Origin of the sequence: Hungatella sp. SB206 (assembly GCF_051132295.1) — a bacterium.
Lineage (GTDB): Bacteria > Bacillota > Clostridia > Lachnospirales > Lachnospiraceae > Hungatella > Hungatella effluvii.
Genome location: NZ_CP096603.1, coordinates 1638871 through 1754213, shown reverse-complemented (window position 1 = coordinate 1754213; position 115343 = coordinate 1638871). Strand labels below are relative to the sequence as shown.

The following is a 115343-nucleotide window of genomic DNA, read 5'->3' as shown; positions in this document are numbered from 1 at the left end:
TAGTTTAGGTATCCGGCAGCTGCGATCATGACCGCCAGCGTTGTGATGATAATCTGATTTCTTCTGAACAGTTTCTTCATATTCATTTTCTTTGGGGTTCTCGGGACTTTGGATTCTCTGATATCTTTTAAGCTTCTCATTCCTAACACTCCTTCTTTATTCCACCCTCTTTAATACTTTTATTTTATGTGGCGGCAAGTCAAATAATGCTTCCATAGCGCCTGAAATTTCAGCTTTTACAGTTGGACTGCCTCCGCCCTGGGCGCTGATGATGATTCCTTCGATTTCGGGACGGATTTCTTTCTCCACGATCGGCGCCGTATTTTCCCCGGTTCCGGTCAAAATTGTACTTTCCTGCTGTTCCGCGCTGCTGCTCTTCCTCGTTCCGCCCCCGCTGTCCTGTTCCTCAGTGCTGGAGCTGGAGGTATTTTTGTCCACACGCAGCACCTTCTCCTCGGAAGACTTGAGCACGATCATCACGTCAACAGTCCCGACTCCATCCACGGTCTTTAGAATCTGCTTCACCCGCTGCTCCAGCTGCTGTTCATAGGTGCGGTCCGCATTTGCGGCCACGGCGACCGGTTCCCCCGCATCTGTCACCAGCCCTTCCTGTAAGGAGGCTTCTGTCCCCGAAGCGGCGTCTTTTAACATCTTCTTTTCCGTCTCCGGACCGGAAGGAATCGTGAGGACCAGGAGCAGAAGTCCCACCGCCAGCAGAATCAGCCATTTATCCTTACTTATTTTCCAGTTGAATTTCAATGTCCTGTTCCTCCAAATCATAATATTCAGAAATGCGGCGTCTCAGACCAGCCAAAGCAGAATTTTCTTCCTGCCGCTTATCAGGCTGCCCCGCCGATGCACCGATCGTCTCAGACACCTCCTCGCTCCCGCCGTTCAGTTCCACGCGGATCCGTTCCACCGGTTCGATGGGTTCCACAGGTTCCACCGGCTGGATACCGGAACTGCTTCCGCCCTGATCCGCCTGCCCGGAGCTGTCAGGTGCCAGCCGGAGACTGACAGATACCACGTGGCCGAAGGTCTCCTTCTTCTCATCCCCGTCGATCCCGGCCTCGGCCTTCCTGCAGACGAATCCCGACGATTCCGCCATGGTGCGCAGGTCATTTTCCACCGCCTCCTCGTACTGGCTCACCATGCTCGCAAGCCTCACGCCTTCCATGTCGGTGAGCTGGGCCGAGAGTTCCGACGCCTCCTTCTGAAAGCTGATGGACTCGAAGTAATAGGCCAGTTTGTCATCCAGCCGCAGTCCGCCTGTAAATGGTTTTAACACCAGCAGAATGAGCACCATGCCCGCAAACAGCCGGAAATATTTTTCATACTTCTTATCGGGAAGAAGATTGGTTACCACTGTCATAAAGATCAGATAATATGTGATATTTCTGATCCACTCATATAAACCTTCCATGTCAATCACCCTGCGTAATACGTTACATTAGTGGAGGCGCACACCACCGCGATGGTCACCACAAACAGCACGATAGCCGAAGCCGCGATGGACAGCAGGATTCTGTGTCCCTTGGCCATATCCGATATACAGGATACAATCCTTTTATCGCATACCGGCTGGAGGACGGCCGCCACACACTGATACAGGAGCATGAGAATCACCAGCTTCATCATGGGAATCAGGGTGATAATCACCAGGATCACCACTCCGGCGGCCCCCATGGTGTTCTTTACCAGGACCCCCGAACCGATGACCATCTGCGTCACGGCGCTGGCTCCCTGCCCCACTCCCGGTATGATTCCGATCAGCTTCTGGACTGCCCCCGTTTTCATGGAATCCACATAGGGGAGCACCAGCCCCTGGATCAGGTGAAATCCCAGCACGATCCCGACCATAGTCTTAAGACTCCAGGTAATCACGTCGCTTAAGAGCTCCGTCAGCTTCGACAGGATGTCCTCCTTTGCAATATGGCCGGCCATGACGAGAAGCGCATACACCTTCACCATGGGCAGAAGGATGGAGGCGGTAATCGTCTGAGCCACCGTGATGGCAAACAGCGTAAATTCATAGGATGCGATCGCTGAAACGCTCCCTCCCGCAAATGCCGCCGCCAGAAAATATGCCGGCATCAGCGCCTTCATAAATCCCAGAATCTGATTGACCACATTTCCTGCAATGGTAATGCTCGTAAAAAAGCTGGCTGCCAGATAGGTAAACAATAACAGATAGGTGACAAAGAATCCCGTTTCCGATATCTGGCTTCCCGTAAATACATTGGAGAAGTTGGCAAACACAGCACCGATAATTCCCAGAATAATGATCTGGCCCATCATATGGCCGTTATTTCTGATTTCCGAAAACAGAGCATCGCGGATGCCAGTACCAATCTGCCCCATCACATCTCCCAGCCTGCCTGCCATGATATCCTTCATCATTTGTTTAAAGGACAGGTTCCAGCCGCTCGTCCCCTGAGAATTAATATAATCCTGAATCTCCGTTAAATCATACTGTTCCAAATCCATGGAGACCTCTTTCGTCTCCGCTTCGTCCACCGTCTCCCCGGAATCGGCAGGAGACCCGCCACTGTGCTCCGCCGCACAGCTGATCATGACCGTGGACAGCCCTCCTGCCAAAAACAAGCCTCCCGTTCCCGACAGGACCGCCGCCAGCACCAGTAATACGGCTGTTTTGTACAGATGCCCCTTCATGACAGAAATACCTGCAGGGTCTCGATAAGCGCTAAGAGAATCGGCATGCTGACGGCAAGCACCGACAGTTTGCCGAAGATTTCGATCTGCGTGCCCACGGCGCCGTATCCCGCATCCTTGCAGATTCCGGCGGCAAATTCCGCCACGTAGGTGATCCCGATCATTTTAATCAGGGTGGACAGATAGACGCTGTTGATCCTGATATAAGACTGAACCTGTTTTATGGTATCCAGAATTGTGGTCAGCTTTCCGACTCCGTAAAAAAAGATGAAAAATCCGGCTGCCATCACCAGATAGGTTCCGTACTCCCCTTTCATGCCCTTCAGCGCAACGGCCAGAAGGACTGCCGTGATACCGACTACGGCTATGGTCACTACCGTCATATTCTCATTACCCCTACAATGCAAACAGATTTTTAATGGTTTCAAACAGCTGATAAATGTAAGGCACCAGCCAGAACAGCACCAGGATTAAACCAGCGAGACTCGTCAAAAATGCCTGTTCTTCCCGCCCGCTGTGCTTAAGTACCTGGCAGATGACGGAAACCAGGATTCCAACCGCCGCTATTTTAAATATCAGATTGACCCCCATGCTATCCTCCTTATAGTCAAACATCGCCGTCCGGCGTGCTAATACATCATAATCGTTATGAAGATGCCGCCCATAATACCAAGGCTGGTATAGAGACGGCTCCGTTCCTGCTTATGTTCCCTCAGATAACCGATGGATAGATCCAGCTGCTCCAGATAGAGGAGAATCGTCCTCTCCTGCATCTCCAGGTCCAGATATCCAAGATGCTCGCCCAGTCCTTTCAAACTCTGCCTGTCCTCTTTCGAAAGACAGAAGGCTTTGGGGAGCTTATCGATCTCCTCCTGCCAGATATCGTAAAATGGCTCCCCCCGCTGTCCCTCCATCCGCTCGGCAACCCGGATAAACAGGTCGCCGATCTCTCCTCCGCCCTTCTTCCCCGTCCGATCGAAGCTTTCAGGGAGCGCGGAGCGGGCGTATACGATCTCTCCTTTCAGCAGGAAGATCATTTTTCTTAAGTGTTCCATGGTTTTCAGCCGTTCTCCCCACTGTCCCGCCATAAAAAATCCCATGCCGGAGCAGGAAATCACGACGAGAACGGCTCCCAGAATTCTGATTCCCGTGTTATCCATACGCCATGCACTCCTCGCTGTTCCATCTTTTCCCCATGCGGTGGACCTCCGCCTTATAAAGCTGCGTCCCGCGGGAATCGTAGATCTGATCGATATTGCCGATCTTTCCTTTATTATTCAGCACGATATACCGCTCAAAAATCCGCTCATCCACCAGTCTTCGCAGCACCGGCTTCTGCTTCAGATCGTCGATGGAGCTGCCGTGCACCGTGGCGATCAGCTTGCATCCGCAGTTCATAACGTACTCCATGGCCTCTAAGTCTTCCCTGCTTCCGATTTCATCCACGGCTATCACCCGCGGCGACATGGTGCGGATCAGCATCATCATGCCTCTGGCCTTCGGACAGCAGTCAAGGATATCGGTGCGGATTCCCAGCTCATTCTGGGGCATTCCCTGGTAGCAGGCGCCGATTTCCGACCGTTCGTCCACCACTCCCACCGTCATGCCTGCGTGATCCTTTGTCCCATTGGAAATCTGCCGGATCAGATCACGGAGCAGCGTCGTCTTCCCGCACCGCGGCGGCGAAATGATCAGGGTGTGCAGAATTTCTTCCTTGTCATAGAGATACGGAAGAACCGGGGAAGCACACCCCTTCACCTGATGCGACAGTCTTACATTGATAAAGGAAATAAACTTCATTGTCTTGATCCCCGACTCGTCCAAAATGGTTTTACCCGCAACGCCGATGCGGTGGCCCCCCTGGATGGTAAGAAATCCCTGCTTCATCTCTTCCTCAAATGCATACAGGGAATAATTGCTCATGTATTCCATGGTTTCCTTTAACTCGCCCCGGCTCACCAGATAGGCATCCCGGCAGTCCCGGCTCAGCTGTCCCAAACGGCTTATGTAGTACTCTTCATTCTTATAGACCATCAAAAGCGGCGCCGCCACCCGCAGGCGGATCTCCTGCACTTCATCATAGTCAACGGCGACCCGGTTTAGAATCTCTCTTATATTCTTCGAAAAGATTTTTATGAGCTCGTCTTTTTTCTCCACCTTCATCCCTCCTCTTACCTCAATATATGTGAAGGGGGACAAATTATGACGGGGAATTATTTTCATTTTCAGAGGTATATGGTATGATAGCGGTACAGAATATCAGGATAACGAATGGAACGTAAGCCGCCGGGCCGTACAGGCACGGTGCTTCACGATGGAAAGGAAGAACGCGAATGAAGAGAAAGCTGTTGCTGGGATGTGTCATTGTAATTAGTATCTTATCCTCTGCCTGCCATACGGACCGGGCTTTGAACAATACGGCAGATTTCACGCAGGTGCCCTACTCCAATCAGGAAGAAACGCAGGAAGGCGATCTGGCAGAAAACGCATCCCCGCCGGAGAAATCCTCCGGTGCAGAGGACCAGAGTCCGATTTCACCAGATGGTTCTTCCTCTGGGGCAGGCACTCTAAAATTTGATATAAAAGCATTGAAAAACCTGGCTGCCGACACTGAGCTGATATCCAGCAGGTATTTTAAAGCAGGCGACGTGCGGTCCGCCATATCTTTTTCGCTCACACAGGACTGGAAGGATTCCGGCCGTCTGACCTGCGATTTCCTGTCTCAGGATAACCAATATGAAAGCTTCTGGAATGGGATTGCTCAAGCGGCCGTTGATACGGAGAGCGGAAAAATGGATTACAGCATCATACCGGAATTCCACGACGCAGCCCAGGAAAAAGGAACGTGCAGCATAACCTTCTATTTAAATGACGCGGTTCCACATATTACAGTAGACGGCAACGCTCATCTGGAGGGGGATTACTATTCCTTCCAGCGTTCTTTCAGCAGGCCGGAGGTATTCACCCGTTATTTAAGCAAAGCGGATTTATACTTATATCCGACCGAAGACCTGTGGCTGCTCAGAAATGAAATTTACGCGGCGCATGGACGGAAATTTGATTCCGAGGTCTTAAACCAGTATTTTTCCAATAAAGTCTGGTATCGGAGCCTACTGGATCCGGACAAATTTTCGGATTCCCTGCTTTCTGATATCGAGAAAAAGAATATTACGCTGATTCGGGAACTGGAAGAGGAACCTTTTGACAAAAGAAATATCATAGACGGAATCGATTATGCAGGCGAATGGGACCGCCTTCCGCTTGCGCCTTACCTCTCGTACCTGCAAACCGGCCGGGAAACCGGGCTGTCCGCAGATCTGACGAAGGCGAAAGATATGGGCGTATACTACAGCGTTCCCGGCACGATCTCTGTTCCCGCCTCCATGACGCAGGAACAGTTTTCTGCAGTGCAAAACGGCGGGGAAGCCGAAGTAGTTTTAAACGCGCTGACCGGCGAAAGCCAACTACTTTCCCTGGATCCCAATGCAGGAGACTCGAATTCATACGGCTATCTGATGTATGACAAGGGAACACTGCCTTCCTCACAAGGCAGTGAAACAGGAGTCATCGCAGATCTGGAAAATGGAACCTATACTTTGTGGCAGACCAGCGCAGACACTGTGATGAAGACGGTATATGAGGGGGACATTTACATTCTGAAAGGAGCCGTGACAGGCGCTTATACCAGCCTGGCAGAAGCATCGAAAACTCAGATGGAGATCTGTGCTGGTGCATCGGAGAGCGGCGGGGAGACGGAGGCGCTGGTTGACAGCAGCGTACTTGGGAATGCGCTTTATTATAATAGTAAGGGGTATTTTACGGCGGTTTATTATCTTGGGGATTAGAGTGGATGTTGTTATCAGAAAAAAGAACCTTTAGAAGCATTTGCTTTCTGAAGGTTCTTTTTGTTGTGAAGAAAGGTTGGAAGGGGGGATATGGTTATTCCAATCCATATATTCCTCGAAATTTCAATCCACACCTTCCTCGCAGAAGGTGACCGGGGAAGCTGACAACCGTAGATGTAGACATAACCATTTCAATCCACACCTTCCTCGCAGAAGGTGACGTTGAAAATCGGCCTAAAGAAGTATATAAAAACATTTCAATCCACACCTTCCTCGCAGAAGGTGACCTTTTATGGGATAACAAAGACGACGAAACCATAATTTCAATCCACACCTTCCTCGCAGAAGGTGACACTCTCTTTCCGCACAGCCTTTCATCAGTTCATAATTTCAATCCACACCTTCCTCGCAGAAGGTGACTTAATATATTTGGATACACCGCCCACGTTACAGTTATTTCAATCCACACCTTCCTCGCAGAAGGTGACTTTTATCTTTAATCCTTGGTATGTTATTTGCGGAATTTCAATCCACACCTTCCTCGCAGAAGGTGACTGCCGCATCGATCTTAATTGTGTGGCTGCCATCGGAAAATTTCAATCCACACCTTCCTCGCAGAAGGTGACAGCTAGGTTTTTCAAATGGTTCTATCTCTAAATGATTTCAATCCACACCTTCCTCGCAGAAGGTGACTGCTTTCGCCCTCGCTACGTCTGTGCATTGCAGCATTTCAATCCACACCTTCCTCGCAGAAGGTGACTTAAGCCCTTGTTTGTGCAATGATCCACTAGGCCATTTCAATCCACACCTTCCTCGCAGAAGGTGACTAATGGCCTCGTTTTCGTTTTTTAACAATATGATCATTTCAATCCACACCTTCCTCGCAGAAGGTGACTTTAAGCGAATCATACTCACCTGACAAGGCAGACTATTTCAATCCACACCTTCCTCGCAGAAGGTGACATATAAGCTAGGTTTCTTGCCTGTTAAAAAGTACATTTCAATCCACACCTTCCTCGCAGAAGGTGACCAAACTCCAGGTTGGGAATGTTAAAATACAATTCGGATTTCAATCCACACCTTCCTCGCAGAAGGTGACACGCCTGTATTTTATATGAGTGTGTAATAACTAAAATTTCAATCCACACCTTCCTCGCAGAAGGTGACGACGTTTCCCGGTTGCGTCCCAGTGATATGCTAATTTCAATCCACACCTTCCTCGCAGAAGGTGACCCCTTCAGGGCGACCTCCCGGCCCGCGTCCCATTTATTTCAATCCACACCTTCCTCGCAGAAGGTGACGTCTTCTCCTTCCTCACAATCGAAGCGGAGGTAAGATTTCAATCCACACCTTCCTCGCAGAAGGTGACCAAAACTCTCAATACTGTTGAGCTCGCCCTCAATATTTCAATCCACACCTTCCTCGCAGAAGGTGACCTTGTCGGAAGCGAAGTATATTTTCTTTCCTGGTATTTCAATCCACACCTTCCTCGCAGAAGGTGACTTGGTTCCTTCCGGCGTAACGTTCTCTTTTGGCTATTTCAATCCACACCTTCCTCGCAGAAGGTGACCTGTGGCCATGCACAGCGCCACAAAGGCTTTTCTATTTCAATCCACACCTTCCTCGCAGAAGGTGACTCATTGCGGCCAAAGACACCGGCACCGCTGAGAAATTTCAATCCACACCTTCCTCGCAGAAGGTGACCCACGGTAATCCCTGCAACGTCTACTACCTGAGTATTTCAATCCACACCTTCCTCGCAGAAGGTGACCAACCAGACACGGCGTGAGTTGCAGAAGACAATAATTTCAATCCACACCTTCCTCGCAGAAGGTGACCTTAAAGGCTGGTTCTGCTTTGTCAATATTTGGATTTCAATCCACACCTTCCTCGCAGAAGGTGACAGCAATTCTCCACAACATTCCCCCACTACCCACCCAAATATTTAACTATATTGTACAATATTTTTCCAAAAAATCAATAGCTATCTTCCTTCTGCTTCATACTCCCTCATTTTCCCAGTGCGAATCCCCCAGTATTTTCATGTTTACTTGAGATTCGCACCAGCATTTCACTTCCTTATCTCCCCATCTTCTAAAAATCCCTTCACAATTATACAGCTTAACATTCTGCCACAAGCACTTTCACAATCTCCGATACATACATAGTATGATAGTCTTTATTCGGATAACATTTCTGATCAATTTCCTGATCCAGTAAATTTTCAGCCGGCATGGGATCGGAGTACAGTTTCCGCAGGACAAAAATCATATTTGCTTCCTCGAATGCTGTGGTACCGTCGATAAAATAGGGAGTCAGACCTGCCTCCTTTACCTTGTCGCAGTCACGTCCGGATTTTGTTCCGCAGATGTTCAACGCCTTTCTGTACTCCTTATCATAAAAAGATACGGTGAACAGCTCATTGGCATCGACAAATTCTTTCGTATAGCGCTGAGGCCGGATATAAGCAGTAATCACATTCTTGTTCCACATAATTCCCATTCCGCCCCAGCTGGCCGTCATTGTATTAAAATTCTTCTCATCGCCCGCCGTGATCAGCATCCACTCAGTGCCAATCTTTGTAAATGGATTAAAATTCAGTTCTTCCACTGCTATCTCTTTAAATCCCATAACATTTTTCTCCTTTTCTCAATGCTGTTTTCATTCTACAATTGCTATGATTCATCTCTTCTCTCCAGAACTGCTGAATATATATATTTTATCATTTTCTTCACTAAAGTCAAATACTCCCTGTGGGGAATTGACCCTCGCAGCAGTCGCCAAATGTTCATGCAAGCATGGCACTTGGCCCGCCGTTCACGGGAATCAACCTCCAACTCTCCAGACTTCACAGCAAAAAGCCGCTGTATCCCTCGCATTTCCATGCTCCGAACACAGCGGCCCTGCCCGCATGCTATCCCGGTTCTTCTTCTCTTTCCCGCTCTGCTGGTCTGCTATTCCATATGGATTTCGACACCGGTCTCATAGATTTTGTCTTCCAGCAGCACGCGAACCTTCACGTTTTTGCCCAACCCGCATTTATTGACATACACATCTACATTTCTGGGATCATTCTTCAGAAACGTTCCGACACACATTGCCTCAAAGTTCTTCGCAGCCGACGTGTTGATATAATAGCGGTGCACTCCGCCGTCTTCCTCTTCCAGCAGGAGCATGGCCAGTTCCCCTTTCTCAAAGGTAGCATTAAACAGGATTCGGTCCTCCTCCTCCGTAACGGAAGCCTCGTAATGCTCCGGAATCAGTTCCCCCGTACAGGCGGCCGGAATCTCTGTCTCAAATTCTCCAGTTCTGCTCATAGAACCAAGTGTTTTTCCTGCTCCCAGTTCCGCCGTCTCACCGGCATAATACATAGGCAGCTTCTCGGCGCGGAATACATTGGAAGGTACATGCAGCTCATAGACTACCTCATCATTTACCAGTTCGCAGGTAATTGCATTCAGCGTACAGCCCTCACCGGTTCCATCCATGCTCCCCAGCCCCTCTAACGGTTCCCCGTCCTTATAGGCAATTCCCCCGGAATGCACCATATAGCGGCCTTCATCGTAATATTCCACATTACAGATATATGGCGAAAAGAAGTCTGCGCCTCTCTCCTTTCCATACTGCCATACCTGTTCGATTGTCCGTGTCTCTCTGTCGATATGGTAGCGCACGCCTCTGGAATAGCTGTCCTTCGCCTTGCTGTAATGAGCCTTTAACTTGGAACGATAGTGACCGTTATCGAACATCATAATATCTCCGTCCGGGCACACCACCACGCCGTGCTGCTCGTAAGACCATTCAAACGGTTCACTGATCGGCCGGAAGAAATACTTCTCCACGTACTCTTCCGGCCAGCCCTCCGGATCTCCCAGAATCCAGTTAAGAGCTCCTGTTTTGAAGTCTATATTAATCACCGCATCCTGATGCCGGCCGGAAAGCGTGATGGAATCCGTCTTCTTATCGTACCATACCGCATTATTATGGAACCAGTCGTGTGCAGAAGCCGATCCGGACCAGGTCGTCTGGCAGTCGTAAGGCAGAATCTCCCTGTAATCCCAGGTTCTCACGATCGCTCCCGTCTGGCGGTCGACAAGGACCAGCACATCTTCTACGGTATCCCGGTCCGGAATCTGAGACAGCATCAGGATATTGCCGTCTTCCATCTCAAAGGTATCATGGTGATAACCGCCCGGAAGCCTGTATTCCCGGTATATTTTTCCGTGTACCCCCATCTCGTACACACCGCTCACGTAATACGGCAGCTTTATCAGCCGGTCCGTACCGACAAGCAGATGGCCGTTCGCAAGACGCTTCATATCAAAGCAGACGTTTACCGTCAGATACCACCTTACGTCCCCGCGGTAATCACATGCCAGCGCATCGGCCTTGGACGTCTGTGTCAGAAAAATCACATTGTCTCCCATATGCGCCCCGCTGCCCTTGCAGCATGTGGGAACCGGTACCTCTGGGGGAAGCGGCTCGTTTTTAATCATAACCGTCTCCCGTTCTCCTCCCGACAAAATGAGCTCCACCGTATTTTCGCAGTCCGCATACAGACCATAAACCGGAAGAATATGGACCGTATCGGCCGGAAATGTATGGCTGATATCGCCTTCCGGCTCCTTCCCCTTCACCGTCAGCGTGACCTCCTGCTTTACAGCGGTCTTAAAAAGAATCATCGCCGTCAGCGGAGAGATCAGATACGGATTTCTCACTACCAGCGGGCTGGATGCCGTGTATGCTCCCGCCTCGAATGTCTCCAGAAACTTCTGTTCCGCTTCCGCCTGCTGTGTAATCAGGCTGTTTTTCTTCTCATATCGAATCATCTGTTATCCCTTCCTTCCCCATTATCCCATACATTTCTTCTTATACGCCGCCGCTGACTGAGCGGCCACTGCGCCATCCGAGCAGGCGGTCACGATCTGCCGGAGGAGCTTGCTGTTACTATCACCGGCACCGAAGATTCCCGGCACCGCCGTCTCCATCCGCTCGTTCGCTTCAATATAACCGTGTGATTCCAGAATGCCGAGACCTGCAAATGGTTCCGTTACCGGCTGAAGTCCGATATATTCGAACGCGCCGTCTCCGTATACTACGATTTCCTCCCCTGTTTTGCTGGAAACCGCACGCAGGCCGGTAAATACATCCCCAGGCAGAAATTCTTTGATATCAAACCACTCATGGACTTCCACATTGGGCATGGACTTCAGTTTATCGCAGGCCATCGGGTCTGCGGTGAGATCAAGCATGGTTACCACCGTCACCTTTTTTGCCATTTCCGCCAGGTAGATGGATTCCTCCACCGCGGAATTGCCTCCGCCAATCACGATGACCGATTTATCCCGGTATTTTGCGCCATCACAGATGGCGCACCAGCTAATGGATTTTCCTGCAAAATCCAGCTCATTAGGCACGTGGAGCATACGCGGCTTTGTTCCCGTAGCCAAAATGACTGCCAAAGAACGGTATGTTTTTCCTTCCGCACACGTCACTATTTTTATGGTACCGCAGCCGTCGTCTTCCCGTTCCTCTGTCTCGATTTTTTCCACAGTGCCGTAATCGAATTCGATTCCCAGAGCCTGGGTATGCTCAAATACCTGCATCGCCAGATCGGCTCCATTGACCGAACTGAAGCCCGGATAGTTCTGTATTTCATATGTATTGATGATCTGCCCGCCCGGCGCCAGTTTATCTAAAAGGAGAACGTCAAGATTCGCTCTCTTCGCATATATCGCGGCCGTCATCCCGGCAGGTCCGCTCCCCACAATGATTACGTCATATATTTTCATGTTTCCTCTCCTATCTTAAAAATCCAGTCATCATCCAGTACGGATAAATCAGAACCGCCAGGAAAATGATGCTGAGTATTGTGCGGACGGTACAGAATTTCATGGCTTTTTTCATATCAAAGACGTCATAGCTGAACAGAATCAGGAACAGCGCCCACTCATAGGGGAAGAACAGCTGCTCCACACCCCATACGAAACTGAAGGTGGTTCCCACCACGCTGAGTCCCAGCTTCGCCGCAATGTCGATAAAAAGCGGTGAAAATGCCGCCATACCGGCCAGAGGAGTCATCATCATATCGGTGATCACACCGGTCAGCCATGCAAACAGGATCAATCCAAAATTTCCGACATTCTGGAGAATCGGCATCATCAGCTCGCTCACCAGACCGGCTACGCCAACGGCATTTGACATGCTTCCAATCGCCATGGTTGCCGCCACGAAGAATACCATCGGGAAATTCACCTGCTTCATATCCTCGATATCCGCAACGTCCACGCCCGGAAGGAAACAGGCGATCACAGCCAGAATAAAGAGCCAGCCTGCGTCAATTCCCGAAAATACCATTGCAATAACGAGTAAAATCAGGATAACCAGAAACTTAATTTCCTTTTTCGACATTTTTCCGAGAGATTCCTGTTTTTCTTTAAAATACTCTTTTCCGTCAATGGAGGCATCCTGTTTGAACAGAATCCGCACCATGATCAGAAGGACGATCAGCCATAAAAGCATGACGGGAAAGTTACTGATAAAATACTGCATCCAGCTGACGCTGTTTCCGGTTTCCTTTAAATAGGAATTGACCAGCTGAAGGTTCTCGCTTGCGGATAAATACAGCCAGGATGGTGCGATTGCCGCCACGAAACCGGCAAACATGATTCCGGCTCCGGTATTGCTGTTCTTCGGTATCTTTAACGCGTTGTAGATTCCAAAACACAGGGCGCAGTAGAGGGCGACACGGCCGGTCATATTGGGGACCAGAAGCCCCACCACAATACCGGACAGTGTGATTCCCGTTATGATCCCCTTATAGGAACCGCCGGATTTTACTATAAAAAAGTACGCAATCCGCTGCATCAGCCCGCTTTTCTCAAAGATCACGGAAAGCGTCAGACCGCCCAGAGACAGCCATACGACCGATCCGGTCCACGGTGACAGGACGACATTGGCGGGGGCCACTCCCCAAAGAATCGCTCCTACCGTTAAGAGCAGGCCGGAAATGTAAACCGGAAGCAGATTCATCGCCCAGGTCAGAATCGCCCACGCGGTGCATACGAAGAATTTTCTCATTTCCAGTGAGACGGCCTCCGTCTGCGGAATTGCAAAGTAAAGGATGCAGGGAACTCCGATTGCGATCCCCCATTTTATAAAAAACTTCAAATCAAACACAGTCTTTTTATCTGCTGTAATCCCCTGTTTGTCCATATTTTCCCCTTCTCCATTTCTATTCAGCTTATGCCCTGCGGCAGTGCAGCCCCAGGGCATATTAGTATTTATTTTTCAATGGCCTTAAATGCTTCTGTCTGTGCGGTCATTCCACGTTCTGATGCGAGGCGCTCGATGGAGGAAGCGCCGAAGAATCCGTCGATTTCAGGCACATGTTTGATTACGTAGGCGGCATCCTCAGGATCTGCGATCGGGCCGCCATGGCAGATAACCATGATATCCTGGCGCACTTCTCTTCCCGCCTTGATAATCTCCCTGATCTTTACGCAGCAGTCATCCAGCGTGAGCGCTGTCTCCGCGCCGATGCTTCCCTTGGTGGTCAGTCCCATATGGGCAACCAGTATATCCGCTCCGGCTTCCGCCATGGCTTTTGCCTGCTCCGGATCGAAGACGTATGGACAGGTGAGCATATCCAGCTTGTGTGCTTCACGGACCATGTCAACCTCCAGTCCGTATCCCATTCCTGTCTCCTCCAGGTTAGCTCTGAATTTGCCGTCAATTAATCCTACGGTCGGGAAATTCTGCACACCGTTGAAGCCCTGGTCCTTCAGCTGTTTCAGAAACAGGTCCATCACACGGAAAGGATCCGTACCGCAGACACCGGCGAGAACCGGAGTGTTTTTCACGACCGGAAGCACCTCGGAGCCCATTTCCTGTACGATCTTATTGGCATCGCCATACGCCAGCAGCCCTGACAGGGAACCGCGGCCAGCCATACGGAAACGACCGGAATTGTAGATAATCAGCATGTCAGCTCCGCCCTTTTCACTGCATTTCGCCGTAATTCCGGTTCCTGCGCCAACGCCTACCAGGATTCTTCCCTCTTCCACCTCTTTGTGGAATTTTTCCATGATCTCACTTCTTGTCATTCTGTTCATTTTTAAATCCTCCTTGTTCTTATGCTTCTCGTTCCATAAGTTCCATTAATTTTTCAGCCGCGCATACGGCAAATTCCTTATCGTTGATATTGTAATCCAGTTCCATGATCTCAACAGCGTCCCGGTTCACCCCGTCACGCAGTGTCTGAAACAGCACCTGATCTTCCTTAGGTCCGTAGAATGGCTGGCCCTCCGCGTCGATGGCCGATACGCCATTTAAGGGAAGCAGCAGCGCAGTCTTTCCGGAAGCCAGATTCAGCTTCTCAGACAGCTTTTCTCCAACCTCTCTATTTTCATCGGCCGTGGTCCTCATCAGGGTAACGGTCGGATTATGTTTATAGAGATTTCTTCCCGCAAATTTCTGCGGAACCGTATCGAACGGCCCGAAATTCACCATATCCATGGCCCCTACGGAAACCACCTGGGGAATCCCACAGCGGGCCGCCGCCTCACAGCGCGTCTGGCCTGCTGCCAGGACTCCGCCCACCACCTCGTCACACCACTCCGTCGTGGTCAGATCCAGCACGCCCTTAAAGAATCCGGCGTCCGTCAGCGCTTCCATCGTCCGCCCCCCGGTACCGGTCGCATGAAATACCAGGACTTCATACCCATGCGTCTCCAGACACTCCTTTGCAAATCCAACACACGGCGTCGTAACACCGAACATGGTCGCAGCAACCAGAGGCTTGTGATCCCCTGTCTCCGGCTTCAGCTCCTCTTTCAGCCTCACCATTCCGCAGACGGCAAGGACCGCATTTCTGAAAATCACCTTTGAGATGGAGTTCAGCCCGGCTACATCTACAATGGACGGCATCATCACAATGTCGCTGGTGCCCACATACTGCTCCACGTTGCCGGAAGCCATGGTTGACACCATAAGCTTGGGAACTCCGATGGGCAGCGCCCGCATGGCCGGAGTCACCATGGAAGTTCCCCCTGAACCTCCAAATGACAGAATCCCGTCAAACCTGCCTTCCCCGTACAGCTGCAAAACCAGTGTCTCCATTCCTTTCGACAGCGCCTCTGTCGCCATGGCCCGGTCCTTTCGTTCCACAATGGCGCGGATATCGTATCCGGCCGCGGCTGCCACCTCCGTGTTGGACACGTCCGGCGTAAACTCTGGTTCAAACACGCCGGTATGTATGGTTAATGCGTGCAGCCCCAGTTCCTCAACCAGTCCCTTTACGTAGAGATATTCCTTTCCTTTCGTATCAAAGGTTCCTGCGATTGCTATTGTTTTCATGTAAACCTCTCCTTCTTTTCAGCGAAACCCGGCCGTGATTTTCGCTGTATTTCTATCCCCGTTTTTGCTTCCCTGCTACAAATATATTGTACACTTCCCTCATTTCTGAATAAATGTTGTTAGTTTATCTTCTTTTGTGTTTATATTTCTAAATGTTGTTGTTTTTATTAACTATCCTTGTGTTTATATTATATTTAGAATTTAAAGCGATTTGCAGCGCCTGGATATGCGTTTTCCCGCTTTTTTACTTTTGGGTACAAAAATGAGAGGCAGCGGTACTTTTGCGGTACCGCTGCCTCTCTGTTCATGATTTGATCTTTTTTCAATTATATAAAGTGATCTTCTATTTCATATATGCATTGATTTCCTAAACGCGCAATCTTCCTTAGCGCTCCATATAGAAAGTAATAACCTCCACATTTCCATCCATCTCCTTATTCCCAGTATGAAATCCACATTTTTTCGTATAGAATGCGATGTTCTCCTCTTTATCCGCAGGCGTTTCCAGCGTAATCCGCTTCCAGTCAGGAAAAACAGACAGCATATGCCGAAATGCCCGGGAACCGATTCCCTTCCCCTGATATTCCGGAATAATACATAAACACCCCAGATGGTACTGTCCATCCCCTCTGTTCACGAGAGAAATCACACCAACAGGGACTTCCTTACTCAAAATAATGTATTTGGGAAATCCGGCAATGGATAATTCCATCGCTTCCTTCGTCTTCCCATACGCTGGGCATTCCCCGTAGCGAATGTAATCCGCATGGAAGGCCGCATTATACATTTCAATCAGAAGTTCCGCATCGTCCTGCACGGCTTTTCTATAATTCAGTTCCATTTTATCCTGCCTTCCATCATAGCCTCATTTGGCTTACGATATTTTCCACCTGCATATCCAGCATTTCCGCCACGTGTTTGGCGACAGCGCGATGCCCCGCCGGATTACCCGCATAGCCCAGAGGAGCCGCCTCCCTGATTACACTGCCGCCCTGGAGCCATTTTTCCATGCCTTCCTCATTCAGCGATGATGAGACCAACTGTTCCGCAGTCTCCAAATCAACCAGTTCCGGACAAAAATAATGAAGAACCGCAGTCTCAAACGCACCTGCATGAATATCCAGCAATCCGTGTTCTGAAGGTTCTTCCTCTTCAAACCACTCCACTGGATAGTCCGGATCCACAACCAACAGAAAATTCTCATCTCCCCGCCATCCATACAGTGGTAAATCCATTGCATCCACGACCAGTTTGACCGAAAGATCCAGCTTTTCGTTCACTTCTTTAATTGTTTCAATAATACTGTTTACATGGAAGGAATCTCCATGATAATTAAAGCAGTATACCTGGCGGAAGGAAAAATCCTTTACATTTTCAAATATTTCAAACAGCACCTGCCTCATAGTCTCCGGCTTCAGCGAAAATGTCCCCGGAAAGCTCCCGGTACAGTGATTCACTCCCCAATAGTACGGCGGAAGTATCACACTCTCTTTCCCCATATGCTTTAGTTTTTCCTTCACATTCCTGCACATCGCATAACTCCAGTAAATATCAGAGCCTAACGGAAGATGCGGTCCATGCTCTTCAATGACGCCCAGAGGAAAAAGTGCCGGTATATTCTCAGCCCCCTGTTTCTGGACTTCCTGCCAGTTCTCCTCAGCCATTGTCTTCTGAAAAATCGATTGAAACATATCATTCCCCTCCTAAAGCGTTGAAATTATCTGAAATTCCTATTCGGATTAACTCCTCGATGTATTTGGGCGTAAATACTGCATACCGGTTCGCCCCCGGCCCCCTCCTCTGCAAACCACCAGTACACGTTCCCGTCTATCATAATTTTCCGTTTTCCTTTTTTACTGACTCCCACAACTCCTCCTTTTTATGAAAATACTTCCGGCTTGACTCCCCGTTAAAACTCCAATAGCGGAATGACATTTATGACCGGTTCCTCATATGGGTGAATCTTTTTAACCGTATTGACCGCATTCTCTGCCAGTTCAACCGGACAGCGCATCTCCATTTTGACTTCAGTTCCGCAGCAAATTTCTCCAATTGCCCCGTTAAAGGGATTGCTGTTTTCCAATGGTCTCCATGTCCCCTTTATACTATGGTAAGAGACCACGTGATCGTAGTTACCGACCCGGCATGCACCGATCAGCGTCAGCGCCTCCCGTATTGGTTCAACATACGCTTCCGGCACGTACAGTTCCATTTTCACATTTTTCACGTCGACAGTCATAAGCTTCCTCCTGAACGTATTTGTGTTTCTCTCCCTTTCCTTGCATATTCCACCGGCGGAATGCCCGTATACTTCTTAAACATTCTGGAAAACTGGGCGTAATCTTCATATCCTACCATGGCGGCAACCTCCTTGCAGGAGGCATTTTTCTGTTCGAACAATTCCTTCGCCTTGTTCATACGGAACCGCACCAGATACTCTGTGAAGCTGCATCCGACTTCCTTCTTAAATTTGACACTTAAATAAGAACCGGACACGTGGGCTACCACCGCCAAATCCCTCAGCTGAATTTCCTTCATATAGTGCTCTTCGATATATTTTTTCACAAATTCCACGTAATCGCCCGGATTCCAGTTTCCGTTCAGAAGCTTAGACATGGGGTCTTTTTCATCAAAGCTTCCGTAGCTTTTGAACGCCTTCGTCGTATTTAAAATCGCCCGTTCCGTAGGAATCCGGTCGAAGGTTGAACCGCCTATGTAGCCCTGACATTTTGTATTCTGGTACAGATACAGCATGTCGATCGGCGTATTGGCCGGTCCGGCATAGATCATCTTTATGACATCGCTTCGAATCTCGTCACTGGCATTGAATATCTCGTCCGATATCTTTCTCGCATCATTGATGGAGATGTACTTTTTCGCCCCCAGAAATCCGCCCTTGGTCAGCCCCAGATGAGCGCAGATCACATCGGCTCCGGCCTGCGTCATCTTCCTGGCCTGCTCCGCGTCCACGACAAAGGCAATGGTGAATAAATCAAGAAAGTGAGCCAGCTTAATGGCCTCCACTTCCTTCTCATAGGTATTCCCCTCTTCGCTCAGTGCTTCCCCGAACTTCCCGTCAATCAGTGACAGCGTCGGGTAATTTACAACGCCGGAAAAACCATTTTCACGGATCTTTTGCAGATAATCATAGAGATTGATCATCGGATCACTGGCAAACAGGCCAAAAAGCACCGGCGTATCCCTTATGATCGGCAGCAGTTCGTTGCAGCCCATATCCATCACGATCGTGTTGCTGTCGCCATAACACAGATAGCTGGAGAAGGAGCTTCTTCCCATAATCCTGAACTTCCCGGCGCTCAGCGCCAGAAGTAAATCCGCCCCTCCCATGGCCGAATATCTGGCAGTCATGCCCGAGCCTGCCACCGTACCTATAATGTGTCCATTTACGTTGATCTGCGCGCGAAGGCGCTTTAGAATTTCATTTCTGGGAATCATTTTGCCTCCTGGGAGTATGTCATGTTCCTTGTATATCATGTTCCTTGTATTTTACCGCGTTGTAGGGGAAATGTAAACGTGTTGGGAAAAGATTGCTTCCTCTGTCGTAACAGTTTAACCTCTGTCAGTACAAAAAAACCGGGGGCTTCCGCCCCCGGATCACTATCCATCTGAAAATATTCAACAAAGACTACACTCTTCTATATTCCAACGGCAGATCATATCCAAACGTCCGTTTTCCGTTCACCTCGAAGGTCTCTGAGACCTCCAGCACCTCACTGTCGAATCTCTCCTCCAGCTTAAATTTCAGCACCGGCGAAAACATGCTGACACCTTTTCCCACAAAGGCTCCGTTCTCCTCGTGATAAATGATCGGCGTGAACTTCTCTGAAATCTTCAGACTTTCCCATGCAGTCTCTTTTAAGTTCTCGCTGGTAAAGTTCTCCTTCGTGTATCCCTCCGGCATATCGTAGGAAGTCAGCTTGATGCCTCCCTCTTCCTCCGTAAACAGGAACAGATGCGGCATTGCATTCGTCTTGCCGTCCGTCGTATAATAGCTCTCCTCCAGAACGAATACTCCAGAAAAATCTGCCGGCAGCCCCGTTATCCGGTCATTGCACACGGTATTCCTGTGCTCCGCCCTGGGATAACCGGTGATCCCTTCTCTTTCGAACCGTTCCAGCTGCTGCGAATTATCAAAATGGCCTGTTAAGTAACCAATCAATCGTTCCATCATCTTCATATGGCATTCTCCTTTCGTATCACATCATTTTCCAGAAATCAGCCATATCATACCACGATAGTAGGAAACTGTAAATAATTCTCAGGGAAAGATCACAAAAGTTTCACACGCTGGCGGTCCTTCCTATTTATAATCGTCTACGTCAAACTCCCGGTCTTTGAAATAGTATTTCCGGTCTTCTTCCGTAATATAGCGGATCACACGGCAGGGATTGCCCACGGCTATCGCATTATCAGGAATATCCTTTGTCACAACGCTGCCGGAACCGATTACAACGTTATTGCCGATATGGACGCCCGGATTGATGACGGAATTTCCGCCGACCCAGACATTATCCCCGATTGTCACGCCGATTCCGTACTCATATCCACTGTTTCTCGAATCGGGATGAACCGGATGGCCAGCCGTATAGACCGCCACATTGGGGGCAAACATGACATTTTCGCCGATTACCACCTTTGCCACATCCAGGATAACACAGTTGAAATTCGCATAGAAATTATTTCCGGCTTCAATGTGGGTTCCATAATCACAGCGGAACGGCGCCTCCACAAAGATATTCTCACCCGTTTTTCCGAAGATCTCACGGATCAGCGCATCTTTCTCTTTTTCCGCCTCCGGAGGCAGATTGTTATAGCGGTGAACCCGTTTTCTGCTCTCCTTCCGCTCCTCCTCGAGTCCATCCTCCCACGCCTTATATGGCAGTTCGCTTAACATTCTTTCTCTCTGATTCATCTTTACTTCCTCCTCATGTTCGATTCTGTCTCTGTTTCATCACTTCTTCATCTTTATTCCATTTCTTCCCACAGCGCTTCCAGGGCCAGCCGCTTCATTCCTTCTTCGTAATCCCGTTCCAGATTTTCTGCGAAGATAAGATCCATATGGAATTTCCCTTCCAGAAGCCTCCCGCTGTATGCCCTCAGCTGCTCCTGCAGCTCCCCTGTAAAGAAATCACCATAAAATATGAGCGTTTCCGGAGCTACTGTAAACCCATACACCGCGGTCAGAAGCTTTAGGTTCTCCAGGACGTCGTTCTCTCGCCCATAATCCAGTGAATCCCATGAAACCGGCACGGGAAGACCGGCGAGCTCGCCAGCGCAGTGGGACGTTCCATAATAGATTTTCCCCTGAATTACGAGTCCTGCGCCCGGCGGATAAATTCTCGGGAGATAAATTCCCGCCACCGTGGCCTTTTCCACGTCCCCTTCCCGGCAGGCGCCGTATGTCATGGCATTGATATCGTTCTCGAAGACTACCGGAAGATGGTAGCGTTCCTTATAATGGGCCATAAATTCCGGCCCGACGAGCGCCTGGTAATCATGAATGGTCACCACATCATCCACCACCTCCCCCGGGAGTCCAAATGCCAGCAGACTGATTTCCGGAAATCGGCCGATCACATCGTCGAGAACCGCCTCAAAGCTCTCCACCAGGATCTCGTCGAAATACTCTTCTTTCCGCCATACACACTCGCCCATCAGATTGACGACAGCCAAATGCATCAGATTTCTTCCTTCACTCTGATGGCCGTACAGCAGCACCGCATACCGGTAATCGGGCCGGTACTGGTACCGCGTGCTGGGGCGTCCTCCCCCGGAAGGGGCCAGCCCCGACTGCACAACCTCCCCTGTCTTCAACAAGTCCTCCAGAAGGCTGTTGATCGTGACCACACTCAATCCGGTACGATCCGCCAGCTCAGGCTTGGTCGCCTCCTTACACTGCCGGAGGATCCGGCGAAGCTGCCGCTTATTCAATTCCTTCATCAGCTTTGCATCCGCTCCCATGCGCGCCTCCTTTCCTATGCAGAAGTTTTATCAGCCCTCATTACTAAAATACCTTTATAAAGTCTCTTTCATAAGTTATCACAGAAAAAGGAATCTGTCAATCGAATTTTCTTTAAGCCAGATTCCTTTTTGTAGGATACTCCGGATAAAAGGATCGCCGTTATTTAGGATCCGGAGGTCCGCCGTCATTCATGCAGCCGTTTAATAATCTTAAATATAATCGTTCCCTCCATCACCAGCGGCTGGGAATGTGCGAAAAACACGATTCCATCGGCTGGAAACGCGGTTTATAGAGTCCAGTGCGCAAGCCATGGCGTTCAACAGACCTGATGTTTCGAAAAAATGCATCTGCACCCGCCAGTGCCGGCAGCTGCCATCACGACCGCGACGCCCCCGACTGCAGCGAGAAGCGGAATGGTCAGACTCCCCGCCGTAAAGCCGCCCACGCTCATGACTCCCGAAACGCTGATGCTGTTCACAGGAAACAGCATCAGTATGCGCCTTGCCGTCTGGCTTCCCGGATTTAAAAACATGGGAGCCAGATAAGTGACGGCCGCCAGGATAATGGATACAAAGGAGGTCGGACAAAGGACTGAAAACAGCAGGGTAAGACCGGTCACTGTGATGGTGGACATCATCGCCAGAAACGCCGTCAGGAACGCCGCCTCATAGCATTTGAGCGGCTGCGCAATCCTCGAAAATACCATCAGCTCACTCAGCTGGATATCTGTATTCCATCCCTCCAGTCCGCGCCCGGCGGCAAACAGCAAAAATCCCACCAGCAGAATTACCGCTTCCATCGTGATGCTGAAGCAGAACGCAGATATCACCTTTGCCAGGACGCACCGTTTCTTCCCATACCGTGAGGTAAGAATCAAAGCGTCCATCCCGCTGGTATACTCGTCGGAAAAGACAGGGGAAACGATAATGACCACCAGAATTCCGGACATCAGAACGATATACATCATGCTGTATAAGAAGGATTCCCACCGGCTGGACATACCGATCACCGGAGGCTCATCGAATTCCGGAAATACCTCCTGCACCGTTTTGCCGTTCCACGTTCCATCCCGCTCCGCAAACAGATTCGCAACCGGATAATACGTATTGTTGGACACGTCTCCTGTCGTCATCCCATCCGTTCTCGGAAACGCGGCCAGAATCTCCTGCACCTTCTCATCGGTCAGGGGACCGGCAAAACGGTTTGCAATCTCCGTGTTGTACCGCTCCGCCTCAGTTCCGTAAATCTGCTCCCCCTCCTGCGTGACAGCCCATTCATTTCCAAAGATCCACGACCAGAGCATGGTAGCGTAAATAAGGGCAAACGCCCCCAGCGCGATGAAAACAAGCTTCTTTTTTAATAGTTTAGAAAATTCGAATTTTATTAATTGTTTCATTAACTATTCTCCTCCTCAAAATAGTACAGGTACAAATCCTCCAGAACTGGTTTCACCGGAACGGCATTTCCGGCAGGCTTACGCTCGGAAATCACCCGCAGTATGGAGTAATCGCCTTCATTTCTCAAATTTCCAATGGTATACTTTTCATTCCAGCGATCCGCTTCACTGGCCGGTACTCTGCATTCCCAGACGAATCCCGTGATCTCCTTCGTCACTTCTTCCGGTTTTCCCTGATGAACCAGTTTTCCCGCTTTCATGACGAGAATCTCATTGGCAATGTATTCAATATCGGAGACGATATGGGTGGACAAAAGCACAATCTTATCCTTGGAAAAAGAACTGATCAGATTTCGGAACCGCACCCGCTCCTTCGGATCCAGCCCTGCGGTCGGCTCATCGAGAACGAGGATCTCCGGATCATTGAGCATGGCCTGTGCGATTCCCAGCCTCTGTTTCATCCCGCCGGAAAATGTCTTAATCTTCTTGTTTTTCACCTCGGACAGCCCTACCAGCTCCAGAAGTTCCAGTGTCTTTGCCGCTGCGGCGCTCTTCCCCAGCCCCTTCAGCGCCGCCATATACATCATGAATTTATTCGCTGTAAATTCCGGATAATAGCCAAACTGCTGGGGCAGATAGCCGAGAACCATCCGGTAGGCATCCCCCTGTTCCGAGATAGGCCGCCCGTCGTAGAGCACCTCCCCCGAGGTCGGTCTCAAAATATCACAGATCATACGCATCAGCGTAGTCTTCCCCGCCCCATTGGCGCCCAAAAGTCCATATACCCCCGCTTTCAGGGTGAAATCCATGCGGTCCACCGCAATTTTCGCTCCATACTGTTTCGTCAGTCTGTCTATCCGAAGTTCCATATGACTGTCTCCTCTCTATCCATCTGTTTTACTACCCCGTATCCGCTCACAAGCAGGAGTACGAAGCCCGCTATTCCGATACCTGCCGCCATTCCAGCCGAAACCGTAACGGGCAGCTCCGGAAGATACTGCCTGAGCATCAGGATTCCTCCCGCCATAAAAATTCCCGCCGCGGTGAGTACATACCCGCTGCAGTGGCGTTTCAGCACTTGAAACAGCCCCAGATATACCGCGTTCGATACCTGGAACGGCAGAAGCACGGCGAGGACGGCCTCCGTAAATCCGGTTCCCCGGCTTCCCACAGCCGCCATCAGAAAAATCAGGAACACGCCATCCACGGTTCCCAGGACCGCCATCTTGGCAGCCATCAGCTTTCTTAAATTGAAGCAGCAGCTCTGTTCCAGTTCCCACATTCCAAGGCTGAAGCTCTTTGTAAGCTCCGGCACACAGATCACGCCCAGAAACGGAATCATGGCCGACAAATTCCAGAGATACCATTCCTCCGTCTGCCTGCCAGAAACCCATATGGCCAAAAGCAGAAATACTGCCTGTAAAATCCAGACCGACGGCGATATAAACCGGGCCAGCCGCCACATATGCCGCCACATGCCCGGAGCCGGTGTCAGGCGCTTTTTATCCAGCTCCTCACTTAATAGAATCCGTAATTTCTGCTCCTGAAGGGCTGTCATATCCGGCGCCTCATGCTGCCTCAGTACATTTCTCATCGCTTTCTCCTCTTCGGAGACTCCAAACACCCATTTCATATCTGTAAATCACCGTCCTTTTCTAAGAACTGCCTCATCTTTTCCATTCCCTGTTTCAATCTGGATTTCACGGTGGGGATTCCCGCCCCCACGACCGCGGCGATTTCCTTCTGCTTCATATCATAATAGAATCTCAGAATAATCACATCCTTCTGCATCTCCGGAAGCCTGTTTAATGCCGCCTGTACGCTGTCCCGCATTTCCGCCCGGCGGTATCCCTCCTCTTCCTCCTGTACGCCTTCCAGCGCCTCCTCTTCCATGGTTACGAATTTCCTGCTGCGGAAGAAATCGCTGCACACGTTCCGCGCAATTCCAAAAATCCAGGCCCGGAAATGATTCCGCTCCGTATACCCATCCAGAAACCGGATCACATGGAGGAACGTCTCCTGGGTGCAGTCATAAGCGCTCTCCGCATCTCCCGTCTTATAGAAACAGAAATGGTAGATTTCCTGATAGTATTCTTTTACCACGGTCTCAAACAGCGCCTTTTCGCCCTGTTTAATCCTCCTGATTATCTCTTTCTCATTCACTCCCCATCACCGCCCTTTTTCTGATTTCTGCCCGGTTTTGTCTGGCTTCCTTTGTGTTACATATAATATAACGCGGAAAACTTAAGAAAGGATTTAAATAAAATGGAAAATTTAACAGAAGGAAAATTTCTCTGAAAAACACAAAGGGCGAAAGCATCTTCTGCTTTCGCCCTCCCTCAGAACAATCATCTGCATTTTTCAGCAGTGAGTATATAAGACAACGGAAATCCCTTTCCGTCATACACTTCAGTTAAGCCGATATCATAATCAAACTCCTTCAGCCTTACGATCCTCATCTGTGAATCGCTGACCGCGTTGATTATGGCCGACATGGTATGGGAGAAACTGGTGAATGTCTTTGACTCATACGGTTCAGACATATATCCCATCCCCTCGTTTTCGATCCATGGTTCATTTCTGAAATAAGAATAGACAACTCTGTTTAAATGCTCCCCATCAAATTCAGGCTCGCCCGGCATGGGCAGCATGTTCATGACTGGGTGAAAATCATGAATCAATAAGATACCGCCTGGCTTTAAGCAGTCCGATACCTTCTGAAACAGCGGCTTCAAATCCTCAAACCATGTAATCGCTCCGATTGTAAACAGAATAAAATCAAAGCTGTTGTGATACTTCTTATCAATATCCAGAATATTACACGGGACAAACCGACAGTTCGAAATTCCTGCCTTTTCAGCGGTTTCAGACGCCTGTGCGATGATATTTTCCGCAATATCAAATCCGGTTCCGCTCTCCGCGCCAAGCTGCATGAGAGACAGCAGCTCCCGCCCGTTATTACAGCAGAACTGTGCCGCGCTCTTTCCTTTAAAATCCATGGACCGCAGCTCCGCCGCCATGTCCTTACAAAAAAACGGGAGATTCTCGTTCAGTAAACGCTTATAGTTCTCTTCCCCCCAACCATCCTGTTTATGGTCAAATGCCTCTTCCCAGGCTGCTTTATTATTTCCTATATAATCCATCTTCTGCTCCTTTGGGAGAGCTACCCTAACAAAGCCCTCCGCTTAATTATATTTTTCAGTTCCATACCGTTACCTCCTTTCACATTTATTATTACAATACCAGCATGGTATTCTAACCTGGTTACTGCTAAAAAACAGCCGCGGTCATCAAGCGCCGCGGCTGTTTGCAGACAATTTTCATTTTATCATATTTTGGGGGGAATTTCTATATATTTACGAAACTTATTACACGCTCTCCGGCTCTGCCTTATTCACCTTTTTACTGCCGGCCGCACTGCTGACCGCATGATATACGAGACAGATGCCAATCGTAGCCGCCATATCCGGCAGTGTATTACCCACCGGAGTGTCCACATGCATCAGAATCCGGTAGAGGACAAACCCGCATGCCCAGATCACCAGGTTGGGGACGTGGAACCGTACAGTTCGAAAATCATTTTTCAGAGTCAAACACTCCGCCGCGAGCGACGGCGTATTTGACTTCCGCAGCAGTCGCCAGATGGACATGCCAGCATGTCCGCCTGGCTCGTTGCCCGCGAAAATAAACGTATCGGCGATCTGGATCGCAATCATCGGTGCGAACACGGAACCAATGAGATACAGGAAATTGGTAATATTGTCCATAGGGTACACGATGGCTGCGATCGTACCGATCACCGTAACCGCGATGGCCGCCCATTTCTCCTTAACCGCCCCGGATATTACCGTACTGGAGACACCGGCGGAAAAAGCGTCCAGAAACGTAGTGGTAACCGTGGAGAGAACAATTATGAACAGCCCGGCAGCACCCAGCCCCGCTTTGACCATGATCACTGCTATATCGTATGTACCGGTAAAGAGCGCCGCTCCCATTCCGATGATATACATGAAGCAGCTGACCACACCGTAGACCAGTGTGCTCGCAAGCGTTGCCTGAAACGGCTTTTTCGCCTCTCTCGTATAATCGCTGATTAACGGAAGCCAGGAAAGCGGCATAGCCACAGACAGTTCCACCGCCGCACCGAAGCTCATCCCCTCTTCCGATACGAGGACGCTTCCGCCGTGGCCGGAAAATATCACCTTTCCAAGAATCAGCGTCAAAATAAACAGAAGCCCCATGGCCACTGTATTGAGTTTTCCCAGATTTTTAAGTCCGATCAAGATCCAGACAATAATCAGGCCCCCGATCACGAGACACCAGATCCAGGCGCCGGTGCCGTAAATGCTGTTAGCCGCCAGCGCACCGTCATAGATCATGATCGCGGTCCAACCCACCAGCTGCAGAACATTTAACACGGCAAACAGGAGGCAGCCCTTACCGCCGAAGCTGAGCTTCACCGTCTCCATGGCGCTGAGCCGTTTCATGCCTCCGATAAGGCCGGCGAAAAACAGCATGGTGCAGCCGATTAAATGTCCCAGCAAAATGGCTGCCAGCCCTTTTTCAAATCCCAGAGGCGCCAGATACGTTCCGGTCAGAATCTCCGCTATGGAGACACCGGCTCCAAACCAGATCAGGCCGTTGTTTAAAGTGCTCGTCCCTTTATTTTCCATCGCAGTTTCCTCCGCTGCAGCTTCCGCTGCTGTTTCCTCCATCGCCTGCTCCACCAGACATACCGGCGTCATCGCCATACTCTCCCTCGATGGCAAATGCATGGTTCATGGGGCCGCTTCCCTTTCCCAAATCCAGCATATCTCCGAGTGCACCGGATAAATACGCCTTCGCCCTGCGCACAGATTCCGCAAGTCCGCGGCCCTTTGCCAGGTTAGAAGCGATGGCGCTGGACAGCGTGCATCCGGTACCGTGGGTATTGGAAGTGGCAATCCGTTTTCCATAGAACCAGAGATTCTCCCCATCCGTATACAGGAGATCATTGGCATCGTTAAGCTGATGGCCGCCTTTGCAGAGAACGGCACAGTGGCAGGTATCCCCTGCGAACTTCGCAGCAGCCCGTTCCATATCGCGGTCTGACTGAATTGTCATACCGGACAACACTTCCATCTCCGGAATATTGGGTGTGATCACATCAGCCAGCGGAATCAGCACTTCCTTCAGCGTGGATATGGCCTCGTCGCTGATCAGCTTCGATCCCGCCGTCGCTACCATGACAGGGTCGAGGACGATATTCTTCGCGTGGTACTGTTTCAGTTTTTTTGCAATCACTCTGATCAGAGCGCTGGACGAAACCATACCGATCTTCACCGCATCCGGGAAAATATCCGTAAATACATCGTCAAGCTGCTCTGCCAAAAATTCCGGAGTTACCTCCATGATACCTGTTACGCCGGTAGTATTCTGGGCTACGACGGCCGTGATGGCGCTCATACCGTAGACCCTGTGGGCGGTCATTGTCTTCAAATCTGCCTGAATTCCGGCGCCTCCGCTGGGATCTGTCCCGGCGATTGTTAATGCTGTTCTCATTTTTCTTTCTCCTCTTCGCATTAATTTTGTGTAATGATTCAGCCGCACAGCTGAATCGTTACATTTTGTTAAGCGACAGAAGGTGGTGCCCCCAATCTGCCGCTGGTCTGCGGGGCGGTGCTGCCATGGTGGATTTACAGCAGTTCACCGCCTCAATCTATTTCATTTTCATTCACCTGCCCCGGAAGCAATCCGGTAAAAGGCGGGGAAATCATTGAAATCCTTTAAATAGTAATCGGAAATCTTCTTTAACGCTTCCTGATCCATTCCGCTGGCCTCATCATATACTCCTGCAACCGCAAATCCTGCATGTTTCGCGGTTACTGCCGCATGGAGGGCGTCCTCAAACACCCATGTCCGCGTTTTTTCTGTTCCCAGGCAGGAGAGAGCCTCGTAATAGATATCCGGCCGGTCCTTTCCAGCCCCGACCTCCGTGCAGGTAAATATCTGCCGGAAGAACGCCTTAAGGCCGCATCGGGAAAGCGCCGCCTCCACTTCCTTCCGGCTGCTGGAGGTCGCAGCAGCCATTACAAAACCGTGTTTTCCAAGCTGGGTAAGAAACTCCGGAACCCCTGCTTTCGGAAGAACTTCCTCCCTGTAATACCGGCTTACGGTTTCTTCCACTCCGCTTACAATTTCCGCTTCGGTCTGTGCCAGGCAGTACTGCTCCCTCATATATCCGGCCGCCTGCTCCATGCTCATGGGAAGCAGACGTCTTCCAAGTCCCGGTTCGGCCTTGATGCCGAGGCGGGCTAAATACCACTCTCCGGCATGATCCCACATGGACATGGAATCCAGAAGTGTTCCGTCGATATCAAAAATGGCTCCCTTCATCGGTCGTTCCTTTCTCCGACTTTGTGATGCTGGTTTTTATTCCTTTTCTGTTACAGCCGCGGCCACGCATTTCAACCTCCTGGCGGCCTCCTCGATATCGTCCTCAGCGAAGATGGCGCTCACGACAGCTACGCCGCAGATACCGCTTCCTGCCAAATGCTTCATATTATCCGCTGTAATTCCGCCGATCGCCACGACCGGGATATGTACCGCCGCGCAGATGTCCCTTAACGTCTGACCGCTCACATCGCTGGCATCTTTTTTCGTACCCGTATGGAATACGGCTCCTACCCCCAGGTAATCGGCTCCGTGCTTCTCCGCCAGAAGCGCCTGTTCCACGGTCTGCGCCGACACGCCGATGATCTTTCCTTCTCCAAGTCTCCGGCGGACATCTCCGGCCTCCATATCACTCTGCCCTACATGAACACCATCTGCGTCCACGGCTGCTGCGATCTCTACGCTGTCGTTGATTAAAAACGGCACTCCATAACGCCCGCACAGCTCCTTGATGGACCTGGCTTCAGCCAGAAATGCCTCTTCCGACAGATCCTTTTCTCTTAACTGAATCATTGTGGCGCCGCCCTCCAGCGCCTTTTCCACCTGACTGTACAGAGTCTCCTCTCCCAGCCAGCTTCTGTCTGTTACTGCATACAGCAGAAGGCTGCTGCTGTTAAGCAGGCTGTCACTGTCTAATTTCATACCTGGCTCCTTTCTCCAGTGTATCGCCATCCAGCCGGTAAATTGCGTCAATAATCCGGTTCCGGTATGTGGCATTTCCCTCATAGCTTTCCAGATGGCTCCATCCGATCTCACCCGCAAGTCCCATGGCGCAGACAGCTGCTGCTGCCGCTTCCAGACGATTGTCCGGGTTTGCTGTCAGATATGCGGTCATAAGCCCGGAAAGCTGACATCCGGTTCCGGTAATCTGACCCATTTCCGGCCGGCCGTTGCGGATCACGTAAGTGCTGTTTCCGTCAGATACCAGATCGATCGCACCGGTAACCGCGATGATGCAGCCAAGGCCAGCCGCCATTTCCCTCACAAATGTGACAGCCCCGGAAAGATTGTCCTCCGTTACAGCGTCTGCCGCATCCGCATCGACGCCTTTCGTGCGTCCAAAGCCTCTGGCCAGTGTCTTGATCTCGGAAATATTTCCGCGGATCACATCGAAGCGCACTTCCCTCATCAGATTTAAAGCCGTCTCGGTCCGAAATGTACCCGCTCCCGCTCCAACCGGATCCAGCAGGACCTGATGCCCCAGCTCATTGGCTTTTTTTCCGGCCAGCAGCATGGACGGAACCGTATTTTGATTCAGCGTGCCGATATTAATGTTTAAACCGCCGCAGATTGCGGTGATGTCCTCCACATCGTTCCTGTCATCCGCCATAATCGGACTCGCTCCGCAGGCCAGCAGGATGTTGGCTACGTCGTTTACCGTGACGTAATTTGTGATGTTATGAATCAGCGGCGACTTCTTTCTGACATTTTCCAGACATTCTTTTAACATGATATTCTCCTTTTCTTCTTTGGTAAGGACTATGAAAAACAAAACTTCCTTTTGCACAAAAAAAGCTGCAATGACGCCCACAGGTATCATTGCAGCATAAAATACATGCTTTTCTATGTTCCCTACGTTGGCATTATCCAAATCAGGTTAATGGGTCAAGGCAAAACAGCCTACTCTCAGCCCGCTTTCAGCGAGCACCCCGTTTTTTGATTACAGGTACATTATACTACGATTGAAGATTAATTCAAGTATAAAATATTTCACACATCTTTCGAATATTACTGATTGATTTTTATATTATGTTCTGGTACACTGGATACTAAATAGTAAATGAGATTTTATTCTGATCATCTAATAATTCCAATTTTCTAAATCCATTATATACCGGAATTCCTATCATTCTTCTCCCTTTATGCTTCCTTTTCTAAATATTCATAAAATATAAATTTAAGGGTTACACTAACCGCCGCTTGACACACGTATTAACACGTGTTATATTAGAGGAGAGACAATGAAAACGAAAAATTTATTAAAATTACTAAAGAAACATGGATGTTATCTATACCGAAATGGAAAGAAGCATGATATCTGGTACAGCCCCGTCACCGACCGGCAGTTCCCGGTCCCCCGGCACAAATCAGAGATCCCAACAGGTACTTTGAACTCTATTCTGACAGATACAGGAGTATCCATGTCAGAATTTCATCATGAAAAAGGAGCATTTACATGAATAAATACGTTTATCCTGCCATCTTTACACCAGAATCAACCGGATGGTCTATCCATTTTCCGGATCTGGAAGGATGCTATACCTGCGGCGACGACTTAAAGGACGGCATCGAGATGGCACAGGATGCCCTGGCCCTGGTTCTATATGAATATGAAGCGAACAACCGCGTCATCCCTCCGCCAGGCAATTTGGAAGATATTATACTTAAAGAAGGCCAATTTGTTAATTACATTCTGTGCGACACCATGGTATATCGAAAAAAGTACCGCAGCAAAGCCGTTAAGAAGACGCTGACGATCCCCGAATGGCTGAATGAAGCAGCATCGAACGCCGGTCTTAATTTCTCACAGATTCTTCAGGAGGCGTTATTAAAAAGGCTTCAGGCAAAGTGAAATTTGCCTGAAGCCATGACCAGATATTTTTAATTTCTATAATCATCACGCTGCTTTTTCCTATTATCACGCTCAAATCGTGATTTCAATCGCGATAAATCGCGAAATTTATTGTAATACGTCTATTCTTCCACGATATCTTGAATGTCATCCCCCACAGACTGTTTCCAGCGGCTTGATTCTCTTATGATATATTTTCATAAGAAAGAACACGCTGATCAAAATCGAGCATACTTCTGATATTGGCCAGCAAAACCAGATAAGAGCCATGTTTCCAAACTGTGCAAGAAAGTAAGCCAGCGGAATCCGAACCACAAGCTGTCTGGCGGTGGTAACAATCAGGCTGTAATGGCCATTTCCCATCCCCTGGAACAGGGAACTGCAAATCACAGAGGTTGGTGAAAACAGAAAGGTAAAGCCTACTATCCTGAAAATCGGAATGCCCACCCGAAGCATCTCCTCCGTAGGGTGAAAAGGCGACATGAGCACTTCCGGAAAGAACACAAAACAGGAGGAAGCTAAAATCATAACAGTACAGCCATAAATCATCCCCCATTTCACGGAATCCATGATCCTCTTTTTACTTTTTGCGCCATAGTTATAAGCAACAATGGATACCATGCTGCTGTTTAAACCGATCATCGGTGTCTGGACAAAATGCTGAAGCCGGTTATAAATCCCAAAAACAGCTACTGCAGTAGTGGAAAACTCCGCTACAAGACGATTCATTAGAAACGACATAAGAGAGCTTACAGAGGCTATAACAGTAGTAGGAACTCCAACCCGGAAGACCGCAGCCATCATATGGCGATCGGGCCGAAATCCCTTTAAAGAGAATGAAATATCTGTATTTTTCTTGAGATTCAAAAAGACCGCCAATCCCATGGCAATCCACTGCCCGCACACAGTGGCCAGTGCAGCTCCAAAAATACCCATAGCAGGAAATCCAAACAGCCCAAAAATAAATACCGCATCCAGTATGATATTAATAACAGCTCCGGTTCCCTGGGTTATCATGGTGCACGAATTCTGCCCAGTTGCCTGCAGCAGACACTCAAAGGTCACCTCTCCAAAGATTCCAAGAGATCCCACCATACAGAACTGTAAGTATTGAACACCATAGCCAATGATTTCCTCATTGTCTGTCTGCAGCAGGAAATACTCCTGTGTATAGAATAAGCCGACAAACAAGAAGAGTACCATACAGATCATTTCAATCAAAATCCCGTTTAAGGCTGCCTCAGAAGCCTTCTTTTTATTTTTTTCACCCAGACATGAGGTGACTAAAGCGTTAATTCCCACTCCCAGCCCAGAGGCCGTAGAACTCATCAGGTTTTGCAGAGTAACCGCCAGGGAAATAGCCGCCAGCGCATTTTCACCCAAACGAGAAACAAAAAGGCTGTCGATTATATTATACATGGCCTGAACCATTAATGAGATCATGAGAGGACAGGCCATATTGAACAGCAAATACGGTATTTTCATGGTTCCCATCTTATTTTCTTTTACTTCAACAGATGTTTTCATACAGCATCTCTTCTTTTCATTCCTGATAAAAAACAGAACAGGGCCATAACCAGGTAGGCACACACACAAAAAGCAAAATTAAATTTTCCATTCTCGTAACCAAAGGCTCCTGCCACCGCTGCAAGTATGAACTTGGACAGAAAACTGCCGAGACTTCCGAAGACGTTAAGAACAGAAGCTGCATTACTTCGGGCATAACCAGGTACTTCCATGCCTGCAAATACTGAAATAGCAGGCATATTCACACCAAAACCGATTCCAATCATAACGGCTCCCAATCCCAGTGTCATCACGTCAGGGCTGACCGTCATAAGCAGATAGCCGGCCGCCAGAAACATGTAAGCGCCTCCTAAAGCACGTATCTCCCATTTGTTAATGAATTTATACAGCCAGCCTCCCACAACACCGGAGAGAGTCACCATAGATAAAATCACTGCGGCTGTCATAGAACTTCCAAATCCGTTTTTCATTACAACGGCAGATGTTTCCGTAATGCAGACATAGAATAATATCATGTGGAAAAAATAAAGAATACACCATTTTAATATAGGGCGGAACAGAGACATCGGAATCTTTTTATTTTTTTCCTCATTCGTAAGAGCCGGCGGCTCCGGCATGATTCTGGCTACAATCACCAGAGCCGGGAATACCACAATATAAATCAAAAAGGTTGCCTGCCACCCCCACTTGGCACAGGCTACGCCGCCGAGCATCTGAAACATGACAGCTCCAATATTGGTGGCAACTGCGTTTAAACTGGCTTGTCGATGTACCTCCTCCCCCTGAAAAACGGACATCATAACAGGCATAATCAGGGGAGTAAGGATTCCTGTACCACAGCCAAACAGAGCCCTCCACAGAAGGAGAAGATAAAAATTATGAGTAAAGAACGGAGCAATACCGCTGATCAGATTACAGGTCAGACCGCAGATCGTCAATGTGCGGTATGATACCTTCTTCCCGGCCATATGGCCGCAGATCAAGGTCATTGGAATAGCCAAAAGAGAGGGCAGCGTGGTCAGCAGAGAAATCATGGTGGAAGAAACGTCCGGATAGGCCTCCCCCACACTGGCTAAAACAGGACTTACGGCGCTGGAAGCCAGGCTCAAAAAGGAAAGAGCCACAAGGGCATAAGATGTTGCGTTTTTATTCTGCTTCATAGAATTTCCTCTATATCCTTTAATATCATGAAAAATGGCCCGAAATACTGAAACTGCAGCATTCGGGCCCTATAATCAGTTCTTTTTAGAAAGATGACAGGCTACCAGATGGCCGCCTCCTGTATCGGTGAGGGAAGGAACCTCTGCCTTGCAAACATCGGTTGCATACGCGCAGCGAGGATGGAACGGACACCCTGAAGGTGCATGAATCGGACTGGGTACCTCTCCTTCCAGCAATATGCGCTTTCTACTTTTCTCCACATAATAGTCCGTGATAGGCACCGCGGACAGCAATGCCCGCGTGTAAGGATGAACAGGATTCGAATATATTTCCGCTGCATCCATAATCTCTACAATATGTCCCAGATACATGACTCCAATCACATCTGCAATATGGCGTACCACTGCCAGATCATGGGCAATAAATACATAGGTAAGACCCAGACGCTCCTGAAGTGACTGAAACAGGTTGATGACCTGAGCCTGGATAGACACGTCCAAAGCAGAAACGGGTTCATCGCACACGATCAGTTCTGGATTGCAGGCTAATGCTCTGGCTATTCCAAGCCGCTGTCTCTGTCCTCCGCTCATTTCATGAGGATACCGGACTCCCATTTCCGGCAAAAGTTCTACGATCTCCAGTAATTCCTTTACTCTGGCAGCCACCTCGGACTCTGTATATTTTTCCTTTCCTGTTACAACTGCCTCTTTTATAATCGAGTATGCAGACTGACGGGGATCCAAAGAACCGTAAGGATCCTGGAAAATCAACTGAATTTCCCGGCGAATAGACTTAATCTCCTCCTTCGAAGCTCTGCTGATATCTTTTCCCTTATAGCAGATATGGCCCTCTGTCGGGTCTGTAATTCGCAAAATACATTTTCCGGTCGTTGTCTTTCCGCAACCGGATTCTCCTACCAGACCAAAGGTTTTCCCTTTTTCTACCTCAAAAGAGACATCATCCACTGCCTTCACGTAGGAAGTTGTTTTTCCAAACAGAGATTTAGCAGCCGGGAAATACATTTTTAAATTTTCTACTTTTAATAAAACATCCTTTTCAGGCACTTGCATTTCCTCCTCTCACATCAAGGTGACAGGCCATAAAATGTCCTGTCTCACCAACGGGACGAAGTTCAGGTGCTGCCTCATTTTTACATTTCTCGCAAGCATAGGGACACCTGGGATAGAAGGAACAGTATACCGGTATGTTTGCCAGGTTAGGCGGTGTTCCCTCGATGGGAACCAATTTTTCATTTTTATTGTCATCCAGCCTGGGAACGGACGCCAGCAGACCAAGGGTGTAGGGATGTCTCGGATTGGTCAAAAGCATCTCCGTGGTGCCGGATTCCACAATGCGACCGGCATACATGACGTAAATACGGTCTGCATAGCGGGTTACCAGTCCTAAATTGTGTGTCACTACAATAATAGAGGTCCCCTTCTTTTCTACAAGAGATATGAGCAGTTCCATAACCTGAGCCTGTGTAGTCACATCCAGGGCCGTGGTAGGCTCGTCCGCTACAATCAGCTTAGAATTGCATGCCACAGAAATAGCAATCATAGCACGCTGACGCATGCCTCCGCTCATCTCAAAGGGATAGTTTTTCATACGTTCTTCAGGATCCGGAATACCAACAGCGGCAAGAGCCTCTACGCCCCTTTTCCATGCTTCCTGTTTACTCATATTTTTATTATGAGCCCGGAGCACCTCTGTCAGCTGATTTCCAACAGTATAGACCGGATTTAAGCTGGTCATGGGTTCCTGAAATATCATGGAAATGCCATTTCCCCGGATACTGCACATCTGTTTCTTAGAATAAGTCAACAGATTATTGCCCTCAAACCATACCTCTCCTCCAATAATTTTGCCGGGCGGAGACTGGATCAGCTGCAGCACAGAAAGCTGAGTGACAGACTTTCCGCTTCCGGATTCACCAACGACTGCCACGACTTCCCTTTCATTTACATGAAAGCTTACATCGTTAACCGATTTCACCTCTCCCGCGTCGGTAAAGAAGGAGGTACGAAGATTTTTCACATCTAACAATACTTTTTTCTCTTCCATTACAGTTTCCCCCTCAGTCTTGGATCCAAAGCATCGCGGAGCGCATCGCCTACGACATTAAAAGCAATAACAACCAGCATGATACAGATACCTGGAAGAATCGCTACCAGAGGCTGGTTAAACAGATATTTATAACCTTCAGAAACCATAACTCCCCAGGCTGGTGTAGGAGGAATAATGCCCACACCCAGGTAACTCAGGGTAGATTCCAGCATGATTGCGGTTCCCACGTTCATGGTGAAGGTAACGATCAGAGACGCCAGGCAGTTCGGTAAAAGATGCCGGAACATAATAACAAGCTGCTTCTGTCCTATCAAATTGGAAGCTGTCACATAATCATTTTCTCTCAGGCTGATTACCAGGCCATTTACCATACGAATATAGCTCGGAATAATGGAAACGCCGATGACAAGGCTGATGCCCATCAAATTTCCGGTCACCATTGTAGAAAGCACCATTGTAAAAATAATGGGAGGTATGGCAATCATGGCATCCGTAAACCGCATAACGAAACTATTAAGCCAACCGCCTACATAACCGGCAATAAGGCCTATAGAAGTCCCCACCACTGCTGCCCATATGCTGGATAGCAGTCCGGTAATCAGGGATACTCTGGCACCGAACAAAAGCCTTGTTAAAGTATCCCGGCCAATATTATCGCAGCCAAGTAAATGCTCACTGCTGGGATTGGCTAAAATATAGCGAAGATTCTGCTCATAAGGAGTATACTGTGTTAAAACAGGTGCAAAAATGGCAATAAATACAAATGCTGCAATAATTCCAAAGCATATCTTGGTTACCCAGCCTCGGCTGAAAAATATCCGGAAGAAGCGCTTCATGCCTATTGCACGTTTCGAATTTTTATTTGACATACGGCTCACCTCCAGGACTTACGGATACGGGGATCCACGAATCCATATAATAAATCAATCACAAAGTTAACCAGAATTGTAAACACGGAAATCACGAATACACAGCCCTGAACCACCATATAATCTCTGCCGTTAATGGCGCTTACAATTAATGTACCGATACCGGCAATATTGAAAACCTGCTCTACCATCAGGGAACCGCCAACCACAACACGCACTTGAAGTCCAATGGTAGTAATAACAGGAATTAATGCATTTTTCAGAGCATGCTTGTAAATGACACTTTTTTCTGCCAGACCATTGGCCCTGGCTGTACGAATGTAATCCTGATTTATTACCTCCAGCATATTGGACCGTGTCTGACGGGCCACCGATGCCAGCAGGCTGAATGACAAAATCAGGATCGGCATAACGCCATAGAAAATATATTGACCAAAGTTTTCGGTAGGCGCTACATAACCGGACAGCGGCAGCCAGCCAAGCCTCATTCCAAATATATAAATTCCGACAATTCCCAGCCAGAACTGAGGCGCACCGAGTCCAATCGTACTGACAAACGTAATCAGATTATCAATGAATTTTCCCCGCCGTATCGCACTGATAATACCACACAGGATTCCTAACAAACTGGAAAGAATTAAAGCGGGCAAACCTATAGAGATTGTACGGGGCAGCCTTTCAGCCAGGCAGGTTAATACCGGACGGCTGTATGTAATGGAATCCCCCAAATCACCACGCAGCGTATCTGAAATCCATATAAAATACTGCTCCACTACAGGACGATTCAAATAATACTTTTCCCGGAAAGTCGCAATATCCTGTTCCGAAGCTTCTGAGCCAAGAGCCAGAACGGCAGGATCTCCAGGAAGCATGTGAACTAATGTAAAAGAAATCACAGAGACCAAAAATACGACTGCAACCGAAATCCCCAATCGTTTTAAAATATATCGACCCATAATCATCACCACCTTTTCTTGCGAGAAACAGGGCATACGTCACGTTTTAGAGTGGCAACGCATGCCCGTTCACTAATGAATCATCATTATTCAGTCTCTTTCCACAATTCATTCCAGGTAGCGTTATACTGCTGAACTGCACCGTAATCACCATGGAGTTTCGGGCTGGTCACTGCGGTTGAATAGGTAATCGCTACTGTGTAAAGTTCTACATTGTCCTGGAACAAAATCTTTACCGCTTCCTTCAAGTTCTTGCTTAAGGTAGCCTGATCAGATACAATCGCCTCATTAATCAAACCTACAGACTTTTCATCGTGCAGGAAGGTAGATCCACCGAATCTGGCGCCTGGAATCATATTGGCAGCCACCTGTGAGAACTGGCCGTTTCCTAAGCCCATTGGATGGAATAAGATACCATCCCATTCGCCAAGGTAGTTGGCATAATTGGCAACTTCAATCTGATTTAATGTTACTGTAACGCCAATCTGCTGCAGTTCTGCCTGGATAATCTGGCAAACACTCTTTGCAAAATCGCCCACCTGGAAATTAATCGTTAATTCAAATCCCTTATCATAGCCAGCCTCTTTCAGAAGCGCTTTGGCCTTTTCCACATCATAGTCGTAACCTGTTACCTCACTGTTATACTCTGCGGAACTGGAGATAGCCCACTGAGTGGATTCCGTTCCATAAGCTCCATCCCCCAGGAGCGAATCGCAGATAGCTTTTGTATCTACTGCATAAGCAATGGCCTGTCGCACACGCAGATCCTTCAGCGGTCCATCTGCCTGGCTGTTAAAGCAAAGTGTATAGCCAGTAGAAGGAATCGCAGCATTGCTCATGCTATATCCCTTAGCCTTCAAAGCATCGGCAGTAATTGCATCACCTGTCAGATTCATAATATCCAGATCACCCACCTCCAGAGCAGCCTGCTGAGTCGCTGTAGAAGCATAAATCTTAAAGTTGACCCCGTCTAAATAAGGCGTTCCCTGCCAGTACTGATCGTATTTTTCTGTATAGATGCCTTCTCCATGCACCCATTTTGTTACCTTAAACGCACCGGTACCTACAGGCATTTCATTAAATCCATCCACTCCAAGGGATTCTACTGCAGTTGGACTGCAGATAAAACAGGTTCGCGCCAGACCATAGTCAAACAGAGCATCCCATTGGGACATATGTACTACAACGGTTTTATCGTCTGCTACTTCAACACTTTCCACATAATTAAAGTATGATCCGGTAAGAACACCATTCTCTTTATAGTAGTCCAGGTTCCATTTTACTGCTTCCGCATCCAGCGGAGTTCCATCCTGAAACGTAATCCCGTCTCTCACAACCATCGTGTAGGTCAGCGCCTCAGGATCCCCTTCAAAGGATTCCAGTAAGAATGGCTGAGGTTTACCCGTTTCATCATAACGCAGCAACGTTTCATAAATGGCAGGTGCCAGGGCAGACTCATTCGTATTGCGAAGCATCCAGCCCTGAAGCGTCGTCGGATCGTCCGTTATTGGAATATTTACTGTACCACCGGAAACTGGCTCCCCGCTGTTTTCAACTGACGCTGCCGTATTCTCTTCTGCTGCCTTTGTATCGCCAACTGTACTTTCGTTTGCCTTACTCTCACCGGATGTACTCTCACTGCTTTTATTGCCCCCGCATGCTACCAAAGAAATACTCATAGTAAATACCAGCAGCATTGCAACTAATTTTTTCATTTTGTTACCTCCTCATTTTTTATAAGAGAAAAGATTACTCATCTGCATATTCATCCGCTTATCTTCTGCGCATTGAAATCAATTCCTTCTGCTCTGTATCTGAAAGTCCTCCCATACCATGTCTGGTACTGTACACTACATTTTTCTCTTTCAAGTCCTCCATACCGTATTTAATCATGCCGTACAAAGCAGCTTTTTCAAATACATGCATGGTAACCAGATTGAAATCCAGCTTCTTGATATCCTCCAGTTCAACGCAGGGTTTACCGTTTACTACTATCACGTCAGGCCACATTTTCCATCCTAAATCCTTTTCTGCGACTCTGGTTCCCATGGCCAGGTCCATCATACCGCCGCATACAGTGGTCATAGGCGCCCCCAGCTTTTTGGCCAGCACGCAGCGGGTAATCGCTTCATCCATACCATAGGATGGTCCTGCCTCTGTACGTGCAATACATACGCAGCCCGTGCCTTGGCAGGCTGCCACCGCTGCTTTGATTTTAGACAGCCAGTTTTCACGCTTGATAGTTTTATAGGCAGGATCCAGAGAAGCCGGATTTACTTCGTCCGGATTGGCAATGTAATACTCATTGCGTTCAAATCCGCGATGCCCGGTACTGTCATCCAGCGTAAAGCCCGCAGCACCTGCGCGGATCAGCCGCTTCACATTTCGATAAATAACGGCCGGACTTTCTCCATAACCATCATCAAAATCGACCAGCAGCGGTATATTGGTACAGTTCGTAATAGCCTCCACGATAGTAATTACCTCATCTAAAGTGCCAAAGGCCATGTCAGGCTGCCCATCCATACTGTAAGCAATGGCTCCGCCGCTTAACATCATACAGGGAAAACCGCTTTTTTCCGCTGCTGCTGCAGTCATGCAGTCGTATACACAAGGTGCAAATATTTGCTCTCCCTTTTCAAAAAGCTCCATTCCGGTTATTTTCTTTTTCATGCCTTCACCTCCTGGAATGCTTCTTTTCCCAGTTCACTTAAATCCTCAAACTTCTTCTCAAGCGGCATCCATTTCTTCCAATAACTGAAAATGTAATGGTAGTCTCTCAGTTTTCCTTCCTCATCGAGAAGGTACCCGTCAAAATCGTGGAGATCGGCATAGACTGTGTTTTTATTCGCCCAGTTTTTGGTTCCAAAATCCATGTCCCCAAACCAGGAAGCCTTCTCCATAAAAGTTATAAATACCAGACCATAGCCCAGCTCCATCAGTCTTTCTGCTGTTACTTCCGGCTTGTCTCCCTTTACGGTCAAGTCACTCCAAAGTTTTGAACCGGAAACTGCCTCGGCAAATTCTTGGGCCTCCGCCTCAGTATGCATACACACAGCTCCAACCATTTGGGCGCCTGCCGCCTGAGCCGCCTTACATCTGGCAATAGCGTCTGCCTTATTCGGTGCATAGCTTCGCGCCAATACCATGCAATCCGTATTAGATGCCGCCTCCACAGCAATTGCAATTTTTTGTGCAAATACCTCGGAGCTTACTAATATGATTTCGGGTGAATCACTGCCGCAGCCAAAGGCACGGTCATCTAACAGCATCGCTGCCGCTCCTGCTTTTACAATCCGCTCCAAATCATAAGGCATGATACGGAGATTATCGCTAAAACCGCTGCGAACCTCAACAATCAGAGGAATGCCGCAGTTATCTTCTACAAAACGTGACAGGGACCACACCATTTCTGATGTACTTAAAGTACCTTCATCTGGTGTTCCATGTACGGTATGTGTCAGTGCCGATGCACTGAGTAAGGCACCCTTACAGCCCATGTGTTCTGCCGCACGGGTAGAAATTCCATCAAACGTATCCGGAGCAATCAGCTGACCCTGAGCCAGGACTGACTGCAATGTAGGAATACTCATTTTTATCCTCCTTCTCACTGAAATAAAATCAGTGCAATCACTTCCAGCGGTTCTTCCCCCACCGCTTCCAGACCATGTCCTTCTCCTGCGCCGGTAAATGTTACATCTCCCGGCTTCACGATCTGAATCGTTCCGTTGTCATTAAATCGTCCAGTTCCTTTCAAAACATAGTATGTCTCCGACTCCTTCTCGTGGACATGATAACCAATCCCAGATCCCGGCATTACAGTTGTATGGCCAAAGAAACGCCCTTTACTGTACATTTCTTCAGGTACCTTCAACAGCTCTTTGCAGGAAATCATCCCAACGCCGTTAAATGGACTGGGCTTTTGCTCCGAAACTAATTCCTCTGCTCTCTTCACCATCGCGCGCTCGGTCCCCCCTTTCTTCTCTTTTATCCCAACGAGTTTCAATTCCTTTTATCTTATGCATCAATGCATACTTGATATGTATCTGTAGTATACAACAAGATTATTTCATTTTCAATAAACAAATAGGAGATATCGCACTAATTTTTTTGTGCATTTTTAACATATATATTTTTATATACTTTCTATATTTTATAATTTAAATCAAATATGTGATTTTATTATAAATGATAACAGACCATAAAATATCTGTAAAAATATGGAATTTTATAAAATAATCCCTATAAATAATGCTTGTTGTTTTCTCCGAACCGTTGTATAATATACTTATTGTATACTTTGCATCAAAAGAATAGGAGTGTAAAACCATGGCAGCAAACAATCGGGATTTAAAAAATAAAGCTTATGAAACGATAAAAGAGCGGTTACTGGATTGTACCTACGAGCCAGGGACTCTGCTCAACGAGGCTCGCCTTGCCGAGGATCTTGGATTCAGCCGCACTCCTGTCCGTGAAGCCATCAGCAGGCTGGAATCGGATGGTTTTGTGAAGATCATGCCCAAAAAGGGAATTTACGTATCAGATATTTTACTGAGCGATGTGCTTCAGATTTTTCAGACCAGAATCGAGATAGAGCCCGTGGCGCTTCGCATGGCCGCTCCCTATCTGCCGGAAAGCGAACTGATCCAGTTTCGCGGAAAATTTCTGGAAGATTTCGAGGATATCCCCAACAGCTTTCGTCTGGACACTGCCATGCATTTATTTATTATTGAATACTGCGGTAATCGTTACATTATCGATATGATGCACAGAGTCTTTGATGACAATACGAGGGTTATTATTGCCAGCAAGCAGAACCGAGTGCAGATTCATGATGCGAGGGAAGAGCATATGGGAATTCTTGATGCGCTGCTGGAAAAGGACGTCGATAAGGCGCAGTCTCTGATGAAAACACATGTGGAGTCCTGCCGGCGGGCCGCTCTCGATTACTTCTATTCGCTTCAGGCTTATAATACGACACCGCCCGAGACTTATAAGAAGCAGCTAAAAGACTGGAGCAGTTAAAAGATTGAAGCAGTTAAAAAGCTGAGACTGATAGGATTTGAAAAAGAGATATAAACTCGATATACAAAGAAACAGACAAAAAAAGAAGAACGGACTGCATATTGCCGCCCGTTCTTTCTTTCTACGACGATTTATATCAAATATGATATTTATTTCCCAATCCCCTATTTCTTTTCCAGTTTATTTCTCTCCCTGACATTACCCTGCCGCCTCCGCATCTGCCTTCACCGGCATCATATAATCAATCACCACTTTTTCTCCCCTCGCAAGCGGTTCCGAATAACGTTCATGGGTATAAATCTCACACCAGTAAAAGTTGTCGAAGTCAATGGTTCCGCCTGTTTTCTCAATCGCTTCTGTAATCAGCAGGTAAGCGGAATCAAGGATTTCCGCCACATTACTGCCCTCAATCTGAACATAGGCCGCCCGGCCTTTGGGTATGTGTTTTACGAACAGTCCCTCCGGTATTTCCGTCTGCATCCGGACAAAGTCACCTATCACTATCTTAAAATTCATTCTGTCGCTAAAGTCGTACATGAAACCGATTCCGTCATTTTCGTCGATGTCATCACAGTATTTTACGTCCGCCAGCCTGTCCAGTTTTTCAATGGTATCTCCCTGAAAGAATTCCTGCCATACAAAGCCGGCGTCAGAAAAGCTGGTCTCCCGGGGCAGCCCCACCATGAGTCGTTCGGGTGTTTCCTTATACATGATGCGTTTCATTTCAGCCATAATACGCTTTCCTCCTACAAATCTCATATCTGAGAAATTAATCGGAAGATAATCATTTAGCCGGGCATTTTTTATTCTGGCCTGTGAAGGCGTAATCCCATGGTGCTCCTTAAAGGCACGGGAAAAAGATGAATGAGACTGAAAACCATATTTTACCGCCGCGTCAAGAACAGAAATATCCGTATTTTTAAGTTCGTAGCCGGCAAGTGTCAGTCTTCGTTTTCTTACATAATCAGAAATGCTGATCCCCGAGATAAAATTGAAAATACGCTGAAACAACGCAGCCGGACACATGGCTATTCTGGATATTTCATGATAATCGATTTCACAGCCATCAGGAATTATTTTTTCCAAATATAGGATTACGTCATTGAATGTTTTGCTGCTGTTCATAATTACCTCCGTCACTCCATATATTATCAAATTTACCGGCCGCTTTCTTTTCATTTCACGTACATATTATGTCACTTTATGACTATCCCCAGCCGCTTCGCCAGTTCCGCCGCCTGATATAAATCCATGACCGCCCCCCGCACCTCTGAACACTCGTCGGAAAGCACCAGCCCCTTGATGTCGCAGGTGGTAAAGTCCATTCCCTTAAGCGGAGTCTTAAAAAAGCTGGCATTCTGAAGCCTGACCTGGCTGAACGTAACGCCTTTGCACTTGCACTGCGCGAAATTACCATTTTCTAAATCGGTATCTTCCACCCGGAAAGACTCCAGCTTCGAGTCGTCTAAATTCAAATACTGCATACTGCAGTCCGTGATCGTCACATCCTTTAAGCTGCTCTCTGTCATCCTGGCCCCAGTCCCCTTCGACCGCTGAAATGATACCCGTCTGAGAAAGCTGTCGCGGAACAGACAGTTGGAAAAGTTACAGGAGATAAACAACACATCGCTGAATTCCGCCTTTTCAAAATTACACCCCTCGAAACTGCAATTTTCAAACTTTACTCTGGAGAAACACAGGCCGGAAAAATCTTCCTCCTGTGCAGTCATATTCTTTAAATATGCATTCTGGATCCGCTCGTCCCCTTCCCTGCTCTGATGAAGAAGCTCTGTCTCCTCCGACACAAGTTCATATACTTCAGGCAGCCACGGCTCCGCCAGTTTCATTCCCGCCATACGCTTATTCCTTCCTTTCTGACACGTTCTGAATTGCACGATGCTCATAGTATATCATAAACACAGCATTCGTAAAAGACCTGACTGCTTGCGCATACTCACACTCCAGTAATTCCCGCAGGAAATGTCAAGATTAAATTTCTTATTTACGTTAAGATTATCTCATCAATCAACCAACACAGGAGGTATTCACTTATGAAATCAATCACAACACGAACGCTGGAACTGAAAGGAAGCAGTTATGAGATTGGACAGGCGCTGGGACGCATGGCAGCTTCCATTCCTTCAATGAAGAATTACTATACATCCGGATATGAAAACTTCGGTGAAGCCGAAGCCCGGCAGGCGGAAACACTGTTTGCCCGGTGGTGCCCGGGACTGAATGAGGAGCTTTCCGGTTTTGCCGGCGAACTGAATGTCCCTCTGGAATCTGTCGTCTACTATGCCATGACCTATTTAAAGCCTAACTGCAGTCACTTAGCCCTCCTGCCCTCCAAATCCTCGAACGGACACCCGCTTATTGCGCGCAACTATGAATTCAACGACGAACTGGAGGATTTCCAGCTGATTAAAACCAGTGTGGAAGGGAAATATACGCATATGGGCACCAGTGTCTTATGCTTTGGACGGGAGGATGGCTTCAATGACCAGGGGCTGGCCGTCACCATGAGCTCCTGCGGATTTCCGGTCGGCGCCGACAAATGTATGCGCCGGCCTGCACTGGAGGGCCTGCAGTACTGGGCGGTTATCCGCTCGCTTCTGGAAAACTGCCGTGATACCAGGGAGGCGCTCCTCTTTTTAAAGGGCATGCCCATCGCCTACAATCTCAATCTGATCCTGCTGGACCGTTCCGGAAATGGCGCCCTGGTAGAAACACTGGATGGCAGAATGGCGGTCCGTCCTCTGGATAAAACCTCCCCGCTTCCCTACACCCACGCCACCAACCATGCCGTAATCCATGAACTGGCATCCTTAGAACCGGAGGCCATGATCCATTCCCTGAAGCGGTATGACTATATTAAGAGCATTGCAGACAGCACGGAAACGCTCACGGTCAGCCAGTTAAAATCCATGCTTCTGGCCCCCTATCCGAACGGGCTGTGCTGCCGTTTCTATCAGGATTTCTTTGGCACAACAAAAAGCATGATCCTTGATCCGATGGATGGTATAATAGAATTATGCTGGGGCGGACGGGCAGAAAACGGCTGGCATACGTACCGGCTGAGCGATCCGCTCCCCACTTCGGAAGAAGTGATCTCCATCTCCGGTGAACCCGCGGCTCCGGATATGTTCCGTTTCGCCCCGAATCCATTTGCATAACCTTAAGATTCAGCCAGATTGTACAAAAATACGCTGCCCACTCATGCCGCCTGACCTGGCAGAAAGGAGCCTGACCATGGACTATTTAAAAGCGCTGGAATGCGCCATCCTCTACATCGAAAATCATCTGGGCGAAGACATCAAAGTCGAAGACGCGGCTGCCGCGGCCGGATACTCCTACTACCACTTTACACGGCAGTTCAATGCCCTGCTGGGTGAAAGTGTGGGCAGCTACATCCGGAAGCGGCGGATCGCCAAAGCCGCCAAGGAGCTGCTCTATACGGACAGGCGGATCCTCGATATCGCTTTAGACTGCGGATTCGAATCTGCGGAAAGCTTCAGCCGCGCCTTCAAGTCGCTTTACCTCACCAGCCCGGTCTCCTACCGGAAGAACCGGCTCGATCTGTTCATCGGATCCAAGCCACAGCTGGAGGGGAAACGCCTCACCCATATCACGAAGAACCTGACGGTCCATCCCATCATAGTGGAACTGCCTGATATCATGGCCGCCGGTCTGCGCGGCAGCACCACGCTGAACGATAACGTGCTGCCCGGCCTCTGGGCCGCCTTTATGGAAATGTCTCATCAGATTCCCCACCAGATCCCCGGCGGGAGAGGCTTCGGCATCTGCGAGGCCTGCGGCCAGGGCAATACGCTCTACAGCATGAATGGGGATGTTCTCTTCTCAGAGGTTGCAGCGGTCGAGGTGAGCAGCTTTGACGGTCTCCCTGCGCCATTTGTTCCAAAGATCATAAAAGGAGGGCGCTACGCGGTGTTCACACACACCGGCAGCCTCTCCCTCCTTCAGGACAGCTATTCTTATATCTGGGGCACCTGGTTTCTCGGAACGAATGAGAAACTGGATGCGCGGGAAGATTTTGAAGTATACGATCAGCGATTTTCAGGATATGACAACCCGGAATCCCAGATTGATCTCTATATCCCAATTCTCTAGTACAGCATTGCGTAATTAATGGTGAATAGAGTGCCTGATATCTGCGTCAGGTGTGCGTCCGCGAAGCGACGGCGTAGTGGACCCTACGGTTAGCTTCGCGGCCGTGCACCTGGCGTAGATAGCGGGTGCTATATTCACTGTTAATTGCACAATGCTGTACTAGTACTGCATTATGCAACGCAGTACCAGTACCTCGCCGTGCTCATCTCCAGCGCAGCTCACACAGACCGCACGCGGGCATGGACAGCCTTACGAGGCCCTCTCCCCCGTTCCACTCCATGGTCTCCGTCACTTCTCCGCGGCAGTTCTTCACGGTAACCGACACCGCCCTTTCCGGATCCAGAATAAGTATTTGCTCCTGGGCGTGCTGGGCGTTTACAAAGTAAGTGATTTCCTTCTGCGCAGCCGGACGGATCACTCGTTCTGCCGAATAATGAACCAGGATCTCCTCCGTTTCATTTTCCACGCTCACCTCCGGATAGAGGTTTTCCGGCTCCTTCGCATGGATCACAGTCGTCTGCAGCAGTGCTCTGTGCTGTCTCATAAAATCCAGCCAGAACCGGAGCATCTCCGCAATCCCCTCTTCCAGATCCGCCAGGCGGACCGAGATCTGCGGAACGCCGAAGAGACAGCTCAAGACCTGTATGGCCGCGGCCTCCGGGCTCTCCCCACGGTTCCACATCAGCATATCCGAATGGACGGCGCTGTGTCCGCACAGGAGCCGCAGATCCGCACAGCCGACCCGGTTAGTTACCGGAGAACAGGGGCAGTCTGCGACGCGGAACATATTACCGTACCTGCGCATGTTGGGTCCGATATAGCGCTGCCGGAATTCAATCAGCAGATTCTCCTTTTCCTTCCGCAGAGTCTCCCGCACGCTGGTCATAAACACGTCCAGCGCCTCCTGGATATCCCTGAAATCCATTCCCTCCTTCCACGCAGGAGTACCCTCTCTTATATAAAACTCATCGATAAAATCCAGCTTCAGCCCATCTAAATCCCATTCCCGGACAGCTTTTAAATAGACTGCCAGCAAATACTCCCGTACCTCCGGATAACGCAGATCCAGAACTCCGGCTTGCTGCCGCTCATCGTAGCAGAGCAGTTTATCGGAGAAACGGTTCCAGCAGCCTGTGTTCTTTCCCACAAATGGTACGGAAAACCAAAGCATATACTTGATACCCATGGCGTGAACCCGCCGTATATGCTCCGGAAAATCCGGAAATTTTCCAGGCTCGGGTGCCCAGTCCCCGCAGAACGCGTATCCACGGTTATTATCCCCGGTCTGCCAGCCGTCGTCCACGATAATCGTATCAAAGCCCATTTTCGCAGCGCGCTCCGCCTCCTCCTCAACAATAGAGGCATTGATATCCTGGTGCCAGGAGTACCAGAAAGAGTACACCGGCTCTCTGGCCGCGTCCGGCACCTCCATGACAGGCGGCATTGCCTCCTCCCACCACTGCCTCACCTGATCTAACGTATCCCAATACGGAACATCTTCCTGTGACTCCCACAGCCGGAAGGAATATCCCGCGCTCAGCTTCTGCGGGCTCAGAACGAACCGGATCTTAACGGCCATCCTGCCGTCTTCCTCATGCACTCCGGCATTCATATCCACTTCCTGGCACAGCTCCGAAGCTGCGATCGTATGTCTGTTCCTGCTTTCGGAATTGAAGAAACAGACGACAGGAGCCGAGACAGCTGTCATGGACGCCACCGGCGCCTCCCAATCCGCCTTCAACGACCGGTCAGCACGGCAGTTCGGATGCCACCGTCCGCAGATATCGATAATGGGAAAGGAATAACGGATTTCAACTTCAGTTCCCATACACAAAATACGGTCTGACTGAAGCTGAAACTCCGTAACGGTCCTCCCCGCCCCTTTTTCTGTCACCAAAGCGGTACAGGATACAGCCGCCTCCGAAATCACCTCAAATTCACCAACCTTAAAAATACTTTCCATCTCTTTTCTCCTTTCAGTCTGCCTGCTGTGTGTCTGTATCAAACGCTTACAGCCCGGCGTCCCTGTCAAGGGGCCGCCGGGCATAATGCCTGATGTCTATGCGCGGGGAAACGCATTTTAATTTCTATCGCTGAACAGTATTTCCGCCAGCGCCCCCACCAGTACCGTATTTTCCTCTATGCTCTGTATAGTCAGAAGCGCATCGCCTCTCTGTTTCTTTACCGCCTCTAATATCGCTTCCTTCTTATCATAAGAAATCTGCGCCCTGTTTAAAATCTCGAATGCCTGATCTGCCCGGTCCATAGAGGCCATCTCCATACCGGTTCCAAATCGCACCTCCACGGTTTTTACGGAGGGGATTCCCGAAAGCTCCAGTGTCAGATTTTTTCTCACCTCATCGTAGGAGACAACCGCGTCCACACGCTCTCCTTCGACGGTCACTTCCGGAACCACATATTCCACATTCCGGAAATTCAGCTTCCATGACCGCATTTCCGGAACCGCACTTCGATTTCCTTCAACACCGCCAATTACGAAACGGGTAAGCGGGCTCCACTCCAGGGAAAGCCGCGTTACAGCCCACCTGTCATCATTTTCCCCATCTGCCTCTGTTCTCCCGTCGTCTTCCCATACGCTGAAACAGCCGTCCGCGCCAGGGAAAATATCGGCCGCCATGCAGTTCGGATTCCCCGTGCCTCCCATCCTGTCAAGGCTTCTGGGAATGATTGCTCCCGCCTTTGCAAGCACCGGCATCTGTTCTAAGGTGCGGTAAAGCATCATCTGTTTTCCGCCCTGATATATCCGCGAACTCTGATAATCAAACCAGATTCCATCCGGAATCCAGGCTTTCACGCCCGCCAGATCCGCCTCCGGTTCCATCCGCTCCGTAATAGGCGCGGCCAGCAGTTCCGAGCCGAAATAATATTCATTCGGGAACTCATAGGCCTCCTTCTGTTCCGGCTCCTCCCAGTACAGCGGCCGAACCAGAGGACAACCCTCGAAGCTGGCCCGGCGGTTCGCGGTATAGAGATAGGGGATCAGTTCATGACGGAGCCGCAAGAAGTCTCCCATAATCATCTCGGCCCGCTTATTGAAATTCCAGGGTTCCTTACCGCTGAATGGATTGGAGGTGCTGTGAAGCCGGTTGATCGGTGAAAATACGCCGAGCTGCACCCAGCGCGCCGCCAGTTCATCATCCCTGGCCCCCATCATGTGTCCTCCGATGTCATGGCTCCACCAGCCATATCCCACGTTGCTTGCCGAAGCCGTAAAATACGGCTGAAACTGAAGACTCTCCCAGCTTATGATGGTATCCCCGGAAAATCCGACAGGATACCGATGGCTGCCAATTCCCGCATACCGGGAAAATGTAAGGCCCGCGCCGCCCGCCCGTGTGCTATCCAAATAGTGGTAATGGTTCAGCATCCAGAGCGGATCCAGGCCGGGAATCCTGGTTTCCTTTCCCTGCTGCCAGTCCACCCACCAAAAATCGACGCCGTCCTCTTCCATCGGGTGGTGCAGCACATCGAAGTAGGCCTCCAGAAACGCCCGGTCCGTCACGTCGAACTCTACCGCTGTCCCGCCTGCCGGATCGATTCCCAGCGCCTCCGCCATTCGCGGATACGCCTCCTCATGGGCGCGCACCCCGTCCGCCGGATGGACGTTCAAGGTAACCTTCATCCCCTGTTCATGGAGCCACGCCAGAAACTTCGGCGGATCAGGGAACAGCTCCCGGTTCCAGGTATATCCGGTCCACCCGGTCCCATATTTCGGCGGAATATCGACCAGATGCCAGTCCATATCGATGACTGCCACGGAAAATGGGATCTGCTCTCTTTGAAAGCGCACCATCAGCCTCTTATACTCCTCTTCCGTATATCTATGGTACCGGCTCCACCAGTTTCCAAGCGCCCACCGCGGAAGCAGAGGCGTATTCCCGCACAGCCTGTAAAAATCGCGGATACATTCCTGATAGCGGTGGCCATATCCAAAGAAGTAGAAATCCAGTTCAACTCCTCCGCGCAGCGTAACCCAGCCGTCCTCTCCAATGACCATGGAACCGCTGTCATCAATCACAGACCAACCGTCTCTGGAAATCATCCCGTGCTCCAGAGGAATCGCACCATCTGCCTCATCCAGCGTGCGCGCAGTTCCTCCCAGATCCTTACTCTCGTCTCCCCAGCGCCATATACGGCTTTCTCCCGTCTTTGGATCAACGATCGTTCGTATACTCAATCCGTCTTCAGCAAACGCCCCGCCCCGGTAACGCAGCTGCAAAAACTCCGTAGTAATCGTCAGGAAACCACCATTCCATACAGCTTCATATTTCGGAACCGTAAACTCCCGGTTCATCACAATCTGCGTGGCCCGGTCCTCAAAGCTGCCGTTTTCGCTGTATTCCATACGAATCAGTGAGGACGTCAATACGGTGAAACGGCAGTTCGGCCCCTGTACAATGGCACGTTCCCTGCAAGCCGGATTTCCATATCTTTTTATATCTCTTACCATGTAATCTCCTCATTCCAGAAAAGCCGTACAGGTCTCTGTACGCCGCACGTATAGGACCATGTCTCGTTTTCTCTCAGCTTCACCAGCCGTTCCTCATTTTTCCATTTTACCAGCAGTGACCGCTCTCGATCAAGCAGATTTTTCACGAAAATGGTATTTCCCGCCACCTCATATTCAATGCCGTACTGCGGATTTTCCAGCCTTACTCTTCCGTCTCCGGCGAGCATCGGCTCTATCTCTAAATCAGCCTGAAGCCCAAACCGCACACCCGCGTACCCGGCAATCAGATTCCAGATAAATACGCAGGGATACTCGTAATAATGGGCCGCTCCGTGCCAGTTTTTCTCACTGTGATAGTAAACGTAATTCATGTCATACCGTTCACCCATCCGGTATTCGTCCATCCTGGCCTGACGGCAGACCGCCAAAAGCTGTTGTTCCAGAATATCAGTTCTTCCCTTTTCTCTCCAGTAGGCAAAATCCCAGCACCACTATCTGCCGGCCGCACAGAGGTCATACGGGCCTCCCGAACCGATCTCCGACTCCGTATAATCTGAAATTCTGGCGGAAACGAAGCTGGGGAAACGCTGGAACTCCTCAAAACACGCCTCCATCAGACGGTCCACGCCCTGCTCCTGATCCGGATTCGTATAATGAAACAGCGCCGGAAGCTCATTTGCCAGAAGGTGGATATGGTCATGGGACACCGAATTTCTGTCCACCCAGTCGATAAACCGCATCTTCGACGCATCCCAGAAGCCGGTGGGAAGCGCCTGCACCAGGACACCTTTCAGCAGACCCGATACGGCCCGGTAATGCGCCTCCTGTTTATCCCGTTTTAAGACCGCTTCCAGCCCGGCCATGATTTCAAATGCTCTGGCCGCAAGCGCCTGGGCCATACATTCCCGGCCATCCTTGATCACCTGATCCTCGTAATAAACGTCGGACCACAGCCGGCCCTGTCGGTCGATACAGCTCTCCACAAGGGACAGGGAGTTTTCCAGCCCCTCGATATGGCCCCGGAGCCAGTCATCGTCTTTAACGGCTGCGTAATAAAAGCATGCAGATTCAATGATTTCGATATTTCCGGTCACGAGAAACATCTCCGCATTCTCCGAGTTATCCAGGCTGTTCCGCCTGACATGGTACTCTCTGGCTCCGCTCGGCTGAATGGCACACGGATCACGGAACGCCTGCTCCGGGTCCTCTGCCATCAGCTTAAGCTGCAGTTCCATCATGCGCCTTACCACAGCCAGATCCAGTTCATCCGCCACGGCCAGACGTCCTTTGATCTGGAATTCATGGTCTACATCCGGGTACGTTCCCGCATAGGCGCCCTTCTGAAGCGTACTCACCACGTAACCATCACTGTTGGAATACGATTTCGCCCTCGTCCGCTCCACCACAGAGGGCAGAAGCGTTTCCCAGTAAAAATGGTAATACGTATCCCGGAAGATATCCCCATTTTCGAAGTCCAGTTCTATGGAATTACCCATCACATCACTGTGCGGCGGGCCGTCAAATTCTTTCCATGCCAACTGGGATACAGTCTCCTCTTTATCTGCTGAAACGGTCACCTCCATTTCATCTGCACTTATATAAATCTGGAATGGCTCTTTCGATTTCACCTCATAGGAGCGGTACTCCCCCTGCCCCTGGAAGGGCAGGATAAAGCACCGGGTAACGGGCGGGAACTCCACCGCGCCGTCGTAATTATGGATCAGATACGGATCTCCCTCTTCCCTGCTGATGCAGTAAATAAGTGGTCTGATTCCGCAGCAGGTAATCTTTTTCTCAGTCATAATCCCTCTTATTTTATCTTATTCTTATACTCTTCCGTCCAATAAGCTTCCACCTTATTCATCCCCAGCTCATCAATCTTCTGAATGAATTCCTGGTACACAGACTCAAAGTCCTCGGTAAAGATCATTTTTACGGAATACTGCTGCAGGAGGCTGAACGCTTTCTGTCTGATAATTCCCTCTTCAGATTCCGGTGACGGGTCCTGAATGTCCAGTTCCGGACGGAATTCCACATACTTTCCAAACTGTTCATTGAATTTGTTCATTCTCTCATCCTGGTCGTTCCACCACGGCAGGTTCCACAACAGCTCGTTGCAGGCAATCCAATACTCGCCCAGTCCGTTTCTGGAGGCAACGCCGCCCCAGTCCGCGTTCTTATCCTTCACATATTCTTCCAGCAGAACCGGTTTTCCATCTACCATATGCCACTGGGCGCCTGCTACCGCGTCCTGATACGTATCGCCTTCGATGCCCCATGATACGTCGCTGTGTCCCTCTACAGATGCCAGATATTCCAGGAAACGAATCGCTCTCTCAGGGTCCTTGCAGGTCTTCGGAATCACGGTCGCCAGCCAGCCGGCTCCCGTTCTGATCTGTCCGTATGTCTCAAACGGAGGCAGAATCTCGTAGGTAGTATCCGGGTTGTCTCCAGGCACCTTCTCGCCGTCGGAGATCGTCCAGCAGTAGGAAATCACATCGCCCTGCTCAATCTTGGCCTTTCCTACATCCTTGGTGTCAATGAACGGATCTTTTGTCAGAATTCCTTCCAGATACATCTCATTTAAATACTTCATTGGCTCTTTGAACTTGTCGTCGCGGACCACCCACTGGATTCCCCCGTCCTTCTCTGAAAAATCGGTGCTCAATCCCATCTGGATGCCATAGTGGGAAAGCTTCGCGCTCTTTCCAAACTCATCGGCGGACATGCTTCCATCAGCGGGATAAAAACCGATTTTATCCGGATGGTTTTCCTTCATCTGCTTAACAGCTGCGATGAATTCGGTCATATTCCTGATCTCCGGACGGCCAATCTCATCGTAGTAATCTTTTCTGACTGTCATGATTGGCTGGTTCGTTCCCACGATCTGATCGTACTCTCTCGCGGCCTTCTGCCATGCTTCTCCCTGAATCCATGTGGTAAACTGATACGTCTTTCCATCCGCCATCTGATAGTTGCTTAAGATTTCCTTCGGAAGGATTTCACGCATCTTCGGCGCATACTGGTCAATCAGATCGTCGAGTGACCACAGCATCCCCGCCTCGGCCATCTTCTTTAAGGCCGCGTCATTTTTGTCCAGAGTCAGAATATCAGGCAGCTGATTGCCGGCGATCATCATATTCAGCTTCTGACCGTCGTCAACTACCGGTTTCATAAAGTTTAAATCAACGCCTGTCTTCGCGGTCACACGCTCTGCCGTGGCATCGTTCCAGTCCAGTGAAAACCAGGAGAAGTTGGCGTAATACCCTAATTCTATGGGCGATGTATCTTCCTTCCATTCCAGATCTTCCGGATCCGCCTGCCAGCCGATTTTCTCCCAATCCATTTCAGACTGGAAATTCGATGCAGCCGCCTCCGGCGCCTCTGTCTGCGTTTCTGCTTCCGTCGTATCCACTGCCGCAGTCCCCGCTGTGGTCTCCTTAACCGTACTCTGACCGCCCCCGCAGCCTCCCAGCATACCTGCTACCATAGCAGAGCACACCATGCATGATAATACACGTTTCAACTTTCTCATATTCCCTCTCTCCTTTATGTATGGTTATCTATTTACTTTTTTATTCGTAATTTTTTCAGCCGTGCATCTTCTTGTTTTCGTGCATTTTCTTGTTTTCGAAATGCACGAAAACAAGAAGCCCGGGCGTTCCGCCCTATGACAGTTTGTATTAAAAAGTGCCGCACTGCTGAATGGGTAGGCTCACTCTTTCACCGCACCCAGCATCATCCCTTTTAAGAAGAATTTCTGGACGAAGGGGTAAATAATCGTTACCGGCAGAATCGACACGATTAACATCGCATACCGGACCGACTCCATGGTGGTACTGCTCTGCGACGGCACGGCGATCATCTTCTGCAGCGTCTGCTGCGCCTCGGCCAGAGACATGGCCCGCATCAGGACGGCCGGCAGTGTCATCAGACTCTCGTTCTGGATAAAGAACGCCGGGTGGAACCAGTCATTCCAGTGCCAGACCCCTACAAACAGCGATACCGTGGCGATCACCGGCGTTGACAGCGGTATGATGATCTTAAACAGGATCGTAAAGTACCCCGCTCCATCCATCTGCGCCGATTCCTCCAGCGCCGCCGGCAGTTCTCTGAAAAATGATATAAACAGAATGATATAATAAAACTGAAAAATGTTAGGCAGGATATAGACCCAGAAGGAATCCAAAAGCCGCATCTCCCGGTAAAGGAGATAGGACTGCACCACTCCGGCTGAAAAATACAGCGTTATGACGCCCATAATCATATAAACCTTCCGCCCCTTTAAGTTATCCTTGGACAGCGCATACCCCGCCATGGCCATACAGAAAACGGCCAGTACCGTTCCCACAATACTCCTGAGCATCGTCATCATGAAGGCCGGATAGATCGCTTTGTTCTGGAAAACGATCTTGTAATTCTCCAGGGAAAACTTTCTCGGCCAGAAGTAAATCGCCTGTTTCGCCGCATCCTTGCCGTCATTAAACGAATAGATCAGGCAGTAATAAACCGGATATACGGTCACGATCAGAACCAGAATACACAATACAGAAGTAACGATATTAATGATTCTGTCCTCTCCAGGTCTTCCTAATTTCATTCGAAGCATATCGTCACCCCCGTTAAAAGACACTCTTTCCAAATACTTTTTTTGATATTTTGTTGGCGGTCAGAAGAAGCGTCACCGAAAGTACGGACAGAATCAGATTCCCCGCCGCCGCAAAGGAAAACCTCATCTGGTTTAAGCCTTCATCGACAATGAATTTCTGGATTACATAGGATTTCGAATAGTTAAAGGCATTTCCCAGCAAATATGACTGGTTGAAGTTGGAAGCCACCGGGCCGCCGCTCAGTAAGTTTCCGCAGTTCATAACGAAAAGGACTCCGGCCGTCCATGCGATAGACGGAAGCGTGATCTGTGTGATCCGTTTTAGACGCCCGGCGCCGTCCACGGCCGCCGCTTCGTAGATATCCTGGTTGATGCCCGCGATAGCCGCCAGATAAATAATCGCATTCCAGCCGCTCTCCTGCCAGCAGTCGATCCACACGCCGATCCACCAAAAATACTTGGAATCCGCCAGGAATTCGATGGGCATATCCGTGATATGCAGTCTCATCAGAATATCATTGATCAGTCCCTTGCTGTCCAGAAACACAATCCAGAGCGTCGCTACAATAACGTAGGACAGGAAATGCGGTAAGTAGCTTCCCGTCTGGGTTGCCTTCTTCAGCCACTTGAACGGTACCTCATTGATAATGAGCGCAAGCAGAAGCGGCGACGTAAACGTAAAGAAGAACTTCAAGGAACTCATTCCCAGTGTATTTTTCATGGCTAGATAGAAGCTCTCGCTGGAGAACAGCTCCTTAAAATACTTCATTCCTGCAAATGCGTGGCCGAAGAATCCGTCGGTCAGCGAGTAATCCAGAAAAGCATTTGCCAGTCCCATAACCGGGATATAGGAAAAAATAAAAAAGAACACCATGGCTGGAATCACCATTAGCTGCAGTTGAAACTGCCTCTTTCCTGACCTCTTTTTTTTGGGTAACTTTTTCATATACACATACCAAGCCTCCTCCATCTGACGTTTTTCCCGTTGCAAAACTAAAAAAACGCTTTATAATTGAATATTGGGAACATTCCCGTTTGCCATACAGCATACCTTACCAGGTGCTCATAGTATATCACACGGATTTTGTAAAAGAAGCACGTTTTTTGGAAATAGTATAATAAATATAGTTGTTTTCACGTAACATCCATACTTCGGAGGTCCTGCAAATGGGAATTATCAAAAAAATGCATTATAAATCGAAGCTGATTCTCTGTTATCTCGTCCTTGTCTCATTCCCGCTCATGCTCTGCCTTGTCCTGCTGTATCAGTCCATCGTAAAGCCGGTCCGGGAAAACGCCGTGAGCGCCATCGATCAGAGACTGGATCAGGAACTGAATACCATCCATTCCAAAATAGAGAAAATAAAAAATGTCTCCTATTTAGTCTCCACCAACACGGTCATCAATAAGTTCTTCGTCCCCAAATTTTACGGCGATCTCGAATTAATCGAGATTCTGAACAACGATATTTCGCCCTTGCTCTCATGGCTGGAAGCCTCCAGCCCGGAGATATCCTACTACCATTTTTTCACAAATAACCCCTCGATTCCGGAAACCCAGTACCTTCATCAGTACGATGACTACCGCTCAGAGCCGTGGATGCAGGAGATGGAGCATTCCATTTTTGACAAGGGCTTTTACCTGGAGCCATGCCACATAAACCGCAGCTACAGCTACGGCTACGGAGGGGAAGAGCAGATGGTCTATTCCCTGTTTTATCCTCTTCTGACCTCCAATAATTTCCTGGAGGTCTGCATAAAACCATCCGTATTTTTCGAGGGCATGAAAACCATACCGGCCATGGAATCCGGTTTTGTGGCGGCGGTAAACAGCGACGGAAAGATTATCTCCGACCTGCCGGCAAAGGTTACCGCAGATTTCCGCCATTCTCTGGAAGAGAGACTTATGGAAGGCGACTCTCTCTCTGACAGCGATGGAGGCCCGTTCCTCATCTCCCTGGCGCAGACAGAGTATCTGATTTCCATCAAACAGATCGTTGCGCTGGACAGCTGGATCCTGTGCGCGGTTCCGGGCGCCGAGATCGTCGGCCCGGTTCTAAAGGCTCAGCAGTCGTTCGCCCTGGTGATTTTAGCAGCTGCCATTGGCATCGTGCTGCTCTCCTACCTCCTGTCCACACTGCTGATCCGAAAGATCAACACGATTATCGATGCCGTACATAAGATTCAGGAAGGCGATTTCCATGTCGCCATCCCGGTAAACGGGGAGGATGAGATCGATCAGCTGGCCACCGATATCAACTATATGTCATTCAAAATTAATGAGCTGATCAACCGGGTCTACAAAGCCAGGATGCTGCAGAAGGAGACGGAGCTTTCCGCTCTCCAGGCCCAGATCAATCCTCATTTTCTCTTTAATATCCTGGATACCTTTAAAATGATCGCCATCATCCACGACCTGGATGATTTCTCCGACAGCATCGCCGCCCTGGGGAATCTGATGCGCTACAACATCTCCCCGGCCAGCTACCACTGCACGCTGGAGCATGAGCTGCAGATCATCCGGGACTATATCAATATCCAGAATTTACTGCTAAACAACCGGGTCACCCTGCTCCTGTCGGTGCCGGACAATCTGCTCCGCTTTGAGATTCCCAATTTTATTCTTCAGCCCATTATTGAAAATTCCTTTGTCCACGGATTTGAGAATAAGCTGAGTGAACTGATCATAAAGGTGACCATTTACAGGGGAGATTCCAGCATTATCATTAAGATTGAGGACAACGGGACAGGAATCAGCGCCAAACAGCAGCAGACGCTTACAGCTGCCATGAAGAAGTCCACGGAAACACTGGAGGTCGAACCCATATCCCTTGAACCGCAGGAGATGGAATCCTCCCGATCCGGTAAAAGCATCGGCATTCTCAACGTAAACCTGCGACTCTTCCTACTTTACGGAAGGCACTATTCCTTTACATTTTCCTCCTCTGACTTAGGCGGCGCCTGCAACACGATCTCCCTGCCCGTCTCCATACCGACAAAGGAGCAGGAAGAAAATTTCCTTAACGAACGGAGTAAGTTATGAAACTTTTGATTGTTGAAGATGAAGATATCATAAGAAAAGGACTGATCGTCACCCTGCGAAAGCTGGAGATGGACTTTGAACACATCTACGAGGCCGGTGACGGAGAAGAGGGGCTGCGTCTCTGCCGGGAGCATGCTCCCGACATCATCATGACCGATATCAAAATGCCGCTTATGGATGGCCTGACATTTATCCGGGAGAGCCAGAAACTGCTGCCGGAAGGCCAGTTTATCATCCTGAGCGGCTACAGCGATTTTGAGTATGCCCGCACGGCCCTTCAATACGGAGTCAAAGACTATCTGTTAAAGCCCAGCACCAAGAATGAGATAAAAGAAGTGCTCACCCGGGTGATTGGACAGCTGAAGGAACAGCAGTCACTTCGCCTGGAGCTGACGGAACGGATCCACACCTACGAAAAAAAGCTTGACCGTTTCCAGGAGCTGCTGCTGGGCAATATCCTGTCCGGCCGTTATCCGGCCGGGGAGATCGGACATTTCCTCTCCCACTACTCCATTGCATTTCCAGAGGAGTACATGGCGGTTGTCTGCATTAAGATCACGCCTGTTGTTTCTTCAGACGGGTCTTCGATCGACTATAAAAACCATTTTCTGTGGATCGTCTCCCTGTTTGAGCCCTATGCCGCCGTTTACCAGGCGGATATCCTGTCCGTCTATAAATGCCTGCTTTTCAACTTTTCACGCCTCGATTCTGCTTACAGCCACAAGATATGGCAGAATATAGAGGAAGATATCCGGGTATACTGCCAGAAACACGGGCTTCGGATCTGCCTCTCCATCAGCCGCGTGGAAAGTTCCAGGGAATCGCTTCCCTCCATGTATCAGGAAGCATGCATGCTGCTGCATCACCGGCTCTTCCATCCGGAGGCCGTGGCATTTTACCCGAAACGGCAGCGGAACACGGAGGCACGAACTCCCGTGATTCCCTTAACCATGATCGAAACGCTGTACCACTACTTCATTGGGAACAGCCAATTCGATCTGCGCCAGAACTTCTACAGCTTCATTCATCACATCCTCAGCGTAGAGAATTCTTCCCCCGGGTACGTCTGTGACTGTCTCGACAGGCTGGAAGAAACCTTTGCACTTCAGGCCGCCAAAGATGGTCTCGAACCGGATAGCGCCTACCGAATTGAATTTTCCGTTTCCGAAGCCATGACGGCGTGCGATTCTCCTGATGCCCTGACGGATGCGCTCTATGCCCGGCTCATGGATTACTGGAAGCAGAAAAAGGACGGATCCGCCCCTGCCTCCCACATGGCTTCCTCACCGGTAGACCAGGCCATCGCCTACATGGAGCAAAACTATTACCTGGATCTGGATTTGAGTATGATCTCCGACCTCATCTCCATGAACAGCAGCTACTTCAGCTCCCTGTTCAAAAAGAAGACCGGCCTGAATCTGATCAACTACCTTCAGAATGTGCGGATTGAAAAATCGAAACAGCTGCTCTTGAACACCAATCAGAAGCTGTACGAAATATCAGAGGCTGTCGGGATCCCTAACGTCAAATATTTCTGCAAGCTTTTTAAAGACTACACGGGCGTCACCCCTTCTGAGTTCCGAAAGAAGGAGCATTCTTCCTAAAAAGAAAAAAGGAATCAGAACGCCTCCTGTCAATGAGGTATGTCTGATTCCTTTTACCCGGCAGTTCTTCGCAAATACACGTATCTGATCTCACGTCTGCGGGAAACCGCCTGTCTTCTAACAAAAATCACACCAGGAAGGAAAACTCGCCAAAATTGATGGACAAATCTCCATAAATTCCCACTGGAACTGTATCATGCAGACCATATATCCCTATATCCGGATTATCGCCGTTAAAACAGTACGTCAGGACTCGTCCCTTTAACGGATCAACGATCCAGTATTCATGGACTCCTGCCGACCAATATTTATTCAGTTTCGTCGAATAGTCTTTCTTCCCTGTGCTCTCGGATATGATCTCCAGGACAAAATCAGGGGCACCGGTTACGCCTTTCGCTTCCACACGCGTCTGATCGCAGATGATCATCAGGTCAGGCTGTACCACCGTTCTGTCATCCGAATCCAGAAACACATCAAATGGAGCAAGAAATACATCACAGGGTCCCCCCTTTCTCCTGATATATTCTTTGATCTGAAAGTACAGTTCTCCGACAAGCTTCTGGTGAACGAGGCCGGGAGATGACATATAGTAAAACTGGCCGTCAATTAACTCGGCCCTGAGATGATCCGGGAGCGCATAGTAATCCTTGAGGGTATACGATCCGTGAACCGTATAATGAAAAGCTTCTTCCCGCATGCTGCTGATATACGGTCCGTCTTCGTCGCGGTAAAATGTCATCCCCAGAACCGTCTCCAGTGCGAGTATCGTATCGTACTGCGGCGATTTCGTGGCTCCGCTGAATATCTTATTAACGGTTCCCAGCGGCACGCCGGACCGTTCAGACAGTTCCTGGTTCGTCATTCCCAACTCTTTCTTTCGTTTTTTCATCTTCTCCAGATTCATCATAGCCGATCTCCTTCCGCAGTTTTATTTACTTCATTATACCATTTTTACCTTGTACGGTCAAGCATTCCGATACAATATGGTAATATTCATATGACAGTTCAGATCGTCTTTCAGGCTTTTAATTTCACAGGCGTCGAACCGGGAGTCTGCGGCATCGTTCCTGCCTCAGAAACCGACAGGATAGGCCGGATTCCGATCACCAGACCGTTCCTGACCTTTTCCCGGCAGAGCTTCTCCTCCGATTTCCACACATTCTCCTCTCTGTCCAGCTTCACCACGACTCCCTGGCCGCACCAGCGCTTCACCATGCTTCTCGATACTCCCAGCCGGTCGGCCAGCAGGCTGTCCAGTCTCAATACCATGGGAAACGGAACCTCCAGTTCAATACGCCGGAAGCCGCTCTCAGCCGGGAGGACGTTTTCCTCTGCTCCTGCCTCAGCGCCCGTTTCAGATTCCGCCTCTGCCTCTATCTGGTATCCGCCTTCCGGCGTCACTGCTTCCGCTCTGTTTTTTACAAATAAATCCATTCGTCTTCCGTAGGACTCTGCCAGCAGGCGGTCGTTTGCCTGGAAGCCGGCGTACTCCTCTTCCGGTATCGCACTCACCGGGCTCCGCTCAAAAATGCTCATATTCCAGGTGGTACTGCATTTCTCGCAGCGGTAGATCATCCATACATCCACATTTTTTCCATTAGCATTTACACGAAATTTCATGCTATTTATAAATTCACGTTTTTCTTTACATTTCGAGCAATTCCGTCTCACTGTGGGTACGGCCTCCGGCACAAGCTTCCAGCGTTCTCTTCTTATTTTTTGAATATTGTTCTTCATAACAGTCCCTCCGGAAACCACTCTAACACGGCTCCGGACGAAGGCATACCTCGTTGTCGGTTCTGTCTGAAAGATGCGGTACATCACACAGCGGGAGATCGGAAGGAATACACAAAAAAAACGATGTGCCGGGGTTCTTTCCCGGCACATCGTTTTTCCATACTATTGTTTTTCTTTATTTTTTTCTGATAAAATGATTCTCTGAATACTCTTTTCCGAAAGGAAGTATTCCTCCGCCAGCGTCTTCACACCGAATCCATCCAGATATCTACGATAAATCTCTTCGTTGCGGGTCTTAAGCTCTCCCCGAAAGGAGGTTTCTTCTCCCCACTTTTTCTTGTTCTCTTCTTTTCTGGGGATGTAGACGTATCCCCCATCCATATATTTCTGGATTGCTTCCACCAGTTCTTCCGGCAGAACCTCCGTTGCTTTCCGATAGCGCATCGCTGCCTCCTAAACATATTTTACTGTCAGGAATAGCAAAGGCTATACAATTACTCATATTATCTTTCACTGCATAGGCCTGTTGCTATGCAGTCTTAACCTCTTTCATCATAAAGAAACGCCCCCCTCTCTATCTATTTGCATACAGGATCGTTGTATTCTCCTGTCTCCATACCACTTCCACCTCAGTAAAACCAGCCTGTCTTAACAAATGCTTCTGATTATCCATGGTACACGGCATGTCAAAATGGTAATATTCCCCCTTAACAAGCTTCAGTTCTTCCTCCAGACGCTTTTTCTCCGCAAAGAAATAGTCCTCCTGCTCCTGCGTTTCCGCCATGTAGTCACACTCGATATAGCAGCCGCCGGCCTTTAAGGCACGCCATAATTTCTCATACAGCCCCAGCTTCTCCTCATGGGTAAAATGATGCAGTGTCTGAAAGGAAACCGCGGCATCATACCGCTCCGTTCCCAGCTCGCAGGCCATGTAATCCGCCTCAATCAGAGTAACGTCCCGGTCAGAATACTTTTTCTTCAGCCGTTCCAGCATCGCGGGCGTCAGATCGATTCCTGTGACGGCAATCTCCGGGTTCCTGGTCCATATTGCCTCCAGCTCCAGTCCGGTTCCGCAGCCCAGATCCAGAAGTGTCTTCGTCTTTTCCGGCACGAGTTCCGCCATCTTTAAATAGCCTTCCCGGCACCCTTCAACCTCATGAATCATATGATCATCATAGATATCAACCCTGGCTGTAAAGAAATCCGTCATTTTTTCCATGTTGTCCGCCTCCCGGCCGCAATTCTAAAACCAGTGCGGTGAATGTTCCGGCACGCCCCAGCTTCTTTTCCAGTATACTCTGAAGACTTCAGGAAAAAAACCTCAAGTTTCCGGCAGAAACAACTTTAAGCCGGTTTTCGCACACAGACGCTGTGTCGAGTATACAGAAGTTTGCTCCGCCTGTCAACACGTGGTCTCTCTCCAAAATTTTCCTATTTCCTCTGCCGACAGTTCTTCCACAAATTTCTTCTTTATTTCCAGGAACTGTTCCAGCTCCAGAAGAATCTGAAACAGCACCGCACGATTTTCAAATTCTTCCCGAAGCTCCGGAAGGGGCTGCTCCCGCATATCCTCCTTTACTGCGTCCAGGGCCTCAAGCAGGCCTACGGCGTTGTTATACTCATGAAAGCCCCCGCTGATCCGCTCCATCAGCTCTGCAATCGGCTGCGCCTGGGAAGGCAGTTCCCCCAGATGCTTTAACTCCCCCTCGATCCGTCCCAGAACAAATGCCTGTGTCCGCCTCATGTTCATATAACGGAGGTAGTATCTCGTCTCAGTGAGAAGCTTATTCTCCATGTCCTCATACGCACTCTTCTCCCCCTGTTTCAGTTCTGCGTCAAGCTCTTCCAGAAGGGAACGAAGCGGCGGTTCACCGTCTGCCTGCCCGGCATCTCCGCCCTTTCCAGTGGTCAGCTGTCCCGCCATCTTTCGCAGAATCTCCTTCATATGGCTCTCGATCCGGCGCTGGCTCATTCGGATTAAATGTACCTTTCCGGGAATATAGAGATTGAGAATCACACCGATTCCCGCGCCTACGGCCAGAAGCCCCAGTTCATTAGCGATGTTGGCTCCCGTCATGGAACGCTCTGCCAGGAAATGAGTCATCAGCACCGTATTCACAGAGATCCCCTCCTGCATTCCAAACGCCATACAGGCAGCAGAAAAGAACAGCAGAAAGACGCAGACCGCCAGGGGGCCGTACCCAAAGACAGAAAAACCTGCCGCGGAGATGGCCAGTGCCATGACAAATGACAGCAGCCGGCGTGCCACCACCCGGATCGTCTCCTTCTTTGTATCCTGAATGCTTAAAAGTGTGATCACCCCGGCGGATGCGCTGTAACGCAACCCCATACGCTCCGCCAGGACGATAGCCAGGCCCGCGCCCACGGCGATTTTGATGACTTTTACATAATCCGGCTTCTTCACGATTTCACTTCCTCCTGACGCTTCTTATAAATCCAGCTCTTTTTCATTCCAGTTCTTTTCAATTCCTTTTCTTTTCATTATTACCTATCAACCATTAAAATACAAGTTCTGTCTGAAATTCAGTCTGTTTTACGTATTGACCGTAGTTTTTTTCTGTGATACGATTTTACGGGCAGTATAATACAGTCAGAAAGGAAACACCTATCCATGAACTTTGCAGCACTCATGCAGTTAAAAGAAGAATGGACCTCATTTAAGGTACGCCATCCAAAATTTCCCTCCTTCATGAAAGCGGTCCGCGGACGCGCTCTGGCTGAAGGAACGGTCATCGATATCCGGGTGACGGCTCCGGATGGAACCGTACTGAATTCCAATTTGAAACTGAAAAAAGAGGACCTGGATCTGATCTGCCGGATTCATGAGCTGATCTGATGCATAATGGTCCTCACGGTCTTATACTTCTATGGTCTTCGCCGTCTTATTCAGGAAACGGTCGTAGACGACGATCTGCACCTCATGTGTTCCGGCAGACAGTCCGGGGATATTCAGCTGAATTTCCCCATCAGCGGCCGTCCCGCCGGAATACTGAAATATCCCATCCACGAAAATCTCTGTCTTGCAGGCATTTTCTCCAGTCTTATACTGTATCTCCAACTGCTCCCCATTCCTTCCTGCCTCCGCCTCCAGTGACGGCCCAGTTCCTGCTTCCAGCTGTATACCGCCCAGCTCCGGTTTCCTGATTGTAAATTTCTTTCTCAGTTCATCGACGTACGCTCCCTTTACCCGGATCGACTCCAGTTCCCCCGCTTCCGTATTTTTCCGCAGCAGATTTAAATAACCGATGCTCTCAGGGTCCCATCCGGTTACCAGGGAACAGATGGTATCGACCGCCACGGCATCCGTTCCTCCCATGATGACGCCCATATTCATTTTATCGGTCTCTTTCCGCTCGTGCGACATGGGAACCGGTCCGCTCTGAAAGCCCTGAAGGCCATCCACGATCACGTAATTCACCGGTTTGGCCATGTAATAGTCGTAAATCCACCGGTCCAGCTCCCCGTCCGTGATCTTGTGGGATACCATGGCCGTCTTGCTGGGGTTATCGGGCGCCACTCCGTATAGATTCCCCGGCGGCGTGCCGATGCTCACATTTTTGATTCCGCCCGTGACCACCACACCGGAAGAGGTCTTTAAGGTGGGAATGCTGATTACCACGTCGGCCTCATAGAGAATCCGGCTAAAATAATACGTTTTATGGAGCAGACCGTCCGGCAGCACCACCTTTACCACCTCCGGCGCGTCAAAATCCTGCCACGCCCCGCAGTCTTCCTCCAGACAGAGGAACCCATCCACTCCCTCCATATAATCCGGAGTGTAATGGAAATATTTCATCACCTCTCGGGTCGGCCCCGTCGCAGATCCCTCCATGATATAGACCTTTCCATCCGGATTTAACTCCCTTACCATTTTTAACACGGCCTTTGTGACACGCCAGTCCACCGTTATCCCGTTGACCTCCTGATCCAGCAGCTCCCCCGTGGAATCCACAATCATCTGGACCAGATTGGGCTTCAGTACCACAGTCTGCCCATTTTTCACGACAGTTTTCAAATCGGAGGCCGCCATCCTGACCATCGCTTCGATTTCCTCCTCCGTGATATCGGCGGCCCTTGTTTTCTGCGATTTGGCAATCATAACGGTTGAGCCGTGAAATGCGGCTTCTTTTATGGTTTCCGCGGCCATTCCCTGCTGATTTTGCGGCACTTTCTGCTCCACTGGTATCGTTTGCTCCTGGCCGGTCTCCCTTTCCGCCACGGTATTCACCGTGGGCGCAGCCTGTGCCGGGCGGATCTGGCATCCATTTAAAAGCGTCATGGGCACCGCCATATAGATCCATAATTTCTTCATTTCCGTCCCCCTTTTCTTCTATGCTGTACATCCTTTTTTGTCGAATTGTGTCAATATTGATTCTACAGGGGGCATGCATCAAAGTTGCATCATCCAATCTGTTTTTTCAAACTGATGCATTTATGGAATGACTTCTGAAACTGATTCGTGTATAATGTAGGAAACAGCAGCTACAGCAACTTTATTCCATTGCAGCCTCCGGCCTGAGGAGTTACCATGAGTTTTCGTAAAATAATATCCCGGTTTCAAAATTCGATCTTTGCACGGTCCATACGCCATGGATTGACACTCGCTATCCCATTTCTGATCATGGGATCTTTTTCTCTGCTTCTCAATAATTTTCCCATTGACAGCTATCAGATTTTTCTCGCCTCCTGGCTTGACGGAGCTGCTGCAGAGCTTTTAAACACCATTTACATGATCAGTCTGGGTTCCCTGGCCCTGGTTCTTACCATCACCATCAGTATCTCCTACGGACAGCTGGCTGAGACAGACCAGTTGCTGCTCTATCCCGTGGTCTCTGTCTGCTCCTATCTGGCCTTCTGCGGAGGAATTGAGGATCAGACGGACTATATCTTCAGCGCGGAATGGGTCTTTACTGCCATGTGCATTACCCTGCTGTCCTGTATCCTGTTCCAGCGGCTCTTGAAGCTTGGACGCCGGTTCGAGAGACTGCACACCACAGGAGCCGACTATCTGTTTAACATTTCGATCCAGAGTCTGATTCCTGTCATTGCCATCACCCTGCTTTTCACAATTACGGGATATTCCGTCCGCATCACGTGGAGTGACAGCAATATCACGAATTTCGGTTCCTACCTGTTTCTGAAACTCTTTGACGGAATCAGCGGAAATTTGTTTGGAATCCTTCTATATGTGATTATCACACACGTCCTCTGGCTCATGGGAATCCACGGCACCAATACGCTGGAGGCCGTCTCCAGACAGCTGTTTGAGCAGAACGTAGAGATCAATCAGGCCCTGATGACGGCTGGAAATCGCCCTACGGAAATCTATTCCAAGACGTTTCTCGACACCTTCGTATTCCTGGGCGGCTGCGGAACCGCCTTAAGCTTCGTCCTTGCCCTCTGCATCGCCTCGAAGCAGAGCCATAACAGGAAGATCGCCCATGTGGCGCTTCCCTCCGTACTGTTTAATATCAGTGAAATCGCTGTTTTCGGTTTCCCGATCATCTTTAACCTGACGATGGCGGCTCCATTCATCATCACCCCGGTCGTCCTGACAATCACCAGCGCACTGGCCATCCTTCTTGGCCTGGTACCCGCTGTGACCCAATCCGTGGAATGGACCGTTCCTGTTCTGCTCAGCGGATTTAAAGCTACCGGGTCCATCGCAGGCAGTTTGATGCAGTTGTTCAATCTTGTGATCGGAACGCTGATCTATATCCCGTTTATCAAACGCAGTGAAAAGCTGGAGACCGGTAAATTTACACAGGCTATTCACCAGATGGAGGCAGACATGGCCGCTGGCGAGAAGCACGGGAATCCACCCAGCTTCTTAAGCCACGATTACCCCTGTTATTATTACGCCAAAAATCTCGCCATGGATTTACAGAACGCCATCAAACGGGGGCAGGTTCAGTTATACTATCAGGCGCAGATATCCCGCGACGGGACTCTTCATGGTATGGAGGCTCTGCTGCGCTGGAAGCATCCGGTCACCGGATTTATCGCTCCGCCCGTGCTGGTGGGGCTGGCCTATGAAAATGGATTTTTAGATGAACTCGGCTACTATCTGATTAAACGCGCCTGTCTGGACGCCCAGACCATGGAGGAATTTTTAAAGAAAGACGTCTGTCTGTCCGTCAATATTTCCTCCAAGCAGATCAAGAGCAATGGTTTTTTTGACACGGTTCTCACTCTGATCCGGCAGTATCCCGCCGATCACATCCGCCCCGTTTTCGAGATCACGGAACGGGCGGCAATGGAAATATCGGATAACTTGAAAAACGAGATGGAGCACTTGCGGAGCCAGGGCGTGGAATTCAGTCTGGACGACTTCGGAATGGGCCATAATTCCCTTATTCAGCTGCAGGAAGGCTCCTTCGATGAGGTGAAATTAGACGGCAATCTGGTATCCCAGCTTATGACCAATAAGCGCTCCCGTGAAATTGTCTCCGGAATCATCAAAATGGCCCGGAATTTAAACTGCCGTACCGTCGCCGAATATGTGGAAACCGCGGAACTGCGCGATGTCTTATCGGAGCTTGGCTGCTCCATCTACCAGGGTTACTATTACAGCCGCCCTCTGCCGCTGGAGGACTTCATGGATTATATCACCCGGCTGCCCAAAGAGGGAAACGCTTCTGATCCTCAATAATTCACAGAAGAAAAGGAATGGCCGGCATGCGAATCATCATGCCGGCCATTCATTATTTTAATTCAACCACCAGATACTGATCGGAAACGTCAAATTCTCCCTTCTCCATCTGCCTGAGACAGTACTGAGCCACGTATTTCACGACTGCGTACATGACCGGCTCGAACAGATAGATTTTCTTCTTTCCTTCCGGAGTTTCCACGGTCACACTCTTTACGACATCCTGCAGATAAAACAGCAGTTCGTCCTTCTTTGCATACAGAATCCGGTCATTTTTCAAAAAGCACATCACATATGCAGCTTCCGCCAGAAATTCCTCTTCCCCTGGAGTGAAGGATATTGAACTGCCGCCATTCTCACTGCCGGTTACATCAGCGAAGCCATCGGTCAGCATTACCATTCCATGGGCCATCTCCACGCCCTTTTCAGAGAGCTTCGGGCTGTATTTTCTGCACTCCAGATCCAGTCTGCGGCATTCCTCGCTGCAAAACAGGGGAATTTCCTCCTGGTCTATGATACCTGAGGAGATCAGTCTCCAGAGATTCTCATCTAACTTCTCATAACCGGTGATACGGATTCCATTTCTCCTGCATTCCTTTATAAAGGAGACGCCATGATTTCTGTAACCCGCGGTTTTGGCCCTCTCTGTGATTCTGCAAATCAGGATACCCTCCCGTCCCAGGATGGTAATTACCAGCGTCCCCGAGCGGGAAGTCATATCCAGACGCACTTCTCCTATTTCCTGCACGGAATACTCCTGCCGTTTTTTCACGATTCCCCTGATCTGTATCCTGCGATTCTCCAGAATCACTCTTCCCTGCCATCTACAGGCCGCCGCCAGAAAGCTCAGGGCAGAAATACAGCCCAACGCGGTTATGAGGCTCCGGCTCTCCAGCCATTCCACGGTAAGCATCAGCAGAAGTCCAAAGACCATACCGACTGCATTCAGTACGGAAACACGCTTCTCATAGATTCGCAGCACGATCCGCCTTTCTGTACTGTCAGGTATCCGGTATACACCGATGGGCGGAATCACCTCCGCGCCTCTCTGGATCAGCCGCCACAAGAGCCTCTCACACTCTGCCGGCATCTCGTATACAGTAAACAATTTCCCCTCTGCGCCGTAAAAGACACAGCCGGATATTCTCCACTTCACTCTCGTCACATCCTTAAGTGATACGATTCGATCCGTTCCAAACAGCCGCCGGATCACCACCGTCTCGGGCTGGACGGTAAGAGACCAGGAGCCGTAGGCGATCAGGTAGATTCCGGGCACAGAAAACAGGATCAGAAAGAGAAACATAATCTCAATGGAGGCCGTCGGATTCCTGCGCATTCTCGAATACAGGCAGAAAGCGGCCATCGCGATTCCAAAAACGATACTTGCCGCACCTATGTATATACAGCCTCGCGGACCGTGTATGGTGTATTGCTCTTCCTGCTTTATTTGCCTGTTCCTGTCTTTCATCTGCACCCGTCCCATAATTTTCTCCCCCCATCTCTCTGCGAATCCCAGACAGGCAGCTGAAGCACAAACGTACTTCCGCCCCCATCCGTATCCTTCACCGTCAGTTTTCCGTGATGCAGCTTAACCAGCTCTAACGCGATGCTCAGCCCCAGCCCATAATGCGATTTGTCATTTCTGGACTTATCCGCGCGGTAGAACCGGTCAAAGACTCTTTTTTTATCTTCCTCCGAAATGCCGCAGCCATGATCCTCCACCTCGATGAACACGTGCTTTGCGTCCGACCGGACAATAACGGCGATCGTACTGCCCTCCGGTGAGTAGCTGGAGGCGTTATCCGTAAGAATCGTCATAAGCTGCATCAAACGCTGGCGGTCCCCGCAGACCTTCGGCAGTTCTTCCTCCTGCAGCCTTAATTCAAACGGCTGATTCTTTTTCCTGCACAGCTCTGCCAGGGCATCGTAGTTTGATATCAGAAATGTATCCGTCATCACAGGTTCCGCGCGCATGGTCCAGGTCCCCGCGTCCGCCGAAGCAAGCTGCAGCAAATCATCGATCAGGACCGTCATCCGTTCCCCTTCCTTCTCGATTCCGGGCAGAAACTGCTTCGCCTTCCCCTCATCCATGGAAACCGCATGAATCCCCGCACGTATTACGGTAAGCGGCGCCCGCAGTTCGTGGGAGGCCGCCGCGATAAATTCACTCTGCCTTTTCAGGCCAGTCTCCAATGGCTTCAGACTGTGGTTCACAAAGGTACGGCAGATAAAAAACAGAATCACCAGCCCCATCAGATTTATTGAAAAATACAGCAGTACAGAATTCCCGTAAACCTCCCTTTCATCTGTCAGTTCTTTCAGGATTAGTATCTTCTGTTCCGTTCCATACTCTTTTTTCAGATAGATACTGCCGTAATAGTGTTCCCTCTGGTCCCCATATATGGAATAAACCGGACTCCTCACTTCTCCCGGCTTACTTCCCGGTATTTCTTCGAAAAATCCGTCCTGCTCTGCAAAATGGTTCAGCTTTTCAAACAGCCTGTCTCTATCGGTCAGAGGCTTCCAGGCACCTTTAAATGACAGCGGAACAGAATTACTGGACACAGAGCTCATCATATTCTCGCTGATTTCACTTTGAGCCAGCCACATATGGGAGATTTTATTACTGTCCCTGATCGTATCCACCACATTGCCAAATACAGTCTGATACCGGCTGATATTATTCGCCTCGTACTGATTTAAAGACAAGAGAAGCAGACCGGTCACAATAAGACTCAGTAAAAGACCGGTAGCCAGCACATAAGCGCCGACCAGTTTTCTCCTTAACTGCTTTACCATGGCCGCTCCCCTCTTCCTACTGTTCCGGCTGCTCTTCCAGAGAATAGCCCACAGACCTGACTGTTTTAATAGTCACACTGCTGCCCACCTGTTTCAGCCTTCTTCTGAGAAAATAAATATAATTATCCAGATTTCCCTCTTCCACCGCGCTGTCAAGTCCCCATACCCGATTCAGCAGCAATTCTCTCGTAAGGATCTGTCCCTTGTTCCTGATTAAAAACTCCAGCAGATCCATCTCCTTTTTCGAGAGCTCCACCTTTTTATCCTCTTTCCATAATACCCGGCTGGACAGATTCATGGTCACATCCCCATATACCACCTGCCGTTCAAACTCCATCCGTACCGGCCGCCGTTCCAGTGCCCGGATTCTGGCAAACAGCTCTTCCGGTGCGAACGGCTTAACCAGATAATCATCTGCCCCCGCATCCAGACCGCCGATTCTGTCTTCTATGGTGCCGAGAGCCGTCACCATAATAACCGGTGTCGCAATCCCCTTCTGTCTCATACGCTGCAAAATCTGTATTCCATCCATTCCAGGCAGCATCCGGTCCAAAATTACCACATTGTATGCCTGCATACCCAGATAATAAAATGCTTCCTGGCTGTCCTGGCAGATGTCCGCCAGATATCCCTTCTCCTCCAGCCAGAACCCCATCAGCCGGCATAATTCCATATCATCTTCCACCAGCAGTATCCTCACAGCGCGTTCTCCTTTCTGCGTTTTATTCCTGAAGGTATAAGGTTATCTTCGTCATCAGTTTCTTTACTGCGTCCTCCAGGGATGCGGTTCCGTCAAAGTAGTCTTTTGAATATTCCAACAGGATCTGTTTCACTTTCCAGTTCCTGCCTGCGGAATGCTTCACGTTTTTGCAGAACTCTGTCATCCTGCGGCGAAGCGGCTCGGAGGGCCAGCCAATTTTCATATCGTATGTTCTTCCATCTGCACCGGGGATAGTTCCTCCGTATGCATCCGCTGACGTTCTCTCCACCGTACATAAAAACTCCAGCGCATTCTGATTTACCGCAAATCCATCGTAAAAGTCGGAGCGCTGTACGTCTTCCGACAGAACTGTCTGCAGAAATCCAATTGCCAGATCCTGATTCTTACTGGCTTTCGTGATTCCTATGGTGCCATACGGCACATACGTCTCATTGATCAGGATAACGTCCGCTTCCAGTTCTCCCTGGGCCTGCTCGATAATGGAAGCTCCCTGCCCGAATTCATAAAAGCCATTTATTTCACTTGAATACAGATATGTACCCTTTTCCAGGAGCCCCCATATGCTGGACGGCCGTTTTTCCCTCGTTCCGTCAGAGACTTCGCTTCCATCTATAATCCGCTTCATATTGGTGAGAAATTCCGTTAATTCCGTTTCCTCGACCACATCACCTTCCTTTACGATATCATTTAAAAATGCATCTGCGTAAAAAGAAAGAAACGCAGCCCTGTCAACCGTCCCGAATACCTGCCCGGTCTCATGAGCATGAACAAAATCAGCCAGCGAAGATAACTGCCCCGCTTCCTTAAGCGCCTCTTTCCTGCCAAATGTCATAGGAAGCCCGATTCTAACCGGCACAGAGTAAATCCGTCCATCCACCCGGCACTCCTTTGCAATGTTGGCCAGAAAATCACCGGAAGCAGTCAAACGCTCAATTTCATCTGTAATATCAGCCAAAACGCCTTTTTCGATGTAAGATTCCTCTGACAATCCATCTAAGATCAGAATATCCGGTCCTTCTCCAGCGAGCAGTTCGGCATTTAAGGTTCGGATATAATCGTCTGCAACTGCCGCTGACCCTTCCTCCAGGAGAGGCTGAAAATCAATTTTCACGTTGGGATTCTCAATCTGATATTCGCTGACCGCCTGACGTATGGTATTGTTGTCGCTCAGGGAGAATATGGTAAGCTCTTTTTCCGGCTCTACCGGCATATCCGGGTAATAAACGTAATGGGAGAGCTTATTGGTTTCATCCATGGAATTGTAATAGACAAAGTAATCCTCCTGGCTGCCCGCCGTGAATCCTGTGGCATAATATTTCGGGGAACCCATGGTATTGCTCTTTCCCTCTACAATCTGCTCCCAGATTCCGGAACCACTTTTCAAGACCTGAATTCCAGCCACTGACAACAGGCTTATATCACCATTCTCTCTGACAAGGGCCCGGGTTCCAAAGTATTGATTTAAGTCCAGCGGATATCTGGTCTTTTCTTTGCCGTCTTCTCCGTCATATAATATCAGATTTTTGGAAGCCTCGTCAATGACATAAAACTGGCTGCCGCTGGCGAAGTAAGAGCTGCCGTCGCCTGGCAGCTCTGCCAGCCTCTGCTGTCCGGCCGCGTCATAAAGGTAAATGTTATTTCCGGATGAGAATATCAGGTTCCCATTTTCCAATGCGGTAATAGATCGCGGGTAATACTTATACCCATACTCGCTGGTCTCAAGCAGAACAGGGAGATCGAGTTCCTGTCCATATTCCCAATCCCCGGCTGCGACAACATGGTGTCTGCTGATAACCTCCTGGTCTTCCCCTTCCGAATAGACCGCATACATGTTGTGGTCTTCTCCAAAGGTAATACCAATACTGCTGTTCTCATATTTAAGACCAAGCTGATTTAACCAGCCACACTCCTTTTCCTCCCAGGTCAGATCCTCAGACAGCAGGTATGCGGTAAATTCTGCCGTTCCATTCTTTTCTTTCCTGGCAAACAGGACCGGTCTCCCATCCGGTCCTTCTAAAAAACCGAGTCCGGAATCGTATGTGACTCCCTCCGGCAAAGGGACTTCGCTCTCCGCATACCTTCCCAAAGCCTGATTCTTCTGCGTTCCTGCCGCGGCTCCTTCCGGATCAGATATGACCTTCCCATCTCTGCCGCACCCATACAGACTGGCTGCTGCCGCTAAAATAAGGGTCATCTGCAGCAGCACCCTTTTTATTCTGTTCTTTCTCATTAAATACCCCTTTCCGCCGGACACAGGGAAGAAATGTCCTCCCTGCCGGTACTCATCGATGCATTTCTCACGAAAGTCATTGTATCATTCCTTTCTCTAAATCATCTCAAATATGGAAAAGTACGGCAGAGTTAGAAAAATGGCATAAAAACGTAAGAAAACTTTATTTGAATGAAATCATTATTTGTAGTAGATTAGAAACATATGAAATATAAACCGGATACACTGCATAGATGTACAGGAAGAGGGGAGACGAACGAATATGAAGCGAATAGTTTGTGCCGTATTAAGCGGTATACTGGTTATGGGAAGTGTCGGATATGGGGGAATGGTCAGCTACGGAGCGCCCTCCTATTCAGAAGCCAATGCGGTAGGCCCTGGTATCAAGGCAGCCGTAGGCCTCAATGATTTTCTGGATCAGGAGGTATCAAATCCCATTGTAAAGCCGGCCGATAAGTACTCTTACGATCAGATGGAAGCCGATATCCAGTCCCTTAAAAACAGGTACGGAGATAAAATCACCGTAAATATCATCGGTACTTCACTGGATGGAAGGAATATCTATGATATTATCCTGGGCAATCCCGAGGCAAAGTCCCAGATTCTTATGCAGGGAGCGATTCATGCCAGGGAGTATATGACGCCTCTGGTGATGATGAGCCAGTTGGAATATGCCCTGGCCTTTTACGATACGGGACACTATAATTATAAATCGATTGCCGATATGCTTAAGAAAGTGGCTATTCATTTTGTACCCATGACGAATCCCGACGGTGTATCCTTAAGCCAGTTTGGAATCGATGCCATACGCTCCGATGCGCTGAAACAGGTCATAAGAGACTGCTATACACGGGATGTGAATCTGAAAAGAACCGCGGATTCGTTCGAAACGTACTTAATGAAGTGGAAAGCAAACGCCGGCGGCGTGGACTTAAATTACAATTTTCCATATGGATGGGATGAACTGGCTACAAAGCTGACGGAGCCTTCCTCTGCGAGCTACAAGGGTCCGGTTCCTTTCTCCGAACCTGAGAGCCAGGCACTGGCGAAACTGGCTGACCAGTATCCGTGGGCTATTACAGTCAGCTACCACTCACAGGGCCAGGTCATCTACTGGACTACAAGCAGTAATGGGGCGGAGATGGCCTCCAATACGCTGGCCGAGGCCGTCTCGGTCATGACCGGCTACCGCATGGACTCCAGTGACGGCAAAGGAGGCTTCAAAGACTGGATGCAGTCGAGAAGCGGCGCAGTCCCCGGCGTAACACTGGAAGTTGGAAAAACACCGTGCCCCGTTCCGTTTTCAGAGTTTCCTCAGGTATGGAAACAGAATAAGGGAGTCTGGGTGCAGGTTCTCGATTACGTTGTCCGGCGTATTTAATCCGCCATACAGAATCCCAGGCCATTTCAACAAAGAGGCCTGGGATTCCTCATAAACTACCGTCCGCCTGCTTCTTCCATATACCCCTTTTCATATGTATCATAGTGCTGTCGTTCTTCCAAAATAACGGTTCCCTCCCGCTCTGTAAGTATAGAATAATAGTACAAAGTGCCCTTATTGCCGGTTCTGATGTAATTAACATATATGATACCACAGTCACATTTGATGTAGCTATATTCAAAATGGCTTTCGCTCTTCAAATCTGCTGCATCTGATTCCTGTATATCTTTTTCTATAGCGATTTCCACCTGATCTCTGACCTCCTGGGCATTCTCATATGAAAGGAATTCTTCTTCTGTTATTCTTTTGCTGCCATACCTCTGATAACTTTGTTTTTCAGAATCCCAATACAGATAATACCTCCGCCAGCTCCTACCGCCTTCTTTAATAGCAGCAGACGTTTGAACGAATGCCAACAAACCATTATCCATAAAACACGAACCTGAAGTTTCCAGAACCAACTGCGGCTTACGTTCCTTCACGGTCCAAATATACGATTCAGCAGATCCCGGTAAGCTGGAACTGGTCTGATACAGCAGGTGATGGTTCGTCTCTAATATTACAGGTTCAAAGCTGTCTGTTTCTATTTCATCCGTTAATAAAATACAATCCTGTCCATTTACATACCATAACTCTCCTTGAAACGATTTATTCGCGTATTCTTCCATCATTTTACCTGTAAATACAAATGCATAAGAATCTTCTTCCCGTGAACCATCGATATAAAGAAACGCGCAGACAGGATCCTGTGTTTTCTCCAAAACCATCCGTTTTAACTTATCCTTGAACTCTTCCTCGGCAGAAGTTTCTGCCTGCGTCATTTCCACATCACGAAGTGTTCCTTTCCTATAAGATAAATTGCAAGAGGTCAATATAAAAATGACCAACACCAACGGCAGATATTTACACTCCTTCATAGAACCTCCCTGCAGATTGAACTAAGTGCGGTTTCTGAATCATTCTTACATCCAATCATTATATGCTATCTTCACTGATATTTAAATGCAGAATTCAATATCTGTAATTTATGGAATTAAAAAAGAAGACATCCCCCATTGGGAACATCTTCTTATAAGCAATCATCCCTCTCTCCGTCACTTGTGATACGGTTCTCCGTTCATAATCCGGTAACCTCTGTATATCTGTTCCAGGAGAATCACCCGCATCAGCTGGTGCGGAAATGTCATCCGGGAAAAACTCAGCAGATAATCGGCCCGGTCGAGAACCCGCTTCGAGAGTCCCAGGGAGCCGCCGATGACGAACACGATCTGGCTGGTTCCTGACACGCCCAGCGAGGCGATTTTCTCTGACAGTTCCACGGAATCCAGCATCTTTCCCTCGATCGCCAGGGCGATCACGCAGGCGCCATCCCTGATACTGGCCAGAATCCGGTCCCCCTCTTTCTCCTTGATCTGGGTTTCCAGCGCTTCCCCCGCATTGTCCGGGGTCTTTTCATCCGCCACCTGGATAATCTCCAGTTTACAGTACCGGCTCAGCCGCTTGCTGTACTCCTCGATCGCGGCGGTGTAATATTTTTCTTTTATCTTTCCAACTGTGACCAGCGTTATCTTCATGTATCTTCCTCTTACTGTTTGACTGCCCGGCTATCCGGCAGGTTCTTCTTCATCGCCTCAAGAACTCTGCCCGCCACCTGCGCCGCGGATTTCTTCCGCTGGGTTTTCACCCTTTTTACCACTTTACCGTCCGGCTTCCGGCTGATTCCGTAGGTGATCCTTAAGAATTCCTCCACCTCGTTCCAGGCCTCCCTGCTCTCCGGAATTAAGTCCAGCCCCATCTGGAATACATGGAACATTCCCTCATAGACGGATAAACGGCGGCGTACGCCCGCCTGCTTCAGCTTATCCGCAACTCCCAGCGTATCGCTTAAAAGGACCTCATAGCTTCCCACCTGCATGAGCACCGGCGGAAATCCCTGAAAATCTCCGAACAACGGTGACAGATACGGATTCTTCGGATCGGCATCTCCGATATAAGAAGAATGAAACAGCATATTGTCGGTGGAATTACCAAAGAGCGGATCCGTCTCGTAATTATCCGTGTAGCTGGCGCCGCTGTTGGTCATATCGGCCCAGGGGGACATGGTGATAATTCCTCCCGGCAGAGGAAGCCTGTTATCCCTCAGATACATAACCAGGGCCAAAGCGAGTCCGCCGCCCGCGGAATCTCCCGCTACGATAATATGATCCGGTTCGTACTCCTTTTCCTGGATCAGCCATTTGTAGGCGTAAACCGCATCCTCTAAGGCAGCCGGGTATGGGTACTCCGGAGCCACCCTGTAATCGATCGTGAGCACATCGCCGCCGAAGCTCAGTTTGGAGTACCGTACCGCAAATTTACGGTATATATTCTTCATGGGACCGATATAGCCGCCGCCGTGCAGCTGCAGAATCACACGCCCCGTAAAGATCCCTTCCGGCCGTAAATACTCCATCGGAAACTGTTCCGTCTCCACGATTTCATACTCATAACCGGCAGGACATATCCATGCCGGCTCCACCGGATTCTTTCTCAGCTCTCCGCTCTGAATCGGCTGCTTTAAGGATGTCTCCATCACGTTCTGCATCATGTCGCGTACAAGATTTCCCCGAACACTCACTCGTTTATCTCTCATCTGTTTTATCCTTTCTTTTCAGCCGTCTATCCGCTATGGCTCCGCCATTTACTACTGCCCCGGTTTTCTCTGTTTTTCCTCAATTCCAGACTCTGTTCCACCTTGATTCCAGACTCTGCTTCCCCTTGAATCCTTCCTCTGTCCGCTCCGTCCTACAGATGAAATCTCCTTTTCAACTCCGTCTTCACGCTTCTGTCCCCCCACTTGATGGTGACAAACAGAATCGCGACGGTGACCACCACGGTTATGAGCGCCATCAGAGGGCGTGTCACCAGTCCGGCCGCCCATAAAATAACGGGAATAAAGCTGAAAATGGTGATCGCAATCTGGTACATAAAGTAACTCTGCCAGTTCAACCGGTTTACTATAATCAAAAATACTACCGCAAGGTCCGCAAACAGCAGTGTGCTCGGAATGCCATAGTTCACCGACCAGCCCGCGTATCCCGTAGAATGGTCGATCATCACCAGAAGCACCTCCGCCGCAATGGTCTGCAGTACAATTTTAGAAGCCAGATTCGCGTGGCGCATAATCGAATACCTCAGAGTCAGCGCCACATAGACGATGCAGCCGATGGCGATCACTGACCACATGGACCCTGAGTACGTGGCGTAATTGACGATCCCCAGTATGGCCGCCACCGCGAACAGAATGATGTAAAAAGAGTTGACCACTTCCTTCCACTTCTTCGGATCATACTGAATCCGCGGATACATCGCCTTATCATCCCGGGAATCCGGCACACCGTTGCTCTCCGTCTCCACAGAGACACCCAGCTCCCTCAGAAAGCCGAAAAAGCGGTCCTGAAGTCTCGTATCCTGAAAGACCGAGGTAAATGTCACCACTACATGTTCGCCATACGCACACACGGCGCACTTCATGGGCTGACGCTTCGAGACACCGATCATTAGATGAAAATGCTCGATCTCCTCCTCATACCCTTTTTCCACTTTGATCGGGCCTATATTAGAGAGTGTCATGGTATAAGCCCTGTCGTTTCTGCGGAAAATCACATTCAGCGCCCCCCATTTCATGAAGAGCGGGGCGATTCTCAAATACCATTTTTTTTCATTGGAAACATTGTAGGAAATCGTCTCTTCCAGCTTCTCCTTCGTAATATTTTCATCCATCTGGCGGCTTACCGCCTCCACCACCTCGGAAAACTCATGTTTTTTCCCGTCTGCCAGAAACTCCAGCAGCGTGACCGCGAAGAAATTGGCCATGGTCTCGGAATCAAAAAACGCACGCAAATTGATGGGCAGGCTGATTCCGATGGACCGGTCTCCTATTCCCGCATCCTCATACTCCAGATAAATCGCCCAGATCAGGGCAGCGGCAAGAAATTTCGTGATGCTTACGCCGTAAGACTTGCCGGCCTTTTTCAGTTCCGCAAGATTTACATAACCATGCAGTACACTCTCCTCATCGAGAGGAAGCGGATCTCCACTTATATGGAATGCCTTCCGTGTACTGTATTTTCTGCGGGCAACCTCTTTGTAGTTGCGCACATAGCTGTCCTCCACGTTCATGGAGACATCGGACGATATCTTCTGCGGAGCCGGATGGCCGGTCCTGCCGTCACGGGTCAGATCCAGATACCGGTAAACCAGCGCCTTCAGGAAATTGACTGCTCCCAACCCATCCGTTACCGCGTGAAACACCTCCAGATTGATCCGTTTCTCATAGTAGCTGACCCGGAACAGATAGTAAGGGCTGGTGCGCGGATCAATATACTTGCACGGATACGTGGTTTCCCGTTCTATCACCGGCATCCGTTTATTCGATTCAAAATAGTACCAGAAAAAACCGCGTCTCAGCCTCACCGCAAAGCCTTCGAACTGAGGCAGTATCTCCTCAAGCGCACGCTGAAGCGTTCCCGGAACTACCTCATCCTTTAGTGTTGCCGAAATCCTGTATACATTACTCAGATGTTCATTGGCAATGACCGGAAATATCTTCGCCGTATTATCAAGACGTCTCCATCTCTCCCCCTGTGGACTCTTCTTCATCGTTGAACCCCTATCCTTTCCAACTGTCAAACTTTCCTGAAATATCAAAGGTAAATGGCCGTTTCAGTTCACAGACCGGGAAGCAAAGATCGACAGGGCTGTGAACTGTAACATATGGCTCTGTTTTTAAAACTCCAGAAGCATATCGTACCAGACGGCTCCGCCGTGTACCGATCCGGATATCCCCAGACTGCGGTAGCCGAATTTTTCATAGTAGTGGATCAGACGGTCCTTGCAGGTCAGGATCATGCCCTTTTTTCCCCGCGCCTTCGCCGTTTGAATCAAGTGATTCATCAGATCGGCCGCGACGCCCTGCCTCCGGTATTCCGGAATCACGTCCAGCCCGAAAATGCTCTGATACATCCCGTCCGCCCGGTGGAGTCCGCTGTCCTCAAACATCTCATCCCGTATGGTTCTCTCATCCGTTACACAGCCGTTAATAAAGCCAATGATTTTCCCGCTCTCATTCTCTGCCACAAGAAAGCTTTCCGGAAATGTTTCGATACGCTTTCGAAAAGACTCTCCCGTCGCGGCCTCTGCCGCCGGAAAGCATAAAGCTTCCACCTCTGTGACCTGATCCAGATCCTCTGCTTTCACGTTTCTGATTGTATATACCATTTCTCCGACCTCTTCTCATCCTTCACATTTCGCCGCCGCACACTTCCGGCGGATGAAAGAAAAGGCGGAATCTGCGGCGTCAGACCTGCAGATATCCTCCTCTTCCATCGTTTCTTCCATCATCTCTTCTTAATTAGTACTGCATTGCGTAATTAATGGTGAATAGAGTGTCTGATATCTGCGTCAGGTGTGCGTCCACGAAGCGACGGCGCAGTGGGCCCTGCGGTTAGCTTTGTGGGCGTGCTCCTGGCGCAGATAGCGGACGCTATATTCACTGTTAATTATACAATGCGGTGCTAAGCGCGGAAATAGTATCCGACGCCCCATTTCGTATGAACATATTTGGGATCGCTGGGGCTTGGCTCGATCTTCTCACGGAGACGTCTTACATGGACGTCCACGGTTCTGACATCACCGGAATCCATGGCCTTGTTGCCCCACACGTACGTAAGCAGCTGTTCCCGGCTGTAGACCTTGTTCGGATTACAGGCCAGAAGCTCCAGCAGATCGAACTCCTTGGCTGTTAAATTAATCTCTTTTTCACCAATAAAGACGCGGCGGCTGTCGCGGTCCAGCTTTAAATCACCGGAAGTCACTACATTGGATTCGGCCCGGCTTTCCCGTCTGCTCTTCTTCGTATTTCTCCGCATAATTGCCTTGATTCTGGCCTTTACCTCCAGAATATTAAACGGTTTCGTTATATAGTCATCGGCGCCATACTCCAGCCCCAGAATCTTATCCATATCGTTGCCCTTTGCCGTCAGCATGATGATCGGCATCTCGGAGAACTCCCGGATGGCCTGGCAGACCTCATAACCATCAAACTTCGGCAGCATCACATCGAGAAGCACCACATCATATTCCTTTTGCTTTGCTAAATTAATGGCTTCCTCTCCGTCATAGGCGCAGTCCACTTCCATGTTGTCCTGCTCCAGACTGAACCGGATTCCCTTCACAATCAGTTTCTCATCATCCACTACTAAAATACGTGCCATGTCACACCTCTATCTTCCACTCACACTGTTATGTCATCTTTGATCTTTTCAAATGCTGCATCCTTGATACCGGATATCTTCTTGATATCCTCAATCTTCTGAAACCCGCCATGGCTCTCCCGGTAAGCGATGATATCGTCGGCCTTTGCTTCTCCGATCCCCTTTAAGGTCATCAGCTCTTCCCTGGTGGCCGTGTTCAAATTCACTTTCACTTTTTCTTTTGCCGTACTGCCGCCCGCGGTCTTTCCCTCCGGCATGATCACACCGGCGCCTGCGCTGCCCGCGCCATGATTTCCGCCTTCGGAATCAAGCCCGTAGCGTTCCGCCCCATCGAGCGATTCGCCATCCGGAACCACGATCTTCATGCCGTCGCTGACAACCTGAGCCATATTCAGATACTGCGCCGCCGCACGCTCCGTGAATCCACCAGCGCGCTCCACAACCTGAAAAATCCTGCTCCCCTCTTCCATCTCATAAACACCCGGAAGCACAACTTCCCCGCAGATATGTACGTAACAGACAGAAACCGCCGTCTCTTCAGAAACCGGGATCTCCATCTCATCTGATTCCTTCGCGTTCCCATAAGGATCAGACTCCCCCGTCTCCCCATTTCCTTCCGGTGCCTCTTCCGCCTGACTCGTCCCCGCATCACCCGGGGCATTCATAACCGGCAGTTCCCCGGACTCCCATCCGTCCTGCCTTCCATCACAGCTGTAGCATACGCCTGCAGCCAACACGCATATGAGTATTACAGCCATTTTTACTGCCTGATATCTATATTTCATGATATCCCTCCTTTTTTCTCAGGGAAAGGATACCATCTTCAGCCTATGTTACTATTCTACAAAAAGATACCAGTAAATACAAGCACTATTTCCACTTTATCTGCGGCAAAGCCAGTCCCCAGTCGAAAAAACGTCGGACCTCCGGAGGCACAGGCTGTAACGGGATCTCCATGTTCCCCGCTCCTTCCCTGCTTTCGGATACCCAACGTTTTTTACATATTTCATCTAGTACAGCATTGCGTAAGTTTCGGTGAATTCTGTACTTGATATTGGCGTCAGGGGCGCGTCCGCGAAGCGACGGCGTAGTGGACCCTACGTCTAGCTTCGCGGGCGTGGTCCTGGCGTGAATAGCGAGTGCAGAATTCACTGGAACTTGCGCAACGCTGCACTAGTTAAATATGATAATACCAATCACCGCCACAACAGCGCCAAGCAGTTTCTTCCATTCAAATCCGACCTTTTCCACTCCGAACAGACCGAACAGTTCGATTCCGTATGCCACGATAATCTGGGAAATGACGATGATAAGAGCCGCCTTTGCAGGTCCCAGCGAGCCCATACTGCGCACTACGGTATATGTGATAAAGGCGCCGATAATTCCGCCCAGAAGCATGTACTTCGGTTCCACCTGCAGGATTCCCGAAATATTTTCTCTCCCTGAAAAATACCAGATGACAATACAGGTGATAAACGCCGTCAGCTGCACCCACCCGGCTGACACCCAGATGCTGGTCTGCTTCGTGACCCCTGTATTCAAAACTCCCTGGATGCTCATCAGCGCTCCTGAAATCAATGCTATGATAAAGCCTGTCATAGAATAACCTCCAAATCTGTCATGCATTTCTAATCTTTCCTTTATCATGCGCAGAATTGGAACTTCTATTCATACTTATACTGGTATAACCCACACAAAATACCTTACGGTTTCGCTGGTCTGCTTTTCCGACAGCACAGACGCAAAAGCCTCAGCGTAGCCCCACTACGCCTGCGTTTTTGCGTCTGCACTCTCGAAAAATCATCCTTACCAGACCAGCAAGCCATTTCGTATGGGTCATACCAGTGTATCATCCTTTAAAAGATCCATTAAATTTCCCTTACAGATTTTCATAGCTCCAACCGTATAGGCCAGCCCGACAAAAAACATAACGAACGCAGTAAACATTAAGACAGGAACAACCGGAGCTTTCTTAAGGTAGTCCGTCAGAGAGATTCCGCTGGCATTCACAGCCATCAGTACCAGTGGAATATTGGCCAGAAGACTGAACAGCAGAGGATTAAATGTAATAATAAGCGATTCTGTCAGCAGTATTTTTTTCACGCCGCGATAGGAGAGACCGACTGACATATACCTTGCAAACTCCTTTTTTCTCTGGTATATCTGCCCCAGCGCAACAGAAAATACATTAGACAAACCAATGCTGGAAAACAAAACCGCCAGAAATCCCATAAAAAGCCGCAGGCCATCCCGTTTGATACGTTCCGTGCGTTCTTCCTCCAGACGACTGTCCAGCGTATAATGCTTTTTTCCGGTAAGCAGTGTCCGGATATCAGAAAGCACTTCGTCATTCTTCTGCTCTGATACGGTTTTTATGTTGAAATACACAGACCCTGCAGGAAATTGGTTTTTCAGCTTTTCATAATCGTGTTCCGATATCACCAGCGTCAATGCATACTGCTGCAGCTGCTCTTTCCAGTCCGGAAGTGTCTCTGTAAACAGAGCAATGGTTACCGGAATCCCACCGTTTTTCCCTGAACTGTCCTTCAGTTTCAGTGTGACTGGGTGGTCCTCCTTCAGAAATGGTATATATGTCTTATTCCTCCAGTCGCTGTTTACGCTGTCCCAGATTAAATTGACCGCCACAGCCTGCTGCTGTGCCAAAGCCGGGTCCGCCGTATTGCCGTAATATTCTGCAAAACTTTCATGATCCAGTACATAGACTGGTATATCCACCAGATAATTGCCGTCGTCACTCTTTTTAATCTGGTCATTGAGATTCCCGATCCCTGTCTCCTTTAGTTGACTGCTGAATAATTCCTCCGGTAGAGTCGCCTGCGCCTTAAGTCTTCGGTAGGTCAGACAGCTTTTTACTCCTTCTATTTTTGTAATTTCATCGGTAAGACCGCTGTCAGGCACCTCACTCTCGTCGATGCTTAACAGAAAATCCCATTTGTCGCGGTACTGATTAAAATACGTATCCTCTGTAAATATTCCGGATATCGTCTCAAGATTTAAGAAACTGATAAAGGCCAGAAAAGAAAGACCAAGAGACAGCGTAGTCGTGCGAAATGCCTTCCTTCTCGCATAAATGGATTTTCTCGCCAGTTCGCCGCAGCAGCCAAATAATACCGAGAAAATACGGAACTGACGCATTCGCTCCACTGGTGCTTCTGTACCGTATTGTATTGCCTCCAGCGGTGATATCAGGCTCAGCTTCCTGGCGGGGATCCACGCAGAAAGCCTTACAGTAAGATAAGAAAATACAATGGCCCCTGCCGAAAGAGCGGGCCGGTACCGAAACCATAAGTCATATTCTCTAAAACTGTCTCCTATTACATAAAAAAAACTCCATACCCCATAGCTGAGTCCGACACCGGCCAGGGTTCCCACCGCCAAAGGAATCAGTGACAGTACCACGGCTTCGCTAACCAGCACCGATTTAATCTGTGCCGGCGTCGCGCCTACACTCTGCAGGATGCCCAGCTGATGCATCCTGGCATTCATCGTCACTTCAAAAGCATTATGAAGCATTAGAATCAAAGAGGTGCTCGCTATAATCAGAATAAATAAATACGCAAGAATCAGCGGAGTAACCGCCTCATCTGCCGATCCTGTCTGCAGAAAAAGCTGGTATTTCTGATCCATCCACAGGTTATAAAAGAATACACTGAGAAATGAGAGCAGCATGGAAGCGAGGAGTGCGGACGCCATGATAAAAATACTGGCTGCCTTATTATGCTTCATATAATGGACCGAATATATTCTCCACATACCATACCTCCTTACCGGATTTTCTCATCCGAAGCAATTTTCCCGTCTTCCAGGCGGATCAGCCTGTCCGCCTGCAAAGCGATATTCTCATCGTGGGTAATGAGAATCAGCGTCTGTCCATACTTCCGATTGGAATACTTCAGCAGTTCCGTAATCTCCTGGCTGTTTTTGCTGTCCAGATTCCCCGTGGGCTCGTCTGCCAGTACCAGCGCGGGAGCATTAATTAAGGCGCGTCCAATGGACACCCGCTGCTGCTGGCCGCCGGAAAGCTGCCTGGGCAGATGGTTTCTTCTGTCCTCCAGTCCCAGAACCTCAAGCAACTCCTCAAGCCTCTCCTCATTCACCTTCTGCCCGTCCAGTTTCAGCGGGAGCACAATATTTTCCACTACATTAAGGACAGGGATCAAGTTGTAAAACTGGTAAATCAGCCCTACCTGTCTGCGTCTGAATATAGCCAGCTCTTCCTGGTTCTTTGTATAAACCGATTTTCCGTCAACGTAAATTTCTCCGGATGAGGGCCGGTCTACACCGCCAATTAAATGGAGCAGCGTAGATTTTCCTGAACCTGATTGTCCAACTATAGCGACAAATTCCCCTTTCTGCACAGACAGGGACAGGTTCTGCAAAGCATCTACCCGGCTCTCGTCTTTCCCATAAACCTTGCATAGCTTCTCTATTCTTAAAATCTCCATGGCGTTCCTCCTTACTTTTTCCGATAGTATACCATGAACCCGGTGACGTGTCCGTGACTGTTTCATTACGTTTTTGTCACTGAATGATTCTCCCGGCAATCGAAAAGGGAGCTGTTCAGACAGCCCCCTTATAGAAACGAATTGTAAATTTGGCCCCGCCCTCCCTGCGGTTTTCCACCTGAATCGTGCCGTTCTGCCGATGAACAATCATACGTGAAAGTGCAAGCCCGATTCCGACATGATCCGTTCCGGAATCTTTTCCCCTGTAGAAACGCTCAAAAAGATGGGGAATATCCTCCGAAGCAATGCCTGGTCCTGAATCCGCAATCAAAAGTTCTGTATAGACCGGATTTTCGTCTCCATAGATTTCCAGCTTTCCCCTTTCAGGCATGTGCTCCACACAGTTCTTAATCACGTTTCCCACCGCCTCTGCGGACCATTGTAAGTCCCCTATAAATCCTGTGCTCTCCTTTATGGACACTTCACACGTGATCTCTTTTAAATCTATCAGGATATCCACCGGACTTAATGCTTTTTCCACCACCTCTGCGGCGAAAATCCGTTCACACTGAACAACAGCCGTTCCTGACTCCAGCCTGGCCATTTTTAACAGAGAAGCGATCAGCCACTCCGTCCGTGACAGCAGCCCAATGACTTCCCCGACGTATTTCCGTCTCTCCTCCGAAGTCAGCTCTTCCCGCTGCAGCCTTGGTACAATCATGCGTATCGAAGTCAGAGGAGTCCTGATCTGATGCGAAATATCCGCCAGGGAATCGCTCAAATATCTCGTCTCCTGCTCCAGAGCATCCGCCTGCTCCTTCAACCGCAGGGTTACCTTATAGATTTCACTTGTCAGGAGGGCCAGTTCTCCCTCCTTATCCGGAATCAGATCCATATGGTAATCACCATGCAGAATCCGGTCCATCTGGTAATTTAACTCCGAAACAGTATCGTATCTCTTTTTCGTAAATGCCAGGTACCTTACAGCGCAGACCATGCTTACGAAAAGAACATAAACTGCAAAGACTGGGTGAAACAGTGCAGCACCAGCCGCAGCAGCCAGCGTAAAAAAGAACTGGAAACGAAAAACTTCTTTTACCTCCGGATTTCTCAGCAGTCCCATATCAGTCCCCCAACCTGTAGCCCAGCCCGCGAACCGTCTTTATAATGGCCGGATTTGATGCGTCCGTCTCTATCTTATCACGAAGCCGTTTGATATTAACGGTCAGTGTATTATCATTCACATAATCCCCGGCAATATCCCATAGTTCCTCAAGCAGCCGCCCCCGCGACAGCACCTGGCCGGGATGGTTTAAAAAGACCAGCAGCAGCCGATATTCCAAAGCAGAAAGCAGAATGTCCTTTCCACTTTTACTGACGGAAGCTTTTACCGAATCCACTCTCAAGTCAGATATTTGAAATATCGCCGGGCTCTTCCCATACCTTCTAAGAGCATTCTTAATTCTCGAGACCAGCTCCAGCGGCTTAAACGGCTTGGATACATAGTCATCCGCCCCTAAATCAAACCCAGTCACTATACTCGCTTCATCACCCATAGCTGTCAGAAAAATCACGGGAATATCCCCTTTTCGTTTTATCACATTGCAGAGAGAATATCCATTTCCATCCGGCAGTGCAACATCCAACAATACCAGATCAAAATTTTCCCTCTCGATCGCCTCCAGTGCGGCCTTCCGTCCAGACGCAGAAAAAGATACAAATCCCTCTTCTCTCAACAGGATGATCAGATTTTTCACAATCTCAGTATCATCTTCCACAATTAGAATTCTGCTCATTCCCTCCACTCCCTCTGTCAGATTTTTTATGCTCCTGTCTATTGTATCATGGAGGGGAGGATTTGTCCCCTTTGGGATAAACTTGTAAACTTACAGAATTATGAAAAGCTGCTTTCGTCAATAACTTTAGCCGGGATTTCGGGGTTTTTGTTCCGCCAGGGAGCCGGGGCCGGAGCGCTTTCCCCAGTTTCGGCGATTTTTGCAGGACGTCGGCAGCTCTTAGGCCGGAAGGGTGCAAAAACAAGGGGAAAAATCTGACCTCAAAGTCAGATTTTTAGAGGACCTGAATCGGGAAGTCCTTCAGGAGTTCCCGATGAATGTCATCGGTACCCTTGTTTTTGTATCCTTCCGGCCTAAGAGCTGCCGACGTCCTGCAAAAATCGCCGAAACTGGGGAAAGCGCTCCGGCCCCGGCTCCCTGGCGGAACAAAAACCCCGAAATCCCTCTCAGCCTCATGAGGAACCACAATTCTTCATAATTCTGTAAGTTTACAAGTTTATTCCGCCCCCTTTCATTCTGCTTGACACTTTACGTATTTTGCGATATACTCACACACGTAAAATAAAACAGAAAAAGACACGCTAGGGGAGCCAATTGGCTGAGAATGGAATTTTTTACATGACCCTCACTACTTGAACCGGATAATGCCGGCGTAAGGAAGCAGTATGATTCATACTTCATCAAAAGTAGTCCCCTCCTGTGTGTAAACAAAGGAGGATTTTTTTATGTCATTTTTCTTGACCTACGCGGCAGACAGCGAAGAGTATCTGCTGAAGCCCGCCGGCTATGGCCTGCTCATCATTTTACTGGCCGCACTGTTATTTGTCATCTATAAGCTGGGGAAAGTATCCCTTAAGACGCAGAAGATGCAGACGAAACAGCTTGTTACCTGTTCCGCAGCCATGGCTCTCGCAGTCGTGACTTCCTACATTAAGGTGGCATCCCTGCCCTTCGGCGGCTCCATCACCTTATTTTCCATGATGTTTATCTGCCTGATCGGTTACATCTACGGGGCCAAAACCGGCCTGATCACCGGAATGGCCTACGGAATCCTGCAGTTCCTCATCGAACCGTATATCTTTGCTCCGCTTCAGGTGCTTCTCGACTACCCGATGGCCTTCGCCGGACTGGGACTGGCCGGGCTTTTCAGTTCGAAAAAGCATGGTCTGATCACTGGCTATCTCTTCGGTATCTTCAGCCGTTATATCTGCCATGTGCTCTCCGGCTACATATTTTTTGCCGCTTATGCACCGGAAGGTATGAACCCATTTTTATACACGCTGGGATATAATGCCACCTACATCGTGCCGGAAGCAATCGCAACCGTTGTCATTCTCAGCCTGCCGCCAGTGGCAAAGGCAATCGCGCAGGTGAAAAAGCAGGCGATCAGTTCTTAAACCGGTTCTATTTATATTATTAAAAAAAGAAGGTAAGAGGGCTGCGTCGTGCGGCGCAGCCCTCTTACCTTCTTTTATCTCATCTTTTCTTACTATGCTAATTGCTGCAGCTTCTCACTATGTTTCGAAATCACCTTCTTCATGATTTCTACATCAGCCTCCAGAGCTGATATTTTTGCTGATTCGCTTTCATAACGTATAGCAGCAGGAACATAGTTTTCTGCTAACAGCCTTAGCTGTGGTTTGATATCATTCTTTATGTCCAGTTTAATATTTCGAATGTCATTTTGTATTGGCTCAAGCTTCGCATCAAGCTTTGCATCAAGTAACCCCGATATCGCAAGCAGTAATTCATTATCTACCATAAAATCACCCTATCCTTTTTTGGCTGTCCGATATGCTATGGAGAAATTATACATTTCAGCAAGCTCACTGCAAGGTCATTTTTATATTTTCCATTCACCCTTTTCTCGGTACTTTTCCCGCTGCCGCCATCACCAGATGCTTCGCAAGCACGGCCGTCGTTACCGCGCCGATGCCTCCCGGAACCGGCGTCGCCATGGAAGCGGTTCCCTCCAGCGTCTCGAAATCCACATCTCCGCAGAGTTTTCCGTTCTCATCCACATTGATGCCCACATCGATCACAACCGCGTCTTTTCCCACGCTCTCTTTATCAAGCATCTTTGCCCGGCCTGCTGCCGCCACCAGAATTTCGGCGTTCCGGCAGGTCTCTTTTAGATTCACGGTCCTCGTGTGGCAGATGGTAACCGTGGCGTTTTCTTTCAACAGAAGCATGGACAGCGGTTTCCCGACGACCATGCTGCGGCCCACGATCACCGCCCGCTTTCCGCTGATCGGGATTTCAAAGGCTTTTAATGTCTCCACCACCGCCTCCGCGGTACATGGCGCATAACCCGAGCTGTCCCCGGCAAACACCTTTGCGATATTTTCCGGTGATATTCCGTCTAAATCCTTTTCCGGATCGATCATGCGCTCAATCTCTCTCTCGTGGATCTGCTTCGGCAGCGGACGGAGCAGGAGAATCCCATCGACCTCCGGATCCCCGTTGATCTTCTGAAACTCCGCCTTAAACGCCTCATCATCAATGTCCGCGGGATAGGCATAGACTTCAGCGGAAAGGCCAAATGCCGCCATCTTCTTCACCGCCCCCCGCTCATACGACAAGTCGTCCGGATTCTCACCCACACGGACGATGGCAAGCTTCGGTATCCTGCCGCCGCACTGTTTCAGCATCTCTGCTGTCTGTTCCTTTATCTTTGCAGAAACCTCTGCACCCTTTAATGTAATCATCCGTTCAATCCTCTCATTTCACGCTCTGTCAGTCTGTATCTTCCTCTTCTGGCGGCACGTCTCAGCGCAGCGCGTTTTCCACCTTCTGATAGACCGCATCCGCCGCCGCTGTCCCGGAACGCATCATCTCGTCTGCCTGCCGGTTCAGTTCCTCTGCCTTCTCCCTGTCTTTCATGGATTTCGTATTGATCCATACGTTCATGACCGCGCCGGTTAAGGCCGTTCGGATAAACTGTACGCCCACGCCCACGTCGCTGACCGCCATCCGGCTCCCCTTTTCCGCCAAAATGTCCATGATAACCAGAGCCTTCTGCGCATCTTCCATCACGTGGAGCGGAACGAGACTTGCCGTCAGGAGATGGCCCTCCAGCACCTCGGCCTTTCGCTTTTTTTCCTCATCCGTAGTACCTGGCAGACCGTAGGCTGCCGCCAGAGGTGCGAACACCCGCGCATCCTCGTCGGCCAGATGAAGAAACTCTGCTTTCAGAGTTTCCAGCTGCTCTAAAAGCTCCTTCATCTCCTCTTCCACGTCCGCATATTTTTTCTTGCCAAGAGTCAGATTAATCACCATCTGCCCCAAAGATACCCCTGCTGCACCGCCCAGTGCAGCCGCACCGCCGCCGCCGGGAGTCGGTTTCTTCGATGATAATTCCGCCAGAAATTCTTCTGTCACCATTTCCTTTATCATAATTCCTTCCCTCCGTATATTCGCACTAAGTCTGTAAAATACCTCATTAAGTTCTTATAGTATACCATAATCATAAAGCCCGTGAAAGACTATTTTTCTATGCCTTCTTTTAAAGAATTAATCCATGCTTCGATCGCCTCCGCCAGGATATACTGCTGCTGCAAAACGGCCATGCCCGTCTCCGGTATCCCCGGCGCATTTCCCTTTCGGTCAATATTCTCTTCCAGATACGCCTTCAGAATCTTCACATTGCCCTCGATCCTGCTTAAACACTCCTGCTGTTTTTCCTGAGACAGGCTGGTTAAATTTACGATTACCGCATTGAAATCCAGAAATATATGGATCGGGCCGGACGCGATCTCCAGCATGAGCTTTTCAAATTCCTGCTCTCCGGCTTCGGTCAGGGTATAGACCGCCTTTTCCGCCATTTTCCCCTCTTTCACCATGCTGCTCTGGATATAGCCCTTCTCTTCCAGCTGAATTACTTTTTTATAGATGGAAGGCGTACTGATTTTTACCCACCGCGAGATGTTGCGGTATTCCACCAGCTTCTGAATATCATAGGCACTTAGGGATTCCTTCTTCAGAATTCCCAATACGATCAAATCTATTGTCGCCATCATGTCCTCCTTATTTCCGCTTGACATATACTATAAATTATAGTACTATGGCTTCACGGCCGTATTCACTATACTTTATAGTACTATATTTTACATTTTGTGTCAACAGAAGGGAGAATGAATCATGAATGAACGCAACAGTAAAATGGAACTGCTTGGAAGCGCCCCAATACCGAAAGCGCTTTTAGCAATGGGGCTTCCCACCATGATCGGCATGATGATCAATGCGCTTTACAATCTGGTGGACGCCTACTTTGTCGGAGGGCTGGGAACCAGCCAGATGGGGGCGATCTCTGTCGCATTTCCTCTGGGACAGGTTGTCGTGGGACTGGGCCTGCTATTTGGAAATGGCGCCGCCTCCTATATATCCCGATTGCTTGGTCACGGGGAAATGGAGACTGCGGACCGGGTTGCCAGCACGGCGCTTTACAGCAGCATCTCCGTCGGCGCAGTGATCATTATCTGCACCATCCTCTTTCTAAGACCGATCCTGCGGCTCCTGGGCGCCACGGAAAGCATTCTTCCCTATGCGGAAATCTACGCGGGTATTTACGTCGTCTCGTCCATCTTTAATATTTTCAATGTCACCATGAACAATATCGTAACCAGCGAAGGGGCCGCAAAGACCACGATGTGTGCGCTTCTGACAGGCGCTGTGTTAAATATGGTTCTGGATCCGTTTTTCATCTACGTCTTACACCTGGGAGTCGCCGGCGCCGCAATTGCCACAGCCATCTCCCAGATCGTTTCCACGGCAGTTTATCTCTTCTATGTGTTCAGAAAAAAGAGTGTCTTCAGCTTCAGCATAAAAAAATGCTGCTTCTCATCAGAAATTATGTCCGAAATCCTTAAAATTGGAATTCCCACACTGGTTTTCCAACTGCTGACCAGTCTCTCTGTCGCCCTGATCAACTTAAAGGCAAGACCATACGGCGATTCCGTGATTGCCGGTATGGGAGCTGTAACGAGAATTATTTCCATGGGCAGTCTGATGGTATTCGGCTTTCTGAAAGGCTTTCAGCCGATCGCCGGATACAGCTATGGGGCAAAAAAATATGACCGCCTCCATGAGGCGATCAAAACTTCTATAATATGGTCAACCATCTTCTGCGCGGTCTTCGGGTTGGGAATGGCACTCTGTTCCACGGCCGTCATCTCCCAGTTCACAAAAGGCGATGTACAGATGATCGAGATCGGCCGGCGTTCGCTGACGGCAAACGGTATTTCTTTTCTGCTCTTCGGTTTCTATACCGTCTATTCTTCCCTGTTCCTCTCTCTGGGAAAAGCGAAAGAAGGTTTTATACTCGGTGCCTGCAGACAGGGAATCTGCTTTGTGCCTGTCGTACTGCTTCTCCCATCCCTCTGGGGAATAAACGGCATTCTCTACGCCCAGCCGGCTGCAGATGTTATCTCTGCCATGATCACCGTGTTTATGGCGGTGCGGCTCCACAGGGAACTGAACGGAGCAAGGTCTTAGCTTTTGTATCTTTACACAGAACAGAATGCCGGGAAGCCACAGAATTATTCGATTCCAGTGCTGCCGGCATTCTGCCCGTTCAAAATTCCCAGTACAGCGTTGCATGTGCATCAGAACGCTATTCCTTCAAATATCTTTCTGCCAGATCATCAAACTCCATCCGGCATTTTACCTTTCCGCACTCCGCAGCCATGGGGCCGAATACTTCCAGAGTCATTTTCGCCCGCTCCTTCCATGTGGCCGGATCGACGAAATCGATGGTCCTCATATTGTGAAGCCGGTCGGCCAGCGCGATTAAGACCACCCGCTCATCACAGCTTACGTATTTTTCAAATGCCCTGTATTCCCTCAGAATCTCATTCATGGCCGGTGTGACAGCCGGGTCAGACAGATACATTTCCGGCTCATCCGCCATTTCCCAGATATCATGAAGCAGACCGGCACAGACCGTGTCCTCATCGGCCCCCATATCTGCCAGAATCAGCGCAGTGTTAAGGGGATGCGTCACATAGTCGTCCCCCGAACGGCGTTTTTTCCCTTTATAGACGTGTTCGGCCAGCTCGTAAACGGCCTCCAGATGTTTTTTCTCATACTCCGTTCCGGCTTCGTCAAGCACATCAAAAAGCAGTGCATAAATTTCGTTTGGCAGTGCGTGAACCGGCGTTTCTCTCAGATAAAGTCCCATATTCTCCCAGTCTCCTTTCTCAAAAGCCTCTCCGACATGAAATGCACGGAGGAGTGCGGGAGAATACCCAAATTGTGCACGAAAGGCTCTGGTGAAGCCGCTGTGCGTCTCATAACCGTAATCCAGCGCGGTATCCAGTATTTTTCGTCCTTCCCGTATTTCCCTGGCCGCTCCGAACAGGCGCTGCTGTTTTACGTAGTCCATCAGGGTGACCCCCATCTCCGCCCGGAACATCCGGGAAAAATGGCAGGCCGAATACCCGAACTGTTCTGCCAGCCCCTGTATCGACAGCGGCTCCTTCGCATGCGACCGGATATATAATGCGCACTCCATAAGGATATCTTTTTGTCCCAACACTCTCACTTCCTTTTCTAATTTCCCACGTGGTAGCTTTATTATACCCGATCGATTCGGCCGGCGCTGTTCCGCGATTGCTGTATTTTTTTCAGTCCCTGTTCCTATTCCATTGATTTCCTGTTCTTCTTCTGATATACTCATCTCGGTTTCAGGAAGTTCTGCCTGGAAACAAAAAAACAAAGAGAATGGGACACGATTACAATGATTAAGAATTACGTATCACAACTAAAATCTGAATTTCAAAACTACACTGGCGCCGACTGCATGAAAGATCTGATGGCCGGGCTGACGGTTGCAGCGGTTGCACTGCCTCTGGCGCTTGCGTTCGGCGTGAGCAGCGGATCCACAGCCGCGGCCGGCCTCGTTACCGCCATTATTGCAGGTCTCGTCATCGGCGCACTTTCCGGCGGCTATTACCAGATATCCGGTCCTACGGGCGCCATGGCCGCCATTTTAATTTCCATAATTGCCCGATACGGAATGCAGGGCGTTTTCACTGCGACACTGATCGCCGGGATTCTGCTGGTTCTGTGCGGGATCTTTCATATCGGCAGGCTGACAAGCTTCATTCCTGCACCTGTTATCACCGGCTTTACCTCCGGTATTGCCGTCATCATCGCACTGGGACAGGTCGACAACTTCTTTGGAGTTACCTCCGAGGGCTCCAGCGCCGTCATGAAACTCTTAAGCTATGGACATCTGGGCTTCCCTGTCAATATACAGGCGGCAGGCCTGGGACTCTTCGTTGTCCTGTTTATGGTTTTCTTTCCTAAAAAATGGAACGCGGTGGTTCCCGCATCTTTTTTGAGCATTATTCTTGCGACTATTCTGTCCGTAAGCCTGAAGCTTGACATCCAGACTGTCGGCGCCATCCCGAAAACACTTTTTCTGGACACCCGGTTAGATTTAGCCGCCATTACGCCTTCAAATCTCAGCGGATTGATCGGACCAGCCGTCAGTATCGCCATGCTGGGAATGATCGAAAGTCTGCTGTGCGGAGCCAGCGCCGGCAAAATGGCAAATGTCAGGCTGAACAGCGACCAGGAGCTGGTAGCTCAGGGGATCGGCAATATCATCCTTCCGTTTTTCGGTGGAATCCCCGCCACAGCGGCCATCGCTCGTACCAGCGTCGCATTGAAATCCGGCGCCCGCACAAGGCTTACCGGTACCTTCCATGCGCTGGGGCTCCTGGCCTTCATGTTTATTCTCGGACCCGTGATGGCAAAAATCCCGCTGTCCGCCCTCGCCGGCGTACTGATGGTCACCGCTTTCCGCATGAACGACTGGCAGGAAATCAAATATATTTTCTCCCATCATTTCAAGGGAGCCGCTGCCAAATACATCATCACTATGGCTGCCACAATCGTATTTGACTTGACAACCGCAATCCTGATCGGCGTCGTCACCGCATTGGTTCTCCTCGTCAGCCGGCTGGCAAACATCGAGATAAATTATGAAAAGGTAGATATGGACCGGATCCGCAGCACGGATGCGGCTCTTGCAAAGGAATATGCCAACGCAGTCGTCGCCTATCTGACCGGCGCTGTCATCTTTGCCAATACTCAGGCAATCGAAGAAATAGAGGCCTGTACGAAGGACTTTGATACAGTGCTGCTGTCCATGCGCGGCGTTTCCTATATGGATATCTCAGGAGCGATTGCATTTATGCGCGTCTTGTCAGATTTACAGGCAAAGGGAAAACGCATTCTTTTATGCGGCGTTCCAGGCAGCACAATGGATATGCTGAAACGCTCCGATATCTATGATATGATTGGTGAAGAGAACTTTTACTGGAGCGTGGAAAAAGCGATTTTACATAGGGAAGGCTTACATTGAGCCTTCCTTTTCTTCTATTCCAACACAGCCGTCAGCCGCCTGACCATCTCATCCACATGCTCTCTCTCTATAATAAGCGGCGGTACAAATCGAATAATATTGCTTCCCGCGCTGATTAACACCAGTTTTTCTTCGAGAAGCGCCTTCTGTACGATGGGACCGACAGGCATTTGGAACTCCAGCCCCTGCATCAGCCCCCTGCCTCGGTGGCCGGTAATGCAGTCAAACTGTGCGGCCATTTCTTCCAGCTTCTCCCACAGATAACCGCCCACTAAATTCACGTGATCCACAATCCCGCGTTCTTCGAAAATACTTAACACCGCGCTGGCCGCCGCTGTTACCAGCGGATTTCCGCCGTAGGTGGTGCCGTGATCTCCCGGGACCATGGCCGAAGCCGCTTTTCCGGAAGCCAGGAACGCGCCCACCGGAACGCCGTTTCCCAGCGCCTTGGCCACCGTCATGACATCCGGCTTCACACCGTACTGCTGCCATGCGAACATGGAACCGGTACGTCCCATCCCGCACTGGATCTCGTCGAGGATCAGCAGCATGTCGTGTTCATCACACAGCGCACGGACTCCCTTTAAGAATCCCTCTTCCGCGGGATAAATGCCTCCCTCGCCCTGAACAGTCTCCATAATAACCGCGCACGTATTCTCATGAATCAGTGCCTTCACGCTGTCCAGATCATTGAAATCAGCGAATCTGATTCCCGGGATCAGCGGCTTAAACGGCTCCTGGTAATGGTCATTACCTGTGACAGACAACGCACCCATGCTTCTTCCGTGGAAGGAATGGCGCATGGCAATGATCTCGTGGACACCTCCTTCTCCCCGCTTCTCTTCGGCCGCCTTATTGTAGGCATACCTTCTGGCGATTTTCAGAGCGCCCTCAATGGCTTCGGTCCCGCTGTTGGTAAAGAACACCTTATCCATGCCGGAAGCCGCCAGGAGCTTTTCTCCCGCTTCGATGGAAGGTACATTGTAAAATAAATTAGAGGTATGCAGAAGCTTATCTACCTGGGCCTTCACTGCCTCATTGTACTGTTTATCGTTATATCCCAATCCCATAACCGCGATGCCCGCTCCGAAATCGAGATATTCTTCCCCTTCCGTATCGTAAAGAAACACACCGTCCCCATGGTCAAAAATGACCGGATACCGGTTATACGTCTTATAAAATTCCTGTTCCGCTTTTTGAATGTATTCCTGTTTATTCGGCATGGTAATACCTCTCATCTCCCGAATTGATAATCGCAGTTCCAATTCCTTTATTTGTAAAGATCTCCAGCAGAAGACAGTGCGGAATCCGTCCATCCATAATATGTACTCTGGAAACGCCCTGCTTCATGGCATCGATACAGTTCTGAAGCTTTGGAAGCATTCCACCTCCAAGTGTTCCGCCGCTCACAAAATTCAGCGCCTCATCAATAGTCATTTCCGAAATTAAAGATTCCTTGTCCTCAAAATCTCTGTAAACGCCTTCTACATCCGTTAAAAATGCCAGCTTCTCCGCCTTCATGGCCGTCGCAATAGCGCAGGCCGCGTCGTCCGCATTGATATTGTACGTCTTAAATTCTTCGTCAAATCCCACCGGACAGATGATCGGCAGGAAATCCTTTTCCAGAAGGTCATAGATAATCTGCGGGTCCACTCCGGTGATATCGCCCACATAACCGATATCCTCGCCGTCCGCGTATCTCTTTTTACACTGCAGCATCATGCCGTCCTTGCCGCTGATGCCCACCGCCTTCACGCCCAGCTCACTCACCAGCTGCACCAGGCTCTTGTTCACCCGGTTAAGCACCATCTCAGCGATTTCCATGGTCGGTTCGTCCGTCACACGCAGACCGTTAATAAACTGCGGCTCCATCCCCACTTTTCCGACCCATTTGCTGATTTCCTTGCCGCCGCCATGGACGATAATTGGTTTAAAACCTACCAGCTTTAACAGGACAACGTCCTGAATCACATGCTTCTTCAGTTCTTCATCCACCATGGCGCTGCCGCCGTATTTTACGACGATAATTTTTCTGTTAAACCGCTGAATATATGGAAGCGCCTCTATCAGGACTTCCGCCTTCTGCATGATGCTTTGATCTAGATCCATTTTTCTGCTCCTCCCAAATCGACTCCAAATTCTTTACCCAGATTTCCCATTCCTTCATTGATCTCTTCTCTTGAATACTGGTGTGCATCCAGAAATCCATCGCTGTATTCATTCAAATGAAGATAAAATGATGCCGCCATCTCAAAATACTCCGAGCTCTTGTCTTCCAGTTCATTGAGCAGGATATTCTCTGCCTCGTTGATCTGTCCTGCGTCCGCCATGGTGATCAGCTTCTTGTACAGATTATCAATTACTGTAAATTCCTCATCTTCCGGCAGAACGTAGTTGATATCGTCTTTTCCGAGAATAAGGCGGGCCAGAACTCTCGCCATATCCTTTATCATCCGCATTACGTAATCATCTTTTACAGCCATCGTTCGCTCTCTTTTCTATATTTTATCGATGCCTTTCTCTGGCGTCCCTTTTCCCACATTTTTTTCGTAACCGCTGTCACCGGCAGATTACCGCTGGTCAGGAACGGTAATCCGCGTTTATTTTCACATAGTCAAAGGTCAGATCACAGCCCCACGCCGTAGCCGAACACGGTCCCATCTTGATATCGGCCGTAGCCGTCACTTCCGGTTCGGAGAGGATCTTTGTGGCCTCCTCCTCACTGTAGGGAAGTGCGACTCCATTTTCAATGATCTGGAGTTTTCCCGCTGCGCTCTCGAAATATAGATCTACCTGCTCCGGGTCGAACTGGGCTCCGGAGTAGCCCATGGCGCAGAGGATCCGGCCCCAGTTTGCATCATGGCCGAAGACAGCGGCCTTTGTCAGGCTGGAGGTGATAACCGATTTAGCCAGCGTCACCGCCTGTTCCTTCGTCTGCGCCCCCACAATTTTCACTTCGAACAGGGCCGTACATCCTTCTCCGTCGCCAGCCATCTTTTTGGCGAGCGTCTCATTGATGATGTTTAATGCCTTTACAAATGCCTCATAGTCTTCATTTTTCTCTGTAATCTCCGGATTCTCCGCCATTCCGTTGGCCAGCAGAAGCACGGTATCGTTGGTGGAGGTATCTCCGTCCACTGAGATCATGTTGTACGTGTCCTTGATATCCTCGCGGAGCGCCTCCGTCAGAAGCTCCTTCGATATGGCCAGATCCGTGGTCACAAAGCTCAGCATGGTGCACATATTCGGGTGGATCATACCGGAGCCCTTACACATACCGCCGATGGTCACCGTCTTTCCTCCCACCGAAAACTCCACAGCCACCTCTTTATTCACCGTATCAGTGGTCATAATCGCCTTCGATGCGGCGGTTCCGCCCTCCAGGGTATCAGAAAGATTCGGAGCCATGGCTCTGATTCCAGCCGTAATCCGATCCATGGGAAGCTGCATGCCGATCACACCGGTAGAAGCCACGAGAACTGCATTTTCCGGTATTTGTAAAGTCTCCGCGGCCGCCTTCGCCGTCTCCAGACAATATCCGTACCCTTCCGCTCCGGTACACGCATTGGCGATTCCCGCATTTACCACGATGGCCTGTGCATACGGGGAACCGGCTACGACCTCCTGATCCCATTTTACGGGAGCCGCCTTTACGATGTTCGTCGTAAAGGTTCCCGCCGCCTTACACGGCTTCTCACTGTATATCATTGCCATATCCATGCGGTCTTTATACTTGATTCCCGCAGCCGTCGATGCGGCCGAAAATCCCTTTGCAGCAGTTACGCCGCCGTCTATCTTCTTCATCCCTTAAATTCTCCTCTCCTTCGTCTTATGGTTACTCAATAAATCTGGTAATATTTTCTTCATTCAATGTAAAATCATAGTAATTCAAGTCTTCCCGGAACGTCCAGCCGACTTTTCTCCAGAATTTATTTCCGATTGTATTGGATTTAAATGCAATCAGGCTCACCTTGTTGATTCCTTCCGCCTTCAGCGCCTCCATGGCCGCCAGCGCCATCTGGTGGCCGATTCCGTGTTTTCTGTATTTTTCAGCTACACAGACATGGTACATACAGCCTCTCCGCCCGTCATGGCCGCAGAGGATCGCTCCGATCACCATTCCATCCTCTTCCGCCACCACGCTGGTAGACGGATTTCTCTTTAAAAACTTCTCCACGCCTTCTCTGGAGTCATCCAATGTCCTGATTCCAAAGCCTCTGATTTCAGACCATAAATGCCAGACCTGGTCGTAGTCGTCTATCGTCATTGTCCTGATTGTCATACGCTCTTCCCTTACTCTTTCCTCCCATATTCGTAACTCGTACTGCTTTGCGAGTACTCCTATAACCGTTACGGAAACATGGGAACCAGCTTAAGCCCCTGATTTTCCGGAAGGCCGAACATGATGTTCATGTTCTGAATCGCCTGTCCTGCGGCGCCCTTCACCAGATTATCCATGGCTCCCATCATGACCACGCGGTTCGTTCTCGGATCAATCTTGAAGTTCACATCCACAAAGTTGCTTCCTTCCACCCATTTCGTCTGAGGCGCCTCGTCGCGGCCAAGCACTCTCACGAAATACTCGTTCTCATAATATTTATCGTAAATGGTCTTTACCTCTTCATATGTAACGCTCTTAAGCAGAGTCCCGTAAGCCGTCACGAGGATGCCCCGGTTCATGGGAACGAGATGCGGTGTAAAGCTGATGGTCACAGGCTTTCCTGCCGCCAGCGAAAGCTGTTCTTCGATCTCCGGCGTGTGGCGGTGAACGCCGACACCGTAGGCCTTGATGCTCTCATTGACCTCGCAGTACAGGTTATCGACCTTGGCCCCGCGCCCCGCACCGGAGGTTCCAGATTTTGCGTCGATAATCACCGTATTCGGATCGATCAGTCCCTCTTTTACCAGAGGATAGACCGAGAGGAAGGAGCAAGTGGGATAACAGCCCGGATTAGCAATCAGGCGGGCGCCCTTGATCTTTTCCCTGTTGATCTCCGGAAGTCCGTATACCGCTTCCTGAATATATTCCGGTGTCTTATGTTCTATTTTATACCATTTCTCATACACCGCCACATCCTTGATCCGGTAGTCGGCGCTTAAATCAATCACCTTAGCCTTTGATAATACCGCTTCATTCATGAGAGAAGCACAGAATCCCTGAGGCGTGGCCGTGAAAATGACATCGGCCTGTTCTGCCAGCGCTTCCATATTATCATCCATACACGCGTCATCTACAAACTGCACCATATTTTTAAATACCGACGCGTATCTCTGGTCCACATAGCTTTTGGATCCGTACCATGTAATTTCCACATCGTCTCTCTGCAAAAGCAGCCTTGCAAGCTCACCGCCTGCGTATCCGGTTGCCCCCATGATTCCTGCTTTAATCATAATTATTCTCCTCTTTTTTTATTGGTATTACCGCATTCATTTGACGGCTTTCCATATTACCCTGCCCTGATTTGTCCTGCCTTGATTATAGTAACTTTCCCCTCGAAATAAAAGTACCTTTTTCTGTTTTCTTCATTCTTTTTTATACAGCTTCACCGGAATATCCACTTTCTTCTGTGATGATAGTTCATAATTATACATTGTCATTGCATATTATGCAAGTTTTTTTTGATATTTTTTATTTTATACTTGCATTTTTCATAATAATGGTGTATATTTATGAAAGTTCAGGAAGCCAGGAAACAGATCCGTAAGGCTTTCAGGAAATGTTCACGATCTATATTCAGGAGGAATCTTAATATGAAAGAGAAAGTTATTTTAGCCTATTCAGGCGGACTCGACACAACTGCTATTATTCCGTGGTTAAAAGAAAATTTTGATTATGAAGTTGTCTGCTGCTGCATCGACTGCGGTCAGGGCAACGAGCTGGATGGCCTTGAGGAGAGAGCCAAATTATCCGGCGCTTCCAAATTATACATAGAAGATTTAGTTGATGATTTCTGCGACAACTACATCGTTCCATGCGTTCAAGCCAATTCCGTATACGAGAATAAATATTTACTGGGCACCTCCATGGCTCGTCCGGCCATCGCCAAGAGGCTGGTTGAAATTGCCCGCAAGGAAGGTGCTACCGCCATCTGCCACGGCGCTACCGGAAAAGGAAACGACCAGATCCGTTTCGAGCTGGGCATCAAGGCTCTGGCTCCTGATTTAAAGATTATCGCTCCATGGCGTATGACCGATGTATGGACCATGCAGTCCCGTGAAGACGAGATTGAATACTGCAAACAGCATGGCATCAACCTTCCGTTCTCCGCAGACAACAGCTACAGCCGTGACAGGAACTTATGGCACATCAGCCATGAAGGCCTGGAACTGGAAGACCCGGGGAGCGAACCGGATTACGATCATTTACTGGTTCTCGGCGTTTCTCCCGAAAAGGCTCCGAATGAAGGCGAATACGTTACCATGACCTTTGAAAAAGGGGTACCGGTCAGCGTAAACGGCGAAGCGATGAAGGTTTCTGATATCATCCGGAAATTAAATGAACTGGGCGGCAAGCACGGTATCGGCATCGTTGATATCGTAGAAAACCGTGTAGTAGGTATGAAGTCCCGCGGCGTCTATGAGACTCCTGGCGGAACAATCCTGATGGAAGCTCATCAGCAGTTAGAAGAGCTGGTGTTAGACCGCGCCACCATGGAAGTAAAGAAAGACATGGGCAACAAATTTGCACAGATCGTATATGAAGGAAAATGGTTCACTCCTCTCCGTGAGGCGATCCAGGCTTTCGTGGAATCCACACAGCAGTACGTAACCGGCGAAGTTAAATTCAAGCTTTACAAGGGCAACATCATCAAAGCCGGCACCACAAGCCCATACTCCTTATACAGCGAGTCCCTCGCTTCCTTCACCACCGGCGACTTATATGATCATCACGACGCCGACGGCTTCATCACCTTATTCGGCCTCCCGTTAAAGGTCCGCGCCATGAAGATGCAGGAGCTGGAGAAAAAGAACGGAAAATAAAACTGAATGGAAATACCATTTTATTTCTCCAAAACTGTAGAATATAAATATAGTCAAACGGAGCAGACATCAATGTCTGCTCCATTTTTATCCATTTATTTCCCGTACGGCAATCAAACTGCTTAAGGATTATAAAGAATCATATGCAAAACCGCTTTCTCAGTCCCCGTATTTCTGTATGAATGCGTATTGTCTGCCTGAAACCGTATACTTTCTCCTTTTTCGACCGAAAAAGTCTGCCCCTCCACGTGAATGGCAATCCTTCCTTCAAATACAGTAATAAACTCTGTTGTCCCCTTCAGATGCGGATCTGATTCCCAATAGCTGTCTTCAGCCAGTTCCAGATAATACACTGCAAATCTGCGATTCTCATCATCCGGAAAAATGGAATAGTTTTTAACCTTTCCGCTGTCTTCCAAAAGAGGCTGTACTTCTGACGTCCTGACAATCTCATATGCACGTTCGGGGCGCACGGTAAGGGCGTCAAACGGAACCTTCATGCCATTTGAAATCTTCCATAATGTAGACAGCGTCGGATTACCCTCCCCCCGTTCAATTTGGGCAAGCATACTCTTGCTCACGCCGCTCAGTTTAGAAAGCTCTTCCATACTCAGCTTATTCTCTTCACGAAGCCGTTTAATATTTTTAGCAACAATCGTGTTCATTGGGTCCATAAAAACTCCTCCTCCCCATTGACATTATAATGCACTTATTGTATCATTATATCGTATATGTACGATATAATCTTCAACTTATATCATTATATAGTTCTTTTTAGGATTTGTAAAGAGAAAATAATTGTTCAAAGAACAAGGAGGTTTAATATGTTTCATTTATATGATTTTCTGATTTACTGTTTCATCACCGCTTATACGCCTGGGGCTAATAATCTATTGTCTATGAGCAACGCCATACGTCTCGGCTTTTACAGGAGCCTCCGCTTTAATTTCGGCATCCTTGCAGGCTTCTCGGTTGTCATGGCTGTCTGTACCATTTTCAGTGCTGCGCTTTACTCTCTGCTGCCCAAAGTAAAGCTTGTCATGCAGATTGCAGGGGGGGCCTATATGCTGTATCTTGCATGGAAGGTCTTTCGAAGTACTGCCGATTTAGATCCCGACAGAAAAGACGAAACCGGTTTCTTCTCGGGCATGATCCTGCAGTTTGTCAATCCTAAAATATATATTTATGCAATTACCACGATGTCGCTCTATATTCTTCCTGTCTTTCACTCCATAGGAGCACTGGCAGGATTCTCCGTACTGTTGTCGCTTATCGGCGCCTCCGGTTCCTTCATATGGGCATTGTTCGGGGCTGTCTTCTGTAATTTTTTCTCCAGACATACAAAGGCTGTCAATCTGGTAATGGCGCTCTTACTCGTTTACTGTGCAGCCGCACTGTTCTTATAACTGGTTCCTTACCGGCTTCTCCAGGGCTCTTTTAATCAGCTTCATCCACCTTTTTGTATAGTGGTATCCTTCCTCCATACAGCTTTCCATATATTCAAAGGTCAGAAGCCCAGCCCCCGTTTTTAACTCTGGCTTCAGCAGAAAGATTTCTCCGCTGGACCTGCATTCCTTTAACTCCCGGCTCATAATGGAAAAAGAATGGGAGGCAATATCCAGAATGGACGTATCATGGGGAGTCTTATAGTCTGCACCAATGTCCACTGCGATCACCCGCTTCACACCGGCTGCGATCAGCAGATCAACCGGAAGATTATTAGTAACTCCCCCGTCTACCATACAGTAACCGCTTATTCTCCGGGGCTGAAATACGGCAGGTACGGAAGCACTGGCCATCATTATCTCGCAGAGCGGCCCTTTTTTCTCCCATCTCACATTCTCCTGACGCCGGGCAGCATCGGTAATTCCGCCTTCCATCAGATTCGTAAATGCAATGGTATCTCCGCTTTTCAAGTCCACGGCCGGGATCAGCACCTTTCTGGGTAACTCCTGGATAACGGCCCCCTCCGTCAGCTGGCACAGAAAATGCATCAGCCGGTTTCCCTTCAGCAGTCCCGTAAGCGATACCTCCTGTCTGGAAAAAAGCTGTGGTAAAAATGTAATCATTCCGATGATGTCCGGGTCAAGAAACCTTTTCCCATGCCGTGACATCCACTGCACCACTTCCTTCATCATTCCCAGATCCACCCCTGCCCCGTAGATTCCCGCAACAATCCCTCCTGCGCTGGTTCCGGCTACGATGTCCGGCAGCAGTCCTTCCTCTTCCAGTGCCAGTAGAACCCCCACATGAGCTGCTCCTCTGGTTCCCCCTCCGGCAAACGCAATCCCATAATCCGGCATATCTTTTCCTCTTTGTTAATTGTCCAGATTTTTATGATAATGTATGCTGTCATGGACCGTTTCATGATTCCACGTTATGGTTCCTCATAACAGTTGTAACAGTTTGCAGAAATATAAGAATATCCTTGCATTTATTCCGGTCCTCTGGTATTCTAATTCTATCAGCCATATTCTGGCACATCTATGAATCTTCCGTTTTCTTAAACGGTCTAATATCATATCTGAAGGAGAATCCCTATGAACGAAGCTATGTTGAAAACATGTATGGAGCATTGCAATTCTACGTCTGAAAATGTAGGCATTTTTGTCGACTTTGACAACATCTATTACAGTCTGAAGGAATACGGTGTCAATCCCGAAGCTCCTGAATACTGCGTCTTTTCGCTGATGGAGCGAATCTATTCTATTAACAAGATTCGAACCCTGCGGGCTTATGCTGATTATGATCAGGTAGGCGTATCCTTAAAACATCTCCAGGAAATGCGGGTACAGATTAAGAACGTCTATGGCAATGGTCTGGAAGAAGAGTACCGGAAGAACGCCTCCGACATTGAACTTTCCGTGGATGCCCTTGAAATCTACTACCGTTCTCCCGAAATCGATACCTTCGTCTTCCTCACCTCCGACAGCGATATGATTCCCATTATGAGCCGCCTCACTTATAAAGGAAAGCACATCCACCTATTCTGCATCGATGATCACACCTCCCATTATCAGGATATTTCCCGATTCTGCCATTTCAAATGCGATCTGCTTACCCTCTTTGAAATCGATCCCCAGCGAAAGAACCCGGAATTCTGGACAGACCGCGCTCTGACCGAGATTTCTGCCTGGTATTCCGTCAGAAAGAACAGCGACATGATGCTGGGCGGTAAATGGCTGAACCGGCTCTTGTGTGAGAAACTTCAGATTTCATCCCGTGCCGCCAGCCGCATCATCACCTATTTAAAGGACAATAATCTAATCCGTGAAACCTCCAATTCCGCAGGCCACACCGGCTTTTTTCCCATTTCCTCCCTTTAAGCGAACTTGCAAGTCAAAAACTCCGCAGCAAGCAGCGGCTTTTTTGACCCTTGCGGCAGCCGCCAAGTGGACACGCCAGCGTGTTCGTTTGGCTTGTTGCTGGCGGAAATAAATTGCCGTATGAGTCGATTTACGAATCGAAATACAAAAAGGGGCAGCGAACAGACTGATATTTTAGTCTTTCATGACTTCTGTGTTTATGATAAAATAAAAGGAGACGTACAAATGGAAAAACGAATTGAAGACCTGAATCTGGAGGACTGCTTCTGGGAGATGAGGCAACAAAACTGTTTCTTAATACAAAAGGAACCGTTGACGACATAGACGAAGAGATGAAAGAATTGCTGACCTACATAGAAAACACCACCGACACCTTCGCCCAGCAGGCTAAAAGTTCACTGGTTAAAAAGATACACCAGAGAGTTATTGATGTTAAGCAGAGTAAAGAAATGGAGGCGGAATATATGACATTGCTGCAGAGAGACAGGGAGAATATTGAACAGGGCATTGAGCAGGGTATCGAACAGGGCGAACGTAAAATGGCCGCTCTCACCGAACTTCTCTTAGATCAAAAACGTACTGACGATTTAAAACGCGCCATCAGGGATACTGCCTATCGGGAGCAGCTATATAAACAATTTAACATCCTCTAACAGGATCATCACCAGTCAAAAACCTCGCGGCAGTCGCCAAATGGACGCGCCAGCGTGTCCGTTTGGCTCGTTGCTCGCGGGAATAAAAAGAGGGGAAACAATGGCATCCTGCTGCCGTTCCCCCTCTTCCAGTATCAAAATTTATAAAAATCCATACAGCATATCATTTGCACATCACATCATCGGCATATCGGAGCCATTTTCACGCTTCGATGCTTCAGCCGCGCTGCTGCCCCTACCAGTAAGGCTTCCAGTCTTTCATTCTCCTGGTCAGCGCCTCCATATAAAAGTAGTCGCCCCAGGTGCTGCATTCGTCCACGCCCCTGTTTATACACGTATTGTACGCGGAATCGCGCGCGTACGTTCCGTGGAGTAAAAGGCCGTTGGAACGGGTCTTATCCGTGTTGGCACAGTGATCCATCAGGGCACAGAGCATCTTGTCTGCGGCTGTTAAATACTTCTCCGCTTTCGCTTTATCCAGATAGCTGCTCATCTCCAGTATTCCACAGATGGCGATGGCGGAAGCCGAGGAATCACGTGGTTCCGTGCTTCCCGTATCGAAGTCAAAATCCCAGTATGGGACCAGATCTTCCGGCAGATGGGCTATAAAATAATCGGTGACCTGACAGAACAGATCCAGGTATTCGGGTGTTTTTAAGTACCGATAGCTCAAGGCGATGCCGTATATTCCCCACGCCTGGCCTCTGGCCCAGGCGGAGCCGTCACGGTTTCCCTGATGGGTAACGCCGTGGTCCGGTTCTCCGGTCACAGTATTGATAAAATATGTGTGGTAGGTGGAGCAGTCCGGTCTCATCACACACTTCATCGCCGTCCGGATATGGTTTTCAGCTTTATCAGCGTAATCGGGATTTCCGGTAACCTCGCTGGCCCAGTAAAGCAGAGGCAGGTTCAGCAGACAGTCAATGATCAGACGGTATTCCGACGTTTCATTGACATTGCCCCAGGCCTGGATAAAGCGGCCATTCTCCCGATAGCGGCCGGCCAGGTGATCCGCAGCTAAAAGTGCTGCTTCTTTGGCATGGCTGCTGCCGGTCAGCTTATAAGCTGCCACACAGGAAAGGCTGTAGAGAAATCCCATATCATGGTGATTTACATCGATTTTCTCCCGGATTCGTTTCAGGAAGCTTTCGACCTGAGATTCCGCCGCCTCCTTAAAGCAGGCTTCCCCTGTATATTCATAAGCCAGCCAGATCACGCCGGTCCAGAATCCGGTTGTCCATTCTACGTTTTCTGTCGGCAGATAAAAGCCTCCCTCGCTGTTGGAACTCTCAAAAAATTCCGTGAATTCCGGCAGGTTGGACCGGACGATCTCCGTGGCTGCGTCCATGTACTTCTTTCTTTTCTCCGCATCCGTTCCCGGATACTGACGGATTCTTTTCATCGTCTGCGCCATATTCTGTCTCCTCTCTCACCGCTCCTCTTTTACAGAAGAAACGGGTCTCTCGTTTTCCTTAAATAGGATCTTATTACCGCGTCATAAGTTTCCGCTATGGCGTCCTGCTGACCCAGTTCGACAGGATTTAACTGCAGGGGATCTTTCTTATTATCGTAAAACAGCCGTCTCTGCGATTCGGACGGAGACGTCCCGTTGTCAACGACATAGGTGATATCCTTCGTTCTGATTCCACGCCAGCCGAACGCCTTGTTGTTTAATCCCAGCTTGCGGTACTCTTCCACCAGTTCAGGCATGCCCGGTATCATGCAGAGAAATGTGTGTTCCGGTTCCTCTTCCATGGAGCCCCCGCGGGCCAGGGACGCGAAGCTTTTTCCCTGAACCGTATCGGGAACCGGCACATCCAGCAGTTCCAGAAGTGTCGGCATGTGGTCCTGGCTGGCGATCAGGGCATCACTGTGCCCCTTTACAACCTGTGGCCCCCTGATATAGAGAGGAATCCTGATGGACTCGTCAAACCAGATGTTCTTTCCCATCAGGCCATGAGACCCCATACAGTCCCCGTGATCGGCCGACAGCACTACGATCGTGTCCTCTGTCAGGCCTTCCCGGTCCAGATACTCCATGATCCGGCCAAAATTATCATCCAGTCCTTCTATGGCTCCGTAGTACTCTCCGAACTTCTTCCGGAACGCCTCATCGGTTCTCAGCTCATCCGGGACGTTTCCACGGAATACGAGTTCCTTTCCCCGGTAACGGTCCGCATACTTTTCCGGAAGCAGATCATAGGGAGGATGGGGCGGATTCCAGGAGAGGAACAGGCAGAATGGCTTTTCCTTATTCCGGCCGTCCAGATAATCCATCACAACATCCGTCTCATGCTCCGGAGACCATTTGGCGCCCTCCTCCTTTTTCGGTTCGTCCTTCCAGTAATGGGGCGACAGATGTTTATCCATCGCTCCGTAGGAATACCAGTAATCAAAGTGATGACGCCGTTCTCCCGGAGGAGTGAAGGCATCCCAGTTCACCGCACCGGATTCCGGCTTCTCGTGAAAGTTCATTTCACTCGCGTCGAGATGGTATTTGCCCACATAGGCAGTCTCGTAACCATTTTCATGGAGGACATCGGAAATGGTTACCTCCTGCGGCTTTAACATGACGGTCTCATCCAGGCCAATCTTGCAGTTGGTCCACATTCCGCAGCAGTACGGATACTTGCCCGTCAGCAGAGATGCCCGGTGGGGCGAGCACAGCGGGTACGTGCTGACCGCGTGGTCAAACGCCATGCTCTCCCCGGCAAAACGGTCCATATGAGGCGTACTCACATGGTCCTCTCCCGCCGCCCCAATGGCCTGGGCGCGCCATTGGTCGGCGAAGATGTATAACAGGTTTTTCTTTTTCATCTAACGGTCCTCTCCCAGGAATGTATCATATGCTTTCTGGTTGATTTCCAGCGCGCGGTCGATGCCTCTGGCCTTCAGTTCTTTGATAAAGGTATCATACTCAGAATCGAAATCATTGACACCGAGAATCCAGGACTGGAACTTTTCATCGACATAAGGCTTGATGCTTGCCATAATGTTCTTATACTCGGTCTCATCATCAGAGGTATACTTTAACGCCATTTTTCCATCCAGGTAAGGCGGAAGAGAATCGTCAAACCACTCATCATGGCCATTGTACAGCTTATTCGCCTCGATTCCGTCTTCCTTCATGGTTGCATACTCGTAGTCTCCATCCTGGCACATGCCGATCCGGTACTGGGCGCCGATGGAACGAAGATATCCGATTGGTGTCAGTTCGGACTGAAGTACCGTGTCGGTAAAGTGTTTGCTGCCATCCGCATCTCTTGTAAAGGTATCTCCCTCGATTCCCCAGTTCATTAAGTCGCTTCCTTCTTCCGTGAAGAAGTAATCCATAAATTTAATCACGGTTACAGGATCCTTGCACTGGGAGGAAATTCCCCAGCCCACACCCGGATATCTGGATACACGTTCTTTTACAACACCGTTCTGATCCGCAGGCGGTGCGATGGCTACCATCTGGAAGCCCGGGATGGTCTCCTGAAGCGTGGAGTTATAGTTTGCCGTACTCACCCAATCATGGGTACAGCCGCCGAGATCGCCGCCCAGCAGGGTATCTCTGGAGGAAGCGCCTCTCGTGAAAATTTCAGGATCAATCAGTCCTTCCTGGTACCATTTGATCATGTTGGAAACGCCTGTCCTGAAGTTCTCTTCCAGCGGTTCGTATTTCATCTTTCCGTCTCTCGGATAGAATTCAAGGCTGGTATCCCAAAGATACAGATACTCATCCGGCTGCTTCCATCCGGCACGGTCGAACAGCGGAATCTCGTCCTTTAATCCGTTTCCGTTGGGATCCTCGTTGCGGAACGCATACAGCACATCGTGGAGCTCATCGACGGTGGTCGGTGCCTTTAAGTTTAATTTATCCAGCCAGTCCTGTCTGATCCACCAGAACTCGGCAGCCTTGAGCTCCTGATTTTTCGGAATCTGGTAGATATTTCCGTCCAGAGAGTATGCCGTCTGGCGGAATCTGGCGTCCTCGTCCAGCACCTTCTGGATATTCGGCGCGTGTTCCCTGATCAGATCGTTTAACGGAATCATTCCGCCGTCGCGTCCCAGCTTCTCCAGGGAGGACGCGTCTACGTAGCCGATGATATCGGCCAGATTGCCGGAACTCATCATCAGGTTAAACGCCTCTTCTTCGTTGGAATTGGAGAGGGAAATGGTTCCCTTAAGACTGACATTCGTACGCTTCGCGGCTTCCTGCCATACCTGCCAGTTCGAGTCGAACGGCATGTTATTGAAGTTTAAAAATACGGTAAATTCTTTTGGTTCCTTGCTCACGAGGCTGCCTTCCAGCGTCTCCTCTGTCTGGGCCTGGCTGGCGCCAGCCTCCCCTTTTGCCGCCTCTGTGCCGCTTGTTTCGCTCTTTGCGGAACAGCCCGCCAGTGTGCCGGTAAGCATTACTGCCGCCATTGCCGCCGCCATAAGTCTTCTTTTTTTCATTTTTGAAATACCTCCTTTTTGATGTTGTAACTGTTCAGAACTGCTATGATAAGTTAACCCTTCACTCCTCCAACGGTGACGCCGGTCTTAAAGTATTTCTGTACAAACGGAAATACGATCAGCATCGGTACAATGGCTATGATTATCATAGCATAAATTACCGTGGTTGGAGAACTTAATGAATTCTGTGTTACGATTGCCGCCTCCGAAGCGTTAGCCACCCGGTCTACGATCATCTTCTTTAGCAATACCTGAAGGGGCGCCTTCCTGTCATCATTTAACAGCTGCATGGCCCAGAAGTAACTGTTCCAGCGGTTGATCGCGTAAAACAGTCCCACCGTAGCCAGCGCTGGCTTGGAGAGCGGTAAATAAATCTTGAAAAATGTGATAATATGGTTGGCTCCATCGATAAACGCCGCTTCCTCCAGTGCCTCGGGAAGCTGTTCGAAGAAACTCTTCATAATAATCAAGTTGTATGTGTTGATCGCAAACCCAAGGATAATGGCCGTTCTGGTATTTAACAGGCTGAAATCCTTGAAGGTTAAGTACATGGGGATAATTCCCGCGTTAAACCACATGGTGAATATGGTAAATAAGGTAAAGAACTTGCGGAAAACCAGCTTCTTTTTACTGAGGGCGTAGGCCATGGTCGTCGTAAAGAGCATATTTACCACAACGCCGGCAACCGTATAAAAAATGGTGTTTCCGTAGGCCAGCCAGATGCCGCTTTTCTTGATGGCTTCCTTATAGCTTGCCAATGTAAAATGCCTGATGGCAAACATGACATCGCCGTTCTCCACGTAATACGGCTGACTGAGCGATGCGATCAGCACGTAATAGATCGGATAGAGCACAACCAGGCTGATTACAATTCCGAGGATCGCCATGCCTGCATTGAATACCTTTTCACCTGTTCCAATTACCTGTCCCTGATGGATTTTCTTATTTTTCATCTCGCGCCTCCTTACCAAAGTGCCGTATCGGAAAGCTTACGGCTTAACCGGTTGGCCAACGTGACAAGTACCAGTGCGACAATTGCCTCAAACATACCGACCGCCGTTGCGAGACCGTAGTTCCCGTTTTCAAATCCCAGACGGTAGGAATAGGTAGCGATAATATCTGCTTTGGCAAATGTAGATGGCTGATACAGAAGGAGGATGGCCTCATATCCTACCTTTACCATCTTTCCGATATTTAACACCAGCATGGTGACAATCGTCGGAAGAATCGCCGGAACGGTGATATTCTTAATCTTCTGCCATTTTCCGGCTCCGTCCACGGTGGCCGCTTCATATAACTGCGGATCGATTCCCATGATGGCCGCAATAAAGACGAGCGCATTGAAGCCTGCGTTCTGCCACAGGGTCATGATCGTGTAGATTCCTCTGAAATACTGGGGCTGTACCATAAAGTAGACCGGCTCCATTCCCAGCTTTTCCAGAATCATGTTGACGATACCGGTACTGGGAGACAGAAAGTTGACCACGATACCACAGACAACGACGACCGATACGAAGTGCGGAAGGAGTGTTGTCATCTGCGTCATCTTGCTGACAAACTTGTTCTTCATCTCCGTAACCGCGACCGCCAGAATTATCGGTATCGGGAAACAGACGACCAGCTGCCAGAAGGAGATCATCAGTGTATTTTTCAAAACCCGAAGAAAATCTCTTCCTGTTAAAAAGGTAATGAAATTGTCCAGTCCCACAAAGGTGCTTCCCGAGATTCCTTT

108 protein-coding genes, 1 CRISPR repeat array and 2 riboswitches (2 of these 111 only partly in view) are annotated in these 115343 nt (G+C 49.2%); of the genes, 18 read left to right on the top strand and 90 right to left on the bottom strand.

Annotated elements, in window-relative coordinates; translation table 11 throughout:
- The 8 genes in view from M1L66_RS07655 to spoIIIAA are tightly spaced (at most 38 nt apart) and all read right to left on the bottom strand, a layout consistent with a single transcriptional unit that may run on beyond the window.
- Positions 1–140 carry the start of a SpoIIIAH-like family protein gene (locus tag M1L66_RS07655; protein ID WP_002601066.1) on the bottom strand. The gene continues 724 nt to the left of window position 1, outside the view, so 140 of the gene's 864 nt are visible here — the first part of the coding sequence; its start codon is at positions 138–140; its stop codon lies beyond the left edge, outside the window.
- A gap of 16 nt (positions 141–156) precedes the next feature.
- Positions 157–780 (bottom strand): stage III sporulation protein AG, encoded by a 624-nt coding sequence (locus tag M1L66_RS07650; protein ID WP_187022317.1) that lies wholly within the window; start codon positions 778–780, stop codon positions 157–159.
- Positions 734–1423, bottom strand: a complete 690-nt coding sequence (locus M1L66_RS07645) for a stage III sporulation protein AF (protein ID WP_187022318.1) — start codon at positions 1421–1423, stop codon at positions 734–736. Before M1L66_RS07645 ends, M1L66_RS07650 begins: the two co-directional genes overlap by 47 nt.
- 5 nt (positions 1424–1428) lie before the next feature.
- Positions 1429–2673 (bottom strand): stage III sporulation protein AE, encoded by a 1245-nt coding sequence (locus M1L66_RS07640; RefSeq protein WP_434691956.1) that lies wholly within the window; start codon positions 2671–2673, stop codon positions 1429–1431.
- A complete protein-coding gene (locus M1L66_RS07635) occupies positions 2670–3056 on the bottom strand; it encodes a stage III sporulation AC/AD family protein (RefSeq protein ID WP_002601070.1) in 387 nt (128 codons plus the stop codon). The genes M1L66_RS07640 and M1L66_RS07635 overlap by 4 nt, the downstream gene beginning before the upstream one ends.
- A gap of 13 nt (positions 3057–3069) precedes the next feature.
- The gene (gene spoIIIAC, locus M1L66_RS07630; RefSeq protein ID WP_002601071.1) at positions 3070–3264 is read right to left on the bottom strand and encodes a stage III sporulation protein AC; all 195 of its coding nucleotides are present in this window, start codon (positions 3262–3264) and stop codon (positions 3070–3072) included.
- Positions 3265–3302: 38 nt separating this feature from the next.
- Positions 3303–3833 (bottom strand): stage III sporulation protein AB, encoded by a 531-nt coding sequence (locus tag M1L66_RS07625; RefSeq protein ID WP_002601072.1) that lies wholly within the window; start codon positions 3831–3833, stop codon positions 3303–3305.
- A complete protein-coding gene (gene spoIIIAA, locus M1L66_RS07620) occupies positions 3826–4830 on the bottom strand; it encodes a stage III sporulation protein AA (RefSeq protein ID WP_187022320.1) in 1005 nt (334 codons plus the stop codon). The genes M1L66_RS07625 and spoIIIAA overlap by 8 nt, the downstream gene beginning before the upstream one ends.
- Positions 4831–5006: 176 nt before the next feature.
- On the opposite strand from spoIIIAA, the gene M1L66_RS07615 reads away from it, so the two are divergent.
- The gene (locus tag M1L66_RS07615; protein ID WP_434691950.1) at positions 5007–6518 is read left to right on the top strand and encodes a DUF4454 domain-containing protein; all 1512 of its coding nucleotides are present in this window, start codon (positions 5007–5009) and stop codon (positions 6516–6518) included.
- A gap of 120 nt (positions 6519–6638) precedes the next feature.
- Positions 6639–8422: a CRISPR direct-repeat array (repeat unit 33 nt; unit sequence ATTTCAATCCACACCTTCCTCGCAGAAGGTGAC).
- 217 nt (positions 8423–8639) lie between these two features.
- On the opposite strand, the gene M1L66_RS07610 is transcribed toward M1L66_RS07615, so the two are convergent.
- From M1L66_RS07610 to thiM, 23 genes are all read right to left on the bottom strand, one after another.
- On the bottom strand, positions 8640–9149 hold the full coding sequence (locus M1L66_RS07610) for a flavin reductase (protein ID WP_434691948.1): 510 nt from the start codon (positions 9147–9149) through the stop codon (positions 8640–8642).
- Between the two features lie 323 nt (positions 9150–9472).
- Positions 9473–11347: an aryl-sulfate sulfotransferase gene (locus M1L66_RS07605; RefSeq protein WP_434691946.1), complete on the bottom strand. Its 1875-nt coding sequence runs from the start codon at positions 11345–11347 to the stop codon at positions 9473–9475.
- 21 nt (positions 11348–11368) lie between these two features.
- Complete coding sequence (locus M1L66_RS07600; protein ID WP_434691945.1) at positions 11369–12310, bottom strand: NAD(P)/FAD-dependent oxidoreductase; 942 nt, start codon at positions 12308–12310, stop codon at positions 11369–11371.
- 10 nt (positions 12311–12320) lie between these two features.
- Positions 12321–13733 carry an SLC13 family permease gene (locus M1L66_RS07595; protein ID WP_434691943.1) on the bottom strand — a complete coding sequence of 471 codons (1413 nt, stop codon included), beginning with the start codon at positions 13731–13733 and terminating at the stop codon, positions 12321–12323.
- Between the two features lie 68 nt (positions 13734–13801).
- Positions 13802–14632: a phosphoenolpyruvate hydrolase family protein gene (locus M1L66_RS07590; protein WP_110321500.1), complete on the bottom strand. Its 831-nt coding sequence runs from the start codon at positions 14630–14632 to the stop codon at positions 13802–13804.
- Between the two features lie 19 nt (positions 14633–14651).
- The gene (locus tag M1L66_RS07585; RefSeq protein WP_434691941.1) at positions 14652–15875 is read right to left on the bottom strand and encodes a Tm-1-like ATP-binding domain-containing protein; all 1224 of its coding nucleotides are present in this window, start codon (positions 15873–15875) and stop codon (positions 14652–14654) included.
- A gap of 385 nt (positions 15876–16260) precedes the next feature.
- Positions 16261–16716: a GNAT family N-acetyltransferase gene (locus M1L66_RS07580; protein ID WP_320922394.1), complete on the bottom strand. Its 456-nt coding sequence runs from the start codon at positions 16714–16716 to the stop codon at positions 16261–16263.
- 16 nt (positions 16717–16732) lie between these two features.
- Positions 16733–17566, bottom strand: coding sequence for a creatininase family protein (locus M1L66_RS07575; RefSeq protein ID WP_434691939.1), 834 nt, complete (start codon positions 17564–17566; stop codon positions 16733–16735).
- A gap of 218 nt (positions 17567–17784) precedes the next feature.
- Positions 17785–18114, bottom strand: coding sequence for a cytochrome C biogenesis protein (locus tag M1L66_RS07570; RefSeq protein ID WP_434691937.1), 330 nt, complete (start codon positions 18112–18114; stop codon positions 17785–17787).
- The gene (locus M1L66_RS07565) at positions 18111–19331 is read right to left on the bottom strand and encodes a phosphoenolpyruvate hydrolase family protein (RefSeq protein ID WP_434691935.1); all 1221 of its coding nucleotides are present in this window, start codon (positions 19329–19331) and stop codon (positions 18111–18113) included. Before M1L66_RS07565 ends, M1L66_RS07570 begins: the two co-directional genes overlap by 4 nt.
- A gap of 190 nt (positions 19332–19521) precedes the next feature.
- A complete protein-coding gene (locus M1L66_RS07560; RefSeq protein WP_320922397.1) occupies positions 19522–20073 on the bottom strand; it encodes a hypothetical protein in 552 nt (183 codons plus the stop codon).
- Positions 20074–20196: 123 nt separating this feature from the next.
- Positions 20197–20808, bottom strand: coding sequence for a sugar O-acetyltransferase (locus M1L66_RS07555; RefSeq protein WP_002601086.1), 612 nt, complete (start codon positions 20806–20808; stop codon positions 20197–20199).
- Between the two features lie 53 nt (positions 20809–20861).
- Positions 20862–21857 carry an ROK family protein gene (locus M1L66_RS07550; RefSeq protein WP_187022331.1) on the bottom strand — a complete coding sequence of 332 codons (996 nt, stop codon included), beginning with the start codon at positions 21855–21857 and terminating at the stop codon, positions 20862–20864.
- 317 nt (positions 21858–22174) lie between these two features.
- Positions 22175–23254 carry an ABC transporter permease subunit gene (locus tag M1L66_RS07545; RefSeq protein ID WP_187022332.1) on the bottom strand — a complete coding sequence of 360 codons (1080 nt, stop codon included), beginning with the start codon at positions 23252–23254 and terminating at the stop codon, positions 22175–22177.
- Positions 23254–24123, bottom strand: a complete 870-nt coding sequence (locus tag M1L66_RS07540; RefSeq protein ID WP_434691932.1) for an ABC transporter ATP-binding protein — start codon at positions 24121–24123, stop codon at positions 23254–23256. The genes M1L66_RS07545 and M1L66_RS07540 overlap by 1 nt, the downstream gene beginning before the upstream one ends.
- Entirely contained in the window at positions 24108–24848 is a 741-nt protein-coding gene (locus M1L66_RS07535) for a hypothetical protein (protein ID WP_434691930.1), read from the bottom strand. The genes M1L66_RS07540 and M1L66_RS07535 overlap by 16 nt, the downstream gene beginning before the upstream one ends.
- A gap of 35 nt (positions 24849–24883) precedes the next feature.
- Entirely contained in the window at positions 24884–25417 is a 534-nt protein-coding gene (locus tag M1L66_RS07530; RefSeq protein ID WP_434691928.1) for an RNA polymerase sigma factor, read from the bottom strand.
- Positions 25418–25602: 185 nt separating this feature from the next.
- Positions 25603–26397 (bottom strand): class I SAM-dependent methyltransferase, encoded by a 795-nt coding sequence (locus M1L66_RS07525; protein ID WP_434691926.1) that lies wholly within the window; start codon positions 26395–26397, stop codon positions 25603–25605.
- Positions 26398–26622: 225 nt separating this feature from the next.
- Complete coding sequence (gene cytX / locus M1L66_RS07520; RefSeq protein ID WP_434694216.1) at positions 26623–27927, bottom strand: putative hydroxymethylpyrimidine transporter CytX; 1305 nt, start codon at positions 27925–27927, stop codon at positions 26623–26625.
- Positions 27917–28795 (bottom strand): bifunctional hydroxymethylpyrimidine kinase/phosphomethylpyrimidine kinase, encoded by an 879-nt coding sequence (gene thiD / locus M1L66_RS07515; protein ID WP_434691923.1) that lies wholly within the window; start codon positions 28793–28795, stop codon positions 27917–27919. The genes cytX and thiD overlap by 11 nt, the downstream gene beginning before the upstream one ends.
- A 168-nt stretch (positions 28796–28963) precedes the next feature.
- Positions 28964–29629: an HAD family hydrolase gene (locus M1L66_RS07510; RefSeq protein ID WP_320961644.1), complete on the bottom strand. Its 666-nt coding sequence runs from the start codon at positions 29627–29629 to the stop codon at positions 28964–28966.
- 36 nt (positions 29630–29665) lie between these two features.
- On the bottom strand, positions 29666–30328 hold the full coding sequence (gene thiE / locus M1L66_RS07505; protein WP_187022340.1) for a thiamine phosphate synthase: 663 nt from the start codon (positions 30326–30328) through the stop codon (positions 29666–29668).
- Positions 30312–31136, bottom strand: coding sequence for a hydroxyethylthiazole kinase (thiM, locus tag M1L66_RS07500; RefSeq protein ID WP_434691920.1), 825 nt, complete (start codon positions 31134–31136; stop codon positions 30312–30314). The genes thiE and thiM overlap by 17 nt, the downstream gene beginning before the upstream one ends.
- A 102-nt stretch (positions 31137–31238) precedes the next feature.
- A riboswitch (TPP riboswitch) is annotated at positions 31239–31348 on the bottom strand.
- Positions 31349–31647: 299 nt separating this feature from the next.
- Here thiM and M1L66_RS07495 point away from each other — a divergent pair.
- Together M1L66_RS07495 and M1L66_RS07490 are read left to right on the top strand one after the other, a co-directional pair.
- Positions 31648–31866 carry a type II toxin-antitoxin system HicA family toxin gene (locus M1L66_RS07495; protein WP_434691917.1) on the top strand — a complete coding sequence of 73 codons (219 nt, stop codon included), beginning with the start codon at positions 31648–31650 and terminating at the stop codon, positions 31864–31866.
- Positions 31863–32258: a type II toxin-antitoxin system HicB family antitoxin gene (locus M1L66_RS07490; protein ID WP_187022343.1), complete on the top strand. Its 396-nt coding sequence runs from the start codon at positions 31863–31865 to the stop codon at positions 32256–32258. The genes M1L66_RS07495 and M1L66_RS07490 overlap by 4 nt, the downstream gene beginning before the upstream one ends.
- Before the next feature lie 147 nt (positions 32259–32405).
- Here M1L66_RS07490 and M1L66_RS07485 read toward each other — a convergent pair whose 3' ends face one another.
- The 10 genes from M1L66_RS07485 to M1L66_RS07440 all read right to left on the bottom strand — a co-directional run bounded on the left by M1L66_RS07485 (position 32406) and on the right by M1L66_RS07440 (position 42796).
- A complete protein-coding gene (locus tag M1L66_RS07485) occupies positions 32406–33785 on the bottom strand; it encodes an MATE family efflux transporter (RefSeq protein ID WP_434691915.1) in 1380 nt (459 codons plus the stop codon).
- On the bottom strand, positions 33782–34945 hold the full coding sequence (locus tag M1L66_RS07480; protein ID WP_434691913.1) for an MFS transporter: 1164 nt from the start codon (positions 34943–34945) through the stop codon (positions 33782–33784). The genes M1L66_RS07485 and M1L66_RS07480 overlap by 4 nt, the downstream gene beginning before the upstream one ends.
- Before the next feature lie 75 nt (positions 34946–35020).
- Positions 35021–36016 (bottom strand): ABC transporter ATP-binding protein, encoded by a 996-nt coding sequence (locus tag M1L66_RS07475; RefSeq protein ID WP_434691910.1) that lies wholly within the window; start codon positions 36014–36016, stop codon positions 35021–35023.
- On the bottom strand, positions 36003–37010 hold the full coding sequence (locus M1L66_RS07470; protein ID WP_434691908.1) for an ABC transporter ATP-binding protein: 1008 nt from the start codon (positions 37008–37010) through the stop codon (positions 36003–36005). Before M1L66_RS07470 ends, M1L66_RS07475 begins: the two co-directional genes overlap by 14 nt.
- Positions 37010–37882: an ABC transporter permease gene (locus M1L66_RS07465; protein WP_029465476.1), complete on the bottom strand. Its 873-nt coding sequence runs from the start codon at positions 37880–37882 to the stop codon at positions 37010–37012. The genes M1L66_RS07470 and M1L66_RS07465 overlap by 1 nt, the downstream gene beginning before the upstream one ends.
- A 5-nt stretch (positions 37883–37887) precedes the next feature.
- Positions 37888–38838, bottom strand: a complete 951-nt coding sequence (locus tag M1L66_RS07460) for an ABC transporter permease (protein ID WP_025529529.1) — start codon at positions 38836–38838, stop codon at positions 37888–37890.
- A gap of 86 nt (positions 38839–38924) precedes the next feature.
- Entirely contained in the window at positions 38925–40553 is a 1629-nt protein-coding gene (locus M1L66_RS07455) for an ABC transporter substrate-binding protein (protein ID WP_434691904.1), read from the bottom strand.
- 58 nt (positions 40554–40611) lie between these two features.
- Positions 40612–41511 carry an isocitrate lyase/PEP mutase family protein gene (locus M1L66_RS07450; RefSeq protein ID WP_434691901.1) on the bottom strand — a complete coding sequence of 300 codons (900 nt, stop codon included), beginning with the start codon at positions 41509–41511 and terminating at the stop codon, positions 40612–40614.
- Positions 41508–42431: an isocitrate lyase/phosphoenolpyruvate mutase family protein gene (locus M1L66_RS07445; protein ID WP_434691898.1), complete on the bottom strand. Its 924-nt coding sequence runs from the start codon at positions 42429–42431 to the stop codon at positions 41508–41510. Before M1L66_RS07445 ends, M1L66_RS07450 begins: the two co-directional genes overlap by 4 nt.
- A gap of 14 nt (positions 42432–42445) precedes the next feature.
- The gene (locus tag M1L66_RS07440) at positions 42446–42796 is read right to left on the bottom strand and encodes a cupin domain-containing protein (protein WP_434691896.1); all 351 of its coding nucleotides are present in this window, start codon (positions 42794–42796) and stop codon (positions 42446–42448) included.
- A gap of 371 nt (positions 42797–43167) precedes the next feature.
- Here M1L66_RS07440 and M1L66_RS07435 point away from each other — a divergent pair, with 371 nt between their 5' ends.
- Positions 43168–43863: a GntR family transcriptional regulator gene (locus M1L66_RS07435; RefSeq protein ID WP_002601112.1), complete on the top strand. Its 696-nt coding sequence runs from the start codon at positions 43168–43170 to the stop codon at positions 43861–43863.
- Between the two features lie 198 nt (positions 43864–44061).
- Here M1L66_RS07435 and M1L66_RS07430 read toward each other — a convergent pair whose 3' ends face one another.
- Together M1L66_RS07430 and M1L66_RS07425 are read right to left on the bottom strand one after the other, a co-directional pair.
- Positions 44062–44988: a helix-turn-helix domain-containing protein gene (locus M1L66_RS07430; protein ID WP_434691893.1), complete on the bottom strand. Its 927-nt coding sequence runs from the start codon at positions 44986–44988 to the stop codon at positions 44062–44064.
- A gap of 71 nt (positions 44989–45059) precedes the next feature.
- Positions 45060–45719 carry a pentapeptide repeat-containing protein gene (locus tag M1L66_RS07425; RefSeq protein WP_187022349.1) on the bottom strand — a complete coding sequence of 220 codons (660 nt, stop codon included), beginning with the start codon at positions 45717–45719 and terminating at the stop codon, positions 45060–45062.
- 195 nt (positions 45720–45914) lie between these two features.
- Here M1L66_RS07425 and M1L66_RS07420 point away from each other — a divergent pair, with 195 nt between their 5' ends.
- Both M1L66_RS07420 and M1L66_RS07415 read left to right on the top strand, forming a co-directional pair.
- Positions 45915–47039: a C45 family autoproteolytic acyltransferase/hydolase gene (locus M1L66_RS07420; RefSeq protein ID WP_187022350.1), complete on the top strand. Its 1125-nt coding sequence runs from the start codon at positions 45915–45917 to the stop codon at positions 47037–47039.
- A gap of 76 nt (positions 47040–47115) precedes the next feature.
- Positions 47116–47994: an AraC family transcriptional regulator gene (locus M1L66_RS07415; RefSeq protein WP_187022351.1), complete on the top strand. Its 879-nt coding sequence runs from the start codon at positions 47116–47118 to the stop codon at positions 47992–47994.
- A 202-nt stretch (positions 47995–48196) separates the two neighbouring features.
- Here the strand turns inward: M1L66_RS07415 and M1L66_RS07410 are convergent, their stop codons facing one another.
- The 7 genes from M1L66_RS07410 to M1L66_RS07380 form a co-directional block, all read right to left on the bottom strand.
- Positions 48197–49957 (bottom strand): glycoside hydrolase family 36 protein, encoded by a 1761-nt coding sequence (locus tag M1L66_RS07410; protein ID WP_434691889.1) that lies wholly within the window; start codon positions 49955–49957, stop codon positions 48197–48199.
- Positions 49958–50074: 117 nt separating this feature from the next.
- On the bottom strand, positions 50075–52465 hold the full coding sequence (locus M1L66_RS07405) for a TIM-barrel domain-containing protein (RefSeq protein WP_434691886.1): 2391 nt from the start codon (positions 52463–52465) through the stop codon (positions 50075–50077).
- The gene (locus tag M1L66_RS07400) at positions 52459–52893 is read right to left on the bottom strand and encodes a hypothetical protein (RefSeq protein ID WP_434691883.1); all 435 of its coding nucleotides are present in this window, start codon (positions 52891–52893) and stop codon (positions 52459–52461) included. Before M1L66_RS07400 ends, M1L66_RS07405 begins: the two co-directional genes overlap by 7 nt.
- Positions 52894–52956: 63 nt before the next feature.
- Positions 52957–54267 (bottom strand): hypothetical protein, encoded by a 1311-nt coding sequence (locus M1L66_RS07395; RefSeq protein WP_434691881.1) that lies wholly within the window; start codon positions 54265–54267, stop codon positions 52957–52959.
- An 8-nt stretch (positions 54268–54275) separates the two neighbouring features.
- Positions 54276–56000, bottom strand: coding sequence for an extracellular solute-binding protein (locus tag M1L66_RS07390; RefSeq protein WP_187022355.1), 1725 nt, complete (start codon positions 55998–56000; stop codon positions 54276–54278).
- A gap of 180 nt (positions 56001–56180) precedes the next feature.
- The gene (locus M1L66_RS07385) at positions 56181–57074 is read right to left on the bottom strand and encodes a carbohydrate ABC transporter permease (RefSeq protein WP_434691879.1); all 894 of its coding nucleotides are present in this window, start codon (positions 57072–57074) and stop codon (positions 56181–56183) included.
- 13 nt (positions 57075–57087) lie between these two features.
- Positions 57088–58020, bottom strand: a complete 933-nt coding sequence (locus M1L66_RS07380; protein ID WP_434691876.1) for an ABC transporter permease subunit — start codon at positions 58018–58020, stop codon at positions 57088–57090.
- A 221-nt stretch (positions 58021–58241) separates the two neighbouring features.
- Between M1L66_RS07380 and M1L66_RS07375 the strand changes: the two genes are divergently transcribed.
- Complete coding sequence (locus tag M1L66_RS07375) at positions 58242–60116, top strand: sensor histidine kinase (protein WP_434691874.1); 1875 nt, start codon at positions 58242–58244, stop codon at positions 60114–60116.
- Positions 60113–61720 carry a response regulator transcription factor gene (locus tag M1L66_RS07370; RefSeq protein ID WP_434691871.1) on the top strand — a complete coding sequence of 536 codons (1608 nt, stop codon included), beginning with the start codon at positions 60113–60115 and terminating at the stop codon, positions 61718–61720. The genes M1L66_RS07375 and M1L66_RS07370 overlap by 4 nt, the downstream gene beginning before the upstream one ends.
- Before the next feature lie 127 nt (positions 61721–61847).
- Here M1L66_RS07370 and M1L66_RS07365 read toward each other — a convergent pair whose 3' ends face one another.
- The 5 genes from M1L66_RS07365 to M1L66_RS07345 all read right to left on the bottom strand — a co-directional run bounded on the left by M1L66_RS07365 (position 61848) and on the right by M1L66_RS07345 (position 65882).
- A complete protein-coding gene (locus M1L66_RS07365) occupies positions 61848–62627 on the bottom strand; it encodes a Uma2 family endonuclease (protein ID WP_434691868.1) in 780 nt (259 codons plus the stop codon).
- Positions 62628–62737: 110 nt separating this feature from the next.
- Positions 62738–63457: a DUF1062 domain-containing protein gene (locus tag M1L66_RS07360; RefSeq protein ID WP_434691865.1), complete on the bottom strand. Its 720-nt coding sequence runs from the start codon at positions 63455–63457 to the stop codon at positions 62738–62740.
- A 162-nt stretch (positions 63458–63619) separates the two neighbouring features.
- Positions 63620–63901, bottom strand: a complete 282-nt coding sequence (locus M1L66_RS07355) for a CD3324 family protein (RefSeq protein ID WP_002601129.1) — start codon at positions 63899–63901, stop codon at positions 63620–63622.
- Positions 63902–64031: 130 nt separating this feature from the next.
- Positions 64032–64676 carry a class I SAM-dependent methyltransferase gene (locus M1L66_RS07350; protein WP_187022362.1) on the bottom strand — a complete coding sequence of 215 codons (645 nt, stop codon included), beginning with the start codon at positions 64674–64676 and terminating at the stop codon, positions 64032–64034.
- 183 nt (positions 64677–64859) lie between these two features.
- Positions 64860–65882 carry an aromatic acid exporter family protein gene (locus M1L66_RS07345; RefSeq protein WP_434691861.1) on the bottom strand — a complete coding sequence of 341 codons (1023 nt, stop codon included), beginning with the start codon at positions 65880–65882 and terminating at the stop codon, positions 64860–64862.
- 207 nt (positions 65883–66089) lie between these two features.
- On the opposite strand from M1L66_RS07345, the gene M1L66_RS07340 reads away from it, so the two are divergent.
- Positions 66090–66314, top strand: coding sequence for a hypothetical protein (locus tag M1L66_RS07340; protein ID WP_055659707.1), 225 nt, complete (start codon positions 66090–66092; stop codon positions 66312–66314).
- Between the two features lie 21 nt (positions 66315–66335).
- Here M1L66_RS07340 and M1L66_RS07335 read toward each other — a convergent pair whose 3' ends face one another.
- On the bottom strand, positions 66336–67790 hold the full coding sequence (locus M1L66_RS07335) for a DUF362 domain-containing protein (protein ID WP_187022364.1): 1455 nt from the start codon (positions 67788–67790) through the stop codon (positions 66336–66338).
- Positions 67791–68006: 216 nt separating this feature from the next.
- Between M1L66_RS07335 and M1L66_RS07330 the strand changes: the two genes are divergently transcribed.
- Positions 68007–70130, top strand: a complete 2124-nt coding sequence (locus tag M1L66_RS07330) for an EAL domain-containing protein (RefSeq protein ID WP_434691859.1) — start codon at positions 68007–68009, stop codon at positions 70128–70130.
- A gap of 52 nt (positions 70131–70182) precedes the next feature.
- Here M1L66_RS07330 and M1L66_RS07325 read toward each other — a convergent pair whose 3' ends face one another.
- The 4 genes from M1L66_RS07325 to M1L66_RS07310 are packed head-to-tail and all read right to left on the bottom strand — an operon-like array spanning position 70183 to position 75880.
- Positions 70183–71613: a DUF6560 family protein gene (locus M1L66_RS07325; RefSeq protein ID WP_434691856.1), complete on the bottom strand. Its 1431-nt coding sequence runs from the start codon at positions 71611–71613 to the stop codon at positions 70183–70185.
- Entirely contained in the window at positions 71595–72929 is a 1335-nt protein-coding gene (locus M1L66_RS07320) for a sensor histidine kinase (RefSeq protein ID WP_434691854.1), read from the bottom strand. The genes M1L66_RS07325 and M1L66_RS07320 overlap by 19 nt, the downstream gene beginning before the upstream one ends.
- 16 nt (positions 72930–72945) lie before the next feature.
- The gene (locus M1L66_RS07315) at positions 72946–73629 is read right to left on the bottom strand and encodes a response regulator transcription factor (protein ID WP_434691851.1); all 684 of its coding nucleotides are present in this window, start codon (positions 73627–73629) and stop codon (positions 72946–72948) included.
- 22 nt (positions 73630–73651) lie between these two features.
- Positions 73652–75880, bottom strand: a complete 2229-nt coding sequence (locus M1L66_RS07310) for an ABC transporter substrate-binding protein (RefSeq protein WP_434691849.1) — start codon at positions 75878–75880, stop codon at positions 73652–73654.
- A 262-nt stretch (positions 75881–76142) separates the two neighbouring features.
- On the opposite strand from M1L66_RS07310, the gene M1L66_RS07305 reads away from it, so the two are divergent.
- Complete coding sequence (locus M1L66_RS07305) at positions 76143–77261, top strand: M14 family zinc carboxypeptidase (protein ID WP_434691846.1); 1119 nt, start codon at positions 76143–76145, stop codon at positions 77259–77261.
- Between the two features lie 56 nt (positions 77262–77317).
- On the opposite strand, the gene M1L66_RS07300 is transcribed toward M1L66_RS07305, so the two are convergent.
- From M1L66_RS07300 to M1L66_RS07245, 12 genes are all read right to left on the bottom strand, one after another.
- Positions 77318–78238, bottom strand: coding sequence for a hypothetical protein (locus M1L66_RS07300; RefSeq protein ID WP_434691844.1), 921 nt, complete (start codon positions 78236–78238; stop codon positions 77318–77320).
- A 177-nt stretch (positions 78239–78415) separates the two neighbouring features.
- Complete coding sequence (gene rlmH / locus M1L66_RS07295; RefSeq protein WP_002601141.1) at positions 78416–78895, bottom strand: 23S rRNA (pseudouridine(1915)-N(3))-methyltransferase RlmH; 480 nt, start codon at positions 78893–78895, stop codon at positions 78416–78418.
- Positions 78896–78906: 11 nt separating this feature from the next.
- A complete protein-coding gene (locus M1L66_RS07290; RefSeq protein WP_187022371.1) occupies positions 78907–79953 on the bottom strand; it encodes an alpha/beta hydrolase in 1047 nt (348 codons plus the stop codon).
- Positions 79954–80105: 152 nt separating this feature from the next.
- On the bottom strand, positions 80106–81962 hold the full coding sequence (locus M1L66_RS07285) for a DUF6320 domain-containing protein (protein ID WP_187022372.1): 1857 nt from the start codon (positions 81960–81962) through the stop codon (positions 80106–80108).
- A 126-nt stretch (positions 81963–82088) separates the two neighbouring features.
- Positions 82089–82580, bottom strand: coding sequence for a GNAT family N-acetyltransferase (locus tag M1L66_RS07280; RefSeq protein WP_025531757.1), 492 nt, complete (start codon positions 82578–82580; stop codon positions 82089–82091).
- Positions 82581–82876: 296 nt separating this feature from the next.
- Positions 82877–83575, bottom strand: a complete 699-nt coding sequence (locus M1L66_RS07275; RefSeq protein ID WP_187022373.1) for a response regulator transcription factor — start codon at positions 83573–83575, stop codon at positions 82877–82879.
- A gap of 20 nt (positions 83576–83595) precedes the next feature.
- A complete protein-coding gene (locus M1L66_RS07270) occupies positions 83596–84360 on the bottom strand; it encodes a helix-hairpin-helix domain-containing protein (RefSeq protein WP_187022374.1) in 765 nt (254 codons plus the stop codon).
- Between the two features lie 388 nt (positions 84361–84748).
- Positions 84749–85174, bottom strand: coding sequence for a DMT family transporter (locus tag M1L66_RS07265; protein WP_002601147.1), 426 nt, complete (start codon positions 85172–85174; stop codon positions 84749–84751).
- 237 nt (positions 85175–85411) lie between these two features.
- Positions 85412–87349 carry an FtsX-like permease family protein gene (locus tag M1L66_RS07260; RefSeq protein ID WP_434691838.1) on the bottom strand — a complete coding sequence of 646 codons (1938 nt, stop codon included), beginning with the start codon at positions 87347–87349 and terminating at the stop codon, positions 85412–85414.
- A gap of 11 nt (positions 87350–87360) precedes the next feature.
- Positions 87361–88041 carry an ABC transporter ATP-binding protein gene (locus tag M1L66_RS07255; protein WP_187022376.1) on the bottom strand — a complete coding sequence of 227 codons (681 nt, stop codon included), beginning with the start codon at positions 88039–88041 and terminating at the stop codon, positions 87361–87363.
- A gap of 115 nt (positions 88042–88156) precedes the next feature.
- On the bottom strand, positions 88157–89164 hold the full coding sequence (locus M1L66_RS07250) for a sensor histidine kinase (protein ID WP_434691834.1): 1008 nt from the start codon (positions 89162–89164) through the stop codon (positions 88157–88159).
- A gap of 1 nt (position 89165) precedes the next feature.
- Positions 89166–89837 (bottom strand): response regulator transcription factor, encoded by a 672-nt coding sequence (locus tag M1L66_RS07245; protein WP_434691832.1) that lies wholly within the window; start codon positions 89835–89837, stop codon positions 89166–89168.
- A 573-nt stretch (positions 89838–90410) separates the two neighbouring features.
- Positions 90411–90513, top strand: a riboswitch (TPP riboswitch).
- Between the two features lie 49 nt (positions 90514–90562).
- Here M1L66_RS07245 and thiT point away from each other — a divergent pair.
- Positions 90563–91234, top strand: a complete 672-nt coding sequence (gene thiT, locus M1L66_RS07240; protein ID WP_002601148.1) for an energy-coupled thiamine transporter ThiT — start codon at positions 90563–90565, stop codon at positions 91232–91234.
- Positions 91235–91326: 92 nt separating this feature from the next.
- Here thiT and M1L66_RS07235 read toward each other — a convergent pair whose 3' ends face one another.
- The 4 genes from M1L66_RS07235 to M1L66_RS07220 all read right to left on the bottom strand — a co-directional run bounded on the left by M1L66_RS07235 (position 91327) and on the right by M1L66_RS07220 (position 93853).
- A complete protein-coding gene (locus tag M1L66_RS07235) occupies positions 91327–91599 on the bottom strand; it encodes a hypothetical protein (protein ID WP_434691828.1) in 273 nt (90 codons plus the stop codon).
- Between the two features lie 94 nt (positions 91600–91693).
- A complete protein-coding gene (locus M1L66_RS07230; RefSeq protein ID WP_187022380.1) occupies positions 91694–92545 on the bottom strand; it encodes a bifunctional 5,10-methylenetetrahydrofolate dehydrogenase/5,10-methenyltetrahydrofolate cyclohydrolase in 852 nt (283 codons plus the stop codon).
- A 61-nt stretch (positions 92546–92606) separates the two neighbouring features.
- Complete coding sequence (locus M1L66_RS07225) at positions 92607–93233, bottom strand: cyclodeaminase/cyclohydrolase family protein (RefSeq protein WP_002601150.1); 627 nt, start codon at positions 93231–93233, stop codon at positions 92607–92609.
- An 89-nt stretch (positions 93234–93322) separates the two neighbouring features.
- On the bottom strand, positions 93323–93853 hold the full coding sequence (locus tag M1L66_RS07220) for a PadR family transcriptional regulator (RefSeq protein ID WP_434694215.1): 531 nt from the start codon (positions 93851–93853) through the stop codon (positions 93323–93325).
- 124 nt (positions 93854–93977) lie between these two features.
- Between M1L66_RS07220 and M1L66_RS07215 the strand changes: the two genes are divergently transcribed.
- Positions 93978–95330: an MATE family efflux transporter gene (locus tag M1L66_RS07215; protein WP_434691825.1), complete on the top strand. Its 1353-nt coding sequence runs from the start codon at positions 93978–93980 to the stop codon at positions 95328–95330.
- A 118-nt stretch (positions 95331–95448) separates the two neighbouring features.
- On the opposite strand, the gene M1L66_RS07210 is transcribed toward M1L66_RS07215, so the two are convergent.
- Entirely contained in the window at positions 95449–96372 is a 924-nt protein-coding gene (locus M1L66_RS07210) for an HD domain-containing protein (protein ID WP_434691822.1), read from the bottom strand.
- A 201-nt stretch (positions 96373–96573) separates the two neighbouring features.
- Between M1L66_RS07210 and M1L66_RS07205 the strand changes: the two genes are divergently transcribed.
- Positions 96574–98208 (top strand): SulP family inorganic anion transporter, encoded by a 1635-nt coding sequence (locus M1L66_RS07205; protein ID WP_434691820.1) that lies wholly within the window; start codon positions 96574–96576, stop codon positions 98206–98208.
- Positions 98209–98222: 14 nt separating this feature from the next.
- On the opposite strand, the gene M1L66_RS07200 is transcribed toward M1L66_RS07205, so the two are convergent.
- The 6 genes from M1L66_RS07200 to argC all read right to left on the bottom strand — a co-directional run bounded on the left by M1L66_RS07200 (position 98223) and on the right by argC (position 103599).
- The gene (locus tag M1L66_RS07200) at positions 98223–99431 is read right to left on the bottom strand and encodes an aspartate aminotransferase family protein (protein ID WP_187022384.1); all 1209 of its coding nucleotides are present in this window, start codon (positions 99429–99431) and stop codon (positions 98223–98225) included.
- Positions 99421–100317 carry an acetylglutamate kinase gene (gene argB, locus M1L66_RS07195; protein ID WP_187022385.1) on the bottom strand — a complete coding sequence of 299 codons (897 nt, stop codon included), beginning with the start codon at positions 100315–100317 and terminating at the stop codon, positions 99421–99423. The genes M1L66_RS07200 and argB overlap by 11 nt, the downstream gene beginning before the upstream one ends.
- On the bottom strand, positions 100308–100691 hold the full coding sequence (locus M1L66_RS07190) for a DUF6483 family protein (RefSeq protein WP_055657519.1): 384 nt from the start codon (positions 100689–100691) through the stop codon (positions 100308–100310). Before M1L66_RS07190 ends, argB begins: the two co-directional genes overlap by 10 nt.
- Before the next feature lie 97 nt (positions 100692–100788).
- The gene (gene argJ, locus M1L66_RS07185) at positions 100789–102012 is read right to left on the bottom strand and encodes a bifunctional glutamate N-acetyltransferase/amino-acid acetyltransferase ArgJ (protein ID WP_187022386.1); all 1224 of its coding nucleotides are present in this window, start codon (positions 102010–102012) and stop codon (positions 100789–100791) included.
- A 31-nt stretch (positions 102013–102043) separates the two neighbouring features.
- Complete coding sequence (locus M1L66_RS07180; RefSeq protein ID WP_434691814.1) at positions 102044–102490, bottom strand: GNAT family N-acetyltransferase; 447 nt, start codon at positions 102488–102490, stop codon at positions 102044–102046.
- Positions 102491–102558: 68 nt separating this feature from the next.
- Entirely contained in the window at positions 102559–103599 is a 1041-nt protein-coding gene (gene argC / locus M1L66_RS07175) for an N-acetyl-gamma-glutamyl-phosphate reductase (protein ID WP_187022388.1), read from the bottom strand.
- A gap of 360 nt (positions 103600–103959) precedes the next feature.
- Between argC and M1L66_RS07170 the strand changes: the two genes are divergently transcribed.
- The gene (locus M1L66_RS07170) at positions 103960–105189 is read left to right on the top strand and encodes an argininosuccinate synthase (protein WP_434691812.1); all 1230 of its coding nucleotides are present in this window, start codon (positions 103960–103962) and stop codon (positions 105187–105189) included.
- A gap of 122 nt (positions 105190–105311) precedes the next feature.
- On the opposite strand, the gene M1L66_RS07165 is transcribed toward M1L66_RS07170, so the two are convergent.
- Positions 105312–105863, bottom strand: coding sequence for a helix-turn-helix domain-containing protein (locus M1L66_RS07165; RefSeq protein ID WP_434691810.1), 552 nt, complete (start codon positions 105861–105863; stop codon positions 105312–105314).
- A 150-nt stretch (positions 105864–106013) separates the two neighbouring features.
- Here M1L66_RS07165 and M1L66_RS07160 point away from each other — a divergent pair, with 150 nt between their 5' ends.
- Positions 106014–106595: a LysE family transporter gene (locus M1L66_RS07160; protein WP_434691807.1), complete on the top strand. Its 582-nt coding sequence runs from the start codon at positions 106014–106016 to the stop codon at positions 106593–106595.
- Here the strand turns inward: M1L66_RS07160 and M1L66_RS07155 are convergent.
- Positions 106590–107492, bottom strand: a complete 903-nt coding sequence (locus M1L66_RS07155; RefSeq protein WP_434691804.1) for a patatin-like phospholipase family protein — start codon at positions 107490–107492, stop codon at positions 106590–106592. The genes M1L66_RS07160 and M1L66_RS07155 overlap by 6 nt on opposite strands.
- A 237-nt stretch (positions 107493–107729) precedes the next feature.
- Between M1L66_RS07155 and M1L66_RS07150 the strand changes: the two genes are divergently transcribed.
- On the top strand, positions 107730–108515 hold the full coding sequence (locus tag M1L66_RS07150) for an NYN domain-containing protein (RefSeq protein ID WP_187022393.1): 786 nt from the start codon (positions 107730–107732) through the stop codon (positions 108513–108515).
- 332 nt (positions 108516–108847) lie between these two features.
- Positions 108848–109168 (top strand): hypothetical protein, encoded by a 321-nt coding sequence (locus tag M1L66_RS07145; protein WP_434691800.1) that lies wholly within the window; start codon positions 108848–108850, stop codon positions 109166–109168.
- 235 nt (positions 109169–109403) lie between these two features.
- On the opposite strand, the gene M1L66_RS07140 is transcribed toward M1L66_RS07145, so the two are convergent.
- The 5 genes in view from M1L66_RS07140 to M1L66_RS07120 are tightly spaced (at most 53 nt apart) and all read right to left on the bottom strand, a layout consistent with a single transcriptional unit that may run on beyond the window.
- Complete coding sequence (locus tag M1L66_RS07140) at positions 109404–110582, bottom strand: glycoside hydrolase family 88 protein (protein ID WP_434691798.1); 1179 nt, start codon at positions 110580–110582, stop codon at positions 109404–109406.
- A 29-nt stretch (positions 110583–110611) separates the two neighbouring features.
- Entirely contained in the window at positions 110612–111985 is a 1374-nt protein-coding gene (locus M1L66_RS07135) for a sulfatase family protein (protein WP_434691795.1), read from the bottom strand.
- Positions 111986–113611, bottom strand: a complete 1626-nt coding sequence (locus M1L66_RS07130; protein ID WP_434691792.1) for an extracellular solute-binding protein — start codon at positions 113609–113611, stop codon at positions 111986–111988. It abuts the gene before it with no gap.
- A 53-nt stretch (positions 113612–113664) separates the two neighbouring features.
- On the bottom strand, positions 113665–114564 hold the full coding sequence (locus M1L66_RS07125; RefSeq protein WP_110321584.1) for a carbohydrate ABC transporter permease: 900 nt from the start codon (positions 114562–114564) through the stop codon (positions 113665–113667).
- An 11-nt stretch (positions 114565–114575) separates the two neighbouring features.
- Positions 114576–115343: the 3' portion of an ABC transporter permease gene (locus tag M1L66_RS07120; RefSeq protein WP_002601170.1), read on the bottom strand. Its footprint extends 168 nt past the window's final position; only the last 768 of its 936 coding nucleotides appear in the window; its start codon lies beyond the right edge, outside the window — the gene reads right to left on this strand; the stop codon is at positions 114576–114578.

What these genes read in the sequence shown, in the direction of transcription:
- M1L66_RS07170 (WP_434691812.1), top strand. Translation starts at nt 103,960, where the DNA reads ATGAAAGAGAAAGTTATTTTAGCCTATTCAGGCGGACTCGACACAACT.
- M1L66_RS07495 (WP_434691917.1), top strand. Translation starts at nt 31,648, where the DNA reads ATGAAAACGAAAAATTTATTAAAATTACTAAAGAAACATGGATGTTAT.
- M1L66_RS07485 (WP_434691915.1), bottom strand. Translation starts at nt 33,785, where the DNA reads ATGAAAACATCTGTTGAAGTAAAAGAAAATAAGATGGGAACCATGAAA.
- M1L66_RS07145 (WP_434691800.1), top strand. Translation starts at nt 108,848, where the DNA reads ATGAAAGAATTGCTGACCTACATAGAAAACACCACCGACACCTTCGCC.
- M1L66_RS07245 (WP_434691832.1), bottom strand. Translation starts at nt 89,837, where the DNA reads ATGAGCAGAATTCTAATTGTGGAAGATGATACTGAGATTGTGAAAAAT.
- cytX (WP_434694216.1), bottom strand. Translation starts at nt 27,927, where the DNA reads ATGGAAAATAAAGGGACGAGCACTTTAAACAACGGCCTGATCTGGTTT.
- argC (WP_187022388.1), bottom strand. Translation starts at nt 103,599, where the DNA reads ATGATTAAAGCAGGAATCATGGGGGCAACCGGATACGCAGGCGGTGAG.
- M1L66_RS07365 (WP_434691868.1), bottom strand. Translation starts at nt 62,627, where the DNA reads ATGATGAATCTGGAGAAGATGAAAAAACGAAAGAAAGAGTTGGGAATG.
- M1L66_RS07180 (WP_434691814.1), bottom strand. Translation starts at nt 102,490, where the DNA reads ATGACAATCAGGACAATGACGATAGACGACTACGACCAGGTCTGGCAT.
- M1L66_RS07205 (WP_434691820.1), top strand. Translation starts at nt 96,574, where the DNA reads ATGATTAAGAATTACGTATCACAACTAAAATCTGAATTTCAAAACTAC.
- M1L66_RS07275 (WP_187022373.1), bottom strand. Translation starts at nt 83,575, where the DNA reads ATGGCACGTATTTTAGTAGTGGATGATGAGAAACTGATTGTGAAGGGA.
- M1L66_RS07590 (WP_110321500.1), bottom strand. Translation starts at nt 14,632, where the DNA reads ATGAACAGAATGACAAGAAGTGAGATCATGGAAAAATTCCACAAAGAG.
- M1L66_RS07285 (WP_187022372.1), bottom strand. Translation starts at nt 81,962, where the DNA reads ATGAAGAAGAGTCCACAGGGGGAGAGATGGAGACGTCTTGATAATACG.
- M1L66_RS07155 (WP_434691804.1), bottom strand. Translation starts at nt 107,492, where the DNA reads ATGCCGGATTATGGGATTGCGTTTGCCGGAGGGGGAACCAGAGGAGCA.
- M1L66_RS07150 (WP_187022393.1), top strand. Translation starts at nt 107,730, where the DNA reads ATGAACGAAGCTATGTTGAAAACATGTATGGAGCATTGCAATTCTACG.
- M1L66_RS07600 (WP_434691945.1), bottom strand. Translation starts at nt 12,310, where the DNA reads ATGAAAATATATGACGTAATCATTGTGGGGAGCGGACCTGCCGGGATG.
- M1L66_RS07190 (WP_055657519.1), bottom strand. Translation starts at nt 100,691, where the DNA reads ATGGCTGTAAAAGATGATTACGTAATGCGGATGATAAAGGATATGGCG.
- M1L66_RS07135 (WP_434691795.1), bottom strand. Translation starts at nt 111,985, where the DNA reads ATGAAAAAGAAAAACCTGTTATACATCTTCGCCGACCAATGGCGCGCC.
- M1L66_RS07140 (WP_434691798.1), bottom strand. Translation starts at nt 110,582, where the DNA reads ATGGCGCAGACGATGAAAAGAATCCGTCAGTATCCGGGAACGGATGCG.
- M1L66_RS07610 (WP_434691948.1), bottom strand. Translation starts at nt 9,149, where the DNA reads ATGGGATTTAAAGAGATAGCAGTGGAAGAACTGAATTTTAATCCATTT.
- M1L66_RS07565 (WP_434691935.1), bottom strand. Translation starts at nt 19,331, where the DNA reads ATGATTCCCAGAAATGAAATTCTAAAGCGCCTTCGCGCGCAGATCAAC.
- M1L66_RS07635 (WP_002601070.1), bottom strand. Translation starts at nt 3,056, where the DNA reads ATGACGGTAGTGACCATAGCCGTAGTCGGTATCACGGCAGTCCTTCTG.
- M1L66_RS07545 (WP_187022332.1), bottom strand. Translation starts at nt 23,254, where the DNA reads ATGAAACAATTAATAAAATTCGAATTTTCTAAACTATTAAAAAAGAAG.
- M1L66_RS07480 (WP_434691913.1), bottom strand. Translation starts at nt 34,945, where the DNA reads ATGAAGCAGAATAAAAACGCAACATCTTATGCCCTTGTGGCTCTTTCC.
- M1L66_RS07225 (WP_002601150.1), bottom strand. Translation starts at nt 93,233, where the DNA reads ATGATAAAGGAAATGGTGACAGAAGAATTTCTGGCGGAATTATCATCG.
- M1L66_RS07650 (WP_187022317.1), bottom strand. Translation starts at nt 780, where the DNA reads ATGATTTGGAGGAACAGGACATTGAAATTCAACTGGAAAATAAGTAAG.
- M1L66_RS07550 (WP_187022331.1), bottom strand. Translation starts at nt 21,857, where the DNA reads ATGGGAGCGGATGCAAAGCTGATGAAGGAATTGAATAAGCGGCAGCTT.
- M1L66_RS07330 (WP_434691859.1), top strand. Translation starts at nt 68,007, where the DNA reads ATGAGTTTTCGTAAAATAATATCCCGGTTTCAAAATTCGATCTTTGCA.
- M1L66_RS07540 (WP_434691932.1), bottom strand. Translation starts at nt 24,123, where the DNA reads ATGGAACTTCGGATAGACAGACTGACGAAACAGTATGGAGCGAAAATT.
- M1L66_RS07470 (WP_434691908.1), bottom strand. Translation starts at nt 37,010, where the DNA reads ATGGAAGAGAAAAAAGTATTGTTAGATGTGAAAAATCTTCGTACCTCC.
- M1L66_RS07130 (WP_434691792.1), bottom strand. Translation starts at nt 113,611, where the DNA reads ATGAAAAAAAGAAGACTTATGGCGGCGGCAATGGCGGCAGTAATGCTT.
- spoIIIAC (WP_002601071.1), bottom strand. Translation starts at nt 3,264, where the DNA reads ATGGGGGTCAATCTGATATTTAAAATAGCGGCGGTTGGAATCCTGGTT.
- M1L66_RS07435 (WP_002601112.1), top strand. Translation starts at nt 43,168, where the DNA reads ATGGCAGCAAACAATCGGGATTTAAAAAATAAAGCTTATGAAACGATA.
- M1L66_RS07335 (WP_187022364.1), bottom strand. Translation starts at nt 67,790, where the DNA reads ATGAAGAAATTATGGATCTATATGGCGGTGCCCATGACGCTTTTAAAT.
- M1L66_RS07595 (WP_434691943.1), bottom strand. Translation starts at nt 13,733, where the DNA reads ATGGACAAACAGGGGATTACAGCAGATAAAAAGACTGTGTTTGATTTG.
- M1L66_RS07325 (WP_434691856.1), bottom strand. Translation starts at nt 71,613, where the DNA reads ATGGGACGGGTGCAGATGAAAGACAGGAACAGGCAAATAAAGCAGGAA.
- thiM (WP_434691920.1), bottom strand. Translation starts at nt 31,136, where the DNA reads ATGTTAAAAGAATGTCTGGAAAATGTCAGAAAGAAGTCGCCGCTGATT.
- M1L66_RS07290 (WP_187022371.1), bottom strand. Translation starts at nt 79,953, where the DNA reads ATGAGAGATAAACGAGTGAGTGTTCGGGGAAATCTTGTACGCGACATG.
- M1L66_RS07230 (WP_187022380.1), bottom strand. Translation starts at nt 92,545, where the DNA reads ATGATTACATTAAAGGGTGCAGAGGTTTCTGCAAAGATAAAGGAACAG.
- M1L66_RS07405 (WP_434691886.1), bottom strand. Translation starts at nt 52,465, where the DNA reads ATGGTAAGAGATATAAAAAGATATGGAAATCCGGCTTGCAGGGAACGT.
- M1L66_RS07575 (WP_434691939.1), bottom strand. Translation starts at nt 17,566, where the DNA reads ATGTTTCAATCGATTTTTCAGAAGACAATGGCTGAGGAGAACTGGCAG.
- M1L66_RS07380 (WP_434691876.1), bottom strand. Translation starts at nt 58,020, where the DNA reads ATGAAAAAGTTACCCAAAAAAAAGAGGTCAGGAAAGAGGCAGTTTCAA.
- M1L66_RS07475 (WP_434691910.1), bottom strand. Translation starts at nt 36,016, where the DNA reads ATGCAAGTGCCTGAAAAGGATGTTTTATTAAAAGTAGAAAATTTAAAA.
- M1L66_RS07465 (WP_029465476.1), bottom strand. Translation starts at nt 37,882, where the DNA reads ATGTCAAATAAAAATTCGAAACGTGCAATAGGCATGAAGCGCTTCTTC.
- M1L66_RS07370 (WP_434691871.1), top strand. Translation starts at nt 60,113, where the DNA reads ATGAAACTTTTGATTGTTGAAGATGAAGATATCATAAGAAAAGGACTG.
- M1L66_RS07450 (WP_434691901.1), bottom strand. Translation starts at nt 41,511, where the DNA reads ATGAAAAAGAAAATAACCGGAATGGAGCTTTTTGAAAAGGGAGAGCAA.
- M1L66_RS07390 (WP_187022355.1), bottom strand. Translation starts at nt 56,000, where the DNA reads ATGAGAAAGTTGAAACGTGTATTATCATGCATGGTGTGCTCTGCTATG.
- M1L66_RS07585 (WP_434691941.1), bottom strand. Translation starts at nt 15,875, where the DNA reads ATGAAAACAATAGCAATCGCAGGAACCTTTGATACGAAAGGAAAGGAA.
- M1L66_RS07570 (WP_434691937.1), bottom strand. Translation starts at nt 18,114, where the DNA reads ATGACTGTCGACGTGAAAAATGTGAAAATGGAACTGTACGTGCCGGAA.
- M1L66_RS07625 (WP_002601072.1), bottom strand. Translation starts at nt 3,833, where the DNA reads ATGGATAACACGGGAATCAGAATTCTGGGAGCCGTTCTCGTCGTGATT.
- rlmH (WP_002601141.1), bottom strand. Translation starts at nt 78,895, where the DNA reads ATGAAGATAACGCTGGTCACAGTTGGAAAGATAAAAGAAAAATATTAC.
- M1L66_RS07220 (WP_434694215.1), bottom strand. Translation starts at nt 93,853, where the DNA reads ATGGCGACAATAGATTTGATCGTATTGGGAATTCTGAAGAAGGAATCC.
- thiT (WP_002601148.1), top strand. Translation starts at nt 90,563, where the DNA reads ATGTCATTTTTCTTGACCTACGCGGCAGACAGCGAAGAGTATCTGCTG.
- M1L66_RS07265 (WP_002601147.1), bottom strand. Translation starts at nt 85,174, where the DNA reads ATGACAGGCTTTATCATAGCATTGATTTCAGGAGCGCTGATGAGCATC.
- M1L66_RS07415 (WP_187022351.1), top strand. Translation starts at nt 47,116, where the DNA reads ATGGACTATTTAAAAGCGCTGGAATGCGCCATCCTCTACATCGAAAAT.
- M1L66_RS07340 (WP_055659707.1), top strand. Translation starts at nt 66,090, where the DNA reads ATGAACTTTGCAGCACTCATGCAGTTAAAAGAAGAATGGACCTCATTT.
- M1L66_RS07235 (WP_434691828.1), bottom strand. Translation starts at nt 91,599, where the DNA reads ATGGTAGATAATGAATTACTGCTTGCGATATCGGGGTTACTTGATGCA.
- M1L66_RS07615 (WP_434691950.1), top strand. Translation starts at nt 5,007, where the DNA reads ATGAAGAGAAAGCTGTTGCTGGGATGTGTCATTGTAATTAGTATCTTA.
- M1L66_RS07440 (WP_434691896.1), bottom strand. Translation starts at nt 42,796, where the DNA reads ATGGTGAAGAGAGCAGAGGAATTAGTTTCGGAGCAAAAGCCCAGTCCA.
- M1L66_RS07165 (WP_434691810.1), bottom strand. Translation starts at nt 105,863, where the DNA reads ATGGACCCAATGAACACGATTGTTGCTAAAAATATTAAACGGCTTCGT.
- M1L66_RS07375 (WP_434691874.1), top strand. Translation starts at nt 58,242, where the DNA reads ATGGGAATTATCAAAAAAATGCATTATAAATCGAAGCTGATTCTCTGT.
- M1L66_RS07430 (WP_434691893.1), bottom strand. Translation starts at nt 44,988, where the DNA reads ATGAACAGCAGCAAAACATTCAATGACGTAATCCTATATTTGGAAAAA.
- M1L66_RS07260 (WP_434691838.1), bottom strand. Translation starts at nt 87,349, where the DNA reads ATGTGGAGAATATATTCGGTCCATTATATGAAGCATAATAAGGCAGCC.
- M1L66_RS07360 (WP_434691865.1), bottom strand. Translation starts at nt 63,457, where the DNA reads ATGAAGAACAATATTCAAAAAATAAGAAGAGAACGCTGGAAGCTTGTG.
- M1L66_RS07455 (WP_434691904.1), bottom strand. Translation starts at nt 40,553, where the DNA reads ATGAAAAAATTAGTTGCAATGCTGCTGGTATTTACTATGAGTATTTCT.
- M1L66_RS07200 (WP_187022384.1), bottom strand. Translation starts at nt 99,431, where the DNA reads ATGCCGAATAAACAGGAATACATTCAAAAAGCGGAACAGGAATTTTAT.
- thiE (WP_187022340.1), bottom strand. Translation starts at nt 30,328, where the DNA reads ATGAAATTAGACAGTGACAGCCTGCTTAACAGCAGCAGCCTTCTGCTG.
- M1L66_RS07525 (WP_434691926.1), bottom strand. Translation starts at nt 26,397, where the DNA reads ATGGATTATATAGGAAATAATAAAGCAGCCTGGGAAGAGGCATTTGAC.
- M1L66_RS07255 (WP_187022376.1), bottom strand. Translation starts at nt 88,041, where the DNA reads ATGGAGATTTTAAGAATAGAGAAGCTATGCAAGGTTTATGGGAAAGAC.
- M1L66_RS07460 (WP_025529529.1), bottom strand. Translation starts at nt 38,838, where the DNA reads ATGGGTCGATATATTTTAAAACGATTGGGGATTTCGGTTGCAGTCGTA.
- thiD (WP_434691923.1), bottom strand. Translation starts at nt 28,795, where the DNA reads ATGAGAACAGCATTAACAATCGCCGGGACAGATCCCAGCGGAGGCGCC.
- M1L66_RS07645 (WP_187022318.1), bottom strand. Translation starts at nt 1,423, where the DNA reads ATGGAAGGTTTATATGAGTGGATCAGAAATATCACATATTATCTGATC.
- M1L66_RS07300 (WP_434691844.1), bottom strand. Translation starts at nt 78,238, where the DNA reads ATGAAGGAGTGTAAATATCTGCCGTTGGTGTTGGTCATTTTTATATTG.
- M1L66_RS07125 (WP_110321584.1), bottom strand. Translation starts at nt 114,564, where the DNA reads ATGAAAAATAAGAAAATCCATCAGGGACAGGTAATTGGAACAGGTGAA.
- M1L66_RS07420 (WP_187022350.1), top strand. Translation starts at nt 45,915, where the DNA reads ATGAAATCAATCACAACACGAACGCTGGAACTGAAAGGAAGCAGTTAT.
- M1L66_RS07250 (WP_434691834.1), bottom strand. Translation starts at nt 89,164, where the DNA reads ATGGGACTGCTGAGAAATCCGGAGGTAAAAGAAGTTTTTCGTTTCCAG.
- argB (WP_187022385.1), bottom strand. Translation starts at nt 100,317, where the DNA reads ATGGATCTAGATCAAAGCATCATGCAGAAGGCGGAAGTCCTGATAGAG.
- M1L66_RS07270 (WP_187022374.1), bottom strand. Translation starts at nt 84,360, where the DNA reads ATGAAATATAGATATCAGGCAGTAAAAATGGCTGTAATACTCATATGC.
- M1L66_RS07555 (WP_002601086.1), bottom strand. Translation starts at nt 20,808, where the DNA reads ATGAATCAGAGAGAAAGAATGTTAAGCGAACTGCCATATAAGGCGTGG.
- M1L66_RS07355 (WP_002601129.1), bottom strand. Translation starts at nt 63,901, where the DNA reads ATGCGCTATCGGAAAGCAACGGAGGTTCTGCCGGAAGAACTGGTGGAA.
- M1L66_RS07425 (WP_187022349.1), bottom strand. Translation starts at nt 45,719, where the DNA reads ATGGCGGGAATGAAACTGGCGGAGCCGTGGCTGCCTGAAGTATATGAA.
- M1L66_RS07640 (WP_434691956.1), bottom strand. Translation starts at nt 2,673, where the DNA reads ATGAAGGGGCATCTGTACAAAACAGCCGTATTACTGGTGCTGGCGGCG.
- M1L66_RS07395 (WP_434691881.1), bottom strand. Translation starts at nt 54,267, where the DNA reads ATGACTGAGAAAAAGATTACCTGCTGCGGAATCAGACCACTTATTTAC.
- M1L66_RS07310 (WP_434691849.1), bottom strand. Translation starts at nt 75,880, where the DNA reads ATGAGAAAGAACAGAATAAAAAGGGTGCTGCTGCAGATGACCCTTATT.
- M1L66_RS07580 (WP_320922394.1), bottom strand. Translation starts at nt 16,716, where the DNA reads ATGGAACTGAATTATAGAAAAGCCGTGCAGGACGATGCGGAACTTCTG.
- M1L66_RS07215 (WP_434691825.1), top strand. Translation starts at nt 93,978, where the DNA reads ATGAATGAACGCAACAGTAAAATGGAACTGCTTGGAAGCGCCCCAATA.
- M1L66_RS07160 (WP_434691807.1), top strand. Translation starts at nt 106,014, where the DNA reads ATGTTTCATTTATATGATTTTCTGATTTACTGTTTCATCACCGCTTAT.
- M1L66_RS07535 (WP_434691930.1), bottom strand. Translation starts at nt 24,848, where the DNA reads ATGAGAAATGTACTGAGGCAGCATGAGGCGCCGGATATGACAGCCCTT.
- M1L66_RS07305 (WP_434691846.1), top strand. Translation starts at nt 76,143, where the DNA reads ATGAAGCGAATAGTTTGTGCCGTATTAAGCGGTATACTGGTTATGGGA.
- M1L66_RS07490 (WP_187022343.1), top strand. Translation starts at nt 31,863, where the DNA reads ATGAATAAATACGTTTATCCTGCCATCTTTACACCAGAATCAACCGGA.
- M1L66_RS07350 (WP_187022362.1), bottom strand. Translation starts at nt 64,676, where the DNA reads ATGGAAAAAATGACGGATTTCTTTACAGCCAGGGTTGATATCTATGAT.
- M1L66_RS07605 (WP_434691946.1), bottom strand. Translation starts at nt 11,347, where the DNA reads ATGATTCGATATGAGAAGAAAAACAGCCTGATTACACAGCAGGCGGAA.
- M1L66_RS07320 (WP_434691854.1), bottom strand. Translation starts at nt 72,929, where the DNA reads ATGGTAAAGCAGTTAAGGAGAAAACTGGTCGGCGCTTATGTGCTGGCT.
- M1L66_RS07385 (WP_434691879.1), bottom strand. Translation starts at nt 57,074, where the DNA reads ATGCTTCGAATGAAATTAGGAAGACCTGGAGAGGACAGAATCATTAAT.
- M1L66_RS07280 (WP_025531757.1), bottom strand. Translation starts at nt 82,580, where the DNA reads ATGGTATATACAATCAGAAACGTGAAAGCAGAGGATCTGGATCAGGTC.
- M1L66_RS07410 (WP_434691889.1), bottom strand. Translation starts at nt 49,957, where the DNA reads ATGGAAAGTATTTTTAAGGTTGGTGAATTTGAGGTGATTTCGGAGGCG.
- M1L66_RS07510 (WP_320961644.1), bottom strand. Translation starts at nt 29,629, where the DNA reads ATGAAGGGAGCCATTTTTGATATCGACGGAACACTTCTGGATTCCATG.
- M1L66_RS07445 (WP_434691898.1), bottom strand. Translation starts at nt 42,431, where the DNA reads ATGAGTATTCCTACATTGCAGTCAGTCCTGGCTCAGGGTCAGCTGATT.
- argJ (WP_187022386.1), bottom strand. Translation starts at nt 102,012, where the DNA reads ATGAAGAAGATAGACGGCGGCGTAACTGCTGCAAAGGGATTTTCGGCC.
- M1L66_RS07560 (WP_320922397.1), bottom strand. Translation starts at nt 20,073, where the DNA reads ATGAAGATGATGGAACGATTGATTGGTTACTTAACAGGCCATTTTGAT.